The organism is Streptomyces resistomycificus, from assembly GCF_001514265.1.
In the GTDB taxonomy this organism is placed as follows: Bacteria; Actinomycetota; Actinomycetes; order Streptomycetales; family Streptomycetaceae; genus Streptomyces; species Streptomyces resistomycificus.
This window is the reverse complement of record NZ_KQ948988.1, coordinates 945134-1056854: the sequence shown is the minus strand read 5'-3', so window position 1 is coordinate 1056854 and position 111721 is coordinate 945134. Positions and strand designations below refer to the sequence as shown.

At 69.5% G+C, this 111721-nt stretch carries 104 protein-coding genes, 1 tRNA gene, 10 pseudogenes and 1 riboswitch (1 of these 116 only partly in view); of the genes and pseudogenes, 45 read left to right on the top strand and 70 right to left on the bottom strand.

Annotation, left to right across the window (positions count from 1 at the left end; all coding sequences use genetic code 11):
- The 3 genes in view from AQJ84_RS04500 to rfbB are tightly spaced (at most 31 nt apart) and all read right to left on the bottom strand, a layout consistent with a single transcriptional unit that may run on beyond the window.
- A protein-coding gene (locus AQJ84_RS04500; protein WP_030042345.1) for a DegT/DnrJ/EryC1/StrS family aminotransferase crosses the window boundary here: on the bottom strand, positions 1–509 show its 5' portion. It extends 649 nt beyond the left edge of the window; only the first 509 of its 1158 coding nucleotides appear in the window; the start codon lies at positions 507–509; the stop codon falls past the left edge of the window.
- Positions 510–540: 31 nt separating this feature from the next.
- Positions 541–1767, bottom strand: a complete 1227-nt coding sequence (locus AQJ84_RS40555) for an ATP-grasp domain-containing protein (RefSeq protein ID WP_079022767.1) — start codon at positions 1765–1767, stop codon at positions 541–543.
- Entirely contained in the window at positions 1760–2779 is a 1020-nt protein-coding gene (rfbB, locus tag AQJ84_RS04485; protein ID WP_051870080.1) for a dTDP-glucose 4,6-dehydratase, read from the bottom strand. Before rfbB ends, AQJ84_RS40555 begins: the two co-directional genes overlap by 8 nt.
- A gap of 187 nt (positions 2780–2966) precedes the next feature.
- Here rfbB and AQJ84_RS04480 point away from each other — a divergent pair, with 187 nt between their 5' ends.
- Positions 2967–4292 (top strand): helix-turn-helix domain-containing protein, encoded by a 1326-nt coding sequence (locus tag AQJ84_RS04480; RefSeq protein WP_030042343.1) that lies wholly within the window; start codon positions 2967–2969, stop codon positions 4290–4292.
- 26 nt (positions 4293–4318) lie between these two features.
- On the opposite strand, the gene AQJ84_RS42900 is transcribed toward AQJ84_RS04480, so the two are convergent.
- Positions 4319–4780: a hypothetical protein gene (locus AQJ84_RS42900; RefSeq protein ID WP_157875048.1), complete on the bottom strand. Its 462-nt coding sequence runs from the start codon at positions 4778–4780 to the stop codon at positions 4319–4321.
- On the opposite strand from AQJ84_RS42900, the gene AQJ84_RS04470 reads away from it, so the two are divergent.
- From AQJ84_RS04470 to AQJ84_RS45060, 3 genes are all read left to right on the top strand, one after another.
- Positions 4779–5369 (top strand): hypothetical protein, encoded by a 591-nt coding sequence (locus AQJ84_RS04470; protein ID WP_157875046.1) that lies wholly within the window; start codon positions 4779–4781, stop codon positions 5367–5369. The genes AQJ84_RS42900 and AQJ84_RS04470 overlap by 2 nt on opposite strands.
- Positions 5370–5503: 134 nt before the next feature.
- Entirely contained in the window at positions 5504–6418 is a 915-nt protein-coding gene (locus AQJ84_RS42895) for a hypothetical protein (protein WP_157875044.1), read from the top strand.
- Between the two features lie 503 nt (positions 6419–6921).
- Positions 6922–7062: a pentapeptide repeat-containing protein gene (locus AQJ84_RS45060; protein WP_078632139.1), complete on the top strand. Its 141-nt coding sequence runs from the start codon at positions 6922–6924 to the stop codon at positions 7060–7062.
- On the opposite strand, the gene AQJ84_RS04460 is transcribed toward AQJ84_RS45060, so the two are convergent.
- From AQJ84_RS04460 to AQJ84_RS04445, 4 genes are all read right to left on the bottom strand, one after another.
- Positions 7043–7507 (bottom strand): hypothetical protein, encoded by a 465-nt coding sequence (locus AQJ84_RS04460; protein ID WP_310591801.1) that lies wholly within the window; start codon positions 7505–7507, stop codon positions 7043–7045. The two genes, AQJ84_RS45060 and AQJ84_RS04460, sit on opposite strands and share 20 nt — an antisense overlap.
- A gap of 804 nt (positions 7508–8311) precedes the next feature.
- On the bottom strand, positions 8312–8797 hold the full coding sequence (locus AQJ84_RS43905) for a hypothetical protein (RefSeq protein WP_225889061.1): 486 nt from the start codon (positions 8795–8797) through the stop codon (positions 8312–8314).
- Positions 8794–9429 carry a hypothetical protein gene (locus AQJ84_RS04450; protein ID WP_225877326.1) on the bottom strand — a complete coding sequence of 212 codons (636 nt, stop codon included), beginning with the start codon at positions 9427–9429 and terminating at the stop codon, positions 8794–8796. The genes AQJ84_RS43905 and AQJ84_RS04450 overlap by 4 nt, the downstream gene beginning before the upstream one ends.
- Positions 9430–9695: 266 nt before the next feature.
- Positions 9696–10430 carry a sulfite exporter TauE/SafE family protein gene (locus tag AQJ84_RS04445; protein ID WP_030042336.1) on the bottom strand — a complete coding sequence of 245 codons (735 nt, stop codon included), beginning with the start codon at positions 10428–10430 and terminating at the stop codon, positions 9696–9698.
- Between the two features lie 196 nt (positions 10431–10626).
- Here AQJ84_RS04445 and AQJ84_RS42030 point away from each other — a divergent pair, with 196 nt between their 5' ends.
- The 4 genes and pseudogenes from AQJ84_RS42030 to AQJ84_RS40540 all read left to right on the top strand — a co-directional run.
- On the top strand, positions 10627–11307 hold the full coding sequence (locus tag AQJ84_RS42030) for an ISAs1 family transposase (RefSeq protein ID WP_157875042.1): 681 nt from the start codon (positions 10627–10629) through the stop codon (positions 11305–11307).
- Between the two features lie 21 nt (positions 11308–11328).
- The gene (locus tag AQJ84_RS42025) at positions 11329–11799 is read left to right on the top strand and encodes a transposase (RefSeq protein ID WP_107082862.1); all 471 of its coding nucleotides are present in this window, start codon (positions 11329–11331) and stop codon (positions 11797–11799) included.
- A gap of 76 nt (positions 11800–11875) precedes the next feature.
- A complete protein-coding gene (locus tag AQJ84_RS04430; RefSeq protein WP_030042335.1) occupies positions 11876–12202 on the top strand; it encodes a hypothetical protein in 327 nt (108 codons plus the stop codon).
- A 403-nt stretch (positions 12203–12605) separates the two neighbouring features.
- Positions 12606–13097 (top strand): annotated as a pseudogene (locus tag AQJ84_RS40540) (hypothetical protein); the annotation flags it as partial.
- On the opposite strand, the pseudogene AQJ84_RS45055 reads toward AQJ84_RS40540, so the two are convergent.
- The 3 genes and pseudogenes from AQJ84_RS45055 to AQJ84_RS04420 all read right to left on the bottom strand — a co-directional run.
- Positions 13089–13340 (bottom strand): annotated as a pseudogene (locus AQJ84_RS45055) (hypothetical protein); the annotation flags it as partial. The pseudogenes AQJ84_RS40540 and AQJ84_RS45055 sit on opposite strands and share 9 nt — an antisense overlap.
- A 316-nt stretch (positions 13341–13656) precedes the next feature.
- A complete protein-coding gene (locus AQJ84_RS40535) occupies positions 13657–14184 on the bottom strand; it encodes a hypothetical protein (protein ID WP_225889072.1) in 528 nt (175 codons plus the stop codon).
- A 240-nt stretch (positions 14185–14424) separates the two neighbouring features.
- Entirely contained in the window at positions 14425–15843 is a 1419-nt protein-coding gene (locus AQJ84_RS04420; protein WP_053193354.1) for an aspartate ammonia-lyase, read from the bottom strand.
- A gap of 108 nt (positions 15844–15951) precedes the next feature.
- Here AQJ84_RS04420 and AQJ84_RS04415 point away from each other — a divergent pair, with 108 nt between their 5' ends.
- The 3 genes from AQJ84_RS04415 to AQJ84_RS04405 are packed head-to-tail and all read left to right on the top strand — an operon-like array spanning position 15952 to position 18717.
- Positions 15952–17274 carry a dicarboxylate/amino acid:cation symporter gene (locus AQJ84_RS04415; protein WP_051870077.1) on the top strand — a complete coding sequence of 441 codons (1323 nt, stop codon included), beginning with the start codon at positions 15952–15954 and terminating at the stop codon, positions 17272–17274.
- A complete protein-coding gene (locus AQJ84_RS04410; RefSeq protein WP_030042329.1) occupies positions 17271–17996 on the top strand; it encodes a cysteate racemase in 726 nt (241 codons plus the stop codon). The genes AQJ84_RS04415 and AQJ84_RS04410 overlap by 4 nt, the downstream gene beginning before the upstream one ends.
- Positions 17997–18027: 31 nt before the next feature.
- A complete protein-coding gene (locus tag AQJ84_RS04405) occupies positions 18028–18717 on the top strand; it encodes a GntR family transcriptional regulator (protein ID WP_030042328.1) in 690 nt (229 codons plus the stop codon).
- 32 nt (positions 18718–18749) lie between these two features.
- On the opposite strand, the pseudogene AQJ84_RS04400 reads toward AQJ84_RS04405, so the two are convergent.
- Positions 18750–19430 (bottom strand): annotated as a pseudogene (locus AQJ84_RS04400) (IS5 family transposase); the annotation flags it as partial.
- A gap of 284 nt (positions 19431–19714) precedes the next feature.
- Between AQJ84_RS04400 and AQJ84_RS04395 the strand changes: the two are divergent.
- Positions 19715–20197: a hypothetical protein gene (locus AQJ84_RS04395; protein ID WP_030042326.1), complete on the top strand. Its 483-nt coding sequence runs from the start codon at positions 19715–19717 to the stop codon at positions 20195–20197.
- Positions 20198–20430: 233 nt separating this feature from the next.
- On the opposite strand, the gene AQJ84_RS04390 is transcribed toward AQJ84_RS04395, so the two are convergent.
- From AQJ84_RS04390 to AQJ84_RS04370, 4 genes are all read right to left on the bottom strand, one after another.
- Positions 20431–21042 (bottom strand): NUDIX hydrolase, encoded by a 612-nt coding sequence (locus tag AQJ84_RS04390; RefSeq protein WP_051870076.1) that lies wholly within the window; start codon positions 21040–21042, stop codon positions 20431–20433.
- Positions 21043–21045: 3 nt separating this feature from the next.
- A complete protein-coding gene (locus AQJ84_RS40530) occupies positions 21046–22086 on the bottom strand; it encodes a TIR domain-containing protein (protein ID WP_078632137.1) in 1041 nt (346 codons plus the stop codon).
- Between the two features lie 1149 nt (positions 22087–23235).
- Positions 23236–23616, bottom strand: coding sequence for a PIN domain-containing protein (locus AQJ84_RS04375; RefSeq protein ID WP_030042322.1), 381 nt, complete (start codon positions 23614–23616; stop codon positions 23236–23238).
- Positions 23613–23870 carry a hypothetical protein gene (locus tag AQJ84_RS04370; protein ID WP_030042321.1) on the bottom strand — a complete coding sequence of 86 codons (258 nt, stop codon included), beginning with the start codon at positions 23868–23870 and terminating at the stop codon, positions 23613–23615. Before AQJ84_RS04370 ends, AQJ84_RS04375 begins: the two co-directional genes overlap by 4 nt.
- Positions 23871–24346: 476 nt before the next feature.
- On the opposite strand from AQJ84_RS04370, the pseudogene AQJ84_RS43895 reads away from it, so the two are divergent.
- The 7 genes and pseudogenes from AQJ84_RS43895 to AQJ84_RS43890 form a co-directional block, all read left to right on the top strand.
- Positions 24347–24682, top strand: a pseudogene (locus AQJ84_RS43895) (transcriptional regulator); the annotation flags it as partial.
- A 322-nt stretch (positions 24683–25004) separates the two neighbouring features.
- Positions 25005–25838 (top strand): lipase family protein, encoded by an 834-nt coding sequence (locus AQJ84_RS04365; RefSeq protein WP_310591800.1) that lies wholly within the window; start codon positions 25005–25007, stop codon positions 25836–25838.
- Positions 25835–27880: a vWA-MoxR associated conflict system protein gene (locus AQJ84_RS04360; RefSeq protein ID WP_030042319.1), complete on the top strand. Its 2046-nt coding sequence runs from the start codon at positions 25835–25837 to the stop codon at positions 27878–27880. Before AQJ84_RS04365 ends, AQJ84_RS04360 begins: the two co-directional genes overlap by 4 nt.
- A complete protein-coding gene (locus AQJ84_RS04355; protein ID WP_030042318.1) occupies positions 27877–28842 on the top strand; it encodes an AAA family ATPase in 966 nt (321 codons plus the stop codon). Before AQJ84_RS04360 ends, AQJ84_RS04355 begins: the two co-directional genes overlap by 4 nt.
- Positions 28835–30229, top strand: a pseudogene (locus AQJ84_RS44675) (SAV_2336 N-terminal domain-related protein); the annotation flags it as partial. The gene AQJ84_RS04355 and the pseudogene AQJ84_RS44675, both read left to right, overlap by 8 nt.
- 165 nt (positions 30230–30394) lie before the next feature.
- Positions 30395–30820, top strand: coding sequence for an ATP-binding protein (locus tag AQJ84_RS04350; protein WP_051870083.1), 426 nt, complete (start codon positions 30395–30397; stop codon positions 30818–30820).
- Between the two features lie 79 nt (positions 30821–30899).
- A pseudogene (locus AQJ84_RS43890) lies at positions 30900–31542 on the top strand (IS5 family transposase); the annotation flags it as partial.
- Between the two features lie 223 nt (positions 31543–31765).
- Here AQJ84_RS43890 and AQJ84_RS43885 read toward each other — a convergent pair.
- Complete coding sequence (locus AQJ84_RS43885) at positions 31766–31909, bottom strand: hypothetical protein (protein WP_225877330.1); 144 nt, start codon at positions 31907–31909, stop codon at positions 31766–31768.
- A gap of 7 nt (positions 31910–31916) precedes the next feature.
- Between AQJ84_RS43885 and AQJ84_RS04345 the strand changes: the two genes are divergently transcribed.
- Positions 31917–34568 (top strand): tetratricopeptide repeat protein, encoded by a 2652-nt coding sequence (locus tag AQJ84_RS04345; protein WP_030042315.1) that lies wholly within the window; start codon positions 31917–31919, stop codon positions 34566–34568.
- Between the two features lie 2 nt (positions 34569–34570).
- Here the strand turns inward: AQJ84_RS04345 and AQJ84_RS04340 are convergent, their stop codons facing one another.
- From AQJ84_RS04340 to AQJ84_RS45225, 4 genes and pseudogenes are all read right to left on the bottom strand, one after another.
- Complete coding sequence (locus AQJ84_RS04340; RefSeq protein ID WP_157875037.1) at positions 34571–35350, bottom strand: glycosyltransferase; 780 nt, start codon at positions 35348–35350, stop codon at positions 34571–34573.
- A gap of 582 nt (positions 35351–35932) precedes the next feature.
- Entirely contained in the window at positions 35933–36256 is a 324-nt protein-coding gene (locus AQJ84_RS43395) for a hypothetical protein (protein ID WP_053193343.1), read from the bottom strand.
- A gap of 61 nt (positions 36257–36317) precedes the next feature.
- Positions 36318–36467, bottom strand: a complete 150-nt coding sequence (locus AQJ84_RS42885; RefSeq protein WP_157875036.1) for a hypothetical protein — start codon at positions 36465–36467, stop codon at positions 36318–36320.
- 520 nt (positions 36468–36987) lie between these two features.
- A pseudogene (locus AQJ84_RS45225) lies at positions 36988–37885 on the bottom strand (IS701 family transposase); the annotation flags it as partial.
- 488 nt (positions 37886–38373) lie between these two features.
- Between AQJ84_RS45225 and AQJ84_RS04320 the strand changes: the two are divergent.
- From AQJ84_RS04320 to AQJ84_RS45220, 9 genes and pseudogenes are all read left to right on the top strand, one after another.
- Positions 38374–39417 (top strand): LacI family DNA-binding transcriptional regulator, encoded by a 1044-nt coding sequence (locus AQJ84_RS04320; RefSeq protein WP_051870072.1) that lies wholly within the window; start codon positions 38374–38376, stop codon positions 39415–39417.
- A 331-nt stretch (positions 39418–39748) separates the two neighbouring features.
- On the top strand, positions 39749–40822 hold the full coding sequence (locus AQJ84_RS04315; RefSeq protein WP_053193341.1) for a sugar ABC transporter substrate-binding protein: 1074 nt from the start codon (positions 39749–39751) through the stop codon (positions 40820–40822).
- A 7-nt stretch (positions 40823–40829) separates the two neighbouring features.
- Positions 40830–41789 (top strand): ABC transporter permease, encoded by a 960-nt coding sequence (locus tag AQJ84_RS04310; protein ID WP_008736101.1) that lies wholly within the window; start codon positions 40830–40832, stop codon positions 41787–41789.
- 12 nt (positions 41790–41801) lie between these two features.
- Entirely contained in the window at positions 41802–42641 is an 840-nt protein-coding gene (locus AQJ84_RS04305; protein ID WP_079022765.1) for an ATP-binding cassette domain-containing protein, read from the top strand.
- Entirely contained in the window at positions 42634–43605 is a 972-nt protein-coding gene (locus tag AQJ84_RS04300) for a ribokinase (protein ID WP_037803561.1), read from the top strand. The genes AQJ84_RS04305 and AQJ84_RS04300 overlap by 8 nt, the downstream gene beginning before the upstream one ends.
- 4 nt (positions 43606–43609) lie before the next feature.
- On the top strand, positions 43610–44005 hold the full coding sequence (gene rbsD, locus AQJ84_RS04295; protein ID WP_030042307.1) for a D-ribose pyranase: 396 nt from the start codon (positions 43610–43612) through the stop codon (positions 44003–44005).
- Between the two features lie 435 nt (positions 44006–44440).
- Positions 44441–44623: pseudogene (locus AQJ84_RS45050) on the top strand (hypothetical protein); the annotation flags it as partial.
- Positions 44624–44669: 46 nt separating this feature from the next.
- Positions 44670–45395 (top strand): serine/threonine-protein kinase, encoded by a 726-nt coding sequence (locus AQJ84_RS04290; RefSeq protein WP_030042306.1) that lies wholly within the window; start codon positions 44670–44672, stop codon positions 45393–45395.
- 182 nt (positions 45396–45577) lie between these two features.
- Positions 45578–45676 (top strand): annotated as a pseudogene (locus AQJ84_RS45220) (transposase); the annotation flags it as partial.
- Positions 45677–45764: 88 nt separating this feature from the next.
- On the opposite strand, the gene AQJ84_RS42875 reads toward AQJ84_RS45220, so the two are convergent.
- Entirely contained in the window at positions 45765–46364 is a 600-nt protein-coding gene (locus AQJ84_RS42875; protein ID WP_157875031.1) for a hypothetical protein, read from the bottom strand.
- 333 nt (positions 46365–46697) lie between these two features.
- On the opposite strand from AQJ84_RS42875, the gene AQJ84_RS04280 reads away from it, so the two are divergent.
- Positions 46698–47000, top strand: a complete 303-nt coding sequence (locus AQJ84_RS04280) for a hypothetical protein (protein ID WP_030042304.1) — start codon at positions 46698–46700, stop codon at positions 46998–47000.
- 112 nt (positions 47001–47112) lie between these two features.
- Here the strand turns inward: AQJ84_RS04280 and AQJ84_RS40500 are convergent, their stop codons facing one another.
- Both AQJ84_RS40500 and AQJ84_RS04270 read right to left on the bottom strand, forming a co-directional pair.
- Complete coding sequence (locus AQJ84_RS40500; protein WP_078632145.1) at positions 47113–47436, bottom strand: DUF2218 domain-containing protein; 324 nt, start codon at positions 47434–47436, stop codon at positions 47113–47115.
- Between the two features lie 178 nt (positions 47437–47614).
- Positions 47615–47688, bottom strand: a tRNA-Pro gene (locus tag AQJ84_RS04270).
- 124 nt (positions 47689–47812) lie between these two features.
- Here AQJ84_RS04270 and AQJ84_RS04265 point away from each other — a divergent pair.
- Both AQJ84_RS04265 and AQJ84_RS04260 read left to right on the top strand, forming a co-directional pair.
- On the top strand, positions 47813–48520 hold the full coding sequence (locus tag AQJ84_RS04265; protein WP_053193337.1) for a thiamine pyrophosphate-dependent enzyme: 708 nt from the start codon (positions 47813–47815) through the stop codon (positions 48518–48520).
- Between the two features lie 59 nt (positions 48521–48579).
- A complete protein-coding gene (locus AQJ84_RS04260) occupies positions 48580–49500 on the top strand; it encodes a transketolase family protein (RefSeq protein WP_030042300.1) in 921 nt (306 codons plus the stop codon).
- A gap of 135 nt (positions 49501–49635) precedes the next feature.
- On the opposite strand, the gene AQJ84_RS04255 is transcribed toward AQJ84_RS04260, so the two are convergent.
- The 7 genes from AQJ84_RS04255 to tdh form a co-directional block, all read right to left on the bottom strand.
- A complete protein-coding gene (locus AQJ84_RS04255) occupies positions 49636–49995 on the bottom strand; it encodes an MmcQ/YjbR family DNA-binding protein (protein ID WP_030042299.1) in 360 nt (119 codons plus the stop codon).
- A gap of 30 nt (positions 49996–50025) precedes the next feature.
- Positions 50026–50577 carry a GNAT family N-acetyltransferase gene (locus AQJ84_RS04250; RefSeq protein WP_030042298.1) on the bottom strand — a complete coding sequence of 184 codons (552 nt, stop codon included), beginning with the start codon at positions 50575–50577 and terminating at the stop codon, positions 50026–50028.
- The gene (locus tag AQJ84_RS04245; RefSeq protein ID WP_030042297.1) at positions 50574–51158 is read right to left on the bottom strand and encodes a helix-turn-helix domain-containing protein; all 585 of its coding nucleotides are present in this window, start codon (positions 51156–51158) and stop codon (positions 50574–50576) included. Before AQJ84_RS04245 ends, AQJ84_RS04250 begins: the two co-directional genes overlap by 4 nt.
- A 46-nt stretch (positions 51159–51204) precedes the next feature.
- Positions 51205–52566 (bottom strand): B12-binding domain-containing radical SAM protein, encoded by a 1362-nt coding sequence (locus tag AQJ84_RS04240; protein ID WP_225889071.1) that lies wholly within the window; start codon positions 52564–52566, stop codon positions 51205–51207.
- Positions 52567–52639: 73 nt separating this feature from the next.
- Positions 52640–53542, bottom strand: a complete 903-nt coding sequence (locus tag AQJ84_RS04235; RefSeq protein WP_053193335.1) for a LysR family transcriptional regulator — start codon at positions 53540–53542, stop codon at positions 52640–52642.
- A gap of 69 nt (positions 53543–53611) precedes the next feature.
- Entirely contained in the window at positions 53612–54814 is a 1203-nt protein-coding gene (locus AQJ84_RS04230) for a glycine C-acetyltransferase (protein ID WP_030042294.1), read from the bottom strand.
- 26 nt (positions 54815–54840) lie between these two features.
- The gene (gene tdh, locus AQJ84_RS04225; protein ID WP_030042293.1) at positions 54841–55869 is read right to left on the bottom strand and encodes an L-threonine 3-dehydrogenase; all 1029 of its coding nucleotides are present in this window, start codon (positions 55867–55869) and stop codon (positions 54841–54843) included.
- A gap of 256 nt (positions 55870–56125) precedes the next feature.
- On the opposite strand from tdh, the gene AQJ84_RS04220 reads away from it, so the two are divergent.
- Positions 56126–56731 (top strand): GOLPH3/VPS74 family protein, encoded by a 606-nt coding sequence (locus AQJ84_RS04220; protein ID WP_030042292.1) that lies wholly within the window; start codon positions 56126–56128, stop codon positions 56729–56731.
- 125 nt (positions 56732–56856) lie between these two features.
- Here the strand turns inward: AQJ84_RS04220 and AQJ84_RS04215 are convergent, their stop codons facing one another.
- From AQJ84_RS04215 to AQJ84_RS04185, 6 genes are all read right to left on the bottom strand, one after another.
- The gene (locus tag AQJ84_RS04215; RefSeq protein WP_030042291.1) at positions 56857–57429 is read right to left on the bottom strand and encodes a GAF domain-containing protein; all 573 of its coding nucleotides are present in this window, start codon (positions 57427–57429) and stop codon (positions 56857–56859) included.
- 61 nt (positions 57430–57490) lie between these two features.
- Positions 57491–58090, bottom strand: a complete 600-nt coding sequence (locus tag AQJ84_RS04210) for a GTP-binding protein (RefSeq protein ID WP_030042290.1) — start codon at positions 58088–58090, stop codon at positions 57491–57493.
- Positions 58068–58439 carry a DUF742 domain-containing protein gene (locus AQJ84_RS04205; RefSeq protein ID WP_030042289.1) on the bottom strand — a complete coding sequence of 124 codons (372 nt, stop codon included), beginning with the start codon at positions 58437–58439 and terminating at the stop codon, positions 58068–58070. Before AQJ84_RS04205 ends, AQJ84_RS04210 begins: the two co-directional genes overlap by 23 nt.
- 2 nt (positions 58440–58441) lie before the next feature.
- Positions 58442–58876 carry a roadblock/LC7 domain-containing protein gene (locus tag AQJ84_RS04200; RefSeq protein ID WP_030042288.1) on the bottom strand — a complete coding sequence of 145 codons (435 nt, stop codon included), beginning with the start codon at positions 58874–58876 and terminating at the stop codon, positions 58442–58444.
- Between the two features lie 68 nt (positions 58877–58944).
- A complete protein-coding gene (locus AQJ84_RS04195) occupies positions 58945–61215 on the bottom strand; it encodes a sensor histidine kinase (RefSeq protein ID WP_079022762.1) in 2271 nt (756 codons plus the stop codon).
- Positions 61216–62439: 1224 nt separating this feature from the next.
- Positions 62440–63696 (bottom strand): MBL fold metallo-hydrolase, encoded by a 1257-nt coding sequence (locus tag AQJ84_RS04185; RefSeq protein WP_053193332.1) that lies wholly within the window; start codon positions 63694–63696, stop codon positions 62440–62442.
- Positions 63697–63841: 145 nt separating this feature from the next.
- On the opposite strand from AQJ84_RS04185, the gene AQJ84_RS04180 reads away from it, so the two are divergent.
- Complete coding sequence (locus AQJ84_RS04180; protein WP_053193330.1) at positions 63842–65020, top strand: glutamate dehydrogenase; 1179 nt, start codon at positions 63842–63844, stop codon at positions 65018–65020.
- A gap of 120 nt (positions 65021–65140) precedes the next feature.
- The gene (locus AQJ84_RS04175) at positions 65141–65752 is read left to right on the top strand and encodes a TetR/AcrR family transcriptional regulator (protein ID WP_030042281.1); all 612 of its coding nucleotides are present in this window, start codon (positions 65141–65143) and stop codon (positions 65750–65752) included.
- Between the two features lie 118 nt (positions 65753–65870).
- Here the strand turns inward: AQJ84_RS04175 and AQJ84_RS04170 are convergent, their stop codons facing one another.
- The 4 genes from AQJ84_RS04170 to AQJ84_RS04155 all read right to left on the bottom strand — a co-directional run bounded on the left by AQJ84_RS04170 (position 65871) and on the right by AQJ84_RS04155 (position 71311).
- The gene (locus tag AQJ84_RS04170; RefSeq protein ID WP_030042280.1) at positions 65871–66656 is read right to left on the bottom strand and encodes an SGNH/GDSL hydrolase family protein; all 786 of its coding nucleotides are present in this window, start codon (positions 66654–66656) and stop codon (positions 65871–65873) included.
- Between the two features lie 145 nt (positions 66657–66801).
- Positions 66802–67518, bottom strand: coding sequence for a DUF6250 domain-containing protein (locus AQJ84_RS04165; RefSeq protein WP_030042279.1), 717 nt, complete (start codon positions 67516–67518; stop codon positions 66802–66804).
- Between the two features lie 265 nt (positions 67519–67783).
- A complete protein-coding gene (locus AQJ84_RS04160; RefSeq protein WP_030042278.1) occupies positions 67784–68764 on the bottom strand; it encodes a M23 family metallopeptidase in 981 nt (326 codons plus the stop codon).
- 2 nt (positions 68765–68766) lie between these two features.
- Positions 68767–68926, bottom strand: a riboswitch (cyclic di-AMP (ydaO/yuaA leader).
- A gap of 309 nt (positions 68927–69235) precedes the next feature.
- Entirely contained in the window at positions 69236–71311 is a 2076-nt protein-coding gene (locus tag AQJ84_RS04155) for an alpha-galactosidase (RefSeq protein WP_053193321.1), read from the bottom strand.
- A gap of 183 nt (positions 71312–71494) precedes the next feature.
- Here AQJ84_RS04155 and AQJ84_RS04150 point away from each other — a divergent pair, with 183 nt between their 5' ends.
- The gene (locus AQJ84_RS04150; RefSeq protein ID WP_030042275.1) at positions 71495–72292 is read left to right on the top strand and encodes a tyrosine-protein phosphatase; all 798 of its coding nucleotides are present in this window, start codon (positions 71495–71497) and stop codon (positions 72290–72292) included.
- An 18-nt stretch (positions 72293–72310) separates the two neighbouring features.
- Here the strand turns inward: AQJ84_RS04150 and AQJ84_RS04145 are convergent, their stop codons facing one another.
- The 20 genes from AQJ84_RS04145 to AQJ84_RS04055 all read right to left on the bottom strand — a co-directional run bounded on the left by AQJ84_RS04145 (position 72311) and on the right by AQJ84_RS04055 (position 93404).
- The gene (locus tag AQJ84_RS04145) at positions 72311–72433 is read right to left on the bottom strand and encodes a DUF6126 family protein (RefSeq protein WP_037803552.1); all 123 of its coding nucleotides are present in this window, start codon (positions 72431–72433) and stop codon (positions 72311–72313) included.
- On the bottom strand, positions 72430–73059 hold the full coding sequence (locus tag AQJ84_RS04140) for a helix-turn-helix domain-containing protein (protein WP_030042274.1): 630 nt from the start codon (positions 73057–73059) through the stop codon (positions 72430–72432). Before AQJ84_RS04140 ends, AQJ84_RS04145 begins: the two co-directional genes overlap by 4 nt.
- Positions 73060–73152: 93 nt before the next feature.
- Complete coding sequence (locus AQJ84_RS04135; RefSeq protein ID WP_030042273.1) at positions 73153–74571, bottom strand: aspartate aminotransferase family protein; 1419 nt, start codon at positions 74569–74571, stop codon at positions 73153–73155.
- The gene (gene dxs, locus AQJ84_RS04130) at positions 74568–76466 is read right to left on the bottom strand and encodes a 1-deoxy-D-xylulose-5-phosphate synthase (RefSeq protein ID WP_030042272.1); all 1899 of its coding nucleotides are present in this window, start codon (positions 76464–76466) and stop codon (positions 74568–74570) included. Before dxs ends, AQJ84_RS04135 begins: the two co-directional genes overlap by 4 nt.
- Before the next feature lie 27 nt (positions 76467–76493).
- The gene (ispG, locus tag AQJ84_RS04125; protein WP_059198796.1) at positions 76494–77651 is read right to left on the bottom strand and encodes a flavodoxin-dependent (E)-4-hydroxy-3-methylbut-2-enyl-diphosphate synthase; all 1158 of its coding nucleotides are present in this window, start codon (positions 77649–77651) and stop codon (positions 76494–76496) included.
- 4 nt (positions 77652–77655) lie between these two features.
- Positions 77656–78678, bottom strand: coding sequence for an adenosyl-hopene transferase HpnH (gene hpnH / locus AQJ84_RS04120; RefSeq protein ID WP_030041963.1), 1023 nt, complete (start codon positions 78676–78678; stop codon positions 77656–77658).
- Between the two features lie 5 nt (positions 78679–78683).
- Positions 78684–79325: a phosphorylase family protein gene (locus AQJ84_RS04115; RefSeq protein WP_053193313.1), complete on the bottom strand. Its 642-nt coding sequence runs from the start codon at positions 79323–79325 to the stop codon at positions 78684–78686.
- Complete coding sequence (gene shc / locus AQJ84_RS04110) at positions 79325–81316, bottom strand: squalene--hopene cyclase (RefSeq protein WP_053193310.1); 1992 nt, start codon at positions 81314–81316, stop codon at positions 79325–79327. Before shc ends, AQJ84_RS04115 begins: the two co-directional genes overlap by 1 nt.
- 117 nt (positions 81317–81433) lie before the next feature.
- Positions 81434–82498 carry a polyprenyl synthetase family protein gene (locus AQJ84_RS04105; protein WP_079022761.1) on the bottom strand — a complete coding sequence of 355 codons (1065 nt, stop codon included), beginning with the start codon at positions 82496–82498 and terminating at the stop codon, positions 81434–81436.
- Between the two features lie 71 nt (positions 82499–82569).
- Complete coding sequence (gene hpnE / locus AQJ84_RS04100; RefSeq protein WP_030041965.1) at positions 82570–83997, bottom strand: hydroxysqualene dehydroxylase HpnE; 1428 nt, start codon at positions 83995–83997, stop codon at positions 82570–82572.
- The gene (locus AQJ84_RS45045) at positions 83994–84134 is read right to left on the bottom strand and encodes a DUF6380 family protein (RefSeq protein WP_220450772.1); all 141 of its coding nucleotides are present in this window, start codon (positions 84132–84134) and stop codon (positions 83994–83996) included. The genes hpnE and AQJ84_RS45045 overlap by 4 nt, the downstream gene beginning before the upstream one ends.
- The gene (gene hpnD, locus AQJ84_RS04095) at positions 84134–85084 is read right to left on the bottom strand and encodes a presqualene diphosphate synthase HpnD (RefSeq protein ID WP_037803443.1); all 951 of its coding nucleotides are present in this window, start codon (positions 85082–85084) and stop codon (positions 84134–84136) included. The genes AQJ84_RS45045 and hpnD overlap by 1 nt, the downstream gene beginning before the upstream one ends.
- On the bottom strand, positions 85081–85983 hold the full coding sequence (gene hpnC / locus AQJ84_RS04090) for a squalene synthase HpnC (protein ID WP_030041966.1): 903 nt from the start codon (positions 85981–85983) through the stop codon (positions 85081–85083). The genes hpnD and hpnC overlap by 4 nt, the downstream gene beginning before the upstream one ends.
- Positions 85984–86369: 386 nt before the next feature.
- The gene (locus AQJ84_RS04085; RefSeq protein WP_030041967.1) at positions 86370–87149 is read right to left on the bottom strand and encodes an ABC transporter ATP-binding protein; all 780 of its coding nucleotides are present in this window, start codon (positions 87147–87149) and stop codon (positions 86370–86372) included.
- Positions 87142–88071, bottom strand: coding sequence for an ABC transporter permease (locus tag AQJ84_RS04080; protein WP_053193304.1), 930 nt, complete (start codon positions 88069–88071; stop codon positions 87142–87144). The genes AQJ84_RS04085 and AQJ84_RS04080 overlap by 8 nt, the downstream gene beginning before the upstream one ends.
- A gap of 97 nt (positions 88072–88168) precedes the next feature.
- Positions 88169–89014 carry a glycosyltransferase family 2 protein gene (locus tag AQJ84_RS04075; protein ID WP_051870058.1) on the bottom strand — a complete coding sequence of 282 codons (846 nt, stop codon included), beginning with the start codon at positions 89012–89014 and terminating at the stop codon, positions 88169–88171.
- Between the two features lie 47 nt (positions 89015–89061).
- The gene (locus tag AQJ84_RS04070) at positions 89062–89841 is read right to left on the bottom strand and encodes a CDP-alcohol phosphatidyltransferase family protein (RefSeq protein WP_078632087.1); all 780 of its coding nucleotides are present in this window, start codon (positions 89839–89841) and stop codon (positions 89062–89064) included.
- On the bottom strand, positions 89819–90880 hold the full coding sequence (locus tag AQJ84_RS04065) for an iron-containing alcohol dehydrogenase family protein (protein ID WP_030041971.1): 1062 nt from the start codon (positions 90878–90880) through the stop codon (positions 89819–89821). Before AQJ84_RS04065 ends, AQJ84_RS04070 begins: the two co-directional genes overlap by 23 nt.
- Positions 90868–91620, bottom strand: coding sequence for a phosphocholine cytidylyltransferase family protein (locus AQJ84_RS04060; protein ID WP_030041972.1), 753 nt, complete (start codon positions 91618–91620; stop codon positions 90868–90870). Before AQJ84_RS04060 ends, AQJ84_RS04065 begins: the two co-directional genes overlap by 13 nt.
- On the bottom strand, positions 91617–93404 hold the full coding sequence (locus AQJ84_RS04055) for a DUF5941 domain-containing protein (protein ID WP_030041973.1): 1788 nt from the start codon (positions 93402–93404) through the stop codon (positions 91617–91619). The genes AQJ84_RS04060 and AQJ84_RS04055 overlap by 4 nt, the downstream gene beginning before the upstream one ends.
- Positions 93405–93692: 288 nt before the next feature.
- Between AQJ84_RS04055 and galE the strand changes: the two genes are divergently transcribed.
- From galE to idi, 3 genes are all read left to right on the top strand, one after another.
- Entirely contained in the window at positions 93693–94673 is a 981-nt protein-coding gene (gene galE / locus AQJ84_RS04050) for a UDP-glucose 4-epimerase GalE (protein ID WP_030041974.1), read from the top strand.
- A 154-nt stretch (positions 94674–94827) separates the two neighbouring features.
- Positions 94828–95769 carry a cation diffusion facilitator family transporter gene (locus AQJ84_RS04045; protein ID WP_030041975.1) on the top strand — a complete coding sequence of 314 codons (942 nt, stop codon included), beginning with the start codon at positions 94828–94830 and terminating at the stop codon, positions 95767–95769.
- A gap of 210 nt (positions 95770–95979) precedes the next feature.
- Entirely contained in the window at positions 95980–96573 is a 594-nt protein-coding gene (gene idi, locus AQJ84_RS04040; protein WP_030041976.1) for an isopentenyl-diphosphate Delta-isomerase, read from the top strand.
- A 9-nt stretch (positions 96574–96582) separates the two neighbouring features.
- Here idi and AQJ84_RS04035 read toward each other — a convergent pair whose 3' ends face one another.
- Together AQJ84_RS04035 and AQJ84_RS04030 are read right to left on the bottom strand one after the other, a co-directional pair.
- Positions 96583–97092 carry an ATP-binding protein gene (locus tag AQJ84_RS04035; protein WP_059198795.1) on the bottom strand — a complete coding sequence of 170 codons (510 nt, stop codon included), beginning with the start codon at positions 97090–97092 and terminating at the stop codon, positions 96583–96585.
- A 174-nt stretch (positions 97093–97266) separates the two neighbouring features.
- On the bottom strand, positions 97267–97926 hold the full coding sequence (locus tag AQJ84_RS04030; RefSeq protein ID WP_030041978.1) for an HdeD family acid-resistance protein: 660 nt from the start codon (positions 97924–97926) through the stop codon (positions 97267–97269).
- Positions 97927–98049: 123 nt separating this feature from the next.
- On the opposite strand from AQJ84_RS04030, the gene AQJ84_RS04025 reads away from it, so the two are divergent.
- Complete coding sequence (locus tag AQJ84_RS04025) at positions 98050–98805, top strand: enoyl-CoA hydratase/isomerase family protein (RefSeq protein WP_053193300.1); 756 nt, start codon at positions 98050–98052, stop codon at positions 98803–98805.
- On the opposite strand, the gene AQJ84_RS04020 is transcribed toward AQJ84_RS04025, so the two are convergent.
- Both AQJ84_RS04020 and AQJ84_RS04015 read right to left on the bottom strand, forming a co-directional pair.
- Entirely contained in the window at positions 98792–99427 is a 636-nt protein-coding gene (locus tag AQJ84_RS04020) for a DJ-1/PfpI family protein (protein WP_030041980.1), read from the bottom strand. The genes AQJ84_RS04025 and AQJ84_RS04020 overlap by 14 nt on opposite strands.
- Before the next feature lie 10 nt (positions 99428–99437).
- The gene (locus AQJ84_RS04015) at positions 99438–100397 is read right to left on the bottom strand and encodes a GlxA family transcriptional regulator (RefSeq protein WP_030041981.1); all 960 of its coding nucleotides are present in this window, start codon (positions 100395–100397) and stop codon (positions 99438–99440) included.
- Between the two features lie 163 nt (positions 100398–100560).
- Here AQJ84_RS04015 and AQJ84_RS44670 point away from each other — a divergent pair, with 163 nt between their 5' ends.
- The 3 genes from AQJ84_RS44670 to AQJ84_RS04005 all read left to right on the top strand — a co-directional run bounded on the left by AQJ84_RS44670 (position 100561) and on the right by AQJ84_RS04005 (position 103807).
- A complete protein-coding gene (locus AQJ84_RS44670; protein WP_252100478.1) occupies positions 100561–100692 on the top strand; it encodes an LPFR motif small protein in 132 nt (43 codons plus the stop codon).
- A gap of 95 nt (positions 100693–100787) precedes the next feature.
- Positions 100788–103181 (top strand): Tex family protein, encoded by a 2394-nt coding sequence (locus AQJ84_RS04010; protein ID WP_053193298.1) that lies wholly within the window; start codon positions 100788–100790, stop codon positions 103179–103181.
- A gap of 68 nt (positions 103182–103249) precedes the next feature.
- Positions 103250–103807 carry a putative glycolipid-binding domain-containing protein gene (locus AQJ84_RS04005; RefSeq protein WP_030041985.1) on the top strand — a complete coding sequence of 186 codons (558 nt, stop codon included), beginning with the start codon at positions 103250–103252 and terminating at the stop codon, positions 103805–103807.
- Here the strand turns inward: AQJ84_RS04005 and AQJ84_RS04000 are convergent.
- On the bottom strand, positions 103804–105444 hold the full coding sequence (locus tag AQJ84_RS04000; RefSeq protein ID WP_053193296.1) for an ABC-F family ATP-binding cassette domain-containing protein: 1641 nt from the start codon (positions 105442–105444) through the stop codon (positions 103804–103806). The two genes, AQJ84_RS04005 and AQJ84_RS04000, sit on opposite strands and share 4 nt — an antisense overlap.
- A 49-nt stretch (positions 105445–105493) precedes the next feature.
- The gene (locus tag AQJ84_RS03995; RefSeq protein WP_053193294.1) at positions 105494–106513 is read right to left on the bottom strand and encodes a hypothetical protein; all 1020 of its coding nucleotides are present in this window, start codon (positions 106511–106513) and stop codon (positions 105494–105496) included.
- 66 nt (positions 106514–106579) lie between these two features.
- Here AQJ84_RS03995 and AQJ84_RS03990 point away from each other — a divergent pair, with 66 nt between their 5' ends.
- Positions 106580–107530 carry an FAD-dependent oxidoreductase gene (locus tag AQJ84_RS03990; RefSeq protein ID WP_030041990.1) on the top strand — a complete coding sequence of 317 codons (951 nt, stop codon included), beginning with the start codon at positions 106580–106582 and terminating at the stop codon, positions 107528–107530.
- 6 nt (positions 107531–107536) lie between these two features.
- Here AQJ84_RS03990 and AQJ84_RS03985 read toward each other — a convergent pair whose 3' ends face one another.
- The 3 genes and pseudogenes from AQJ84_RS03985 to AQJ84_RS03975 all read right to left on the bottom strand — a co-directional run bounded on the left by AQJ84_RS03985 (position 107537) and on the right by AQJ84_RS03975 (position 110843).
- Positions 107537–109237: a BCCT family transporter gene (locus AQJ84_RS03985; RefSeq protein ID WP_030041991.1), complete on the bottom strand. Its 1701-nt coding sequence runs from the start codon at positions 109235–109237 to the stop codon at positions 107537–107539.
- Positions 109238–109315: 78 nt separating this feature from the next.
- Positions 109316–109681, bottom strand: a pseudogene (locus AQJ84_RS03980) (carboxypeptidase); the annotation flags it as partial.
- 256 nt (positions 109682–109937) lie between these two features.
- Positions 109938–110843: an NADP-dependent oxidoreductase gene (locus tag AQJ84_RS03975; RefSeq protein ID WP_030041993.1), complete on the bottom strand. Its 906-nt coding sequence runs from the start codon at positions 110841–110843 to the stop codon at positions 109938–109940.
- Between the two features lie 424 nt (positions 110844–111267).
- Between AQJ84_RS03975 and AQJ84_RS03970 the strand changes: the two genes are divergently transcribed.
- Positions 111268–111624 (top strand): MerR family transcriptional regulator, encoded by a 357-nt coding sequence (locus AQJ84_RS03970; RefSeq protein ID WP_030041994.1) that lies wholly within the window; start codon positions 111268–111270, stop codon positions 111622–111624.
- The last annotated feature ends 97 nt before the right edge of the window (positions 111625–111721 follow it).

The following is a 111721-nucleotide window of genomic DNA, read 5'->3' as shown; positions in this document are numbered from 1 at the left end:
GTGCCGCTGCGGGAGCCGAAAGCATGCGCGGCGTCCTCCACGATGACGATGTTCCGGGCAGTCAGCTCCTTGCGTGCACGGGAGAGGTCGATGGCTCGGCCGCCGAACAGGACCGGCATCACGGCGCGCGTGCGATCGGTGACGGCATCCATAACGAGCTGGTCGGTTACGCATAGCGTGGCCGGGTGGACATCCACGAATGCCGGAGTGCCGCCGACGGCCAGGATTGCCTGAACGGTCGCACAGAACGTCATGGACGGAACGATCACCTCGTCACCGGGACCGACCCCTGCGACGATCAGAGCCAGGTGCAGGGCTGCCGTACCAGAGGCGACGGCTACAGCATCACGAATGCCGAGGAAGTCAGCAACGCGACGTTCGAACTCCTCGGTGACAGCGCCGTGCCCGTACTGCCCGGACTCCAGCACCCGGGCCACCGCCTCGGCTTCCTCTCCGTACAGGTACGGGCTGGCGTTGCGCCGGGAGTTTGGCCTCGACGGGTTGGTCATGACTCCCCCTTCGTCGCGAAGATGGGCGTGATCACTTCGCCCCCTTGATCGGCCGGACTATCGGCCGGATCAGTGCACCAGCCGCATCCAGAGCAGAGGATGCGTCGGCAGGCGATTGCCCGGCGGCGACGAGCAGGCCGATCTTGTGGCCGGACTGGTCGTGCGGCCGTACGCGGTCACCCGGCTCGGCGTACAGCTCGACATCAGTGATCCCGGGGATGCTGCGCGCCTCGGCGGCCCCTTCCCATGCGATCAGTTCGCCTTCCACGGCGAGCGGTGAGCCGATCAGCTCCAGCGCCGCATGCGCGGCGCGCGTTGGCACCAGGTGGCCGCCGGCCCGCTCACCGAGCGCGAGCCCGATGAGTGCACGCACGACGTCCACGCCGTAGGCTGCGGCGAGCAGTCGCGGGACGCCGTCACCGCCCAGACGCGTGTTGGCTTCGATGACACGCTCTTTGCCGTCTGCGCCGAGGACGGCGTCGAAGTTCGCCGGCCCGTCGACGATGCCCAGTGCGCGGCACAGCCGCTCGACGGTGGCCTCAAGCTGGTTGCGTGTCGCCAAGGGCAACTGCGTGGTGCGCAGCCGCCTGACGACGAAGCCCCCGTTGACGAACTCCTTGTCCTTGATGCAGGTCAGCACCGCCCTGCCGTCCCGCATGAAGACCTCGATGGCCAGCGGGCGGCCTTCGACGAACTCTTCGGCGATCACGGTCTGAGAGGCGGAGTGGGAACGGGCGTAGGCGACGGCAGCGGGCAGGTCGTCAGGGCGGGTGACGCGGGTGACACCCTTGCTGCCCGAACCGTCCACAGGCTTGACCACGAGCGGGAAGGGAAGCCCCGCCGACTTTGCGACCACCTCGTCCGGATCACGCGAAGCGGTCCACTCGTATCCGGTGACGCCGCAGGACGCGGCGATCGTACGGAAAGCGGCCTTGTCGCCAGCCGCGAGTGCGTCCTTGGGGTACACGTAGGCGGTGCCGTACCGCAGGCTCAAGGCGTGCCAACTGGCCAGCGCAGCGTCGCTCGCGCCGCATACGATCCCGGCGGGGCGCGCGTCGCCTAACGCGTCGGCGATGGCGTCGGTGTTCCGGGTGGAGATCGTCAAGGCCGCGTCGGCGAACGGAAGCGCGGGGGCGTCCGGCCGCATGTCCACCGCTATGGTCGCAATTCCGCGACGTCGCGACTCCTGGTAGAGCGGGATCACCTCTTCTGATGCGCCAAGCACAATCAGCGCGTTCTGTGGCCAGTGCTCAGACATGCTGCGGCTCCCGGGTCGCGCCAAGGATGACGTGCGGGTGCGGGGTGGCGGAGTTGCGCGTGGGCGGCTCCCACCGATCGCGGTTGCGGCGGTACCACTCGACCGTGTCGGACAGGGTCTCGTGGAAGTCGCGCTGGGGCTGGTAGCCGAGCTGACTGGCGATCTTGTCCCAGACCATCGAGTACCGAATGTCATTGGCCTGACGGTCTGGGATGTACGTGACCGAATCCCAGTCGGCGCCGCACAGACGCAGGAGGTGGCCGGTCAGCTCCTTGCTCGTGAAGTTGGAGCCGCCGCCGATGTTGTAGACCTCACCCGGGGCGCCGCCGCGCAGGACGAGTTCGATGCCAGCGCAGTTGTCCTCGACGTGCAGCCAGTTCCGCACGTGCTGGCCTCGGCTGTGGAGAGTGACCTGCTCGCCTCGAAGGAGCCGGGTCACGAACAGAGGAATGATCTTCTCGGGGTACTGATGGGAGCCGTAGTTGTTCGAGCTGCGCGTCACACACACCGGGACGCCGTAGGTGTGGAAGTAGCTCAACGCGACCAGGTCGCTGGCCGCCTTCGATGCGGCGTATGGCACCGTCGGGCGCAGCGGGTAGGCCTCGGTGGCGGATCCTTGAGGCAGCGGCCCGTAGACCTCGTCCGTCGAGACGTGCACGAACTTGCTGATGCTGTGCCGCATCGCCGCGTCCACAAGGGTCTGGGTGCCGAGCACGTTCGTTGACAGGAAGGCGCCGGCGGCGTCAAACGAGCGGTCGACGTGCGACTCGGCGGCGAAGTGGACAACCGCCGTGTGCTCCCGCAGGAGGGCGTCCACCAGGTCGGCGTCGAGGATGTCGCCGTGGACGAACGTCAGCTTCGGGTGGAACGCTTCGCCGAGGTTCTCGATGCGCCCCGCGTACGTGAGGGCGTCGAGCACCGTCACATGGCCAATGTCGTCGGCCCGCAGGATGCGCTTGACGAAGTGCGAGCCGATGAACCCGGCCCCGCCCGTGACAAGCAGTCTGTCCATGGAAGCCTCCGAAGAGTGTGCGTCGCTTTGTGTGCGGGAGGTGTCCGGATGAGCGTCGAACGCTTCCGGGGATGAACGAGTACAGCCCAACTGCCCTCATCCGAACAGTCGTTGGGCGTTGTCCCGGGGTTGTCCCGGACGTGTACTCGCTACCCTCGGGGTAGCCGTCGATGATGGGGTTGATTCCGTGGACGAACCGATCCAGCATCCCCTCGCGTACGCGCGCTTCCTGCGCGGCTGGTCTCAAAGCGATCTGGTGGCCCGGATGCACAGGGCCGCGCGGATGCGCCCGGAGGGACTGCGGTGCGGCGCGGACAAGGCCGCCGTCAGCCGGTGGGAGCACGGCCGGAAGAAACCCGATGCCGAATCGCAGCTCCTCATCGCTGACGCTTTCGACGTGCCGGTCTCCGACCTTGAGCGCTATCCGTGGCCTCACTGGCTACCCGGCCGTGAGGAGCCGGTGCCACTCGGGCCGGCGTACACCGTCCACGCCCTTCGACATGCACAGAGAGCTGTGATGGACCGCGAACGCCGCACCTTCCTGACCTACAGTGCGCTCGCTCTGGCGGGGCTCGCCTCGCAGTGGGCCGAACTGGAACCCGACCGCCTCACAGCTGCCGCCGACGGCACTCACGTTGACGAGGAGCTGATGAGCTGGCTCGAGGAGACCGGCACGAAGCTGTCGGCACTGCCGACGGAGAAACGCCAGTACATGATCAAGATGGCCGAGGCGCACCTGGACACGGTCACGGACCTGTTGGAAGGCGGCCGTTTCAGCGAACCAACGGGGCACCGTCTGCATCTGCTGGCATCGTCGCTGGCGAGCACCTGCGGCTGGTACCGGTTCGACCAGGGCCAGCACTACGCGGCCGGGAAGCTGTGGAACGCGGCGCTGTCCAATGCGCACACCGCCCGGGACCGGGATCAAGGCGCGGGGGTCCTGTCGGACTTCGCGTACCAGGCGATTTGGCTTGGGAAGCCGGAGTCGGCCGTCGAGCCGCTGAGCCAGGCCCTCATCCACACTCGGCATCCCACGGCGCGGTCGGCGCTCCATCTGCGCCGGGCCCGCGCACACGCAGCGATGGGAAACGCCGGCGCATGCCACCAGGACCTGAGCGCGGCCGAGGCGACGCTGCTGACGGATACCCCAGACCCGGCGCCGTCCTGGTGCCGGTGGATGAGCACCGCAGATCTGGCCGTGGACTCCGGTCAGTGCATGCTCGATCTCGGCCGGACACAAGAGGCACGGGCTCGGATCGAAGAGGGGTTGTCGCTGCTCCCGCGCTCGCGGGACAAGACACGGGGAGTGTTCCGCACGTACGAGGCGCGGTCCCTGCTTCAGGCCCGGGAGGTCGAACAGGCCCTTGCGGTCTCCAACGAGTCGCTGGACCTGGCACAACGTATCGGTGCTGACCGATGCGTGAAGCTGGTGCGGGACCTGGGACCGGCGTTCCGGCCGTACAAGTCTATCGACGGGGTGCCGGAGTTCCTGGACCGTCTGCGGTCCTGCTGAGCGCTGTCTCACCCGTCCGACACAGTTCAGTTAGGACTTGCGTCGACCCCAACCACGACCGTCCAGCCCGGCTCCTGGAACGCTACTCGGAGCATCGCCGGGTTTACGCGGCCGTGACCGACGTCCTCCATGTGCTGCACCCCGCCGAGCTGGCCTGGATCGCCGAGAAGGTCGAAGGCCCCGACTGGTTCCTCAACGCGGCGGCGGCCATCTCGGCCGCTGAAGGAGACGACGGTGTGCTGCGGCTGCTCAACGATGACGAACTCGGCCGGCACACCGACCCGGCGGCCGTCCTGCAGTCCTGGCTCGACTCCCCCGCAGCCGATGAGATCCTCTCCCGCTCCGAGGTCTACCGGGCTGTCGTCAGGTCCCGCCAAAACGCCCTGGAGCACCTGCGCCAGATCCCAGCCGATGAGAAGCGGCCGCGAGGAGCCGGATGCATGATGGACGCAACGCGCAGGGGGGCGACCCGCGAAGAAGGTCGTCATGAAGTACAGGATCGCGAGCATCGCCGCTGTGACCGCTCTCATCGTCGGTGGTTCTGGTGCCTGCGGGCAGGGCGACGAAGAGACGGCCCCGACGCCGAGGCTGACGGGGATGGAGGGCGTGGCGCCCTCCACGACCTCACCTCCGCAGACGCCGAGCGAGAGGGAGGGGTCGACCGAACTGAAGAAGGGACAGAAGGTCACCGTCACGACCGAGGACGGACCCGCCGAGATCACGCTGCTAGCCGTCGACAAGACAACCGCTATCGGCACATCGAAGGCCGATGCCGGGACGCAGTGGGTGATCTACAGCATGCAGGTCAAGTACCTCGGTACATCCGGCGAGTGGGGCACCTACTGGCTGGAGAGCCCACGCTGGACCGGCAGCAATGGGGAGGCCGACAGTCCCGTCTTCGTAGCTGGCCCGACCGATCCCGAGCTGATCCCCTACGACCCGTTCTCCAGCACGCCCGAGCCGCGCCCCGGCGAACACATCAAGGCGACCGAAGTGCTGCAGGTCCCAGACACCTCAGGCACCCTGCAGTTCGAGGACGACAACGGATCTGCGCACTTCAATATCGTCATCAAGTAGCCGTACTCGGCCGACGCGCCCATGCGACGGAGAGTCCAGCTCGTCGGCGATCTGCGGGACCAGCCATCAGGGCCAAACGCCCTGGCCGAGTCTGCTCGGCCGGTGCGGAGATGAGGGACTGGGCCACTCGCACGGTGGGCACCAGCAAGCTCCACCTGAGTGCCGACGGTCGCTGCCGCCCGTTGTCCCTCGTTGTGACAGGTGGGCAGGGGGCGGACTGCGGTACAAGAAGCGCAACACCGTCGAACGAGCGATCAACAGGTTGGCTTCGTCCACTTTCAGCAGCAGCGATTGTCCGGCAGTTTGGGCAGCAGCTAGAGGCGAGCGGGCTCGGGGATGTTCACGAGAAATGGCACTGGCTCGACTTCTGCGGCAGGCAGCCCGACGCTGCCGCCTGCCAGACTGACGACTTCGCCCGCCAAGGCAAGACGGTGGTGCACACGCTGCGGGCCAAGCACCCGCGGGCGCACGAGGTCTCCCCCGTGGATATCACCCTGACGGGCAGCGGCCCCCTGACGCCCGACCTGGCCCAGGCCGTGCGGCGCAGCCTGGGTTTCGGGCTGCCGGAGGAACAGAGTCCGTTCTTAGGCCAAACAAGGAGAGCGAGAGCAGGAACGTCCATGGTTCGACGAAAAGTGAACTTCTTCGACGAGGTCCGTGAGGCCTGTGCCGACATGGCAGACGACCTGAAACTCACTGGTCCCCAGGAGAGAGACCTGATCCTGCCGAGCTCCAGCTATAAAGGCGCTGGAGTCGAGTACCGGTTCCGAATCGATGGCTCGGAGGGAAGTGTGGACTGCACCGTCGAAATGCAAACGGAAACCGTTACTCTGATTGTGGACATCGAGTCGCTGGCCATCGCTGCCGGTGTGGTGGAGAAGCGTGGCGGGGTCTCCTATAGCGCCCGGAACCTGAACCAGTTGCGGAAATCGCTCCAGGGGCAGGCCGAATACGTCCGACGTGTGCACCCGTTCCTCGCCGACCCCGCCACCGCCGAGAATCTGATGCGGCAAGCCGATGCGCGTGAATGGCCCCGGCGCGACACATAGTGATCCTGGACCGCCCGCTCAACTGCCACACTCCTCCAGGGGAACCCACAACCGATTGACAGATCAAGACTCTCGCCGTGCACGGCGAGAGTCTTGATAGGAACTTTCCAGTTACTGTGTGGCTGAAGTTGTGGTGAAGGTCGTTGGAAGTGCAGAGGGGGACTTGGGTACTCAACCACCCAGTCTCCCTCCACCGTTCGACCCAATGCCTCCACCGTCACCGCCAGACCCTCGACCGCGGCAGCAGCGGAGCGGGAGCGCAAGCGCCGGATGTTGTGGACACAGTAGGCAGTGGTCAGTGTGACTTCCCCGCATGGCATCGCCGCTGACTATTCCCGTGACCAATCCACTGTGTTCGTGTGCTCAGTGCATTCGTCCGGGTGCATGGCCCCCTGTCAGACAAGGCAACGGTGTCTACCGGCCAGCAGGTCCACCGGCAGATGTCACCGCTGCTCTCGAGGTCCTGACGATGAGAGACCCGAGTAGGGACGGCAACTGCATTATTGGACCTGCACGATGCCGATCTGCGCACGACGAATGTTGCCCGCTTCTGGCGCAAAGAGCGCAGAGCGCCGGATCTGGCTGAAGCGGACTTGCGCTTCGCGGATTTCACTGGACCGGACCTCAGTGGTGCTGACCTTTAGTCAAGCGGTGAGCAATCGACAAGACGTGTGGATTGGCAGTCCGTCGGGTGAGCCGTCGGTCCTGCGTTCCAGCAATGTGACCGTGACGCTCCAAGTGCACGCGCAGCCCGCCGCGGGGGAACCGAATGTCCACCACCGAGCCGATCGGCATTCCGTCCGGCTGGGTGAACTCGATGTCGGCATGCCGGTCCTGGTCACGGAGCCAGGCGGCGGCCGCCGACTTCACATACAGGTGGTCGGCGCTGCTGACCCCGCGGGCGCGTCGGCCACACAGGTGGGGGTGCCCGTCGGGGCCCGGGTGGTGGGCGAAGTGGCAGACCCGGTCGGTGTACAGCTTGGTGGTCAGCTGCAGGCCGCAGCCTCCCAGCAGCAGCCCGCACCAGAACGTGTCGTGCTCGTGACGGCGACGGAAGGCGTCCAGCTCGATCGCCTCCAGCGGCAGCATCAGCGGATCCTCTGAGTCCGCACCGCCCAGAACCGCCGTCTGAATCTGCCGCCTGTCACCACGCACGAAACCCCACCTTCCCTCTCAACTCATCGTGCGACCTCGGGCGTTGACCCTCCAGGCGATCGACGCGCTCACGCCGTTGGGGGCAAGCGACGCACATGAGGGCGCGGGTAATTCCGGGCTGATGCTTGGCCGACTTGGTGTTGTAGACAACAAGTCCCGTAGCGGTCACGCTGGGTGTTCTCGATCAGTGTGGGACCAGGGGAGGGACCATGCGGAGAGTCGACGAGCTACGGGAGGCGGACGGTCTGGAAGAGCGATCCGCATACGCAGGTCAAGCACCTCGTGTACCGGCACTATCTCCGGCCGCCCTGTGGGCGGACTGGACTCTGCGGCTGGAGCCCCGCTACCCAAGCGGGCCGCCCAGTGGCCCGCCGCGCCGACCAACTCCTCGCTGCCTGCTGGTCGGCAGTACCACCGCCATCGATGCCGCTGCGCGCCTGCTCGGACCCAGGTTCGCCGACACACCCTGTCGAACTTCCTGACCGACCTGGGCGGCTGCGGCGACTGCTCCGACGTTCTGCACGTGATCACCGCCCGGCCGAGGGCCTCGACGCTCATCGACTACGCCCGCCGCCGCGCCCTGTTCGGCTCCCGCGAGACGTTCCTCGACCGGCAGCGGTGGCAGAGCCTTGGGTGGGCGCCAACGGAGAATGCCGTGCGGTGGTGGCAGTTGCCGCGGTCGCCGTCCTGCATTCCAATGCACTCGCCGTCTGGCGAAAAGACCCAGCACGTACGGTGTCAAACTTTATCGATCTGCCAGGCGATCATGCCGGTGGCTGTGGCATTGCCATTGACGTCGATACGGACGGGCTTGTCGGCGGTGAGGCGCTGTTGAACTACGGAGCCGTCGCACGGCACGGTGGCCTTGTCGCCGGCGCTTGCCGGGGTCAGCAGCAACTGGGCGCTGCCGGTGCCTGCGCAAGCGAGGTTGAGGCGGTAGGTTTCGCCCTTCTTCAGCAGGGGTTCGGTGTGGATGCCCTCGCTGACACGTTCTACGCCGGACTCCACCATGCTCCCGTTGTGAAAGCCGGCGAGAGCCGCCTCGACCTGCTCGGTGAGCTTCTTCTCTGACGCGGCAGTGGATTTGGCGGTCGCCGTCGCTGTGGGGGTGTGGGACGGTGACGCTTTAGCGTCTGTGCTGTCCGAGGTGCAGGAGGCGAGCAGGAGCGCGGACGTTGTGACGGCGCAGGCGGTGAGGAAGGCCCTGGAGGGCAACGAGGTCATGAGGCAGTCTCCCAGTACTTCCAGCCGGTCTCCTTGGTGGGCAGGGTGGCTTTGCCGCTGCCGACCTTGACACCGTCGCAGCCGCTGCCGCTAGACCGGTATTTCTCCCACGAGACTTTGTAACCCCATGAGCCGTACTGCAGGTGGCCGTATTTGTTCCTGGTGACATCGTGGCTGTACCTGTGGCCGACCGTGACTCCTACACTCGCCGCGATCTTGGTACTCACGGTAGCTTTCGCCTTGGCAATCACGCCGCTGAGCTCCGCCTCGGCGCCCACGGTGATTTCACCGCTGATGGTGCCGTTCTTGGTGACCTCGACGGTCATCTTGCCGCCGGGGCCGTCCTTGTACTTGGTGCCGTTCCACCATGAAGGAACGTGGTAGGTCTTTTTCGACGTGATCTTGATCCAAGTCGATGGCCCGTCACACCGGAGCACTCCCCGATCGTCCACCGACTGCTCGGCTTCATCTTCCCAGCCCTGTCTATCGTTGATGTCCGTCGTCTGGTTCTCGAACTCTGACGGGTCGCTCGAAGGCACCTTGCCGGCGGCAGTCGCCGTCCCCATGGCCGCGAAGAGTACAAGCAGAGCAGTGGCAGCGCTGGTCGAAGCGCGCCGTGTGCCGATGCCCATGTGACACCTTTCCGGTGGACCGGCACAACAAGAAGATGATCAAACCTCTGAGCATGATTTGAGGAACGATCCAAGAAAGGTATGGAATTAGCCAATAGGCCGCCCAGGAATGGCTGATAAGAAACCTAGGACAGTTTTCTGCAGCGTGACGCGAGCGTCGCACAGGCCTCGGACGCAACCGCGTTCAATTATCAGCCAGCCGCACGGGCTCGGCCCCTCAAGCCAGGGCTGATGCGTTCTCACGTGGTGAGATCGAGCGACGGAGCTCATAGCATCCCCCATAGGCCCTTGATCAGGACGGAAAGGCCGCCGACAAGCGCCAGGGCGAAGATGAGTCGCCGGATCCACTGCTCAGGAACCCTCGGCGCGAGTGCCCTGCCGATGAGCGCGCCCGTTGCCAGGGCGGCCGTGGCCACCGTCCACGCCGTACCGCTCAGCTGCGGCGCGCCGTTCGCGGCAACCGAGAACACGTTAACCGTAATTCCATAAAATTGTGCGTTGGGAACAAATTCTCGCACCGGCCAGCCTGCGTTCACCGCATATAAGGAATACGGCGGCCCGCCCACACCGGCCGCAGAATTCATGAATCCGCCGACCGCGCCGGCAGTGACTGCTCCCTTGGTTCCGCTCAGGGCAGATATGCGCAAGCCTCGCATCACAAATATCACGGCGGCCGTCACCAGAATGCCGACGCCAGCCAGCAGTGTGGGTTCGGGTAGTCGGGCCGCCACCCAGGAGCCCATCGGGACGGTGCACGCGGACGCGATGACCAGGGGAATCATTGCGCCGAGCCTCACCTGTCTCCAGCCCGTGGTAAGTCCGACGATGCTTATGACGCCGGCCGCACAATTCGCGAGCACCACGCCCTGGGCGGGCCCGAGTACTAAAACGAGCGCGGGTACAGCGACCAGCGCGAATCCCATTCCGGTGAGCCACTGCACGGATGCGCCCAGCACCACTATGACTCCCAGTAGCAACTCTGCTGCCCCAGCACCCTCCACGGAAGACTCCTCTGGTTAACCGGGATGATTTCCACTGTGCTCCACGCCAGGGCTGATGCGTTCTCGGTCGGCGTGATGAGTGATTCACCCGGGAATAGTGGTAGTCAGTCGGTTTACCCGGCTGGAAATGACGAGACGCGACCCCTGATGATCAAGGCTCTCGAAGCCATAAATCATGAACAGGGGTCGCGTTCGCGTGCCATCTTCCCTGATCGACGTCCTCGCATGCCACCGCGAGGACGTCGACCTCCCATGCTCGCCTGCTGACCTGCGCACATTGGCCCAGGTACTGGACGAGGTGCCCGACCCACGCCGGGTCCGCGGCCGCCGCTACCGGATCGGCTCGCTGCTCGCGCTGTGCCTCGTTGCCGTTCTCGGCGGTGCCAAGTCGGTGACCGCCACTGCACGATTCGCCACCGACAGCAGTCCTGAGCTGCGCGAATGCCTCAGATTCACCTCCACCACGCCGAACACCACCACCCTGGGGCGGCTACTGGCCCGCCTGGACGGCAACGCCCTGGACGACGCCATCGGCGCCTGGCTCGGCCGATACGCCACCGACCCCGTTCACGAACCCGGCGACCCCCTGCGCGGCCTCGCCGTCGACGGCAAAGCCGTGCGCGGCTCACGCACCAACACCGGCAAGGCCGTCCACCTGCTCGCAGCCACCCTCCATACCTCGCAGACGGTCATCTCCCAGCGCCAGATCCAGACAAAGAGCAACGAGATCCCCGCCTTCGCCCCACTGCTGGAGCGCATCGACCTGCGCGGCGTCGTCGTCACCGCCGATGCCCTGCACACCCAGCGCGCCCACGCTAGCCGTGTCATCGCAGCCCAGGGCCACTACCTCCTGGTCGTCAAGGGCAACCAGAAATAGCTCCGCAAGCAACTCAAGACGCTGCCCTGGCACGAGATCCCGCTACAAAAACCGCACCACGGCCACCGGCCACGGCCGCCGCGAGGTCCGCCGCCTGAAGGTCTGCACCGTCCAACCCGGCCTGCTCTTCCCCACGCCGTCCAGGCCATCGAGATCAAGCGCCGCCGCGCCAACCGCAAGACCAGAAAGGTCCAGACGAAGACCGTCTACGCCATCACCAGCCTGACCCCGGACCAGGCCAACCCTTCCCAGCTCGCCGAACTGATCCAGAACCACTGGTCAGTTGAGGCCCTGCACCATGTCAGGGACGTGACCTACGGTGAGGACGCCTCGCGGATACGTACCGGCACCGCACCGCGTGCCATGGCCACCATGCGCAACCTGGCCATCGGCCTGATGCGGCAAGCCGGCTGGACCAACATCTCCGCCGCAATCGATCACTACAGGTCTCATCCCGAGTACGCCACCGCCATGCTCGATCTCACCACGTGAGAACGCAGCAGCCCTGCCCCTCAAGCGACGGCCGATCCTCCTTCACCCTGTTCAGAGCTTGCAGAAGCCCCACCCGATGTGTTCCCCCGACCGTGCCGAGCGGGTGTGTAGCCAGCTCGACAGCGCGCGCCGCCACCTGGACACCTTCAGCAGCCGCACCGGCCGGGTGGCCACAGCCGACGGAGTCGCCGCCGCGACCGCTGGCCTCTTCACCCCGGAGGTCACCGGCGCCGGGCTCGTGTTCTTGCCCACTCGCCGGGCCACGAAGTTCAAAGAGGTCAAGGTCGTCACGGAGCACCACGACGGCATGCAGTACTACCTGCCGGGGCGGGTCGCTGAGGTCCGGCTGCGGGCGGGCGCGATGGCCGGCTCGGACCAGGTGGACGACACCGTCGGCGACTGATCCGACGGGAGTGGGGGCGGCACGCAGAGCGGCCGCCCCCGCCTATTCGGCTTCCACTTCGACCTGCTCTTCGGGTCGTGGCGATCCGCTCTTTCGGCTCTACGGCCAGTTCTTCGGGTCCTGCAGTCAACACAATCGGGGGCAACACGATGACCATGAGCAGGGGCACCTCTGTATGGAGAGGTGCCAGACGATCCGGATGGCGCGGGGGCCGGCTGCTGGTGCAGTCGCTGGCCCTGGCCCTGGTCGTGCCGCTGGGCGTGGCACAGGTGGGCAAGCTGCGGAGTCCGGCGGTCTGGGCCGCCCGGACGTGCCCAAGTCCCGGGTTAGCAAGGTTGCGGAGTTCGACGGCCCCGGTGTGAGGAAGGCGGGAGCAGGTTGCCCGGGAGAAGAAGGCCGCGCTGCGTACGACGCGGTGGACTCCTGGGACTTCACCGAGCAGTACCTGGACGGCGGGGACATCGGCGACAACTCTGACCAGGTGCTGACCCTGAAGTCGATCAAACGCACGGCCAAGGCGGGCACCGCCATCGCCATGGATCTGATCTCGTTCACCTACCAGATGCGGTCCAACCGTGTCGACGCCACGGACAACATCCTGCCCCTGACCCGGCCTCGGATCTCCACGATCACCTCGGAGACCGGTGCGATTGCCGAGGTAACGCTGTCCGGTGAGGAATGCGTGCGCAGCCAGGTCATCGACGCCGCGCCGGACACCAACACCCGTTTCTGCTACCCGCAGTTCTGGAACATCAACGGCGCCACGGAAGCCTCCATCGACTGGTTCCAGAAGTACCGGGTGCTGACCGTCACCGTCTCCGACCCGGCTGCCGACAACGAGGCCCTCGAGCACTCCTATTCCTATAGCGGCGCCGCCTGCCACTACAGCGACGATGAGGCGGCGGTGGCCGTCGTAGGCGAAGCACTGGGTCTCGGCCGAACTGGTGCCGCCCAGGAGGGCCGGGTCGCTGATGGCTGTGACGTTGCCGGCCTGGTCGTAGGTGTAGTTGAGGTCCTGGAGCATGTAGCCGTGCGTCTGGTCCGTGACAAAGCTGCGGGTCAGGCGGCCGGTGCCGGCTTCGAAGTCATTGGCGACATAGAGGTTCTTGTTGTCGGTGCCGCCCCCGCCCAGGGTCAGACGTCCACAAGTCCGCCGGCGACACCAAGACCACCTACTACTACTCCAGCACCACCCAGAAGCACACCCTGACCGGCACCACCACCAAGGGCGACTGCGCCACCCGCGAACACACGTACGAGTACGACTCGGCCGGCAACTCCCGGCACCGCCCCGGCAAATCGGGCACCCAGGCACTGGACTGGCCTGACCACTCACCTGCGGTGCGGGGCGAGGAACCGGGTCATGACCGTGCTGCTGGCTCTCGTGCGGGTCGGCCGGCTCGTCTGGTAACCGGTTTCGGTCATCTTTTGCCGGGATTGGGCCTGCCCGCTCGTCACCGGACGGCAGCAGCTCTGGGATCGACCTCACACCGCCCGATCAAGCCCACGCGCCCCGCACTTGCAACGGCCACCCGGTAAGTTGTTTTGTCCTTCGCGGGTACCGACACCTGATCGCCAGTGTCGAGCAAGGGGTTGCCGTGCTTGTCCTTGAAGTTGACTTTCACGGTGAAGAGGGCGTCGCGTCCGTTCGGATTCCTTATCTCGATGGTCGCGTACGGCTCCTCCGTGCTTGCGCATTGCACGAGCACGGCGGTGCCGTCCCTTAGGGGCTGGGCGGTACTGCTGGAGGAGGACGCCGTGGGTGTGGGCTGTGAACTGCCGCCGCTGTCATTGGTACTCGTCCCGGAGTCGTACGATTCACTGCTCGGCGAGGACGAACTGCCGAGCGGGTCGCTGCCGCCCGGCGTCGAACCGCCGTGGTCCTGGCTGGAGCTGCTGCAACCGCCCCCGTCACTGCTGTCCTGGCTGCTGTTTCCTTGGCCACGGCCTGACGAGAAGCCGGTCAGGGCCAGTACGACCATCGCCGACACCGCTGTGACTCTGAGCCTGCGCCCCTGCATAGGGTCCCCGAAACACCGAATGCTGCTGTGGGCGGCGCAGGTCAAGGGCCTGGTGCCGGCCGCGGTTCCGGATCGGTGTCGGCCGGGACCATGCGTCGTACCAGATCTGCCCAGGCGGCTTGCAGACGGGCGACGGGGACATCGCAGCCGTGGCGCAGATGGTCCACCGCGTCGAATTGCTGGGCGCGTCCGAGTCGGCGTTTACGGAGTGGCTGCCGCCGAGGGGCCGCCGAAGGGCTGGGTGAGGTTCTCGGGTCGCAGGATCGTGTCCAGCTGGTCGGTGGTGAGCAGGCCGCCCTCGGCGGCGAGGTCCTTGATGGTGCGACCGGTGGTCAGGGCCTGGCGGGCGAGGGTGGTGGAGGCGGCGTAGCCGATGTGCGGGGCGAGTGCGGTGACCAGGCCGATGGAGCGGTGGACGCTGTCGTGGAGGTGCTCGCGGTTGGCGGTGATGCCGGGGACGCAGCGGGTGGCCAGGGTGTCGCAGGCCGCGCGCAGGTGGGTCAGGGAGCGCAGCAGGCTGTAGGCGATGACGGGTTCGAAGGCGTTGAGCTGGAGCTGTCCGGCCTCGGCGGCCAGGGTGACGGTGAGGTCGTTGCCGATGACTTCGAAGGCGACCTGGTTGACGACCTCGGGGATCACCGGGTTGACCTTGCCGGGCATGATCGACGAACCGGCCTGCACCGGCGGCAGGTTGATCTCGCCGAGCCCGGCGGTGGGGCCGGACGAGGTCAACCGCAGGTCGTTGCAGGTCTTGGAGAGCTTCACGGCGACCCGCTTGAGGACGCCGGAGAGCTGGACGAACGCACCGCAGTCCTGGGTCGCCTCGATGAAGTCGCCCGCGGGCCGGACGCTTTCGCCACTGATCTCGGCGAGATACGCGCAGGCGAGCTCGGCGTAGCGGGGGTGGCCGTTGATGCCGGTGCCGATCGCCGTGCCGCCGAGGTTGGACTCCAGCAGCAGCGCCGCGGCCTCGGTGAGGCGCTGCCGGTCTTCCTCGATCATGACGGCGTAGGTGGTGAATTCCTGACCCAGCGTCATGGGCACGGCGTCCTGGAGCTGGGTGCGGCCCATCTTCAGGACGCCACTGAACTCGGCCGCCTTCTCGGTGAAGGCCGTGGCCAGTGCCCCCAGTGAATGGCCGAGCCGGTGCAGTGAGGTGACCAGGGCCAGGCGTACGGCGGTGGGGTAGACGTCGTTGGTGCTCTGGCCGAGGTTGACGTGGTCGAGGGGGTGGATCACGTCGTAGGAGCCACGGGGGCGGCCCAGGAGCTCCAGGGCCCGGTTGGCGATGACCTCGTTGGTGTTCATGTTCGTCGAGGTGCCGGCCCCGCCCTGGACGGGGTCGACGACGAACTGGTCCACCAGCCGTCCCGCGCGGATCTCCTCGCATACGCCGATGATCGCTGCGGCGATGTCCGGGGACAGGAGGTCGAGGTCGCGGTTGGCCTGCGCGGCGGCCTGCTTGACGGCGGCCAGTGCGGTGATCAGGTCGGGGAACTGGGCGATGGTCGACCCGGTGATCGCGAAGTTCTCCACGGCCCGCACGGTGTGCACGCCGTAGTAGGCGTCGGCGGGGACCTCCTTGTCTCCGACCAGGTCGTGCTCGATGCGTACGGCCATCTGCTGCTCCTCGCTCTGCTGCGGGCCCCTTGACAGGCCACCGCCTCCGGCCTCAGTGTTGCCGACCAACATGCAGAACGCAATATATTGCATATGCCAGGAGGTCTCATGGACACCGCTCATGCCCGTCCCACCAGCACACCGGCCCTTTGGCGGCGATGTCTCCGGATGCCGATCGGCGTCCAGTCGGTCATCGCCGTGGGCCTCGGCGCCCTGATCGGTTCCCTCGCCCCCTCGGCGGGTGAGCAGATGAAGATCCTCGGGGACGTGTTCCTGAACCTGGTGCAGGTTGTCGTCCTGCCCCTGGTCTTCCCGCTCATCGTGCTGGGCATCGCCCGGATGGAGTCGGTCAAGAAGGTCGGCCGGATCGCCGGCAAGGCCATCCTCTACTTCGAGCTCGTCACCACCGTCGTCCTGCTGATCGCGGTGGGGCTGGCCAAGCTCACGGGGATCGGCAAGGGCGCGCCCGTCCACGGAGCCGACGCCAAAGAGTTGGACGGTCTGAGCCAGGGCATCGACTTCCACGAACTGGTCCTGCACGCCGTACCGAAGAACATCTTCGCCGCGTTCGGCGAGGGCAACCTGCTCGGCGCGATCGTCTTCGCCCTCCTCGTGGGCGTCGCCATGGCCGCGATCGGGGAGAAGTCCGAACCCTTCGCCGCCGTCCTGGAGTCCGTCGCCGCTGTGATGTTCAAGGTCGTCGGTTACGTCATCCGGATCGCACCGCTCGGCGTGCTCGGCTTCATCTCATACGACGTCGCCTACTACGGCTTCGGCAATCTGCGCAGCCTGCTGGGCTTCATCGCCGTGGTCTACGCGGGCCTGGCCATCGTCGTCGGTGTGCTCTTCCCGCTCATCGCCGCGATCTACCGCATCCGCTACGTCGAACTGCTCAAGTCCATCGCCGGGCTGGCCGGGATCGCCTTCGTCACCCGCAGCTCCGAGTCCGTACTGGCGCCCCTGATGGGCAAGTTGGAGGACTTCGGCCTCAGCCGCTCCACCACCTCCTTCGTCGTCCCCCTCGGCTACTCCTTCAACACCGACGGCTCCGTCCTCTACCAGGCCGCCGCCCTGGTCTTCCTCGCCAACGCCTACGGCGCCGACACCTCCCTGCCCGCCCTCCTGCTCATGGTCGGCGTGCTGGTGATCCTCTCCAAGGGCATGGCCGGAGTCGCCTCCGCCTCCATCGTCGTCCTCATCGCGGCGGGCAACTCCATCGGGCTGCCTGCCGAAGGCATCGCCCTGCTCCTCGGCGTCGACTTCATCGTCGACATGGCCCGCACCGGCGTGAACGTCATCGGCAACTCCCTCGCCGCCGCGGTCGTCGACAGCTCCGAGAAGCGACGCGAGGCCAAACACGCAAGCCGCGAACACCCCCGCGCCTCGGCTGAGCCCGAGGCCGTGCCTCTCCAGAAGGAACCCGCACAGTGACCACGTCCACCCGTACGGAGATCATCGGCATCCTCGGCGGCATGGGCCCGGCGGCCACCGCCGACTTCTACGCCAAGCTCGTCGCCACCACCCCCGGCACCAGCGACCAGGACCATCTCCGTACGGTCATCTGGTCCGACCCCACCATCCCCGACCGCACCGAGGCCCTGCTGGGCGACGGGCCCGACCCCACCCCCTGGCTTCTCGACGGCAGCCGCGTCCTGCGCGAGGCCGGCGCCACCGTCATCGCCATCCCCTGCAACACCGCCCACGCCTTCGTCCCGCGCATCGCCGACCACATCGGCCTGCCCATCGTCCACATGATCGGAGAGGTCGCCCGACACCTCACCACCCTGAGCCCCCGCATCCGCACCGCCGGACTGCTCGCCACCACCGGCACCGTGCGCGCCGGCCTGTACCAGGAGTGGCTGGACCGCTTCGGCATTCGGCTCGTGCTCCCCGACGCCGGCAATCAGGACCACGAGGTCATGACCGCCATCCACGCGGTCAAGGCGGGCACCTACGACGACACGACGACCGCGCTCTTGACCCGCGCCGCCCGACGCCTCACCGAACAGGGCGCGCAGGCGGTCGTCGCCGGCTGTACCGAGATCCCCCTCGGCCTGCCCGCCGACGCCGTCGACGTCCCCCTCGTCGACCCGGCACTCGTCCTCGCTCAGGCACTGGTCCGCCGGGCCACGGCCGAGAACACGGCCGCATAGGAAGAGAAAAGGGCGATGTACTGTACGCAATATGTCACTCGACCAGCCAGTCTCTCGCCGTCTCCTCAGTGACGAGGTTTTCCATCGGCTGCGCGACTCCATCGTGCGTGGCGAACTCGTCCCCGGCGAGAAGGTCAAAGACGGTGAGCTCGCCGAGCGCCTCGGACTCAGCCGCACCCCGGTGCGGGAGGCGCTCGCCCGGCTCGCCGACATCGGTCTGGTCGAGGCCAAGCCCGGTGTCTACACCCGTATCACCACACTCAACCGCCGCGACGTCGAGAAGACCCTCGCCGTCCTGCGCTCCCTCGACCAGCTCGCCATCGAGACAGCGGTTCCGGTCATGACCGAGCAGGATCTGGAGCGCATGCGCGAGGCAAACCGCGACTTCGAACAGGCCGTCGCCGCCAACGACACCACCGCAGCACTCTCCGCCGACGACCGCTTCCACGCCGTCCCCATCGCCGCCTCGGACAACCCCGTGCTCAGCCGGATCGTCGAGCAGCTCCACCCGCAAATCCACCGCATCCTCTACCGCAAGTTCTCCACCCTGCTCGGCGGCCGCAACACCATCGACCACCACGACGAACTCATCGCCGTCTGCGCCGGCGGCGACGCCCGCGCCGCCGCCGAACTCTCCGGACACCACTGGTCCGAACTCGGCGGACACATCAACGAACTCTTCGACACCAACCAGTTCGCGGAGGCGACCACCGCTCAGTGAGCGTTTGGTTCTTGCTTGTCCGTTTCATTTGGTTAGCTGTCGCGCCAGTTCGGGGTGGCTTCATGAGTGAGGCGGCGGGTCATGAGGTTGATGGCGGCGATTTGGATCATGACGGCTGAGCGGTGGGGGTGGGTTTCGTAGTCGCGGGCCAGGCGGCGGTTGTGTATGAGCCAGCCGAGGGTGCGTTCGATGACCCAGCGGCGGGGTTGGACGCGGAAGCCGCGGACGGCGGGATCGCGCTGGACGATTTCGAGGTCGATGCCGATCTCGGCGGCGTGTTCGACGGCTTTGGTCTTGTAGCCGTTGTCGGCCCAGGCTTTGGTGATGGTGGGGTGGCGCGCGCGGACTTGAGTCAGGAGTCGGGTGGCGGCAGCGGAGTCGTGGACGCTGGCGGCGGTGACGGCGACGGCCAGCAGGAGGCCGAGCGTGTCGGTGACGATGTGCCGTTTGCGGCCGATGATTTTCTTGGCAGGGTCGATGCCTTGGCTGGTCGGGTGGACGGTGGCGGAGGTTTTGATGCTCTGGCTGTCGATCAGGCAGGCGCTGGGCTCGCTGGTGCGGCCTTCGGCCTGGCGGACTTTGCCGCGTAAGAGGACGGCGAGTTGGTCGAAGATGTTGTCGGCTTCCCAGTGGGCGAAGTAGCCGTAGACGGTCTGGTGGGGCGGGAAGTCGTGGGGCAGGTAGCGCCAGGGGATGCCGGTGCGGTCGACGTAGCTGGGGTACGGCTGTGAGGGTTGCATGATGCCTGGGTATGCGGTGGCGGCCAGCCTGAGCAGGGCGTGTGCGGGGGTGTTGGGTGTACCGGGGCGTGCGTTAGGGGCAGGCCCTTCCCCCTACCGCCGTCCGTAACTGCCCGCACTGCGATCAGCCCGCCATCACCAGGCGGGACTCGATGAAGTCACGACCTGGGCCCAGATGGTGCACTTCGTCGACGGCCTGGACATCGAAGGTGGCAATGTGGCTTCGTTCAGGAAGCCATGAACGGGGGCGAAGGCCGATGCAGTACGTCAATCTCGATGCTCAGGTCGGCGACCTGTCGGGGGTCTTGGACCCGGCTGGCTACCTGAGCCACCTGCCCTCGATCTCCGGTGATCTGCCGCCGGGCGCCCGGGCTTTCGCCACTGACACTGACCACTACGACTTCCTCAGCAGGCGATGTGTGAAGGACCTGACGCTTCGGGCCGTCCGGGGCGCCGGCGGTGAGGAGATGGCGGTCGAGTTCCAGCACAACTGCTGGAAGCACGAGCGAGACCTGCTGATCCGCTACGCAGGGGTGTCCAGCTTCATCATCGATCCCGCAGACGAGGACCGTGGAACGGACCTCGGGACTGTGGTTCTCGACGAGATCCTGCCGCACAGGGACGGCTGCAGCCACGAGATCGCCTGCTGGGACAGCACACTCACCATTGTCTGCCGGGACCTCAAGGCGACCTGGACTGAGACTATCTGCTCAGCACGTCGTAGGCGCGACAGGTCATGAGGCTTGTTGAGCGCCTGGTGCCGGATGGGTCAATCAGGGCGTGTTCAAGCTCTGATCGGCCGACGAGACACGGCACGGACAGCATGCCGCAGTTGGTCAGTGCGAGGCAGCCGTGCAGGGCCAGAGGCTGGGGGATCTTCCTCCGCAACTGTGCGGAGGACATTGGCCAGCGAGCCTTGCTGGTGGGGGTGCAGCTTCCCACACGCCGTTGTGTGAGTCGCCGGAGATGCTTCTCAGCTCGAGTCGCGGGCCACGGCGTTGGCCGCCATGAGGAGGGCAGCAGCGGTTTCGATCCCGTGGATGCGTCGTCCGATGTCGGCAACCGCATCAGCCAGTGGCATGGAGTGCACCGACATGTCGAAGTACTTCTCGATCTCCGTGTCGCCGGGCGGTTTTTCAGTGCCCTTGAGAACTGAAGGTGCCAGAAACAGGTGGGCGTTCCTGTTGGTTTCTGAGGGCATGACGAAGTAACTGCCCAAATCGATCAAAGGGGTACCCGGCGACAGTTCGAACCCGGTTTCCTCCCAAAGTTCGCGCAGCGCGGCGTCCTTAGGGCTCTCCCCTTGCACGATCGCCCCTGCTGGAATCTCCAGGGTGTACTTCTTGAGATTGTGACGGTATTGGCGGATAAGTACGACGTCGCCGTCTTTAGTGATGGGCACGATCATGACGCTGCCGGGCGTATCGATGTAGTACCAGTCGATTTCCTTTCTGTCCGGCATGCGTAGTTTTTCGCGGACGAACCGCTTGGGACTCTTCGTGATCACCTCGGTGTCGAGCAGTTCCGCGTCCTGCATGCTGGCTGCTGCGCCCTGCTTACGTGACCGGCGTTTCAAAGCGAACATCTTTTACTCCTTCCACGGCCTGGACCCGTCCCACACTTTCGTGAAATGCCGAGCGTAGCGAACGAACATGCCATTTTTTTCCGCACTTTCCAGTTCGAAGGTGGGTGTGTTGGCACCCGCGATGTAGCGCACATACGGCGTGATCAGGATGCGGTCGTCGCCGCGTACGATGCTGACCGTCGGAGGCCCGTCGTAGACATGGACCTTCATTTTCCCGCCACAGGCCTCAGCCATGGCCTGAAATCGGGCCAGCGATGCCCTGATCCTGGGTGCGATGGTCCCGGAGGGATTCCCCTCTTCCCGGTCGACCATGAGGGTTCCGCTGTGATCAGGATCGAGCAGGAGGACGCGGATGTCGCAACCCCTTGCCGCAGCGCTCGCCAGCAGCTCGGGCACCGCGTCGTCCTCGGCATAACCGTGCTCGGCCATTCCATAGAGCCACACATGCCGGCTCGCGTTCTCCAGCACCTCATTCCAGACAGATCGCGTCACCATGCCCCTATAGGGGTAGGACTTAACGAGGTCCGGAAGACCTGGCGCCCGCACCGGGGAAAATTTTGCCGCATCTAGGCCTGCCAGGATCTTCTCTGCTGCAGGCCGGACGGCATTGACAAGCTGCTCCATGTGATCCACGAAATTCACCGACGGAGTCGCACCGCCACAGCGAGGGTCTTGGTAATTCACCCAGGTGACCCCGAGAAGATCTTCGGGAAGAGTCATCCGGTCGGCACAGTGCTGGCATCGCAGACCGAAGGTACGATCCCTTCCGACCGCACCAATGAACAGGCCTAACTCGAAGATGACATTGTCACGCGGACTCAACTTCTTGTCACCGCCGCGGCTACGCCAGTCGTCGGCGGTCAAGACCAGGACCGCGCCGTCAGTTTCCGAGTGCGCAATCTCATCCAACCGCTCAATCACTGTCTTGGACGGAGGAAAGGCCCTGTACCAGACAGTCGGCGAGGCTGCCTTCTTTAATGCAGTATGAAGGGCGTGGGCGATGTCTTTGGCCTCGCCTGAGGACCCGATGAAGATCCGCGGCATAGAAGTCACCACGCCGGACCACCCCCCGCTCAGCCCTGCCGAGACCCCACACCACCTGGAGAGTCTCACACCCAGAAGTCCGGATCATGCGAACCGGGCGAAAAGTTTGCCTGGAGGATGCGCTTCCGGTCTGGCTGCGGTGACCTGCCCAGACCGCTACGCGGACATGGATCTTTCTCACCCGTCAGCAGCCGGATACTTTCAGCGCGCGGTTTACCGAGTGGCGCTTCCGGCTGGCGAGTAGTGCCTCGACCAGGGAAAGCAGCGGGCACACGCCGAGATGGGCGCGGGCCTCGGGGGGTGCCCCTATGACCTTGGTCAAGGGGTGCTCGGGGTTGGTGGTTGGTAGAAGGTGCTGTCGCGGAGCATCGCGAAGAGCACGTCGGCTTGGCGTTGGGGCGAGGCAGATGGCCTGGGTGTGGTGCTTGCCCCGGGCGATACTTGGTGTCGTAGTAGGCGAGGCTGGGTCGGACAGCGCGGCGAACGCCGCGAGGAAGCCGCGGTCTACCCGTGGTTGGGCGTGGCGTGGCTGACGGCTGGTGTAGCGCTGACCTGCCGGCACTGGGCGAAGGTGGCCCATCGGCAGACGCCTGACTGAGCCCCCGACCCTTCGTGGCACGCGAGCGAGCCCGGGAAGTGGTCCGGGCCACGCAGGCTGTTTGGAGAACGACTTCTGTAGATCGAACCCCATGCTTCAGGGTGCCGGGCCCGACCGCATCATGCAGGACGAGGCCGTCCACGCCGAGTTCCCGCTGGGAATGAGTGCGGTATGGGGCGGAGACGGAAAACAGGGGGCCCCCGGCGGGGCCGGAAGCTGCGAGATCTTGAGCCAGCGGACGTCCACCCAGGCACGGTGTGTCAGGTCGATGGGCACCAGGGTCGTCGGCACGTCCGATTTGACGAGGACGCGGCGTGCTGCCTCGGGGTCGCTTTATACATTGAATTCCGCAGTCGCGGTGACGTGCCGCCTGATGCCGCCCCGCCCATACCAAGAGGCGGTCGATGCGAGGGCGGAGCTCGACGGACAGCAGCCCACCCGCCAGCGGTGGCGGACGCTGGTCACCACCCGCCGCGATCGCCTGCACGTCCCCCGGTGACACATGCGCAGCCCCGCCGGATGGCGGGGCTGCGGGTAGGTTGCTGCTGCTTTCAGGGTGTGAGGTCCAGTACGCGGACCGGCTCACCTGCCCACCGGTGCGGGGCCGTGGTGGCGATGATCGCGCCGTCGGGACGGTTTGGGGTGGGCTGCGCCGCGTACTGGCTGTGCGCCGTGGCCCAGGTCTCCTGCCGCGCGACGGCCAGGGCGGTGGCCAGGTCCAGATCGAGGACGGTGATGCCAGGTAGGGAAGCCAGGTGCTCGGCCGTGCCAGGGCGGGCGCGATCGGCTTCCACTAACGCGCACGTCGGGGCGTACAGGAACCAGCCCGACTCGGCATGGGCACGGTGGATCAGACGGGAAGCAAGGACGTTGCCCTGGCCGGCTGCGGCCATCGCGGTGTCGTCCAGGACGATGTGCACAGCATCGCTCACCGGCTGGTCACCTGGGCCAGGCGCCGGTCCAGCTCGCTGTCCAGGTCCTGCTCCTCAGCAGCGGTCGGCGCGTAGCCGTTCCACTCCTTCAGCGCGGCCAGTGCCTTCTCCGCCCGCTCGGCACGCTCGGCCGGAGTCAGCAGCGTCTCAGCGAGACGCGCGAGATACGCGCGCAGCGACAGACCCTCAGCGGCAGCTATGGCGGCCAGCCGGTCCTTGGCTTCCTCGGGGATACGGACGTTGGCATCGGACATGGTCGTGCTCCTTCCCATCCCTCAAGGATACGGGTACGTACCCGTACCCGCTATGGGGCTGATTTCAGTCACCACCCTGTTGTGGCCGAATCCGGTGCCATGCTGTGACGGCGGTGATCCTCCAACCCCCCGTGGAGGCCCCCGCCCCTTGGCCCCGCCCGTGTGCTGTCACTAGGCGGGGCCGCGCCGTCCCTTCTCGCCCGACGGGAGGGCGAGAAGGGACGGCGGGCTCTATGTTCAGCACGGCCCTTCTTTCCCGTTGCCGTGGGCAGCCTTAGGGCGGTTGCGGAGACAGAAGCTCGTACGGGCCAGCGGCCGCGCAGCCCGGCGCCTGCTGCGATACGGCTCAGTCGTGGTAGCGGATGTCGCCGCCGTCGTCGGGGTCGGATCCGTTCTTGGTGTGAGAGTGCACGTCTGCCTGGTTCCCGGAGGGCTTCTACAGGTAGATGGTGTCGCGGTCGTTGTTCACAAGGCGCGTACACGGCGGCCAGACGCTCGTGGAAATCTCCGTGCAGGGGCGGACGGACGCGGCAGTCGTCCTGGAGGCGCTGCGGGTCCGCGTCGTGGGATGGGCCGCGCCGGTGAAGGGCACCGTCTATTTCACGGGCCAGGGTTGCGGCGGTGGCATGGGCCCCCGCTCATTCGCCGTGGATCTGGAAATGGACCGGCCGATCGCCCGTTCGGTCCAAAGCGTCGAGGACGCAGCGAGCACCCCGGCGAGGCGCATGCCCTACCGGGTGTCCGCCGCCAAGGATCCAGAAGTGCTGATGGTCGACGCCCTGACCGTCGACTGCGACTGCCGCTGGTATCTGACTGCGGGACTGTTGTCCAGCTTTTGGGGGTGCCTCCGAACGAGTTCCTTTGTTCGTCGGCACGGGTGCTGCGGCCGAAGTGGCCTGGGCGGCGCCGAGTTCTGTGTTTTCCCGCACGTGTCCGGTGTGTCTGGTAGTGCTTGTCCTGCAGCTGCATGTTCGAGGCGCGCGGGACGGTACGGGGGGCTGGGTGAGTGGTTCGAGCGGAACTCAACTGGTGTTCGTGCACGGTGTTGGGGGCGTGCGGGATGCGCGGGCGGAACGGCGCACCTGGCTGGAGTCGCTGGCCGAAGGAGCCCGTAGGGCGGGTCACTCAGATCTAGTGTCCGCGCTGACGTGCCAGTGGCTGGCGGAGACCCGGTTCGCCGACTACAGCAGCCTCTTCTTCACCCCCGAGGGACAGGGCTCGGACGGGAGCCTTGAGGGGCAAGTATTTTTCCTGGACGCTCTGATCCGACAGCTGATCGAGGAAATCCGCGCGCAGGCCCTCGCACGGGGAGACCGGCTGGCACTGCAGGTGGTGGAGGACGCCGCGTATCAGTTGCCCGGGGCGGGCGGGGAGTCCCAGGGCGCGGGGGAACCGTTGCGCGTGCTCGTCAGGGCACTGACGACCCTTCTGAACGTTCCCGGGTTGCGGCGGGCCGCCCAGTGGGCGAGCGGCTGGCCTCTGGCGGGACAACTGGCACAGGTGGGGCGGTACCTGGACCGAGGCGAGGTTGACGCGGACGGAAGATCCTTGGACGCACGGGTCCGGGAACGTGTGCTCCAGGGCGTGGATCCACATCGCCCCTTGGTGGTGGTCGCGCATTCGCTGGGCACGGTCGTGGCGTTCGAGGCGCTGCACGAGTACCCCGGGACGGTTGATCTGCTGGTGACACTCGGTTCACCCCTTGCGACGGGAGCCGCGGTCCTGGAACGGGTCCGCCCGCAGCCCGTGTGTACGCCCGAGCCGGTCGTACGGTGGCTGAACTTCTGGGACCGGGACGACCTCGTGGTGTGCCGTCCACGGCTGCACCGCTGGATGTTGCCGAATAGCAGCCAAGTAGTGCCCAGGACGGACCGGGTGGACTCCGACGGAGTGTGGGTGCACACGGCGACGAAGTACCTGCGCCAGCCAGCCGTCGCCGGACCGCTCGTCGAGGCGCTGAAGCGGTGACGACACGCCATGTCCTGGTTGTGGCAGCCCAGTGCAAGGCCGCTGGACCGTTGTCACGGCTGGAGCAGGCAGCGCAGGACCTGCATGGCGTCCTGACCGATCCGGCGGTCGGAGGTTGCCACGAACGGGGCGGCGCCTTCCCGTCCCTGCTGATAGGCGACGACCTCAAACCCGAGGACGTGGAGAGCGCCTTGCGCGAGGCCGTGCGGCTGGCTGGCGTGGACAACGCCGTACTCGTGATCGCCCTGCTCGGACACGGATTCACGGCTCCTCAACAGACTGACCTGCACTACATGGTGGCTGACTCCACGACCGGCAGCACTGCTTCGGCAGTCCCGGTGGGACACTTGCTCGCCTCGGCAGCCGACCAGCCCGGTGTGGAGGGGGTGATCGCCCTGGTCGACACCTGTCGCGCAGCGGGCGCGGTCCCTGACGCCGGTCGGCTCGCCGGCGGGGTGCGGGCGGGTCGGGCCCGGCTGGCCGTGCTCACCGCCGCCGCTGCCGACGAGGAGGCGCGGGACATGCGGTTGAGCACCACCGTCACGCATCTGCTGAGAACGGGGCTCGCCGAGGCGGGAAGCATGCTCTACGTGGACCGCGTCTTCGCCACGGCACTGCGGGATCGTATCCAAGGCCAAGTCGTCGGCTGGAACGAGTATGACAACGACCCCTTCGCGCTGGAGGGCTTCTGGCTCGCCCGCAATCCTTGTGTAACGAGCGTCGCTGACGAGATCGTGGGGCCGCTGGGCCGGAGGAAACTAGCGGAAGCCGTCGCCCTGTGGCGAGATCGGGGGCGCCTGCCAGAACGTCTGACGCAGGCTGCTCTGATCGAACTGCACGACTTCCTGCACACCGGTCATGCAGAGGACGAGACTCATAGGCACTGGCGTTTTCGTGTCAGCGACCTCGTGGCGACGCTTCTTGAATGCACACGACTGGCCGATCTCCTGAGCAGGACTCTCTCCGGTGTACTGACGGGGGACCTGCTCCGGACCGCTGGCCGGCAGGCCACGCTCCCCTTGGAGGCGGCGGGTACGGCCCCGCTGCGGGATCTGCTGGAGTACGCCGCTCTGCACCCGCGGCCGGGCTGCGGCCCTTGGCAATCGGTGGCCCGCTTGGTCGCCGCTGTTGTTCACCAGACGGAACACGACCGGGAGGACGAGCGACTGCTGGAGTGGCTATTGCGCCATCGTGTGGTGACCGACTTCAACGACGCCCTCAAGGAATACTCTGCACGCAAGCAGCGGGACCAGGTGCGACTGGTCATCAGTCTGGCCGGGGCATGGACCGACTGGCCGGAAGAGGTGGATGCCTGGCTGGTACGCGAACCAGGACTGCCGCAACACCACCGGTTCCGGTGCGAACCAGCCGGCCGAGCGGGTGTGGCCAAGGCCATCGGGCAGGCCCTGACATGGGCCGGCGGCCTTCTTCCGGCCTCGGAAGACCTGGTGAACGTGGACGTGGCCGCACCGGCCCACCTCCTAGCGCGGTGGCACCCCGAGGAAGAACGGATCGGCCGCTTCCTGCTCGGGGCTCAGCACACCGTGGTCACACGGTGGAGCGGCAGGATGGACCCGGGCGAGGACAATGCCGAGATCAACGACGCCGCACGCAGGATCCTCGGTGCCCCAACCGCCTCCGGCACCGAACCGGTCGACTGGATAGCCCCCAGTACTCTCCATGACCGAGCCGGTCTGGAGGACAAGCTCGCCCGCGGTGGCTGTGCCACCGCGATGGGCGTCGACCACCACCCAGGGGACCTGCGCGAAGTGCTGGAACTGTTGCTGCCGTACGTGCCCATCGTCCTGTGGCCCCGCGCGGAGACCCGCCCGGACGGCAATCATTTCAGAGACCTCGTCCGACAGCAGTGGCACACGCTGCCTGACGGACTTGCCCATGCCTACCGGCAGCGTTCGGAGCCTCATCAGGACTGTGCCCTGTGCCTGGGAGACGTCCGTGCTGTATGGCACGACACCACATGGCTGGACTTCTGCCGTCCGTTTGAGAACCGGACCGTGGCCGCTCTTGAGGAGGAGCAGTGACCTGGACTCCCTACTACCACGGTGACGGGAACCATCGGGGGATCATGCTGTCCGCACCCCCGCCCTGGCGGACCTTCCCACGTACTCCGCAGCAGCGGGAGTACCAGCCGCCGTCCGGTCTGGTCGATGCGGTCAACGTGGCGCTGCACCTGCGCCGTCCGCTCATGCTGACGGGACCGGCCGGGTCGGGGAAGTCCACTGTGATCGAGCAGGTGGCGCACGAGCTGGGGCTCGGCACGGTGCTGCGCTGGCACATCACCTCCCGCAGCACCCTGTCCGACGGGCTATACCGTTATGACGCCCTCGGCCGCATCCACGCTCAGACCCTCGCTGCCTCCGTTCGCCACCGAGCCTGGACGCTGGACACCCGGGACATCCACGAGGGCGCACACGACGACATCGGCCCCTTCCTGCAGCTGGGGCCGCTGGGTACCGCGCTGCTTCCCTGGGAGCGACCCCGAGCGCTGCTCATCGATGAGATCGACAAGAGCGACCTCGACCTGCCCAGCGATCTCCTCGACGTCCTCGAGCGCGGCGAGTTCGAGATTCCGGAGCTGGTCCGCTATCAGCACTCAAGCGTCAGCATCCGTGAATGGGGCAGCACCGAGCAGCGTCTTGTCGAGTACGGGCACATCCAGTGCTCCCAGTTCCCCTTCATCGTCTTCACCAGCAACGGCGAGCGCGATTTCTCCCCGGCCTTCCTGCGCCGCTGCATCCGCTACACCATGCCTCCGCTCTCCGCGGAAGTGCTGCACAGCATCGTCCGGGCCCATTTGGGCCCCGCCTCCGACGACTCCCTGGAGTTGATCCAGGAGTTCGCCGAGCGGGTAGCGCACGGCGAACTCCTGGCCGTTGACCAGTTGCTCAACGCCGTGGCCTTGCTGGCTGGCGGCCGGGTACCTCAAGGGGAGCAGCGCGACAGCCTGCGCGAGCTACTGCTGCGTGAGCTCTCCGATGTCTGACGCCCTCAACCGGCTCCTCCGCGCCTTGTGCAAAACCGTCCCCGCAGGCACAGACACGCGGATCCTCGCCGATGCGGTTTGGCTCGCCGCCGCCCGGGCGGCAGACGAAGACCTGTCGGAGTCTCCCGCCCTATCGGCCACCCGTCTCTCAGCAGCAGCCGGGAAGAACCAGGGCCTTGACACATCACCGGCTTCACCGCAAGACGCTGCCCGAGCACTGGTGCCTGTCCACGCACAGGGCGGACCCGCTCTGGTCAAGGGGACCACGCTCTCTCTGAGCCGCGCCGACGCCGTGCCCAGGTCGCTGGCTGTCGCCCGTTCGTTGCAGCCACTACGGCGCCCATGGCGACGCGGTCGCCAACGGCTGGACATCGATGCCACCGTCGAACAATACGTCCACGAAGGCCTGTTGCTACCCGTGTACTCCCCTGCGCCGGAGCGCTGGTTCGACGTGGTCGTAGTTGCCGACACCTCGCTCTCCATGGCCGTATGGAAAGACACCACCCAGACCCTGACCACTCTGCTGGGCGGCTTGGGGGCATTCCGGGACGTGCACACCTGGTATGTGCGGTGGCAGGACGCCGAACCCATTTTGCAGGACCATCGTGACCGGACCGTGCCGCCCCGGCGTGCAGCCAGCCACGGCGGCACGGAGCGGGGAAGACGACTGATCTTCGTGATCTCCGACTGCGCCGCCCGTGGTTGGCGCCGACCACAGCCCTGGCAGCTCCTCGCCGCCTGGGGCCACGACGCTCCTGTCGTTCTCGTGAACCCATTGCCGCAACGCCTGTGGCGCCGCTCCGCACTCAACCTGCCTGCCGTACGTACGACCGCGCCTCGAGCGGGCGCGACCAACGCCATGCTGCAGTTTCATCTCCCGGCCCGTCTGAATACCCGGTCCGGCAACGGCCCGCCCGCTGCCCTCGGGCCCTGGCAGGCTTTGCCCGTCGCCTCATGCACCCCGCGCTCCCTGGGCACATGGGCCGGCATGCTGATGGACGCGGATCCACGAGGATGTGACGCGGTCCTTGTGCCCGCTGCCGGCCGGCTTTCCTCGTTCGATGCACACACCGGTCAGCAGGCCGACCCGGCAGCCCTCACCGAGTCCTTCCTGCATACCGCTGCCGCCCCCGCGGTCCGGCTCGCCATCCTCTGCTCGCACCTGCCCGAAATCACCGTTGCGTTGCTTCACCTTCTGCGGGAGCAGGCCGTGCAGGACGCTCAACTCACCGACATTGCCGAGTTGCTGACGAGCGGGTTGTTCTCCGTCACCCACACCTCAAGAGGCGACCCGATCATGACCTTCCTGCCCGCGGCTGCGGAACGGCTGCGAGCCCGCCTCACGACGGACGACATGTGGCAGACGTTGAAGGCCTTGGACACTCACGTTGCGGCCCAGTCCTACAGCCCGCGCAACGTCCCCGCCGTCCTGAAGAACCCCGAGGCCCTCAGTGATCACGCCGCATCGGTCACGCCCATCGCCCGCGCTTCCGAGGAGACCCTACGGCTCCTCGGTCTGTCGGTGTCACAGACTCACGCGGACAGCCGCGGGCTGTCGCCGGCCTCCACCCAGGTCACGCAGGCGCGAGCTGCCGACCATCCCACTCGATTCTCGGGTGAACTGCACGAGGTGACCGAGGCACGCCTGGCGGCGGAGGAATTCTTGCGCGACCTCTCGCGGTCCTCGCCGCCGGCCGCACCCGAGCACTGGGACGACATAGTGTTGGTCGTCAGTGAGCTCGCAGCGAATGCAGTGCAGTACGCCCCGGGCCCCTTCGAGTTGCGCTTGCAGCGCACGTTCGACGGGGTGCACGTGACTCTCAGCGACACCAGCACGGCACCACCAGCCCCACGCCCTTACCACCCGGGCGGTGGAGGCGGCGGCATCGGCTGGCATCTCATCGAAACGTTGTGCAACCAGGTCAGTGTCGTGACCCATGACCGCGGCAAGGATGTGCACGCCTTTCTCTCATGGTAGAGCGGGCGCGGTGTTAACTGGCTCTGCCAAAGGCGGGTTGATCGTGTGACTGTCTGCTTGGTCGCTCATTGTTGGGAGCATGGGGAAGCGTCAGTCGCGGCCGTGGATCGTGTCGGACGAACTGTCGTCGCTAATCGAGCCGTTGCTGCCTGAGCCGGCACCGAGCAGGTCGAGGGACGGCTGCGTGTACCCGACCGGCAGGCCTGGTGCAGCATCCTGTTCGTCCTCCACACAGGCATCCAGTGAGAGTACCTGCCCCAGGAGCTCGGCTTCAGATCGGGCATGACGTGCTGGCGGCGCCTAGCGGCCTGGAACGAGGCTGGCGTCTGGGAGCAGTTGCACCAGCTGCTGCTGAACAAGCTCCGGTCGAAGAACCAGCTGGACTGGACGCGGGCGGTGATCGACTCCTCTCACGTCAGAGCGGCTCAGCGGGGCCCAAAAGCTGGCCCAGTCCGGTCGACCGTGCACGGCCGGGCAGCAAGCACCATGTCATCACCGACGGGCAGGGCATCCCGCTCGCGGTGTCGCTGACCGGCGGCAACCGCAACGACGTCACCCAGCTGCTGCCCCTGCTCGACAAGATCCCAGCGGTCGCGGGAGTCGTGGGCCGACCACGACGTCGACCCGACATGCTCTTCGCCGGCCGTGGCTACGACCACGACAAGTACCGACCGCTTCTGCGCGAGCGAGGCATCCGCCCGGTGATCGCCGAGGACGGACAGGCGCCGGATGAGCCGGTTGATCAGGTAGACGACGGACAGCTGTCCGATGGAAGCGGCACGGAGGTCCTCGCCTTCCGGGTCGCCAGCGTTTCACTGGGGCCAGCCCCACGGGGAGCGTACCGCGATGTCAGGACGTCGCGGACCATCTCCTTGGCGGGCGTGGGAAGCGCGGTGAGTGTCTTCGCAGCCGGTGGAGACAGGCGTACCGCCCACGGCTCACCGGTCACCGGTGGGCACCAAGGACGTCGTACAGGTTCACGAAGCCGGACTCGTCACGGTCGGAGTCTATGTACGCGTCGACGGCCGGGGCCGCGGCGACGCGCAGCTGCCGGTTGACCCAACAGCGACGGCCACTGTGTGCTGTCATCAACGACATGGACATCGACCGGTTCTTCGCTCTGGGTCCCGACGCCTCCATTCAGGCCAATGACGTGTTCACCGATAGGGAGCAGTACATCGCCGCGTTCCACGAACGGTTGCTCGCTCACTGTAGTCGGTCGTGGAGCACAGCGGACCTGATGGACTTTCAGCGTCCGCTTCGTAATGTGATGGCCGTCGTCGGGGAGGGGGGCATCGGCAAGTCGACCATGGTGCGGCACCTGGCCTCCCTGACGGTTCAGGGCGAGCCAGCCGCTCTGCCCGGCAACCGGGCCACCGCGACGGTCGACTTCGCGAACGTGTCCAGTTTGAGCTTCGAAACCGTTCTGCTGCGGGTACGGGCCGCTCTCGGCGGCCTGGGCAAGTCGTGGCCGGCCTTCGACATCGCGCTGGCCCTGTACTGGGAGCGCAAGCATCCGGGCGAATCCGTGGTGACTTTCCTGCGCAGGTCGTCTGAGGCCGGGGAAGCCATGACGTCAATGCGGACCTCTGAGCAGATCTCTTCCGCACTTGACGAGTTCCTGGGCGGCTTCGGCATGTTCAGTCTCGGATACCAGCTGGCACAAATGGCGGGAAGAAAAGCGGCCAGGTCGGCCGCTCTGCGGCGGATCCGACGCGAACTTCCGGCGTTCGATCTGCTGATCGACGAGCGTGACCCGGACCGGATGTTGGGGTATCTCCCAGTGCTGCTCGGGTACGACCTCGAACAGATACGGCAGCGGACACCGACCCTGGCGGTCTGCGTACTCGACACATTCGAGCACGTCCAGATGCTGCCCGCGGAGCGGAACGGCCTGGAGGATCTGATCGTCCGCATGACCTACCTCATGCCGAACGTGTTCTTCATCGTGGCATCCCGACGCCCCCTGCTCTGGCACGACGCGGTGCGCAGCGTGGGGCTGATGTACGGGGGTCATCTGCGCTGGCCGGGACTGGGCGAAACGTCCGGGCTCGGTGATCAGTTCCAACTGGACGGGTTCGACGAGGCCGCCGCCGAGCGGTACCTGCTGGACCGGCTCACCAGGGACGGGCAGCCTGCAATTCCGGAGGTGATACGGCGGCGGATCATCGCGAGTTCCGGCGGATCACCCCATTATCTGAAGCTGTCCGCTGGTTTGTTCGAGCAGATCGCCGCGCGTGGCGAGGAACCCGTGGTGACGTTATTCGGCAGGCCATTTCCGGAACTGCTGCTGAGGGTCATGCGGGATCTGTCGACCGAGGACCGGGACCTGCTGCGGGCGGCCGCATTGCTCGACGCCTTCGACGAGAACCTTCTTGCCGCGGTGGTTCCGCAGGCGCGCGGTCGGCAGATCGAGTCCTTCCTGCGGCGGCGCTTCATCGAGCGCGAGGACGAGGCGTGGCCTCCATACCGGTTGCACGAGAATCTCAGGAAGGGTGTGGCCGACTGTGACGGCCACACCCCAGACGGCTGGACCACGGCCGAGCGCCGCCGGAATCTGCTGCGGGCCACGGCTTACCTGGAGGATCTGGTTCTTTCGGTCTGGAATCCGGACGATAACTCACCGGTCCGTCCGGAAGAGCTCAGCCGCCGCAGCGTGTCGGCGTTCCTGCTGGCCTTGCATGCCGCCCGGGAACACGGCGTCCTGCCGCCCGGGCTGGGGCAAATGCTGTACACGCTTCGTGAACTCGGGCACTGGCAGGTGATGGCGTCACTGCCCGAATGCGGCGAGGAGGCGCCCCCGGATCTGCGCCGGTTGACCGCGGTGGCCCGACTGAACGGACTCGCGGGGCTGAACGCCGATGAGCGCTACGAACAGATGAAGGCTGCGGCGGGCGAGCCCACCCGGGGCGCCTACAGCGAGTACGTCCGCTACGAACTCGGCAATCTTGCCTATTTCGTCGGAAAGATCGAGGACTCGGAACGCCACTTCGCCTCCATCGCCAGCGATCCTTCCCCGATCGGCGCCGGCGCACAGTACGGGCTGGCAAGCAACGCATTGCGGCACAGCAGGTTCACCCACACCGTGCGTATGACGGCCAAGCCACCGTTCCGGTCCAAGGTCGAGCAGATGCGCGCTACCAACATGCTGGGAAGGGTCGAGTTGTACAACGCTCGCTTCGAGCAAGCCGCCGACTTGTTCGAAGCGGCCCTGGCACAGGCCCGAGAGGTCGATGCGCCGCTGTGGGCCGCGCGGACCTCCCGCTCCCTTGCCCTCGCATGTGTGTGGTTCGATCCGGGTCGCGCGCTGGCGCTGCTGCTGCAGGCACGTGAACTCAACAACACCCTGGGAGAGATGGTCGGTTTGGCGCAGTGCCATACCGCCGCGGCTCTAGCGCACGCGCTCCGGGGCGAATGGCAGGAAGTCGACAGCGACCTGGACCGGGCACGCTGCGGTTTCGAGGCGGTGGGCGCCGAGTTCGAGTTGGGGCCGGTGCCGCCGATCGACATACTGCTGCGCGTCGCGCAGGGCCGTACGGCGGAGGCGCTCGCGGAGACCCGGCGCCTCACCGACGCGGAAAGGGCTGGCCGACGTCTGGCGCCTCCGGCCTGGGCGGCAGTGAGCGCTCTGTGGGTGGATCGTCCGGACTGGTTCGACTTCGACACGATCGACTGGATCGAGCCAGCCACGGCCCGCGACCGGTGGCTGGCCCCGCTGACCCGGTTGCTCGGCACCCTGCGGGCCTGAGGTCACCTGCGGTCCGGCGGGTGGCCCGTCTCCGAACCGAGGAGCCGTCGGAGCTCGCGGGCCCGCTCGAAGGTGAACGCGTGCACCCCATCCTTGACCCTTTGGTAGTCCGGGGTGGAGGACATCTGCCCCCCGTGCAGCCGGTACCGGTAGACGGGCGTGTCGACGTAGCACACAGGGAACAGCGCCTCGGCGGCGAGGAAGGGGTTGGTGTCGACCGAGCGCGGCAGCGCGCCGTAACCACCGACGGCGACCAGATGGCTGCGCCGCCACATGACGGCGCCGACGTGTACGGGGAACTCGCCGATACGTTCGAAGTATGCTCCGATCGTTCCCGGCTGGATGACCCCCGGAGCCGGCCACGCCTTGAAGACCTCGGGCGGCCGTCCCGGTGCCGCCGCCGGGTCGGCGTCGCCCTCGGTGAGCAGGTCGGTTCGTCCCCATGCGCCGAAGCACTGCGGCCACGCCGCCAGCGCGGCGCACAATCCGCCGAGCGAGTCCGGGTACAGCAGGTCATCGTCGTCCACGCAGAGGACCAGGTCGCCGGTGGCCCTGATCAACGCGAGGTTGCGGGTCGTCCCGGAGCCCAGCGGCTTAGCGTTGCGTTCCAGCCACACCCTTCGGTCATCCTCCACGAACCCGCAGTCGCCAGGGCCGGGACGCCACTCGATGGCCTCGCCGTCCAGTTGCACGATCCATTCCCAGTCGATCTGCTGGCTCGCGATCGACGAGTACAGCCGGGGCAGGAGATCCGGACGGGTGACCGCGGTCAGTATCGACACATTCGGCATCGGTTGCCCTTTCCCAACTCGGCCCGGGAAGGAACCGACCCGTGCCGAAGACCGACTTGAGACTCGTGAACCACGTTGCCGCCGGATCGTACGCCGCGAAGAAGGGCACCACCACGTCCGCACCGACATGCACCACCAGTCTCCGACAGAAGTGGTCATGCCCCAGGCAGGTCCCAGTTCATAGCTTCATCACCGTGCTCGCCGATCCACCTCAAAGACGCCGATTCCCCGACGAACTCGCACCCGAGCTCAGCCCGTCGCGACGACCGGGAGCCGGTCGGCAAGGCTTGTGAAGGTCTTGCGGGGTGATCGTGAGGTGCTCCAGGTGCGTCTCGGCCTCCCACAACCGGGGGCCTATCTCCCGCACGACCTGCCGCAGAAGAGCGCGACCTACTACTACTTCGCCGCCTGGCGGGACGATGGTACCGACCAGGTCATCCATGTTTCGGAGCGTCGAAGTCGACGGTGCATCGCCGCTTCGCCAAGGGCCGGCACCGCTCGGTCAGCGGCCACCAGGGCGCCTACGACATGCGCGCGTCCTCGCCGCGAACACCCACGACAACGCCGCGGGCATCAGCCAACACCCACGACAGCCTCGCCCTGAAGCCTTCCGTCCTCAAAGATCATCGAATGGTGGATCTGTGAGTACGACTGCGCCCGCTCCGTCTCCGAAGATCGGTGCGGTGGGACGACCCCCCGGCGCAAGACCCTCACCGTCATCGAGGACCTGGCCCGGCTCAGCGCCAACCCCGCACACCTCACCAAGGCCTGCACCCTGCTCACCACGCTGGAACAGCCCACCGTCGTCTCCACACCGCCCAGCCCCGCCTCGCCCGCATCACCGAAGGCACCGACCTCGACACCCCGGTCCACCTCCTTGAGTGCAACTACCAGCACCGGCGGATCGCCGCGCTGCTCGCCCTCGCCAGGAACCCGCACATCCCGCGCAACCGAGGCGTTACCCGCGCTGCACCCGCTCGAACTCGCCTGGTTCCGCCACCAGAGCGATGTCCCGGACTGGCTGCACACCGCCGCGGTCGGCCTCGCCTCGGCCGACGACACCGAGGCCGTGCTCCGGCTGCTCACTGACGACGAACTCGATGGCCACTCCGACCCGGGTGCTGTGCTGCAGCCCTGGCTGGACGCCCCGAAACCGACGGTGTGTGGACGGACCGGGAGGTATACCGGGCCGTCCTCAAATCCCGCCACCACACCCTGCACCACCTACGCCAGCTGCCCGCCGGCGACGTCGTCACGAGCCCAACCGCGCCCTGCCCCGTCTGCTTGGACGACGACACGTGCTCGCCTTCCAGGACGCGATCGCCTGACTTCAGCAGATCCTCGCGCAGACCTCTTCGCCGTGGCAGGCGCTGGCCGTCGGCACGTAATGAGGCCTGGTCCGCTGCCACGGGGGGAGCGGCGGACCAGGTCTGTAGTCCACGGTGTCACACCCGTGCCCTGAGGCGCGCGGTCTGTAGCTGAAGTCGCGGCCGGATGGCGTGACTTCACCCTGCCGAGTGCGCTGTGCGCGGGCCTGCGGCAGGGCCGGACGGCAAAGGCCGACGCGCGGGATCGGTCCCGGACAGCGACGTAGGCAGTCACGTCAACGCCCTTTTTCTGTCCTACGCTTGGGGGCAGCTCAGCGGGACGAGCGCGGGCTGGTCCTCGGCAGCGTCGTGGACGGCGGTGGCCGTGAGGGCCAGGACGGCGGCGGCGATCAGGGAGAACAGTGACCAGCGCATCCAGGAGTTCCAGCAGGTCACCTGGCCCTGGTCGAGTCCGGTGAAGCCCTTGGCGAGTTGGAAGGTTTCCTCGATCCGCCACCTGCGGCAGATCACTTCCACCAGCGTGCCGAGCGAGACGTCGCCGGGTGCCCAGCAGCGGAAGTAGGACACCTCGCCGGTGTAGTGCCGCCGCGCGACCAGCGCACTCGTCCCGGGCTCCTTCTCGTAGTGGTTCTCGTCGGGAGCGTCGTCGGGGCGGACATCGAGCCAGGCCCAGTCGTACTCGCGGGTGCCCTTGGTGCCGTGTCCGGTCTGCCTGCGCATCCACTGCGGGCCGCACCTTGTTGATCATTTTGCGGGCCTCCCACCGGCGTCCGGTCCCGTCGATGACCTGGTAGGTGGAGGCGATGCCAACGGTGCAGCCGAGCCCCAGCGCCCGTATGCCCCGGCGTAGTTCGCGCCCGCAGTACACCTCGTCGCCCGCGAACCAGCGGGCCTTCAGCCCGGCGGCGAACGCGTCGGTGACCATGGCAAGCGCCTGCTACGGCTTCGTCGCGAAGACGATCTCCTCCGGCACTCCGGCGGCCTCGCGGCGTTCCTCGTCCGCAGCCCAGTCCGCCGGGAGATACAGGGCCCGATCGATGATCACCTTCGTCGTCGCGGTGACCGCCGCCAGATGCACCGCCACCTGGCACAGTCCGACACCGCCGATTGCCCCGGAGTACTGCCGGCCGGCGCCCACGCAGTCCGTGGACGACTTGACATCCCCCGTCTCGTCCGCCACCAGCACCACGCTCTGACCAGTCGCAGGCCCTGGCCCAGGAGATCCTCGGGCCGGGTCGCCCTTGAACTCATCATCGAGGGCCCATTGTCCAGCGGCAAGCAGCGGGGCCACGTGCACGGTCGCCTCGACGAAGGCACTGGCTTCGGCCCGGTCCGCGCGGACGTCTGCCAGGCGACGCAACACTGGCCTCGGCTGTTTCGTCGCGGTGATAGAGCGTGCGTCCAGGCCGGGGTGCCCTCGGCGAACACCAACGCAGGAGGGCGGCGGATTCATCCCGCCGCGATGATCAGGGTGGTGATCAGGTGATCACCGAGGTGGTGATCAAGGTCCCGCCCGAGTTTCACCTGCAAAGCAAGGTTTCGAACTCTTTACCAAAGGATTTCGGGCAACCTCTTGCGCATCGGCGGATCAGCAGTCGATATTCATCCAACGCAACCGAATCAACTCGTGTTGACAACACGAGTTGATACTTCCAGAACGCAGCCCCCGAGCCGAAGGAGGGTCTGATGGCAACTCGCCGCGACGTGGCGCGCCTGGCGGGCACCTCCGAGGCCCTGGTCAGCTACGTCCTCAACAACGGCCCCCGCAAGGTCGCCCCCGCCACCCGCGAGCGGATCCTCGCGGCGATAGACGAGCTCGGCTACCGCCCCAACGTGGTGGCCCGGTCCCTGAAGACCTCGCGGACCATGACCTTCGGGCTGGTCGTGCCCGACAACTCCAACCCCTTCTTCGCCGAGCTGGCCCGCGTCATCGAGGATGTCGGCTTCGCCTCCGGCTACACGATGCTGCTGGGCAACGCGATGGGTGACGACGCCCGCGAGGCGACGTACATCCGGACCCTGCTCGACCGGCAGGTGGACGGGCTCATCGTGGTCCCGATCCACGGCCCGCACAGTTGGGTCGCGGAGCTGTCCGAGCAGACGACCGTGCCCCGGCTGGTGCTCGACCGCGAGCTGGAGCTGCCGGGGGCGACGCAGGTGCTCACCGACAACGAGGGCGGCGCGTACCAGGCCACCTCCCATCTACTCGCTCACGGCCGGCAGCGGATCGGGTGCATTGCCGGACTGGAGGGTGTGCATCCGACGGTCGACCGGGTCGCGGGCTGGCGCCGGGCCCTCGTCGAGGCCGGGCGGGATCCGGAGAGCGCGTCGCTGACGCATGTGCCGTTCGGACGGGCCGACGGGTACCGGGCCGGCCGGCGGATGCTCGCGGAGGCGGGGCATCCGGACGCGCTCTTCGTGGCGAGTGACGAGCAGGCCATCGGCGTCCTGCGCGCCGCCGCCGAACTGGGACTGCGCGTCCCCGACGACGTGGCGGTCTGCGCCTTCGACGGTATCGACGGCAGCGAGTACACGGTGCCCGCGCTCACCACCATGCAGCAGCCCTTCGACGAGCTGGGCCGCTCGGCCGTCGAGTGGCTCCTGGCCAAGATCGCCGACCCCACCCTCCCGGTACGGCGCATCACCCACCCCACCACGCTGATCGCCCGCGGCTCCTGCGGCTGCCCGGACCTCGCCGGGGGCGACTCGATGATCGGCGAGCGCTTATAGCGACGGCGGGCGAGCGGGCAGAGCGGGTGACCGGTCACGGCTCCCGGCTCGCACCGAAATGCCCGACCGTACGCCGCGTACATCCCGTACGACTCGTACGACCCACCTGATCCGTACGACGGACTACGGCCTCACCGTGAGCCCCGGCTCACCTGGCCCCGACCTCAAACTCGGCCCCCGGTCCCGGACTTACGGACTCCCAGACTCCCGGTCTCCGACCCAGCCTCCCCCGGCCTCGGAGTCCGGGCCACCCCCGCGCCCCGCGCCCCGCGCCCCGCGCGGACCCCACGCCACCCCGTTTTGACGCAATGACGCGACGAAAGGCACTCCCATGAACACCAACGTCACCGCCGACTCCGGCGCCACCGCCAACCGCACCGCACGCAGAGTCCGTTCCGTCACCGCTGTCGCCGCCGCCGCGACGATGCTGCTGGTGGTGGCCGGTTGCGGCCGGGGCGGGGACAGCTCCGACAGCGGCAGCAAGTCGGGCGAGGCGAAGATCGCCATCGTCACCCGGAACTTCACCAACCCCTACTGGGCGGCGCTGCGCGACGGCGCGATAGCCGAGGGCAAGAAGCAGGGCGTCAAGGTGGAGGTCCAGGCGGGCGCGTCGGAGACCGACAGCACGGGTGAGAACGCCAAGATCTCCACCCTCGCGGGCCAGGGCTACAACTGCTTCGGCGTCGTACCGGTCAACGCCACCAACGTGATCACCCCGCTCGTCCCGGTAGCCCAGAAGAAGATCCCGATCCTCAACCTGGACACCCAGATCGACGCGAACGCCTCGAAGCAGGCCGGGGTGTCGTACGCCTCGTTCATCGGCTCGGACAACCTGTCGGCGGGTCAGCAGGCGGGCGAGGGCCTGCTGAAGCTCATGGGCGGCAAGGGCGAGGTGGCCATCCTCCAGGGCATCGCCGGTGAGCAGAACGGCATCAACCGCCAGAAGGGCTTCACGGAGAAGGTCGCGGGCAAGCTGGACATCGTCGCCACCCAGCCCGCCGACTACGACCAGGCCAAGGGGCAGACGGTCACCGAGGCCATCCTCAAGGCCCACCCGAAGATCACCGGTATCTTCGCCGCCAACGACACCATGGGTCTGGGCGCCGCGCAGGCGGTCCGCAACGCCGGCCTTACCGGCAAGGTCTCCATCATCTCGGTGGACGGCATCAGCGCCGCGCTGGAGGCGGTCAAGGCGGGCACCCTCAGCGGCACGATCTCCCAGTACCCGTACGCCGAGGGCCAGTTGGCCGTGCAGGCCTGCATCGACCTGGTCGCCAAGAAGAAGGTGCCCAGCCGGATCGTCGCCCCGATCGCCCTGATCGACTCCACCAACGTGGACAAGGCGATCAGCTCCGTCCCGCAGCCGTTCGTCCCGTTCGAAAACCCGCTCTCGGCCGGGAAGTGATCTGATCATGGCTGACACTCAGGCGCCGGGCCGGCTCGGCCTGGACTTCTCGGTCGAGGCGGCGGCACGCTACGCCGCCCCGATTGGGCTGGGCGTGGTGTTCCTCATCTTCTTCATCGCCACGCCCGACTTCCTCACGACGTCCAACATCAGCGACCTGCTGGTGTCGGCCTCGATCCTGCTGGTCCTCGCCATGGGCCAGCAGCTGGTGGTCACCGTCGCCGGTATCGACCTCTCGGTGGGCTCCAACCTGCCCTGGTCGGCGGCGGTCCTCGGGTACGCCTACACCAGTGGCTGGGGACTGACCGTCTCCGTCGGCCTGGCCCTGCTGGCCGGGCTGGCGGTGGGCGTAGTCAACGGTCTGCTGGTGGCCCGGCTGAACATGACCGACTTCATCGTCACCCTCGGCTCGCTCTCCGTGGTCAGCGGTCTCACCCTGCTGCTGACCAGCGGTAACACCGTCCCCGTGAACTCGGACTTCCTGCGCGCTCTGGCGATCAACGGCATCGGCCCGGTGCGCTGGTTCTGGGTACTGGCCTTCGTGGTGGCCGTGCTGGTGGGCTTCCTTCTCTACCGCACCCGTACCGGCACCTATCTGCTGTCGACCGGCGGCAACATCGAGGCCGCGCGGGGTGTGGGCATCCACGTCAACCGTATCCGGCTGATCGCGTACGCGAGTTCCGGGCTGGCCTGCGGGGTCGCGGCCGTGCTGTTCGTGGCCCGCACGGGCGGCGCCGACCCCAGCCTCCAGACCGACCTGCTGCTCAGCTCCATCGCGGCGGTGGTCCTCGGCGGGTCCAGCCTGTTCGGCGGGAAGGCCTCCGTGTTCGGCACGGTGACCGGCGCGTTGCTGCTCCAGAGCCTCATCAACGGGTTCACCCTGCTCGGCATCTCGCAGTACTACCAGCCCATCGCGGTCGGCACCGTCGTACTCGGCGCGGCCTTCATCTCCCGGTTCCAGAAGTAGGAGAAGCCAGCCATGACGGACACTCCGGCCCGTATGACGGGCACATCCTCCGCCGCCCCCGCCGCCACCCAGAGCGGCGCCTCGGCCAGTCAGGTCGTCTCGCCGCTCGTGGAGATCACCGGGCTGCGCAAGTCCTTCGGCGCGGTCCAGGCGCTCCAGGGCGTGGACCTGAAGCTGGCCCCCGGCGAGGTCACCGCGCTCCTCGGCGACAACGGCGCGGGCAAGTCCACGCTGGTGCGCTGTCTGACCGGTGTGCACCCGCAGGACGCGGGCGAGATCCGCTTCCGGGGCGAGCAGGTCCGGTTCCACTCCCCCGACGACGCCCGGCAGTTGGGCATCGAGACGGTGTACCAGACCCTCGGCCTCATCGAAGACCTCCCGGTCTGGCAGAACCTCTACCTCAACCACGAGCTGACCAGCGGCTTCGGCCCGTTCCGGGTGCTGGACAAGAAGTCCATGATCGCCCAGAGCAGCGACATCCTGTCCCGGCTGGACGTGAACGTGCCGAACGTACGGGCCACCGTGCGGCGGATGTCGGGCGGTCAGCGGCAGTGCATCGCCATCGCCCGCGCGGCCAACTGGGGCCGCACCCTGGTCATCATGGACGAGCCGACCGCAGCGCTGGGCGTCCGGGAGACGGCGGCCGTGGAGGAGCTCATCGCCCGGCTCCGCGAGGCGTCGGTGACCGTGCTGCTGATCAGCCACGACATGGCGCAGGTGCTCCGGGTCGCCGACACCGCGTACGTACTGCGCCGAGGCCAGACCGCCGCGCGGCGGACCATCTCCGCCACCACGGGTGACGAGCTGGTCGGGCTGATCACCGGGGCCGTGCAAGGGGACGCGCATGCCTGAGGCCGTGCCGGGTACGTCACCCCAGGTCGTGGTGATCGGCTCGGTGAACATCGACCACGTCGTCGTCGCCGACGCCTTCCCCTCCCCCGGCGAGACCCTCCTCGGCCGTACCGCGTACGTCACCCTCGGTGGCAAGGGCGCCAACCAGGCGGCCGCGGCGGCCTCCGGAGGCGTTCGTACGGCGATGATCGCCCGGGTGGGCGAGGACACCGAGGCGGACCGGGCCCGTGCCCGGCTGGTCGCCGGCGGAGTGGACGTCGAGGCGGTGACCACGGTGCCCGGCGCCGAGACCGGTACCGCGTGGATCACCACGGCGGCCGGCGACAACACCATCGTGGTGGTCGCCGGCGCCAACCACCAGTGGCCCTCCGAGGGCGACCCCACCGAGGGCCTCGGGGCTCAAGCAGCCGTCGTACTGGCCCAGTTGGAGATCCCGCTGGACGTCGTCCGCCGCGCGGCGGACGCCTGCCGGGGACGGTTCCTCCTCAACGCCGCCCCCGCCGCCGAACTCCCCGACGACCTGATCGCCCGCTGTGACGTGCTCATCGTGAACGAGCACGAACAGGCGGTGGTGTCAGGCCAGTTGGCGACAGACAAAGATGCTGAGGTCACGCCGGACGAAGCGTCCGTACGGAAGGCGCACGACGCGCTGCGCGCCCGGGGTGCCAAGGCCGTGGTCACCACCCTGGGCGAGGCGGGCGCCATCGTCACCGACGCCGACGGCGTCTCCACGGCGCTCCCGGCCGTCCCCGCGACCGTCGTGGACACCACGGGCGCCGGTGACGCCTTCGCCGGAGTGCTCGCCGCCCGGCTCGCCGCCGGTGACTCGCTCCTGGACGCCGCACGCCTCGGCATCGCCGCGGGCTCCCTGGCCGTACGGGTCTCGGGTGCGCCCCAGCAGTACGCCGGCCTGGCCGCGCTGCGCGCCCTCGCCCCCACCACTCCCCCTACCGAAACGGACTGAACCCGTGCAGCGCAAGGGCATCATCCACCGCGAGCTGGCCGGGCTGATCGCCGGTCTCCGCCACACCGACACCTTCGTGATCAGCGACGCCGGGCTCCCCCTGGCACCCGACACCCCCGTCGTGGATCTCGGCTACCGGTACGGCCAATCCCCGTTCCTGGACGTCGTCCAGACCGTGCTCAACGAGATCGTCGTCGAGCACAGCTGGGTGACCGACAAGATCCGCGAGGTCAACCCCACCGTCCACACCGGCCTGCGCTCCTTCGGGCTCGACCCCGAACCCATCGACCACGACGAGTTCAAGGCCAGGGTCCGGGACGTCAAGTTCGCCGTACGGACGGGCGAGGACACCTTCTACGCCAACGTGCTCCTCCGCGCGGGGGTCCCCTTCACCCCGTGACAGCCGCCTGCGTGACGGGCAGCCGGACCTGGAGGGAGGAGAACCGTGTGGTCGGGGCGGCGTTCTGGTTGTCGTCGCTGTGCAGTTCACGACGCAGCCCCGCCTGGCCCGAGCTTGCGCCCGTTCCGGCGCAGCGTGAGCTTCATAGTTGGTCACGGCAACTGTCTCCTGGCGGGAGACGCCAGCAGCACGTATGCGGCGCGAAATCGAAGTCGCCCAAGACCTCAACTCCCACCCCGAACTACCAGCCAATCCTCGACGCCAACCCGGTCGAGGGATGGCTGGTCATGCCGTCGGCGGAATGCACCGCCGAAGACCGCCCCGACCAGCTCCAAAAACCCTCACGGCTAAGGGAACTGGTGCAAGCACTCCTCAACGTGCTCGAGGTCGCACACGACTCCCACGCCGGGGGCTGGATGCAGTCGCGATGTTAAACCCTCCAATATCTTGCGGTTTGACGGTCGGTGGAGACTCGGCGACTGGGGCGTCGTACGCCGTCCTCGTGGACAGACCACATCCGACCGCACTCGGGCAGAAGTCGGCACCGACGGCTTTGCAGCGCCGGAATTGCTCATCAACGCGCACGAAGCCCCCCCCCCCGGCGGCGGACATATATGACGTTGGTCGCGCCATCTCCTAGGCGCTGACGGGAGACGTCCCCGCCATGACGCAGCAGCTCCTGCCCGCTGCGGGGCCGTGGAGGGACATCGTCCGCGCGGCGACCGCCCGCGACCCGCACAGTCGCCCCCAGACAGCCGCTGACCTGCGCAAGCTGATACAGGACAAGCTCGCCGGCCCGGTGCTGACTCCGGCAGCACGTGGCGAGTCCTTGCTGGCCGCTGCCCACAGCGGTCACCCTGGGCCCGTTGAGACCTTCCTGTCCTTCACCGCCGACCATCCTGAGGACCAGGCCCTCTACGTCGGGGTCCTCACTCAACTCAAGCCCGAGACCACGGCCGAAGGACTGGTACGTCTGCCAGCCGAGGCGGAACTGCTCATCGAAGCCCTGAGCTCTCATGCGGCGGGCCAGCAGCGTCGCATCTCGCACCCCGAGGCCTACCGCGCCATCCTCTGGCTCCAGCGGGTCGCCGCCTTCGCCGCGGCAGCCGGCTCCTGGGACCTCATGGACGAGGCGGCGCGCGCCATGTGCGTATGGGACGGCATATGGGACCAGTACCGGCCCCGGGACGTGATCGCCGCATGGCTGCTCACCCTGCGCGGCGAGGCCGCAGTCCTCATGGCGGCTGCCCTGGGCGACCACCCTGGCAGCGCGGCCCACTTCCGGATTCTTCGATCATTTGACTTGAGGGTGACGGGTCCAGTTCGTCGGCGGGTCGGCCCCGCCCTGCCATGGATGGTGCAGCGCATGGCGCAGGCCGTCAGCGGATGAGGAGAAGACCGCAACTGTAGGCGCGGGCAAGGCCGATGCCGTCGTTCAGAACGGTTACGAGGGTATGGGATCGGTGACGGTGAGACGGCCAAGCCTGCAGGCTGGTGCTTCTGAGGCTGCCGAGCATTCGGATGCTGAGAGTGTCAGGGTCCGTGGTTGCTCCGATCCGGGCGACACCGAGCTCCAAGACCGTCCTGACCGAGGTCGGCCCAGTAGAGACAACCGTGCCCTGCGGCCGCGACGGCTCCTTCGAACCGGAGATCATACTGGGGCGGAGGCGGGGCGTAGGAGTGCCAGCTGGTGCCGATGTGAGCCGTCGCATGAGACAGATGACGAAGCCCGCCGTCCCGGTAAGCCCACAGTGTTGCGTCAGTGCCAGATACGGCTCGAAAAGAGCCCCAGCCCCGCCGCTTCGGTCTGCTGCCAGACGCGCAGCAGCCCATCAAGCAGTGCAGCGGGGTCCTCGCCGTCGGCCAGCCAGTCCTCGATCCGGGCGAGGACCTGCTCCCGCTCGGCTCCCGCCAGATCCAGTGCCCTCTCCACTGCGGGCAGGCTACGGCTCACCTCGGCCGACGTCAGTAGCGCATCACCCGCCCAGCCTGGTAGCGCTCGAGCCCGCTGTGGGCCCACGGCATGGAAGAGAGCAGCGACCGGATTGTCTTTTCGAGCTCCCGCGAAAAACGGCTCGACGGCGTCGTCGTACCGATCCCACCAATCAAGAACGTGTAGTTCGCACGCGGCTTCCAGAGCGTCGAGCGGAGAGTCATTGACTAGCTCGTACAAGCGGGACGCTTCCACGGAGTAGTACCACCTGCCCTCCCAGACCGGCACCGCGCCGCCATAGCGGGCCACGTCGCTCTCCCACTGCGCCCACGCCTGCTGCGCCGACACCCTCGCGGCTACGGCCTCAATTGCCGGCACCGCTATTGGCGCAAGCGTCGCTACCTCCTCATCACGCAGCGCGATCACGCACCAGAAGCTGGACCTCCCCACGGCGCTACCTCTCCTCCGCCTGGGACACGCGCCTAGGTCTGCCCGAGGCGGATCCGAAGGAGACAAGAACGTACGACCGACACGCCCCTAGGTCTCGGCCGGACAAGCTCACCGCAACTTGGATTTCCATGCCCGCCATACTGCCGTCCAGCACTGACAATGCTGTTCGCAGCAGCTTCCGGCGGTCGTGGGTGGCAGCACGCCCCCAGTTGTCACTGACCGCCCGCGGGCCGGACCCAAGCCCACCCGCCAGCGCCAGTCAGGACAGACCCTCGGCCTGAGGGCGGGCCCGCTGGTACCGTCGCTCGTATGGACCAGAACGGACCCCAGGTGTCAGCCTTCGACCCAGAGGAATACGCGCGCGTCCAGCAGGCCGCCCAACTCGTCGGCAAGTCGCCCGAGGCCTTCGTCCGTGACGCGGCCCTCGCTGCCGCCGCCGACCCTTTCATCAAGGCGCTGGGGAAGACCCGCGACCGCGTCGCGCAGCTCGCCGACGTCTTCACTGCCCAGGACTCACCCCCAGTCGACCCCCGCACCGCTGAGTGGCCCGACCCCGCTCCCATGGGCAGCCGCGACCTGCACGAGATCCAGCAGCACGGTCACGCCGCGTGACCCGATTCCTCACCCCGCAAGAACTCCTACAGATCGCCCAGAACCTCCCCGGAGACCCAGACTGTCTCGACCTGGGGGTACTGGATGCCGTCTGCGCCCGCGCCCAAGCGCACTACATGGGCCGCGATGTGTACGCGAGTGACTGGCTCAAGGCCGCGGCAATGCTGGAGGCCACCGCGCTGCACGAGCCGCTTGAGGCGAGAAACGAGTTCTTTGCCTGGCTGGTCGCCGAGACGTACTCGGCCTCCGACTCCACGGAGAGCAACAGGGCGCCGTCGACGGCGGTGAGCGAGCCGGTGCCGTCCTGGAAGCGCAGCCGGCCCTGGCCGGACTGCTCGTCCCAGCTGGTCTCGCTGCGCCGGCCCAGATGGGAGGCGAGCTGCTTGGCGTAGCGGTGCGGCCGGTCGGTGCTGACGCGGGCTTCGGAACGGGGCATGGCGTACTCCACGGGATCACGTGTGCGGCGAACCTCTCGATGGTGCCGCAGAGGTGGGCCGGCAGGACCCCTTCCCACCTGCCGCACTTCGCAAAGTTGTCGGTGGTCGGCCCGTACGAAGTCGTCCCATACGAAAAGGGCCCTCACAGGCAACTGCCTGCGAAGACCCTTCGCACCGTCGGGACGACAGGATTTGAACCTGCGACCCCTTGACCCCCAGTCAAGTGCGCTACCAAGCTGCGCCACGTCCCGGTGGCCGTCTGACCTGGGGTTTCCCCTGGCCGAACGCGCATGGAAACCATACCGCACTCAGGCCGGTGGTCGCGCACCCCTTTCACTTGACCTCAACCTTGCTCGAGGTTGCACGATCGTCCACATGACGATCACCGAGGAACGCGGTCGGGCCCACGGGTACACCGACCTGCCCCGGCTCATGGGGCTGATGACGGGCGACGAGAAGCACGGGCCGGCGGCGACGTCCACGCTGGACGTGCTGTGGGTCCTGTACGACCGGGTGCTGCGGGTGGGGCCCGAGCGGCCGGACGACCCCGGGCGGGACAGGTTCCTGCTGTCCAAGGGACACGGCCCGATGGCGTACTACGCGGTGCTGGCCGCCAAGGGCTTCGTCCCGGTGGACTGGCTGCCGGGCTTCGGCTCGTACGACTCACCGCTCGGGCACCACCCCGACCGGGTGCTCGTCCCGGGGGCCGAGATCGGCAGCGGCTCCCTGGGGCACGGGCTGCCGATCGCCGTGGGCACGGCTCTGGGGCTGCGCGCCCAGGGCCTGGACGAGCCCCGGGTGTGGGTGCTGGTCGGGGACGCCGAGCTGGACGAGGGCAGCAACCACGAGGCGATCGCCTTCGCCGGGCCCGCCGGGCTCGAACGCCTGCACACCGTGGTGATCGACAACTCCTCCGCCAGCCACGCCCTGCCCGGCGGCATCGCCGCCCGCTTCGAGGCAGCCGGCTGGTCCGCGGTCACGGTCGACGGCCGGGACCACGAGGCGCTGTACGCCGCCTGCACCGCCCCGCACCCGGGCCGGCCGCACGTGGTGGTGGCCCGGGTCGAGCCGAAGTCCGTCTGACGTCCACCGTCTCCTGTTTCTCGTCCGTGCCCGACGCCTCCGGAAAGGCCCCCACCTCCATGGACACCATGCGTGACCGTCTCGCCCCCGTCGTCTCCCGCCTGCTCGACGAGGATCCGCGGGTCGCGGTCGTCCTCGCCGAGATCGGAAAGGACGCCTTCACCGAGGCGTACCGACGGCACCCCGACCGGGTCGTCAACGTCGGGATCCGCGAGCAGCTCCTCGTCGGGGCGGCCGCGGGAATGGCCCTGACGGGGCTGCGGCCCGTCGTGCACACCTTCGCCAGCTTTCTCGTCGAGCGGCCCTTCGAGCAGGTCAAGCTGGACCTCGGACACCAGGACGTCGGGGCCGTGCTGGTGAGCGCAGCCGCCTCCTTCGACTGGCCCGCGGGCGGGTACACCCACATGGCTCCCGGGGACGTGGCCCTGCTCGACACCCTCGACGGCTGGACCGTGCATGTGCCGGGCCATCCGGACGAGGCCGAGACACTCCTGCGGCACGCGGTGGCCGCGGGCGACGACAAGGTGTACGTACGGCTGTCCGTGCAGGCCAACCGGGAAGCGCTCGCGGTGGACGGTGCCCACTTCCGCACGGTCCGCGAGGGCCGCCGCGGCGTCGTCGTCGCCGTCGGACCGATGCTGGACGCGGTCCTCACTGCTGTCGCGGGCCTCGACGTGACCGTGCTGTACGCGACGACCGTGCGGCCCTTCGACGCGGCCGGGCTGCGCCGGGCCACCGCGGCGGCCGGTACCGACGTCGTGCTCGTCGAGCCGTACCTGGCGGGCACCTCGACGGGGGCCGCGGGCGACGCCCTCACCGATCTCCCCCACCGGGTGCTGGGCCTCGGGGTGGGCCGTCGCGAGCTGCGGCGTTACGGCCGCGTCGAGGAGCATGTCGCCGCGCACGGCCTCGACGCCGGGTCCCTGCGGGAGCGGATCGACGGGTTCGTCGGGGGTGGGGTGGTGGCCGGGCGGGCGTGACCCACCCGGAAGGAGTCGGCTGCCCTGCCGGCTTGTGGCTTCTCAGGTGTCCGTGGGAGCCGAGGCCCCCTCCACCCCGGCTCCCACGCTCACTTCGGATCATGGCACGCGGCACTGACAACGCCCGAGGGGATGTCACTTCGCGGGCGGCAGTCCCAACTCCGGGTGGGCGTCGAGCAGTCGGGGCGGTGCCGCCTGGCGCCAGGAGTCGGCGAGGATGTCCCGCAGCTCCTCCTCGTCCTCCAGCGCGGCGAGGCGGGCCCGCACCCAGGCGAACTGCGCCTCGTGGTCGGCGATCCAGAACTTCGCCGGCTCGGCCAGCACCAGTTCGTCGCGCTCCTCCTTGGGGCAGCGCACCGCGAGGGAGGTCTCCTCCTCGGGAAGCGTGGCGAACATCTTCCCCGCGACCCGGAACGTGGGCATGCTCCAGGCGATCTTCTCCGTGGTGTCCGGCAGGGACAGGGCGATTCTTCGTGCGTCTTCGGCGTCCGGCATGACAGGCACCGTAGTGGCTTCCACTGACAATCACCTGGTGAGAGCGCCGACTCGGCTCCCCGCCGGCGCTTGAACGCGCTTGTAGTAGAGCGTGGTCGGACGCAGCACCCCGGCCGGGTCCGCCGCGTAGTCGGGGATGACACCGGCCCGGGTCCAGCCCGCTGTGGTGTAGAGGCGTTCGGCGAGACTGTCGGTCTCCGTGTCCAGATGGAGGAGCCAGACGCCCGCCCCGGCGGCCGCGGACTCGGCGGTCGCCAGCAGTCTGCGGCCGAGGCCACGGCCGCGCGCCCGCCGGTGCACCATCAGCTTGACCAGTTCGGCGCGGTGACGGCTGTTGGGCTTGTCGGGGAAGGCCAGGCTCACGGTGCCGAGCGTCCGGCCGCCGTCGTGCGCGGCCCACACCGCGAGCCGTCCCGCGGCGACGCCCTCCGCCCGCTCCCGCCACCATTCGGCGGCGGTGTCCCGGTCGAGCGGGGCGAGGAATCCGATCGAGGCCCCGTCGTCCACGGTGTCCACCAGCAGTTCGGCCAACGCGTCGACACGGTCGAGCAGTTGGGTCCCGTCCAGTCGGTCCACGATCACGGCAGCACCACCGCCAGCACGTACCGCACCTGCTCGGGGCCCGCGCAGCGGAACCTCGTCGGCCCCCAGACGCGCAGCCGCAGACAGTCCCCGGCGTCGAGACGGTGCCCGGTGTCCTGTGCCGTCACCTCAAGCTCTCCTTCGAGGACCCAGATGTGCTGTTCCAGGCCGGGTACGGGCGGCCGGTCGTAGGCGATGTCGGCGCCCGGGGCGAGGCGGCCCTCGACGAGCTCGCCGCGCAGCCCGGCGTGCGGCGGGGACACGGACCGCCGTACGAACCCGGAGGCCCGGTCCTGCCACACCTGCTGGTCGGCGGCCCGCAGGAGCAGGGCGGGCTCGGCCTCGACCTCGCTGAGCAGTTGGGACATGGTGCGCCCGTAGACGCCGCACAGCCGGTTGAGCAGCGCGGCCGTGGGGCTGATCTCGGCCCGTTCGGCCCTGGACAGGGTCGACTTGCTCACCCCGCTGCGTTCCGCCAGCTCCCCCAGCGACCAGCCGTGTGCGGCCCGCAGCTCGGCCAGTCGGGCACCGAGACGGGTGTCCACGGGGTCCGGCCCGGTCTCCGTGACATCGTGTTTCATATTCGGGAAGCTATCCCATATGCGAGACGTCCGTCCACGGCCCTGGTCACTCCCGTCCACCGAAGGCCGCCAGCGTCCGCTCCAGCGCGGGCAGCGCCCGCACCACCCGCTTCGAGCGGATCAGCAGGTCCCAGACGGGCTCGAACTTCTTCCAGCCGCCGGCGTAGGCGAGGTGCCGCAGTCGTTCGTGCGGTCCAGGCTGTGCCGCGGCACCTCGCCAGATGTTGGACCAGCGGTAGAAGTCGCGGTAGGCCCGCCAGTAGCCCTCCTCCAGCTGACGTGGCGTCATTCCTCTGGGCTCGTAGACGACATGACGGGTGTCGTAGAGGTCCCAGTCGCGGTGCACGATGCGGTCCTCGGCCTCCAGCTGCTTCCACAGCCCGGTCGAGGGGTAGGGCGTCATGATGTGGAAGGTCGCCGTCTCGACGCCCTGTCCGACGGCCCACTCCACGGTGCGGTCGAAGACGTCGGGGCCGTCCTGGTCGAGACCGAAGACGAAGCTGGCGTTGACCATGACCCCGGCGTCGTGCAGCCGTCGGACCGCCGCGTCGTAGTCCGTGCCGATGTTCTGGTTCTTGCGGCGCTCGGCGAGGTTGGCGCCGTTGACCGTCTCGAAGCCCACGAACAGACTGCGCAGCCCCGCTTCGACGGCACGCTCCAACAGGTCCGGTTTCAGGACGGAGTTGACGGTCCCGGCCGCCTGCCACAGCCGCCCCATGCCCTTCATGCCGTCGAACAGGGCCTCGGCGAAGCGTCTGTTGCCGAGCAGATGGTCGTCGAGGAAGTAGAGGTGACGGCCGGGCAGCCGGTCGATCTCGGCGAGGGCGTCGTCGACGGTCTGGGTGTAGAAGGACTTGCCGCCCTCGAAGAAGGCGTCCTTGTAGCAGAAGTCGCAGTGGTGCGGGCAACCCCGTGACACCACGAGGGAGTTGGGCACGAGATAGAGATGACGCTTGATCAGGTCACGGCGGACGGGCGGCAGTCCGGCCAGGGTGCGCAGCGTCGAGTCGTAGCGGCGGGCGGGGGCGCCGTCACGGAAGTCCTTGAGGAACAGCGGCCAGACGTCCTCACCGGGGCCGGTGAAGATCGTGTCGGCGTGGGCGGCGGCCTCGTCGGGGAGCGAGGTGACGTGCAGGCCGCCCATGACGACATGGACGCCGCGGGCGCGGAAGTGGTCGGCTATCTCGTAGCTGCGGCGGGCCGAGGTGATGTACGGCTGCACGACCAGCAGGTCGGGGGTGGCGAGGGCTTCGAGGTCGAGGCGTTCCACGTGTTCGTCGTGGAGCGTGACCTCGTCGTCGGGGTCCAGGTAGCCGGCCAGGGTGGCGAGGCCGAGCGGCGGGAACAGCGAGTACTTGACGGGCCGGAACAGCGGGCTGGTCGCCTCGGTCAGGGCCGGAAGAATCATCGTCACACGCATGTCAGTCCAGACACCCGGGGACGATGGCCGGTTCCCGACGGTGGCCGGTTCCCGGCGGTCGCTACCCCTGTGCGGCCTCTCCGAGCGCGTCCAGCACCGGGCGGATCAGCGGGTGCTCCGCCGCTCCCCGTCGCACGGCCGCGAAGACCCGCCGGGTGGGAGCCACGCCGTCGACCGGGCGGACCACCACACCGGTGAGGTCCATGCCGATCAGCGCCGAGCGGGGCACGAGCGCGACGCCCGCGTCGGCGGAGGCGAGGGCCACGACGGCGCGGAAGTCGTCCGAGGAGTGTTCGAGACGGGGCTGGAAGCCGGCGCTCTCGCAGGCGAGGACGACCACGTCGTGGCAGGGGTTGCCGGGGTAGGGGCCGATCCACGGGTCCTTGGCGAGCCCCGCGAGGGGGACCTCGGCGGCGTCGGCGAGGCGGTGGGTGACCGGGACGACCGCGTCGAAGGGCTCGGCGTACAGCGGCACGTGGGTGAGCCGGGGGTCGTCGGCGGACGGGGCGCCGCGGTACTCGACGGCCACGGCGACGTCGACCTGCCGGTCGAGGACCATCGGCAGGCTGGCGTCCCCCTCGGCGTCCTGGACGCGGATGCGGATGCCGGGCGCCGTCACGGCGAGGCGGCCCACCGCGGGCGCCACGACCAGGGCGATGCCGGTCGCGAAGGAGGCGACGGTCACGGTGCCGGCGGCGCCCGAGCGGTAGGCGGCGAGCTCGGCCTCGGCCCGCTCCAGCTGGGCGAGGACCGCGTTGGTGTGGCTGAGCAGGATCTCACCGGCCGGGGTGAGCCGTACGCCCTTGGCGCCGCGCTCGACCAGCCGGTGACCGGTCTCCTGCTCCAAGGCGGTCAGCTGCTGTGAGACCGCCGAGGGCGTGAGGTACAGCGCGGCGGCAGCCGCGGTCACCGTGCGGTGGTCTGCCACCGCACGGAGGATGTGGAGCCGCCGCGCTTCGATCATGCGAACGATTATCGCAATATGTCCGGCCGGTCCGAACCGCCGGCCTCCGAACCGCCGGCCTCCGCGCCGTCAGCCCTCGATGCCCTCGAGTTCCGCGCGCGCCGCCACGAACGCGTCGACCGCCCGGTTCACGTCGTCCGTGGAGTGCGCCGCGGACAGCTGGACCCGGATCCGGGCCTGCCCCTGCGGCACGACGGGGTACGAGAAGCCGATCACGTACACGCCGCGCTCCAGGAGCAGCTCGGCCAGCCGGCCCGCCTTCCCCGCGTCGCCGATCATCACGGGCGCGATGGCGTGCTCACCGGGCAGGACGTCGAAGCCCTCGTCGGTCATCCGGCGGCGGAACAGGGCGGTGTTCTCGGCCAGCCGGACCCGCAGGTCGTCCGCCGCTTCCAGCAGGTCGAGAACCTTCAGGGAGGCGGCGGCGATCACCGGGGCGAGGGTGTTGGAGAAGAGGTACGGCCGGGAGCGCTGGCGGAGCAGGGCGACGATCTCCGCGCGGGCGGCGACGTAGCCGCCGGAGGCGCCTCCGAGGGCCTTGCCCAGGGTGCCGGTGATGATGTCGACGCGGTCCATGACGCCGTGCAGCTCGGGGGTGCCGCGGCCGCCGGGGCCGACGAAGCCGACGGCGTGGGAGTCGTCGACCATGACCATGGCGTCGTGGCGGTCGGCGAGGTCACAGATCTCGCGCAGAGGTGCCACATAGCCGTCCATGGAGAAGACGCCGTCGGTGACGATCAGCTTGCGCCGGGCTCCCGCGGATTCCTTCAACTGGCGTTCCAGGTCGGCGAGATCACGGTTGGCGTAGCGGAAGCGGCGGGCCTTGGAGAGACGGATGCCGTCGATGATGGAGGCGTGGTTCAGCGCGTCCGAGATCACCGCGTCCTCGGGGCCCAGCAGCGTCTCGAACACACCCCCGTTGGCGTCGAAGCAGGAGGAGTAGAGGATCGTGTCCTCCTGGCCGAGGAAGGCGGACAGCCGCGCCTCCAGCTCCTTGTGCACCTCCTGCGTGCCGCAGATGAAGCGCACGGACGCCATGCCGTAGCCCCAGCGGTCCAGGGCCTGGTGGGCGGCGGCTACCACCTCGGGGTGGTCGGCGAGGCCGAGGTAGTTGTTGGCACAGAAGTTGAGCACCTCGCCGGGGCGACCGCCCGCGGTGACGTTCACGGTCGCGGACTGCGGGGTGCCGATGACGCGCTCGGGCTTGTGCAGTCCGGCCGCGCGGATCTCGTCGAGGGTGGCGCGGAGGTCGTCGCGCACGGAGTCGAACATCAAAAGCTCCTAGGAATGCAGATGACTTACGCGGTCCAGTCGAGGATGACCTTGCCGCCACGGCCGCTCGCCGCGTCCGCGAACGCGGCCTCGAAGTCCCGGTAGCCGTAGCGGCCGGTGATCACGGGGGCCAGGTCGAGGCCGCCCTCCAGGAGCACCGACATCGCGTACCAGGTCTCGAACATCTCGCGGCCGTAGATCCCCTTGATGGTGATCATCGAGGTGACGATCCGTGCCCAGTCGACCGGGAACTCGTCGGCCGGCAGCCCCAGCATGGCGATCCGGCCGCCGTGCGTCATGTTGGCGATCATGTCCCGCACTGCCTCGGGGCGACCGGACATCTCCAGGCCGACGTCGAAGCCCTCGCGCAGGCCCAGGCGGCGCTGGCCGTCGCCGATGGTCGACTCCCGGACGTCTAGGGCGAGGCTCACACCGATCTTGCGGGCCAGCTCCAGCCGCTCCTCGCTGACGTCGGTGATCACGACGTTCCGGGCGCCCGCGTGCCGGGCGACGGCGGCGGCCATCAGCCCGATCGGCCCGGCACCGGTGATCAGGACGTCCTCACCGACCAGGGGGAAGGACAGCGCGGTGTGCACGGCGTTGCCGAACGGATCGAAGATCGCGGCGACGTCGAGGTCGACGGGCACCCGGTGCACCCACACGTTGGCGGCGGGCAACGCGACGTACTCGGCGAACGCTCCGTCGCGGCCGACTCCGAGCCCGACCGTGGCCCGGCACAGGTGGCGCCGCCCGGCGAGGCAGTTGCGGCACTTGCCGCACACCAGGTGGCCTTCGCCGCTGACCCGGTCGCCCGTCTTGATGTCGGTGACGTCACGGCCGGTCCCGACGACCTCGCCGACGAACTCGTGCCCGAGGACGAGCGGTGTGCGGATCGCCTGTTGCGCCCAGCCGTCCCAGGACCGGATGTGCAGGTCGGTGCCGCAGATCCCGGTGCGCAACACCTTGATCAGTACGTCACCGGGTCCGACTTCGGGCTCGGGCACGTCCGCGAGCCACAGCCCCGGCTCCGCCTTCTCCTTGACCAGCGCCTTCAACGCAACGGCTCCTGTGCGTGGGTCCCCGGCGCCGGGCACGCCGATGCGGCCCGCTCTCGGGGAGTGGAGTGGAATCGCTCAGCAATCTGCCGTACGGCGGCACCGCCGGTCCATCGAGGATTTCTTAAGCGGAGCCACAGCTCTGCTTCACACCACCCGCTTCTTCCCCCGTCCGCACGGCGGTCGTGCCAGACTCGCCTGCGGAACGACGGCCCGGCGTCGCCGCCCGCATTCGGCAGACTCACTTGGAGCGTTCATGAACACAGCCCGCGACCTGTCGATCGTCACCGTGGAGGTGGAGACCGACCGTCCGCTGGAGCAGGGGGACCTGTCGCTCGCTCTGGCCGGCGCCGAACTCATCGATCTCGTCGAGGCGGGCGCCGTGGTGCTGGACGGGGACCGGATCGCGCCGGGCGCTCAACCGGCTACCGGGGACCGCCTGTTGGACGAGGCAGCCGGGTCGCTCGTCCGCACGCAACCGTACGAGTCGGTTGAGGACTGGCTGTGGCGGCGGGGCCGTGGGCTGGCCGCGGTCTACCTCGCCGAGTTGGAGAAGGAAGGCCTGGTCACCCAGGCACGCGGGCGTCTGCTGCCCGTCCGTACCGGCAGGAAGGCCCTGGCCGCCTCACCGGAGCGGCAACGCGCCGAGGGACGTCGGGCGTCGGAGGAGCCCGTCCTCGCCGCCCTGACGGCCGCGCTCGGGATCCGCGACGAGCCGGCCGACGGCTCCTTCGACCTCACCGACGACTCGGTCGTCACCGTGCTGACCACGGTCGGCGACGCGGTCACGGAGCTGGAGGCCGTGCGGCAGCGGCGAACCGTCGAGCAGGCGGCCTTCGACAACATCTGGCGAGGCGTGTGACGCGGTCGTCGACGGACCGGGTTCGACGCAGGGGGACGTGACCGAGGGGGACGTCGACGTCCACCTCGGCGTAGAGCCGTTCACCGAGTCGTGCGTCGAGCCGCCCCCTGCCAGAGGGCCCGTCTCTAGAAGATCCCGTCGGCTTCCCGCCGCGCCAGCCGCCCCACCAAGTCCGCCGCCGTCGACTTGATCGTGTCCAGCCCGGCCTTCCCCCAGGCTCGCGGCTCGATGTCGGCGACGCACACGGTGCCCAGCACCATCCCCGAGGAGTCGATGAGCGGAGCGCCCAGATAGGAGCGGATCCCGAACTCGTCGACGACCGGATTGCCCGCGAACCTCGGATAGTCGCGCACGTCCTCCAGCACCAACGCCTTGCGCCGGACGACCACATGGGGACAGAACCCGTGGTCGCGCTCCATGGAGCGGCCGATCTCCGGCTTGACCTCGTCGGAGGCCGTGCGGGGCGCGACGAGGGGCACGCGCAGGCCCGCGAAGAACTGGCGGTGCTCGTCAATGAAGTTGATCATGGCGTACGGCGCCGAGGTGCGCTCCGCGAGATGGTCCGCGAAGGCGTCGAGCGCCGGCTCCGGATGCTCTCCCAGCCCCAGGCCACGCAGCCGCCGCGTACGGGCGGGCGCCTCCTTGTCCTCGGGCGTGAGCAGCAGTCGACCGGCCGGGCGGGGCAGGTCGTAGGTCATGGGCGGGCTCCGTCGCTGTGGACATACGTCATGTGCGGCTCCGTTGCGGGGTGTGCGGGGGTCACCTGTGGGCGCCGTGGCTCGGCGCGGGCGCCGGGCTGTGGGCGATCAGGTGCCGTACCAGGGTCAGCAGGGTCTGGACCCCCGAGCTGGAGATCCGGGCGTCGCAGCGCACGACGGGGATCTGCGGATCCAGGTCGATGGCGGCGCGGACCTCCTCGGGGTCGTAGCGGTACGAGCCGTCGAACTCGTTGACCGCGACGATGAAGCCGAGGCCACGCTGCTCGAAGAAGTCGACGGCGGCGAAGCACTCCTCCAGACGCCGGGTGTCGGCGAGGATGACCGCGCCGAGCGCGCCCTCGGACAGTTCGTCCCACATGAACCAGAACCGCTCCTGCCCGGGCGTGCCGAACAGGTAGAGGACGTGTTCCGGGTCGAGGGTGATGCGGCCGAAGTCCATGGCCACCGTCGTCTCGACCTTGTTCTCGATCCCCTCGAGGCTGTCGGTCGCGGCGCTGACCGTGGTGAGCAGTTCCTCCGTACTGAGGGGGGCGATCTCGCTGACCGCGCCCACGAACGTCGTTTTGCCTACTCCGAACCCTCCGGCCACCAGGATCTTGAGTGCGGTGGGGAAGGGATCAGAGCTGTCGTCGTAGTCCATCGAGCACTGCCTCCAGAAGGGCCCGGTCAGTCGGGTTGTGGGTGAACTCGGGTGGCTTGGTGGTCAGCGCCCCGCAGTCGACGAGGTCCGCCAGCAGCACCTTGGTGACCACCGCCGGCAGTTTCAGGTGCGCGGCGACCTCGGCGACCGAGACGGGGGCGCGGCACATGTCGAGCACCTGCGCGTGTTCGGGACCGAGGTAGCCGAGGGGGGTCGCTCCGGTGGCCATCACGTGCGACAGCAGGTCGAGCACGATGGAGGGCCGGGTACGGCCGTTGCTGACGGTGAAGGGGCGCACCAGCCGTCCGGCCGCGTCGTCGAGCCAGGGCCCGTCGCCGGCCGCGGCCACGCTCAAGGCCTCATCGCCGACGGTTCGACGGCGTGCTGACGGGGCGCGGTCACCAGGTAGGGGCGGACGCTCTTGACCAGCATGGCCATCTCGTAGCCGAGCACCGCCGCGTCGGCCTCGCGGCCGGCCAGCACGGCCAGGCAGGTGCCGGAGCCGGCGGTGGTCACGAACAGCAGGGTGGCGTCGAGTTCGACGACGACCTGACGCACGTCGCCGCCGTCGCCGAAGCGGACGCCCGCGCTGCGGCCCAGGGAGTAGAGGCCGGAGGCCAGGGCTGCCATGTGGTCGGCGCTGTCGGGGTCGAGGCCGTGGACCGACTTCACGAGCCCGTCGCAGGAGAGGAGGACCGCACTGGTGGTGTGCGGTACACGCTGCACGAGGCCGCTCATCAGCCAGTCGAGATCGGATACATGGCCGGTCGGCGCTTCGCTCGCCATGGTGGATCGACTCCTTGAGGTACGAAGGTCTGCGGGAGCGGTGGGGGGTGGGGTGAACGCGGGGGTGGTCATCCGGCGGGTGCGCTCCCGTCGTGCCGGGTGCCGTGGTCGAGGTCGAGGCCGGGCGCGGCCACGCCGTCCCACACGCCGTGTCCGTCGTGCGTACCGGGCCCGCGCAGGGGGCGCGGCTCGGTTATGTGCGACGGAGCCATGGGACGTACGTCCATGGAGGGCGCGTTCGCCATGTCGGTGAGGTCCGTGTGGTCGAGGTCGAGCGGGGCGAGGAGCGGCGGAGGGATCGGCGGGGCCGCGTGAGCGATGCCCTGAGGTGCCGATGCCCTGGAGGGGAGATCCGTGGGCGCGCCCTCCATGTGGGTGCCCTCCGCGTGGGGGCCGTCCATGTGCGGGCCCGCCATGTGCCCCGGCTCCATGTGCCGGGCCTCCGGGTGCCGGGTCTCCAGGTACGCGTCCTCCACGGTGCCCGACCCACTCGGCAGCGCGGTGCCCGACCCGGAGGGTGCCGTCGGCTCACCGTGGGCCGTCTCCAGGTGCTGCTGGGCCTCGGCGAGGCCGACGCCGCGCTGGAAGGCGGCCATCAGGCCCGGGTCGTGGCCGGCCAGGTAGTCCGATTCCTGGCGGGGTGCGGGACCGTCGCGCAGTTGGGGCGCGATGTGCTCCTGGGCGCGGCGCCGGGGCAGCTGGGGCTTGCCCATGGTGCCCCGCACGGCGCCGTTGCGAGGGGTGGGAGGTCCGGAGACGTGCTCCGCGACGAGGTGCCGGTGGTCCGGCCGTACGCCGGGCACGGCCTCCGCGGGAGTCGGCCGCTGCTCACGCGCCCCGCGCACGGGCAGCGGCGGCGGCGGTCCACTGGCATCGCCACTGCCAGTCCCACTGCCAGTCCCACTGCCACTGCGCATGTTCCGAGCAGGCGGTGCCGGCGGTGCCGTCCGAGCGGTGTCCCGCTGCCGAGGGCGCGGCGGACTCCCCGGCGTGTTCTGGGCGCCCCGCGTCGCCGGGCGCCCCGGCTCGGCCCCGGCCTGCGGAGGCAGTTGCGGCGGCACGGCGACGGAAGGTCCCGTCCCGCCCGCCGGGTCCGCGTCCGGCGCCTGCGGTACGGCTCCGGCGGCGCCCGGCGCCGTGCCCAGCAGCGCCTGGGGCACGACCAGGACGGCCTGGACCCCGCCGTAGATGTTGGTCTGGAGCCGGACGTGGATGCCGTGCCGCTTGGCGAGTTGGGAGACCACGAACAGCCCGATGCGGCCGTCGGCCAGCAGGCTCGCCACGTTGACCTGGTCCGGGTCGGAGAGCAGGGCGTTCATCCGGCTCTGCTCACCGACGGGCATCCCGAGCCCGCGGTCCTCGACCTCGACGGCCAGCCCCGAGGTGACGAGGTTGGCCCGCAGGAGTACCTGGGTGTGCGGGGCGGAGAACACCGTGGCGTTCTCGACGAGTTCGGCCAGCAGGTGGATCACGTCGGCGACGGCGTGGCCGCGCAGGGTGCCGTCGATCGGCGGCACCAGCTTGACGCGTGAGTACTGCTCGACCTCGGCGATGGCGGAGCGCAGCACCTCGGTCATGGAGACGGGGTTGCTCCACTGCCTGCGGGAGACGGCCCCGCCGAGCACGGCGAGGTTCTCGGCGTGGCGGCGGATGCGGGTGGCGAGGTGATCGACGTGGAAGAGACCCTTGAGGAGGTCGGGGTCCTCGATCTCGTTCTCGAGTTCGTCGAGGATGGAGATCTCGCGGTGCACGAGCGACTGCAGACGCCGGGCGAGGTTGAGGAAGACCTCGAGTTTCTGTTCGCTGCCCGTCTGGCTGGAGAGCTGCGAGGCCTGCACGACGGCACTGACGGCGCCGTCGTGGGCGCGTGTGAGGTCGGCGGCGAGCAGCTCGAAGTCGTCGGCGTCCTCGGACGGGCCACCGCGCGGCTTGCGCTGGGGCGGGCCCTCACCGCGGCGCAGGGAGTCGACCAGGGCGCGCAGGTCGGCCTCGCCACGTGCGCTGCTGCGGCGCAGTGCACCGACGCGGTCGCTCACCGACGTGGCGGCGCGGTTGGCGGCCACGGCGGCGATGATGATGCCCGCGCAGGTCACGGAGGCGGCCCCGGTGAGCACGCCCCACAGGGTGAGGCTGGGCCGGGCGCCGGTGGAGCGGACGGTGAACAGCACGGCGGCGCAGGCGCTGAGCGCGACGGCGACCGGCGGCAGCACGGCCAGGCGCAGCAGTTGGGGCCGTATGTGGGTCTCGGGCAGCGCGGGAACGGCTCGGGCGGCCGGCCGGCCGTGCCGCCCGCCCTCGCGGCGGTCTGCGCGTGGGGCCGGGGCGCGGAGGTGAGACATCGGTGTCCTCGTCGTACTGGTCCGTCGGGCGGGGTCGCCCTGGGCTCGCTGCTGCACAGGTCGGATGCGTACGCGGGCAGGCGCATGCGGGTGTCGATCGACAGACCGAACTTTTCGGCCCCGCGTCGCCCGACGGACACTGACAGTAGTCGGCAAGGCAACATGTGCGGTGGGCAGTTGACAAAGTCCCACGGCGAGCGTCCCGCTCTGGTATGAGGCCTCGTACGACAGACCGATAAGCGCGACGGGTCCGCGCCCTCATCGGATCAGGGTTCGATCCATGCTGGTCAGAACCGGTCACGAACGAACAGCGGGTCCCCGAGAGGACCGAGCGGTCGCCTTGATCCGGACGTCGCCCGGCGCGCCGCTCCCCACGCCGTTCCGGCCGCGCGCCGGCGTGCGAGCCTCCCCGATACGGCGCATGCCCGCCCGAGAGATTCACTCTCCGTAGTGAACGCGATGGTCCTGTCGTGCGCCCTGTCGTTACTCATCGACGAGATCGACAAGGCAGACCTCGATCTGCCCAACAGCCTGCCGTGGCCGCTCGGTTCGCTCTCCGTGCCCGGGTCGTGGGGCGACCGCAGCCAGGCGACCGTCGCCGACAGGCACGCTCCGCTGGGTCGTCATCACGACCAACGACGAGGTCACGACCAACGACGAGCGGGAGCCGCCGCGGCCGCTCCTGCGCCGCCGCATCGCGTTCGAACGGGACCCGCCCGACCGGCGGCACCTTCTCCAGGTGGGTGCCCACCGAGAATGCAGAATTGACTGGCGGCCGTGTCCACCAGCGGGGACACAGCGAACTTCCAGGGCACCCGGCTCAGACTCGCACCCTCCGGCGACCACCGACCAGGGTCGGAGAACCGTCGCCCCCAGGCCACTGGCCAGGCTCACGAACCCGACGGACTCGGTGCCACCGACCAGGTTCGGGAAACCGACCAAGCCCCGGCACCCGTCCTGGCCTGGCCTGGCCAGGCCAGGCGACCCGCCGCATCGCCGCCGACCCGAGCTCGGACACCCTCGGGCCCAGGCGACCGACCGGGCTCGAGCATCGGCGCGGACGCGGGCACTCAGGGCGGGACGTTCACGGACGGCGCCGGGCGCGACCGCACGCTGCGGCTGCCCGGAGCGGGCGGTTCGGTCGGATGCTCGAAGGCGGGACGGTGGCCGGGGCCGGCTGGTTCCAGGAATCCGGTTGAGTGCCGGGGCGGACGAGCCTGCCCGTCACCCCGCCGGCACCACCTCGGGCTCGCCCGACCCCTCCCCCTTGCCCTCCGGCACCGCGCCGGTCGGGCCTGTCGCTGCCCGGGTCGGCGATTCGGCCGGGGGCGAGGCCTCCGCCGCCCGGTCCGCGGGCCAACCGCCCGCCGGTTCGAGGGCCACGCCTCGCCACCAGGGGTCGGTCGGCACGCTTTCGGCCGTGGGTTCGAAGGGCTCGCCGGGCCGGGGCAGGGCGACGGGAGCCTTGACCGCGCGGGCGGCCGCGACGGTGCCCTCGCCGGGATCGGTCCACGCGTGCGTCGCGAGGTTGAAGGTGGCCCAGTGGATCGGCAGCAGCACGCCGTGCGGCTGTCCGCCCTGGAGGTCGAGGTGGGCCCGCACGCCCTCCTCGGGCGTCATGTGGATGTCCGGCCAGAACTCGCTGTAGGCACCGATCTGGATCATCGTGGCGTCGAAGGGGCCGTGCTCGGTGCCGATGTCCCCAAAGCCCTCGAAGTAGCCGGTGTCACCGCTGTGGTAGACCCGGTGCTCGTCCCCGGCGACGACCCAGGAGGCCCACAGCGTGTGCTGGGTGTTGCGCAGCCCACGGCCACAGAAGTGGCGGGCCGGGGTGGCGGTCAGGGTGAGCCCGCCGATCTTCGTCGCCTCGTGCCAGTCCAGCTCGCGCAGGCGGTCCGCGGACACACCCCAGCGTTCGAGGTGGGCACCGACGCCAAGCGGCACGGCGAACAGCGTGTCCGTGCCGGCCAGCGCCTTGATCGTCGGCATGTCCAGGTGGTCGTAATGGTCGTGCGAGATCACGACGACGTCGACCGGGCCCAGCGCGGCGAGCGGCAGCGGGACCGGGTGCAGCCGCTTCGGCCCGGCGAAGGCGAACGGGGAGCAGCGCTCACCCCAGACGGGGTCGAAGAGCACCCGGTGCCCGTCGATCTCGGCGAGCACACTGGAGTGGCCCATCCAGGTCAGCCTGAGCCCGGTGGCCGGGGCCGCGGCGAGGTCGGCGTACGTGGTGGAGTGCACCGGGATCGTGCCCTGCGGGGCGCGCCGGATCCGCTCGTCCTTGTCGAAGAAGGTCTTCGCGAACTCCAGCGTGGACCCGGAGGGCCGGGTGCGGGCGGTGCCCCCGGGGTTCTGGAAGACCCCGTCCTTGAAGTGCGGCGATCTGCGGATACGCGCCATGCGCTCACCGCTCGGGTCCGCGCCGAAGGCCGCGGGCCGCAGCGCGCGAAGCCCGGAGCTCGGGGAACGGAAACCGGTCACGGAGTACCTCCAAGGTGGAGTCGGTGAGGTGTTCCATTATGGTCACCCCCTCCGACAACAGGGCCGCCGCCGATGATCTTCCCGCGTTGACAGGACATGACCATCGTCCGGATACTGACTCACCGTTCAGTTGGAGGAGACCCGCATGACCGCCCCCCTGATGACGCTCACCTGGACCGACCACCTCACCGGTCGCCAGGGCTTCCTGGTCGTCGACCGGCTGGTGCGCGGCGTCTCCAGCGGCGGGCTGCGCATGCGCGCGGGCTGCACGCTGGACGAGGTCACCGGGCTCGCCCGGGGCATGACCATGAAGGAGGCGCTGCACTACAACCCCGAGGGCCGTTACGTCCCCCTCGGGGGCGCCAAGGGCGGCATCGACTGCGATCCCCGTGAGCCGGGGGCGTACGAGCTTTTGGTGCGCTACCTGCGCGCCATGCGGCCGTACGTCGAGACCCTGTGGACCACCGGCGAGGATCTCGGCCTCACCCAGGACCTGGTCGACCGGGCGGCCGCCGAGGCGGGGCTCGTGTCGTCCGTGCAGGCGGTGTATCCGCTGCTCGACGACGAGGCGACGGCCCGGCGGCGGCTCGCGGACGCGTTCGCGCTCGAGGTGGACGGCATCGGGCTGGACGAGCTGGTCGGCGGCTGCGGGGTCGCGGAGTCGGCGCTCGCGGCCCTGGACCGGGCCGGCGTGGCGTACAAGGGGACCCGGGTCGCGGTGCAGGGGCTGGGCACCATGGGCGGCGCCACCGCACGCTTCCTCACGCGCGCGGGCCTCACCGTGGTGGCCGTCGCCGACATCAAGGGGACGATCTCCAATCCGGCGGGCCTCGACGTGGAGGAGCTGCTCTCGGCGCGGGACGCCTACGGGACGGTGGACCGGTCCGTCCTCGGTCCGGACGACCGCGAGCTGCCGGGCGACGCCTGGCTGTCGGCGGACGCGGAGGTGCTGGTGCCGGCGGCGGTCTCGTACGTGATCGACACCGACAACCAGGAGCGGATCACGGCCCGCTGGATCGTGGAGGCGGCCAACATGCCGGTCCTCCTGGAGGCGGAGGAGCTGCTGGCCACGCGCGGGGTGACGGTTCTGCCGGACGTGGTGGTCAACTCGGGCACGAACGCGTGGTGGTGGTGGACGCTCTTCGGCGACATCCAGGCCGACGCGGACGAGGCCTTCGCCCATACGCGTCGCTCGATGCGTGCCCTGGTCGAGCAGATGCTCGCGCGTGCGGATCGGGACGGCACGACCCCGCGGGCGGCCGCGCACTCCATCGTCGCGGACCGGCTTCCGGTGATCGCCGAGCGGTTCGGCTGGTACCGCTAGCCGCGGTGCCCTCCCTCGGCGCGGACGGCCGTGTCGGCGCGCCCACCGGGTCGGGTGCCGGTGCGGCCGGGAACCGCCCTGCCTTCGGCGGCGCGCAGGGCCACGGATTAGGGTGACCGCGTGGCGAGAGTGCGGTTGAGCGTGGCCGAGCGGCGCGAGGAGCTGTTGCGGGCCGCCATCGAGCAGATCGAGGCGCGGGGCGTGGCGGCGGTCAGGATCGCCGACGTGGCCTCGGTGCTGGGCGTGAGCAACGCGCTGGTGCTCTATCACTTCTCCACGAAGGAGAAACTGGTCGCCGCCGCGTTCACGTACGCGGCCGAGGACGACCTCGCCCACCTGCGCAAGCTGCTCGGCCGCCGCACCACGGCACTGCGCCGACTGCGGGCGGCCGTGCGCTGGTACGCCCCGACCGGCCAGGCCAAGGGCTGGCGGCTGTGGATCGAGGGCTGGGCGGTCGCGCTGCGCGAGCCGGTGCTCCAGGAGGTCACGCGGGACCTGGACCGCCAGTGGAAGGCAGCGCTCACGGAGGTGATCGCCGAGGGCGTGGCAGCCGGCGAGTTCCACTGCCCGGACCCGAACGGTACGGCCCTGCGTCTGACGGCACTGCTGGACGGGCTCGCCGTACAGCTCACGTCGTATCCGGGCGCCGTGTCGCGGTCACGGGCGCAGGAGTGGGTCGACGAGGCGCTCGCCCGGGAACTGGGGCTGGCGCGGGAGGCGTTGACGGCGTAGGGAAGCGGCCACCGCCCCAACCGCGCCCTTCACGCCAACCTCGCGTCACCCGTCCCGCGACGTCGTGCGCCCGGCACACTCCGCCCCAGGGCGACGCGCGCCGGGCACCCGCGCTTCCTCAGGCCACCGAGGCGATCAGCGTCTTGATGTCGTCAGCCGACAGCGTGCCCTTGGCGATCACGTGGTCGCCCGACGACTCACCGCGCAGCCGGCGCCCGATCCACGGCACCAGGTACTCCCGCGCCCAGTGCACGTCGTCCCGCCTGATCTCCAGCGTGCCGCGCGCCGGGAGCGGCGGCCAGGGCTGGTCGGGGTCGGCCGGGACCTCCAGGCCGAGGACCTGCCCCGCGCGCAGCGCCACGCGCGTGTGCCCCTCGGGCGAGAGGTGCAGCCGGTCGCCGTCCCAGGCCCTGCGGTCCTGGATGGTCTTCAGGGACCACAGGTCCAGCACCGGACAGCCGTAGCGGTCGGCGACGGCCCGCACATGTCCGTTGTAGGTGGCGATCTTGCCGCGCAGATGCCTGAGCACGGGCACGCTCCGGGTGTCGAACCCGGTCGTCACCATCACGGTGCCGCACGCGGCGGTGAGCCGGGACACGGCCGCCTCGAAACGCTCGGCCACCTCGTCCGGGTCCGTGCCCGGCCGCAGGATGTCGTTGCCCCCGGCGCAGAAGGACACCAGGTCCGGGGCCAGTTCGACGGCCCGCGGCAACTGGTGCTCCACCACCTGGTCGAGGAGTTTGCCGCGCACGGCGAGGTTGGTGTACTCGAAGTCGCCCTCGGGGCGCCGGTCCGCGAGCAGTACCGCGAACCGGTCGGCCCAGCCGACGAACGCCCCATGGGGCCCTGGGTCGCCTACGCCCTCGGTGAAGCTGTCCCCCACCGCCACGTACGACCCGATCACTGATGTGTTGTCACTCTTCGAATCGTCTGCCACATCGGCCCATGATTCACCTTCGCATGTGAGCTACGCGACCGTAGGAAGGGGTTGACGCGCGGTGAGATAAGCCACTCTCCAAGGATTGGTCAAACCAGGAATAGCCCTCGGATCAGCGCTGTTGGGGCGACAACCGCCACACCCGGAATTCGCTGATCCGGAAGTGGCTCCAGGTGGTCCGGAAGGCGAAGTGCCCGCTCGTGTACGGCTCGGGGTCGTGGAAGTCGAAGACGAGCCGCCCGTTGTTCCACCACCGCACCTTCGACCCGTCGGAGACGATCCGCACCCGGTTCGGCTCGTTCGCCACCAGCAGCGGCTCGGTGTAGTCGTAGACCAGGGGCCTGACTCCCGCCTCGCCGACGTAGCGGCGCAGGCGCGTCGTGGTGTTCGTGTTGGCGCCGTAGCCGGCGTAGTAGGTCCGGAGGTGGTCGTACTCCGCGAGCGCCCCCTCGCGCCGTGTGGCGAAGAGGTCGTTCGGGGAGCGGACGTCGGAAGCGTTCCAGAAGTTGTTCAGGTCGGAGACCCGGTCGTTGACCCCGCCCGCCGACACCGGCGTGGCGGTGTACTCCAGGACGTACGGCCCTTCGAGCCGCTTCCTGAACCAGACCGTCGCGCCGGCGGGCACGTCGACCTCCAGGATCCCCCGGGAGGCGCTGACGGTCCCGCCCTTCTCGAGTTCCACCGCCCACCGGCCCAGTCCGTGACGGAAGTCGTCGTGGGCGATGAGTCGGCGGTGGCGGGGTGTAGCGCTCGCGGCGGTCGCCGGGGCGAGGGCGGCCAGTGCGGCACCGGCGGCCAGGGCTCCGAAGGCTCTACGCGTGGTCGTCACAGGCGACGGTTCCTTCCGGGAGAGTGGTCGGGAGTCGCGGAGCCGGCCTGCGATCCGGATCGCAGAAAGCGCTTGCGCCGCAACGGAGTTCACTCTCTCCCCCCACCCGCCTCCCTGTCGACACCGCGGGCTCCCCCGCCACAGGAACGCAATGCGGGGATCACGAGACGGGCGGCGGCGGACACACCGAAGGCCGGACCCGGGGATCGTGGGTCCGGCCTTCGGTGGCGTGAGGGGCGCCGCCCTCAGGGCGCCGGAAGGGGCGTCAGCCGACGGAGACGCCCTTCGAGCGGAGGTAGGCGACCGGGTCCACGTCGGATCCGTAGTCCGGCGTGGTGCGGATCTCGAAGTGCAGGTGCGGACCGGTCACGTTGCCGGTCGCGCCGGAGAGGCCGATCTGCTGACCGGCCGTCACGGACTGGCCGCTCGAGACGGAGAGCGAGGACAGGTGGGCGTACTGCGCGTAGTAGCCGTCGGCGAGCCTGATGACGACCTGGTTGCCGTACGCGCCGCCCCAGCCGGCGGAGACGACCGTGCCGGCGCCCACGGCCTTGAGGGAGGTACCGGTCGGCACGACGAAGTCGACGCCTGTGTGGTAGCCGCTGGACCACATGCTGCCCGACATGCGGTAGGGGGTGCCGACGGTGGCACCGGCCACCGGGAGGCTGAAGCCGTTGACGGTGCCGGCGCTGTCGGCGGTGTCGGCACTCTGGGCGGCCGCCGCGCTCTTCGACGAGGAGGACGACTTCGACGAGGCGGACGAATCCGACGAAGAAGACGACTTGGACGAAGAGGAGGAAGAGGAGGAACCCGCGGAGGACGACGACTTGGGGGCGGCCGCCGTGGCCTTCTCGCCGATCGTGAGCTTCAGACCGGGGTGGATCAGCGACGGGTCGGCACCGACGGCCTCACGGTTGTCGGAGTAGAGCTTCCGCCAGCCACCGCTGACATTCTGCTCGTCCGCGATCTTCGCGAGATAGTCACCGGCCCGCACGGAGTAGGTCTTCACGCCGGAAGCCTGCGCGGCCGTCTTCTTTTCGGCCGCCGCCTTTTCGGCCACGTTCTTCACGGTGGCCGGAACCGACGCCTGAACGGCCTTTTCGGAAACGGACTGCGGGGTGGCGGCGTTGGCTCCGGTGGCCCCCAGGAGCGGGAGGGCGAGAGCGGCGCCTCCGGTTCCGGCGACGGCGATGGAGCGGGTGAAACGCTGGGCCTTCGGGCGGCGGTGCTTACCCTTCGCGGGCATGACGAATTCCTCTCCGGCGCCTGCGAGGTGAGCTGTCGGGTGCGGACTGGAGATGCCCGGCCGTACCGAAGCACGACTTAACCCCAAGCCGTTCCGGAGACCGGAACAGGCGGTTCTACCTGTGGGTCCCCCGCTCCTGCCGGGTACGGGTGAGTGGTGTGCGGGCTCCGGTCGGCGGCAGGATTAGGCGTCCGTCCGGATTGGTGGCGAACGTAAGCGACCAGGACGCAAAGGGACAAGTAAGTGGTTGCCCGTGAATGCGTTTCTGTTTGCCACCGGAGGGAATTACCGGTCACCCTCCGTGCATTACGGGAGTCCCTCCCGACCAAAAGCCCTTGCAAACCCCGCTAATTACGTGGACATGACGGGCGACGCACGGTCACGGATATGACGCTCCTCACGTGGCACATCCACAGGTTCCTTCATTTCAGACGGAGTTGGAATGAAGGAACCCAAACTCGGACAGAAGCCCTAGATGCGGCGCAGCCGGAGAACTGCCGCATCGAGGTCACCACGCAAGCCGGTCCGAAGTCCGTGATGCAGCAATACGACCCCTCGGTGAACTTCGCCTGTTTCGCGGCATTCATACGACGCTGTCGGATCCAGTCCGCGCAGCCGCAGCGCCGGCACCGGCTCACCGAAGTGCTGCGCCTGCAGCCAGGCGAGGACGACGGTCTCGTCGCCGAGCACGTACTGGACCGCACTCAGCCCACCCTCCGGCGCACGCAGCCGGTACAGGTCGCCGCGCTGCACGAGGGGCCGGATCTCCTTGTAGAGCTCCACCCAGCCACGGGCTTCTTCGAGCTCCTCCTCGGTCCACTCGGCGAGGTCCCCGCCGACCCCGAGCACCCCGGCCATGGCGCTGACGAAGCGGAACCGCAGCGAGCTGATCCGGCCGTTGAGCTGTGTGTTGGGGCTGTCGGTGACCCAGGCGGCCATGGCCCGGGCGGGGTGGATCTGACTGAAGCCGTGCTGGATGGCGAGCCGGTCGAGGGGGTCGGTGTTGTCGGAGGTCCACACCTGGTCCGTGCGGCTCATGACCCCGAGGTCGATCCGGCCGCCGCCACCCGAGCAGGACTCGAAGGCCACGCCGGGGTGAGCCGCCCGCAGCCTGTCCAACAGTCGGTACAGGGCGTGCACATGATCGACCCAGAGGCGCTGCGGATAGGGCTCGCCGGGCCAGCCCGCGTCGGTGAAGCAGCGGTTGAAGTCCCACTTCACGTAGTCGATCGGCGCACTCGACAGCAGACCGTGGAGCTGCTCCCAGAGGTACTCCTGCACGTCCTCGCGCGCCAGGTTCAGTACGAGCTGGTTGCGTAGTTCCGTCCGCTTTCGTCCCGGCTGGTACTGCACCCAGTCGGGGTGCTCGCGGTACAGCTCGCTGTCCGGATTGACCATCTCCGGCTCGACCCAGATGCCGAACTGCATACCGAGCGCGTGCACGTAGTCGCCCAGCGGCTTGAGGCCGCCGGGGAACCGGTCCGGGTTGGGCGTCCAGTCGCCGAGCCCGGCCCGGTCGCTGGTCCGGGCGCCGAACCAGCCGTCGTCGACGACGAACAGCTCGACGCCGATCGCCGCGGCCCGCCGCGCCAGGACTCCCTGCTGCTCCTCGGAGATGTCGAACTCCGTGGCCTCCCAGGAGTTGAACAGCACCGGCCGGTCCCGGTCGGCGTCCGGGATGACGTACGCCCGCTGGTAGGCGTGCCAGGCGCGGCTCGCCCCGCCGAAGCCGCCCTCGCTCCACAGACCGGCGAAGACGGGGCTCGCGAAGGACTCCCCCGCCGCCAGCCGCAACAGGCCCGAGTCGTCGTGCCCGGCCCCGCCGGTGATCTGCACGCGCGCGTCGGGGAGTTGGGCCACCGCGATGCGCCAGGACCCGGACCAGCCGAGGGCGCAGCCGTAGACCTCGCCGCGCTCCTCGGTCGCGTCGGTGTCGAGGGCTACCCAGGGCAGGTGCTGGTGTCCGGTGTGGCCGCGGCGGCTGCCGATGACCTTCTCGCCGTAGGCGAGGGGGGAGCGTGCGAGCCGGGACTCCGCGGCCCAGCGGCCGTGCAGCTGGGACAGCCGCCAGCCCTCGCGGTCGGGCAGGGTCCAGACGGCGGAGTCGGCGCGCAGCAGCTCCAGGGCGGGCCCCTCGTTGTGCAGGGTCACCCAGCGTTCCACGACGTCCGTTCCGGAGCGCACCCGGTAGTGCAGAGTGATCGCCAGCCCGCCGTCCCGAAACCGCAGCCGCAGCTCGTCGTCCTCGGCGCTGTACGCCTCGAAGACCCACTCGGTACCGCGCCGCTCCTCGCCGCGCACCGACAGGGCGGGCCGGACGAAGCGAGGCCCGCCCTCTACGGGGTACTCCTCGCGCCCGTCGAGCGGGGACTCGAAGGGCCAGTAGTCGGGCAGCGGGCGTACGGCCAGCGCCTCGGCGTCGGCGAGAGCGATCCGTGGCCCCCAGTGGAGGTGCAGCAGCTCGTCGTCGGAGGTGAGGTGAAGGGCATAACTGCTGTTCGGCCCGGACAGAACCCAGGTGCAACCGTTCTCGGCGATCTCCAGCATGCGGTTCCTCACAGACACGAACAGACACGAACAGGTGCGCTCAATCACCAACATCATCAAGGGCCGCTAGCTCTCCGTGCAACGCCTGTGGACAACTCATTGGCCCACGAACCCATGTCGTATCGTCGAGTGCGTGCCCCCGTCGTCGAGCCGCGGCGGCGGAACCGAAGGGGAGGAGCCCTCGTGACGCAGCAGGTCCCGTCGACCGAGCCGCAGCTGGCCGGAGTGCGCAACTTCCGAGATGTGGGCGGGCTGCCCACGGCGGACGGACGGCGGGTGCGGCAGGGAGTGCTGTTCCGCAGCGGCCACCTCGCGCACGCGACCGCCGAGGACTCCACGTTCCTCGACTCCCTGGGCCTGCACACGATCTTCGACTTCCGCAACGCCTCGGACCAGAAGCTGGAGGGTCCGGACGTCGAGCTGCCGGGTGTGCGCAATGTGAACCTGCCGCTGTCCGACCCCGCGGACGGCGCCGAGTTCTGGAAGATGGTCCGCGACGGCGACCTCGACCAGCTGCGCGACCTGCTGTCCGACGGCAAGGGCGCGAACCGGATGATCGCGTCGTACCGCACGATCATCACGGAGCGCACCTCGGAGCACTCCCGGGTGCTGCACTCGCTCGCCGAGGACAGTGTCCCGGCGCTGATGCACTGCGCCGCGGGCAAGGACCGCGCGGGCCTGTCGATCGCCGTGACGCTGCTGGCGCTGCGCGTCGAACGGGACGCGATCGTCGCCGACTACCTGGAGTCCAACGCCAGGCACCGCCGCTACAAGGTGCACCGCAGCAGCAGCTCCGCCTCGGCGTACTCGCCCGAGGTCATGGAACTGCTCAGCCCGCTGTTCGACGCACGCGCCGAGTACCTGGAGGCGGCCTTCGACACCATCGAGGAGAAGTGGGGCGGCGTCGAAGCCTATCTGGAGCAGGGTCTCGGGATCACTCCCGAGACCCGTGAGCGGCTGCGGGAGCGGCTGCTCGACTGAGCCCCGCCCCGCCCGCGGCTACTGCCTGGCTCCCATCTCGAAGAGCAGGTAGACGAAGGCGGCGAAGACGTGCCCCACCGCGATGTAGATGAACAGCCGCACCCACACGGCGCGGGGGAACTTCTCCTCCATGTTGCTCATGGTGTGTCTCCAGGGGTGGGGCCCAGGCACAGGGTGGCCGTGGGGCTCTGCAGCAGGGTGTGGACGAACAGGAGCTCCACGCCGCCGCGGTCCTCGGCGACGATGCGGTGCGGGGTCAGCGAGTCGAAGTGCGCGCTGTCCCGGGCCGCGAGCAGATGGGTGGTGTCCGCCAGGCGCAGGCGCAGCCGCCCCTCGAGCACGTAGAGCCACTCCTCGCCCGGGTGCACGCGCACGATGTCGCCCTGCGAGCCGTACGGCACGTGGACGCGCAGTGCCTGCATGCCCCGTCCGGGTGCGCCGGCCGGCCAGTAGGTCCAGCCGCCCGCCGCGGTCGGCTCCATGTCGTCGGCCCGCACCACGGCGTCCCGTCCGGGAGCCGTCTCACCGAGCAGCTCCGAGACCGTCGTACCGTAGACGCGGGCGAGGCCCAGCAGCATCGGCAGTGAGGGCTGGCGTTGCCCCGTCTCCAGCCGGGAGAGGTGGGCAGGCGAGAGCCCGGCGGCCCGGGCGGCGGCCTCCAGGGTGAGGGAGGCACGGCGGCGCAGAGCACGGAGCTGGGGTGCGACGGCCGGCACCACCTCGTCAGGCCCGGCCGTCGGCCCGGGTTCGGCCGCGGAGGAGTTCATGCCTCCATTGAGCCCGAGCCTTGCCTCCGCGGCAAATTTCTTGCCTCAGAGGCAAAATGATCGCTTTGCGGCACTCCGTGGCCGCCGAAGCGCCTAGCGGTTGGCGACCGCCTGCTTGATCAGCGTCTTGCCGAAGTCCCACATCAGTCCGCCACCGCTGTGCGCGTCGTCCATCACGTCCGTGAAGGCGTCGACGAACCGGTCCACCTCCCGTTCGCCGATGACCAGCGGCGGAATCAGCTTGATCACCTCCAGGTGGTCGCCGGAGACCTGGGTGAGGATCCGGTGGCGCTGCAGCAGCGGGACGACCACCATCTGCGCGAACAGCCCCTTGCGCGCGGCCTGCAGCATGGCCCAACGGCTGCGCAGCTTCAGCGACTTCGGCCTGCCGAACTCGATGCCGATCATCAGGCCCCGGCCACGCACGTCGGCGAGCAGTTCGTACTTGTCGACCAGTGCCGTCAGGCGGGACTTCAGCTGCTCACCGGTGGCCCGGGCGTTGGCGACGACCTGCTCGTTCTCCATCACGGAGAGCACGGCGAGCCCGGCGGCCATGGCCTGGGCGTTGGAGCCGAAGCTCGCCGAGTGGACCAGCACGCGGTCCATCGACGAGTAGACCTTCTTGAAGATCCAGTCCCTGCCGAGGGTGGCGCCGACCGGCACATAGCCGCCGGAGAGCGCCTTGGCCACGCACACCAGGTCGGGTTCGACGCCCTCCTCGTGCTGGTAGGCGTAGAAGTCGCCGGTCCGGCCGAGGCCGGTCTGCACCTCGTCCAGGATCAGCAGCGCCTTGTGCCGGTGGAGCAGCTCCTGGGCCGCGCGCAGGTATCCGGGCGGCGCCTCGTACACGCCCTTGCCCTGGATCGGCTCGACGACCAGGGCGGCGACGTCTGCCTTCTTCAGCTCCCGGGCCAGGGCGTCGAGATCGCCGAGCGGCACCGCCGTGTCGGGCAGCAGCGGGGCGAAGCCGTCGCGGAAGCCGTCCTCCCCGTTGACCGACAGCGCCCCGGTGGTCAGGCCGTGGAAGGCGTGGTCGCAGTACAGGACGCGCGGCTTCCCGGTGGCGTAGCGGGCGAACTTCAGCGCGCCCTCGACCGCCTCGGTACCGCTGTTGCCGAAGAACACCCGGTCCAGGTGCGGACTGTGCGCGAGCAGCCTCTCGGCCAGCAGCCCGGGCAGCGGCTGACAGTCGAAGCGGGTGAGGTCGGCGAGCTGGGCGTCGAGGACGTCGTGCAGCGCCTTGCGGACGACGGGGTGGTGGCGCCCCAGGCCCATCACCCCGAACCCGGCGAGCATGTCGAGGTAGTCGTTGCCGTCCGCGTCCCAGAAGTAGGGGCCCTCGGCACGCTCGTAGACCTTGTCGAAGCCGATGGTGTGCAGCATGCGCGGGAGCTGGTGGTTGAGGTGCCTGGTGTGCAGCTCGTAGCGCTCGGCCCCGCGCTCGGCCAGCAGCGCGCCGAGGTCGAACTCCCCGGCCTGCGAGGAGGGCGACGCGGATTCGGCAGTTGTCATTCCACTTGCTCCTTGGACTGCTCTTCCTTCGCGGTCAGACTCGCGCTGATCCGCCCGGCGATCTCTACGGGCGTGAGGCCGATGTCGGCGAGCACCTCGGCACGTTTGGCGTGCGCGAGGAACTGCTCCGGGATGCCGAACCGCCGTACGGGGACGTCGACTTCGGCGTCGCCGAGCGCGAGCGCCACCGCGGCGCCGACTCCGGCGGCGCGGCTGTTGTCCTCCACCACGGCGACCAGTCGGTGTTCGGCGGCGAGGCCCGGGAGCGCCGGGTCGACGGGCTTGACCCACCGCGGGTCGACCACCGTGCACGCGATGCCGCGGGCCGCCAGCAGGTCGGCGGCCTGCAGGCAGACGGGCGCCATCACGCCGACGGCCACCATGAGGACCTCCGGGGTGCCGGCTGTGCGGTGCAGGACGTCCAGCCCGCCGACGCGGTCGATCGCCGGGATCTCGGGCCCGACCGACTCCTTCGGGAAGCGCACCAGCGTCGGCGCGTCGTCGACCGCGACGGCCTCCCTGAGCTGCGCCCTGAGCTGCTCGGCGTCGCGCGGGGCGGCGATCCTGAGGCCGGGGACGACCTGGAGGACCGACATGTCCCACATGCCGTTGTGGGAGGCCCCGTCGACGCCGGTGACGCCGGCCCGGTCCAGCACGAAGGTCACTCCGCAGCGGTGCAGGGCGACGTCCATCAGCAGCTGGTCGAACGCGCGGTTCAGGAAGGTCGCGTAGACGGCGACGACCGGGTGCAGCCCGCCCGTCGCGAGGCCGGCCGCGGACACGGCGGCGTGCTGCTCGGCGATGCCGACGTCCCACACCCGCTCCGGGAAGCGCGCCGCGAACTTGCCGAGCCCCACCGGGTGCAGCATGGCCGCGGTGATCGCCACCACGTCGTCCCGCTCCTCGCCGATCCGTACGATCTCGTCGCCGAACACCGACGTCCAGGATGGCCCGTTGGACGGCGCCAGCGGCTCACAGGTGCGCGGGTCCATCACCCCGACGGTGTGGAAGTGGTCCTCCTCGTGCGCGAGGGCGGGTTCGTAGCCGCGTCCCTTCTCGGTCAGGCAGTGGATGAGCACCGGTCCGTGGAAGCGCTTCGCCCGCCGGAGCGCCGACTCGACGGCCTTCACGTCGTGCCCGTCGATGGGGCCGACGTACTTGAGGCCGAGGTCCTCGAACATGCCCTGCGGTGCGAAGGCGTCCTTGAAGCCCTTCTTCGCGCCGTGCAGCGACTCGTACAGCGTGTTGCCGACCACCGGGGTCCGCTGCAGTACGTCCTTCCCCCAGGCCAGCACCTTCTCGTAGCCGTCGGTCGTGCGCAGGGTGGCCAGGTGGTTGGCGAGGCCGCCGATGGTCGGCGAGTAGGACCGCTCGTTGTCGTTGACGACGATGATCAGCGGCCGGTCCTTGGCGGCCGCGATGTTGTTCAGTGCCTCCCAGGCCATGCCGCCGGTCAGTGCGCCGTCGCCGATGACCGCGACCACGTGACCCGTCTCGCCCTGCACCTGGCGGGCCTTGGCCAGCCCGTCGGCCCAGCCGAGCACGGTGGAGGCGTGGCTGTTCTCGATGACGTCGTGCTCGGACTCCGCACGGGAGGGATAGCCGGACAGGCCGCCCTTGCCGCGCAGTTTGGAGAAGTCCTGACGCCCGGTCAGGAGCTTGTGCACGTAGCTCTGGTGGCCGGTGTCCCACAGGATGCGGTCGACCGGCGACTCGAAGACCCGGTGGAGGGCGACGGTGAGTTCCACCACCCCCAGGTTGGGCCCGAGGTGGCCTCCGGTCCTGGCGACCGCGTGCACCAGGAACTCGCGTATCTCCTCGGCCAGTTCGCCGATCTCCGCCTCGGACAGCGCCTTCAGGTCACGTGGTCCTCGGATGTTCTCCAGAATCGTCACGTCGGGCCCCCTATCGGTCCGTGCTGTTCAGCTCACGGTGACGGCGGGCTCCCCCGACGGGACGCCGTCCTGCTCCATCTGTTCGGCGATCTTCATCGCCTCTTCGATCAGGGTCTCGACGATCTTCGACTCGGGGACGGTCTTGACGACCTCGCCCTTGACGAAGATCTGTCCCTTGCCGTTGCCGGAGGCGACGCCGAGATCGGCCTCCCGGGCCTCTCCCGGCCCGTTCACCACACACCCCATGACGGCCACCCTGAGCGGCACCTCCATGCCCTCCAGACCCGCGGTGACCTCGTCGGCCAGCTTGTAGACGTCGACCTGGGCGCGGCCGCAGGACGGGCACGACACGATCTCCAGCCGCCGCTGCCTCAGGTTCAGCGACTCCAGGATCTGGATGCCGACCTTGACCTCCTCGGCGGGCGGGGCGCTCAGGGACACCCGGATGGTGTCGCCGATGCCCCTGCTGAGCAGGGCGCCGAAGGCCACGGCCGACTTGATCGTCCCCTGGAAGGCCGGACCGGCCTCCGTGACGCCCAGGTGCAGCGGGTAGTCGCACTGCTCCGCGAGGAGCGTGTAGGCGTTCACCATCACCACGGGGTCGTTGTGCTTGACGGAGATCTTGATGTCCCGGAAGCCGTGCTCCTCGAAGAGCGACGCCTCCCACAGGGCGCTCTCCACCAGCGCCTCCGGGGTCGCCTTGACGTACTTCTGGAGCAGGCGCCGGTCCAGCGAGCCCGCGTTCACGCCGATGCGGATCGGGGTGCCGTGGTCCTTCGCCGCCCCGGCGATCTCCTTGACCTTGTCGTCGAACTGCTTGATGTTGCCCGGATTGACGCGCACGGCGGCGCAGCCGGCCTCGATCGCGGCGAACACGTACTTCGGCTGGAAGTGGATGTCGGCGATCACCGGGATCTGCGACTTGCGGGCGATGGTCGACAGAGCGTCCGCGTCGTCCTGCGTCGGACAGGCGACCCGCACGATCTGGCAGCCGGACGCGGTCAGCTCGGCGATCTGCTGGAGCGTGGCGCCGATGTCGGACGTACGCGTCGTGGTCATCGACTGCACCGACACCGGGGCCCCGCCCCCCACGGCCACCGGACCGACCTGGATCCGCCGCGACACACGCCGCTCGGCGATCGGCCGGACCGGCACCTCGGGAACGCCCAGGGAGACGACGGTCATCACCTCACTCCCGGTTTCCGGAGACGGTCTCGCGCATGGCGCGCAGCGACTCCTTGAGGGACCCCATGGTGGCGAGGACGGCGGTCGGCTCGTAGCCGCAGTGCGCCATGCAGTTGGCGCAGCGTGGATCCTTGCCGCGGCCGTACTTGTCCCAGTCGGTCTCCTCGACGAGCTCGCGGTACGTCGGGACGTATCCGTCGCTCATCAGATAACAGGGGCGCTGCCAGCCGAAGAGCGAGTAGTTCGGGATCGCCCAGGCCGTGCACGGGAAGTCGACCTTGCCCTCCAGGAAGTCCAGGAAGAGCGGCGAGTGGTTGAGCCGCCAGCGACGCCGGTTGCCGCCCGCGAACGCCTTCCTGAACAGTTCGCGGGTCTGCTCCACGCCCAGGAAGTGCTCCTGGTCGGGGGCCTTCTCGTAGGCGTAGGCGGGCGAGATCATCATCTCGTCGACCCGCAGGTCGTCATTGAGGAAGTTGAGCACCTCGATGATGGTCTGCGGGGTGTCGGTGTTGAAGAAGGTCGAGTTGGTGGTCACCCGGAAGCCGCGCTTCTTGGCCTCCTTGATCGCCTCCACGGCCTCGTCGAACACCCCCTCCTTCGCCACCGACTCGTCGTGCCGTTCCCGCAGCCCGTCGATGTGCACGGCGAAGGCGAAGTAGGGAGAGGGCTTGAACTTGTCCATCTTCTTGCGCAGCAGCATGGCGTTGGTGCAGAGGAAGACGTACTTCCTCTTGGCCACCAACTGCCGCACGATCTCGTCGATCTGAGGGTGCATCAGCGGCTCACCGCCCGCGATGGACACCATCGGCGCACCGGACTCCAGCACCGCCCCGACGGCCTGCGCCACCGGCATCCGCTGCTTGAGCACCCCGGCCGGGTGCTGGATCTTGCCGCAGCCCTCGCACTTCAGATTGCACGCGTAGAGGGGTTCCAGCTCCACGATGAGCGGGAACTTCTCCCGCTTGCGGAGCTTTTGTTCGGCCAAGTATGTAGCGACCTTGATGGACTGACGAAGCGGCATGGCCATCTGGCTCACCTCCTGGGGAGCAGCAAGGAACGGTGCCATTCGTGGAATGCGGGAAGGACCGATCGAAGTACGCGGAAGGCTGATATTCCACCGCGCACCGTGCCGATCCGGACGAGTTCATGTTCTGGAGCGTCCACGACCACCCGGACGGCCGCAACGGGGCGCTCGCCCGCGCGCACGGCGCTCAGGAGCGTGGCCGCGGACTCCATGTCTACCGCGATCGCGCCGGTGGCGCGCAGATCCGCCCGTTCGTGACCGCGCACGACGTGGTCGGAGCCGGTGAGCGGTCCGGTGTGGACCGTGCGGCCGGGCAGCGCCCGCGCCAGTTCCTCGACGAGCAGGTCGGTTCCGACGCACGCAACGGTTCCGCGCGGATCCCGCGTTTCCTCGGCGACGACCAGATCGCCCGGGTGCATCCCGGGGGCGAGTCCCGCGCAGAAGCCCGTGGCCACCACGGCGGCCTCGCCCAGCGCCGGGCCGGCCAGCGCCCCGGTGACGGAGCGCTCGGCCGCGACCGGTCCCATGCCGGTGCGCAGGATCGTGACCGGCCCGCCGGCGCCGCCGCGGTCGCCACTGCGCAGCGCCAGGCGCTCGATGCCGAGGGCGCAGGCGATCAGCAGCGGGGCGCCGGCGGGCTGGGTGCGCATCAGTCCCCCTTGACCCCGGAGAAGGGCTCTCCGTGGACGTACCGGCCGAGGGCGGTGAGCGGGAACACCTGACGGTAGAGGTGGTAGTTGATCGAGAAGTCCCAGGGGAAGCCGGTACCGGTGAAGTACGGCTCGTCCCAGGTACCGTCCTCGCGCTGGGTGCTCGCGAGCCACGCGACGCCGCGCTCGACCGCCTTGGAGTCCTTCTCCCCGGCGGCCAGCAGGGCCATCAGCGCCCACGCCGTCTGTGAGGCGGTGGAGGCGCCCCGGCCGCTCCACTTCTTGACGTCCTTGTACGAGCGCAGGTCCTCGCCCCAGCCGCCGTCGTCGTTCTGCACCTTCTCCAGCCAGATCACCGCGCGGCGGATCGCCGGGTGCGAGGCGGGGAGCCCGGCCGCGGCGAGGGCGGGCACCACGGAACCGGTGCCGTAGATGTAGTTGACGCCCCAGCGCCCGAACCACGAGCCGTCCGGCTCCTGTTCGGCGAGCAGCCAATCGATGCCACGCCGGGTGCGCGGGTCGTGCGAGAGCCCCTCGACGGCCAGCATCTCGACGACGTGCGCGGTGACGTCGGCGGACGGCGGGTCGATGACCTCGCCGAAGTCGCAGAACGGCAGCCGGTTGGGGAACGGGCTGGTGTTGTCGACGTCGAAGGCGCCCCACGCGCCGTTCTTCGACTGCATCCCGAGGTTCCAGCGGACGCCGCGGCCGATCGCCCGCTCCACCCGCTCCGGGTCGTGGTGCTTGACCCTGCGCAGCGCGAGGACGACCTCGGCGGTGTCGTCGATGTCGGGATAGTTGTCGTTGTGGAACTCGAACGCCCAGCCCCCCGGCGGGAGTTGGGGACGCTTCACCGCCCAGTCGCCGGGCCGGACGATCTCCTCGCCGAGCATCCAGTCGGCGGCCTTGACCAGCTGCGGGTGGTCGGCCGGTACCCCGGCGTCGACGAGCGCGATCGTCGCCAGACAGGTGTCCCACACCGGCGACTGACAGGCCTCGATCATGCGGGACCCGTCCTCACGCCAGATGGCGAAACGGTCCAGCGACTCCAACCCGGCCCGCATGACCGGGTGTTCGAGGTCGTAGCCGAGAAGGTGCAGGGCGATCACCGAGTACACGGCGGGCGGCTGGATGCCGCCCCAGCAGCCGTCGTTCTCCTGGCGTTCGATGATCCAGCGGGCGGCGCTGTTCATCGCGGCTCTGCGCAGTCTGCGTGGGGCGACCTTGCGCACCTGATGCAGCACCTTGTCCAGGCGCTGGAAGGCACCGTCCCAACTGGCCATCGGGGCAAGAGGCTTGAGCGGGTTCGGGTTCGCCGGGTCGGTGTGCAGCTCGTCGAGCGGGAAGGGCGCGGGCCGCACCGGCCGCGTCGCGGAGACGATCGTCAGCGGGACGATGGTCTGCCGGGCCCAGCACCCGAAGTCGTAGATGTTGAGCGGTACCCAGGTCGGGAAGTAGATGAGCTCCGGGGGGAGTTCGGGCAGGTCCTCCCATTTCCACCAGCCGAACAGGGCCAGCCAGATCCGGGTGAAGACCCGGGCCGCGGCGATGCCGCCCTGCGCCCGGATCCAGGCCGAGGCCCTCGCCATGTGCGGCGCGTCCGGGTCGTCCCCGGCCAGGCGGAGCGCCACATACGCCTCGATGGTGGTGGACAGTTCGCCCGGTCCGCCGTAGAAGGAGGCCCAGGTGCCGTCCTCGCGCTGCTCGCCGCGGATGAACAGACCCGCGGCGTGGGTGGTGGCCTCGTCACGGATCCCGATGAACTGGCGGAGCAGCAGGTCCTCGGCGTCCATGGTGACGTTGGTCTCGAGGTCGCCCTTCCACCAGCCCTGGGCGTCCTGCGTCGCCAGCAGGTGGCCGGTGGCCCGCTGCACCGCGCGTACGGCGGCGTCGTGCACCCCGGCCGCCACGGGGGTGTTGATGTCGGTTTCGCTGGCCGCGGCAGCGCGGGACGGCAGGGCCCCGGTGCTTCCGTCGGTCGTCGCTGTCATGGCTTCCCCTTCGTGCAGTGTGCAATCGGTGCTTCTGCTTGGGTCCGCCGTCGGCCGGTGCTCGTGTTCCCGCGACACCGGCCGGCGACTACGCGAGGGCTATTCGACCGATAGTGATCATCTCTTTCGTACGACGACGAAGTCGGCGAGTGCCGTGAACTGCGCCCGCACCCGGTCGGGCATGTCGACGGCGTCGAGGGCTTCGATGGCGATGGTGTGCTGTCGGCGTGCTTCCTCGGCGGTCCACTCGCGGCCGCCCGCCTCCTCGATGAGCGCGGCACGGGCCGCGAACTCCGTCTCGGAGAAGTTCTCGAAGTCGCTGGCCTTGGCGTCGGCGGCGAGCAGCTCACCGAGCCGCTCGGAGGCGGGCCCGCCCGCCGCGAGCGCGGCCACGACCGGCAGGGACTTCTTGCGCTGGCGCAGGTCGCTCCAGGTCTGCTTGCCGGTGGAGACCGGGTCGCCCCAGATGCCGAGCAGGTCGTCGACGGCCTGGAAGGCGAGGCCCAGGTGGTAGCCGTACTTCTCCAGGGTGTCGGCGGTGCGGTCGTCCGCGCCGCCGAGCACCGCGCCGATGGAGCTGGCGCAGGCGAGCAGGGCACCGGTCTTGTTGCCCTCCATCTCCAGACACTCTTCTACGCTGACGCGGTCGCGGTGCTCGTAGGAGATGTCCTGGGCCTGACCGTCGATCAGGGCCCGGGAGGCGGTGGTCAGGCGGCGGGCGGCACGGCCCGCCTCCACGGTGCCGAGTTCCAGCAGCACCTCGTTGGCCAGGGCGAACAGGGCGTCGCCGACGAGGATGGCCTGGGCGGGGCCGTGCACCTTCCAGACGGTGTCGCGGTGCCGGCGCTGTTCGTCGCCGTCCATCAGGTCGTCGTGCAGCAGCGAGAAGTTGTGGACCAGCTCCACGGCGACGGCGCCGGGGATGCCGGCCTCGGGCTCGGCGCCGGTGACCTCCGCGGAGAGCACCGCGAGGGCGGGGCGTACGGCCTTGCCGCCGTCCCCGTCCGCGGGGTTGCCCTGGGCGTCGATCCAGCCGAAGTGGTAGGCGGAAACCGTGTCCATGGGAGGTGCCAGGCGGTCGATGGCCGCCCGCAGTACCGGTGTGGCAAGGGTCCGGCCGCGCTCCAGGAGCGCGGTCACGTCCACCGCGGTCCTCCGAGCGGCCTGCGAGGCCGGGGGCACAGTGGGCACAGTCTCTCCTCTTGTTGCGGTACCGAAGGTGCGGGGGCCTGCCGTGCCCTGCTGATCGAGCATCAGGCCGCCTCCTCGAACTCGAAGAGGTGGCGGGGGCGGGGTCGGCCCAGGGCGCCGAGCACGGCGTCCGCCGCGCTCACACCACTGCGGACCGCACTCTCCATGGTCGCGGGCCACCCGGTGGCGGTCCACGCTCCGGCCAGGTAGAGGCCGGGTGCCTTGGTGCGGGCGCCGGGCCGCAGCCGTCCGACGCCGGGGGTGGGAGCGAACGTCGCCGTGCGTTCCCGGGTCACGAAGAAGTCCCTCACCTCGGCCCCCCGTGTACGGGGCAGCAGGCGCTCCAGCTCGGGCAGGTAGCGCTCGCGCAGCACGGCGACGGGCTCGTCGATCTCGTCCTGGGCGGCCGACTGCGACAGGGCGAGGTACTGCCCCTCGTGCAGCCCGGATGCCTCCGTGCGGTCGAACACCCACTGCACCGGGGTGCCGAGGGCCGCGAAGAACGGCCGTGAGAGCACCTTGCGGTCGTAGACGACGTGGACGTTGAGGATCGGCGCGGTGCCGATCTCCAGGAGCCGTTCGGGCGCGTCGAGCGCGCCCGCCGGCAGCAGGTCGTGGGCCTCGCGCTGCGGTACGGCGAGGACGACCGCGTCCGCCCGCAGTTCCTCGCCGGGCACCTGAACGCTCCAACGCCCGTTCTCGTCAGTGGAGATGGAGGTGACGCGGGTACGGATCTCGGTGCGCACGCCCGCGGAGTCGAGCGCCTTGCGGGCCAACCGGTCATGCAGTTCGCCCAGCGGGACGTGCGCCCATCCGATGTCGGCGGCACCCGGGTCGGACAGCAGGCCGGTCTTGAACACCATGGCGGCGAGCCCCAGCGAGGAGTCACCCGCGACCGCGTTGAGCGTGGCGACCCCGACCAGGTCCCACAGTGCCTCGATGGCACGCGCCGACTGACCGTGCGAGCTCAGCCAGCTGCCGAAGTCCTGCGTGTCCAGGTCCGGATCGGCGAGGTCGAGCCCCTTGAGCGCGAGCGCGGCCCGCCCCACACCGGCCCGCTCGGCGAGCGAGAGATGCGGGTACGTGGCGAGGCTGCGCCCCAGATGCAGGGGCACCGGCAGCGCGTCGCGCCGCAGCCTGCCCAGCCGCCGCCCCTCGGGACGGTCGACGTCGAGTACGGGCACGTCGAGACGATCCTGCAGCGGAGCCAGCGCCGCGCCCTCGACGCGGTCGAGGAACCACCGGTAGGCGGTGCAGCAGCGCAGGTACACGTGCTGTCCGTTGTCGACGGTCAGCCCGTCGCGCTGGAAGGAGAAGGCGAGGCCGCCCAGCCGGGGCCGGCCTTCGAGCAGTGTCACCCGGACTCCGGCGTCGGCGAGCGCGAGCGCGGCGGTGATGCCGGCGAGACCGCCGCCGATCACGACAGCGTCTCTCCCGGAGTGTCCCGGCGTGTCCGCGAGCGACACGTCGGGCTGCGAACCGTCGGTCATCGTGCGCCCTCCCCCGAGTGCCCGCCGGACCGTGCACGGCGGGCACGGCGGGTCGTCGCAGTCTGGGACGCGACCCGGCTCCGGAGGGTTGCGTGCCACTTTTCTCCGACGGCATCACCTTGGACCGAATTGTCCATCAGGCACGCCTCCTGACGGCCCGCCGCGTCACATGCCGGGCGTCGAGGCCCGACAGGCCACGCACGGCGACGTACGCCTTCTCCCGCCCGGGCAGCGAGACGCGGCCGCGCAGCACCGCCTCGGGATCACGCTCGATCCGGTCCAGGAGGCGGCGGTAGATCCCGGCCATGGCGGCCACACAGGCGCCACTGCGGCGGTCGAGCATCGGGAGCAGCCGGTAGCCCTCCGCGAACAGGGCGCGGGCCCGACGCACTTCGAAGTGCACGAGGCCCGCGAAGTCGGCACCCTCCGGCGGTTTCGACCCCTTGAAGCCGGCCGAGCAGCCGAACTTGGCGAGGTCGTCGCCGGGCAGATAGGTGCGCCCGCCCTCGGCGTCCTCCCGAACGTCCCTGAGGATGTTGGTGAGTTGGAGTGCGAGCCCGAGCGTGTCGGCATACTCCGGCGCGCGCTCGGCACCGCGCGCCCCCGGTTCCGTACCGAACACCCCGAGGGACAGCCGCCCGATGGCACCCGCCACACAGCGGCAGTAGACCTTCAGGTCGTCCCAGGTCTCGTAGGTCTCGCCCCGTACGTCCATCAGCACGCCGTCGATGAGCTCGTCCAGCCCGTCGAGCGGGATCGGGAAGGTCTCGGCTGCGTGGGCGAGGGCGACGGCGACCGGGTCGATGTCGTCCTCGTCGACCGAACCCTCGCGCACCCGGGCCAGCATCGCCCGGGTGTCCTCGAGTCGCACGCTCTTGACACCGTCGGCCAGCGCGCCGTCGCCGATGTCGTCGACGCGCCGGGAGAAGGCGTAGAGCGCCGACATCGCACGTCGCTTGGGCGTCGGCAGCAGCCTGATGCCGTACGCGAAGTTGCGGGCCTGCTGCCCGGTGACGGCCTCGCAGTAGCTGTAGGCGGCGAGTACCGGTGCGGACACGTCCTGTTCCGACTCCACGGTCCGGATCACCCCTTTCCTCGCAGAGTCACGCCCACCTCACGCAGCAACCGGACCTTGCCGGGCTTGGGCGGGCCGGGAAGTACGTCGTACTCGGCGGCGGTGATCGCGTGGATCGCCGCCCTTCCCCCCGCCACGAACCCTGCGAGCAACAGCCTCAGCCTGCCGTGGACGCTACCCACCAGGGGGGCGCCTTCATTCAGGAGATCGCGAGCGCGTTGCGCTTCGTATGCAACCAGGGCACGCACCGATGCGCCTGAGGTTTTCGCGGCGAGGTCCGCCTCCCGGACGTGAAAACGCTTCATGTCCTCGGCGGGCAGATAGACACGGTCGCGGCCGAGGTCCTCGGCGACGTCCTGGAGATGTTCGACGATCTGGAGCGCCGTGCAGATCGCGTCGGAGTGACGGATCCGCTCGGGGGTCGCGGTGCCGGTGACGGCGAGGACGAGACGGCCCACGGGGTTCGCGGACAGTTCGCAGTAGGCGAGCAGGTCGTCGTAGCTCTCGTACCGGGTGACGAGCTGGTCCTGGCGGTTGGCGGCGATCAGGCCGAGGAACGGCTCGGGGGTCAGCGCGCGCCGGCGGACGGTCCGCTGGAGCCGGCGCAGCAGCGGGTGGCGCGGGGTGGAGTCGAAGACCCGGTGGAGGTCGGCCTCGAAGGCGTCCAGCATCACCAGCCGGTCCTCGGCGGATCCGGGCTCGACACCCAGCAGCCGGGCGTCGGCGCCGCCCGGGGCCAGATCGCCGTCACCGATGTCGTCGACGAGGCGGGCGAAGCCGTAGACGGCCATGAGGTCGTCGCGCCAGTCCCCGGGCAGGAAGAAGGGGGCCACGGGGAAGTTCTCCGCCGCGGCCTTGTCGAGCGTCGCGCGCTCCGTCTCGTCGGGGCGCGTCGTGCCGGTTCCCGTCACCGCCGACCGCCCGGGGCGGGGACGGCACCTGCTGGGGGGAGCTGGGGAGTATCCGTAGCCATCGCCGTCACATCTCCCGTTCTACACCGCGGACCCAATACACACTATTTCGGACACGCCGCCCGGCCGTCCGCGCAGCCGCCCGGTGGCGGGTGTCGCGCATTATCGCCCTACTTGGCGCGATTCGGGACCGGTACAGCTTACGTTGTACAACGCGTCATGGATCCCGGGGGTGTCCCGCGCATCACAACAACACACCGATTGGCCCCAAGATTCCCAAGGCGGGGCGAAGTTGACGTTTCCTTTGCAGACGCGGAGCCCCGCCGGAGCAGTTCCGGCGGGGCCCTGGGAAGCGGGGTGGGCTCCTTCGCCCGTATCCGGGTGGACTACTTGCCCGTGAACTTCTCGTACTCCTTGAGGACCTCGTCCGTCGGGCCGTCCATGCGCAGCTCGCCGCGCTCAAGCCACAGGACACGGTCGCAGGTGTCACGGATCGACTTGTTGTTGTGACTGACGAGAAACACGGTCCCGGCCTCCTTGCGCAGTTCCCTGATGCGCTGCTCCGAGCGCTTCTGGAACTTGCGGTCGCCGGTGGCCAGCGCCTCGTCGATCATCAGGACGTCGTGGTCCTTGGCGGCGGCGATGGAGAACCTCAGACGGGCCGCCATACCGGAGGAGTAGGTGCGCATGGGAAGGGTGATGAAGTCGCCCTTCTCGTTGATCCCGGAGAAGTCGACGATCTCCTGGTAGCGCTCCTTGATCTGTTCCCGGGTCATCCCCATGGCGAGCCCGCCCAATATGACGTTCCGCTCGCCGGTGAGGTCGTTCATCAGGGCCGCGTTGACGCCGAGCAGCGAGGGCTGGCCGTTGGTGTACACCTTGCCCTCCTCGGCCGGGAGGAGGCCGGCGATGGCGCGCAGCAGCGTCGACTTGCCGGAGCCGTTGGAGCCGATCAGGCCGATGGCCTCACCGCGGTAGGCGACGAAGGAGACTCCCCGGACCGCGTGCACCTTGCGCACGCCGCGTTCCTCACCGCGCTTGAGGATGCGGCTGAGGGCGGCGGTGGCGCTGCCCTTGCCGGTCTTGGCGCCGTTGACGCGGTAGACGATGTGCAGCTCGTCCGCGACGACGGTGGGGATGCGCTCGTCGATGGTCTGCTCAGCCACGGCCGTACCTCTCCTCCGCCTTCCAGAAGTACACGAAACCGCCGAGTGCGACGAGCAGCGCCCAGCCGCCGGCGGCCGCCCAGACGTGGTCGGGCAGGTTCTCGGAGCCGTATCCGTCGATGAGCGCGAAGCGCATCAGGTCCATGTAGATGGCGGCCGGGTTCCACTGCAGCACGGTCCCCATCCAGTCCGGCTTGTCCTGCAGCATGATGGGGATGGAGAACATCACACCGGACGCGTACATCCACGTACGCATCACGAACGGCATGAGCTGCGCGAGGTCCGGGGTCTTCGAGCCGGCCCGGGCCATGATCAGGGCGAGGCCGGTGTTGAAGAGGAACTGCAGGACCAGGATCGGGACGATCAGCGCCCAGGACAGGTCGGGGTAGCTGCCGAAGGCGGCCGTCACCGCGAACAGCACGATCATCGAGGCGAGCAGCTGCTGGAGCTGCTGGAGCGCGAAGGAGACCGGCAGCGAGGCGCGCGGGAAGTGCAGGGCGCGGACCAGGCCGAGGTTGCCGGAGATCGCGCGGACGCCCGCCATCACCGAGCTCTGCGTGAAGGTGAACACGAAGACGCCCGTGACCAGGAACGGGATGTACACCTCGCGGGACATGCCGCGGTCGGCCTCGAGGATGACTCCGAAGATGAAGAAGTACACGGCCGCGTTCAGCAGCGGCGTGACGACCTGCCAGAGCTGGCCGAGCTTCGCCTGGCTGTACTGGGCGGTCAGCTTCGCCCGTGAGAAGGCGAGGATGAAGTGACGCCGGTCCCAGAGCTGGCGGACGTACTCGACGAGGGAGGGCCGGGCGCCGCTCACGGTCAGCCCGTACTTCTCGGCGAGCCGGGCCGCCGTCATGCCCTCGTCGGGCGGTACGGACGCGCTCACCGCGACCGTGCCGTCGTGCGTTGTCTCACTCACTAGTGGAAACTTTCGTCTTCGAGATGCGCAGCCTGTGCGGGCCTGGGCATGAGCCGGGGGCCGCGGTACGGCCCGGTTGCTCTCGGGTACGAGCTTGTCAGATGACGGGAGGCCGGCCCAGTCGTGTCAGCCGCCATACCGTACGCCACTTCATGGGCCGGCGCGGGCCGCAGGGTGTGGTCCAGCCTTCCCGGAATCCACCAAACCACGCCTTCAGCGCGGGGCGCGAGGGGCGGCGCACCAGGGTGAGCAGCAGCCAGACACCGAGGTAGACCGGGATCAGGGGGCGGGGCAGGTTGCGGCGGGCGAGCCAGACCCGGTTGCGGGCGACCATGCGGTGGTAGACCGCGTGCCGTGAGGGCGCGGTCGTGGGGTGGTACAGCACCATGTCGGACCGGTAGTCGATCATCCAGCCCGCGTCGAGGGCCCGCCATGCCAGGTCGGTTTCCTCGTGTGCGTAGAAGAACTCGTCCGGGAGGCCGCCGACTTCGGCGAAGACCTGGGTACGGCAGGCGTTGGCGCCGCCGAGGAAGGTGGTGACCCGGGAGGAGCGCATCGGGTCGGAGGCGCGCAGCCGCGGCACGTGGCGGCGCTGGGTGACGCCGGTCTCGGGGTCGGCGATGCGGAAGCTGATGATGCCGAGCTCGGGGTCGGCCTCGAAGGCCTTGCGGCACAGTTCGGCGGTGTCGTGGCCGGCGAGGAGCCCGTCGTCGTCGAGGAACAGCATGATGTCGACGTCGCGGCCGCTGGGGCCGAAGGCCTCGATGCCGACGTTGCGGCCGCCGGGGATGCCGAGGTTCTCCGGCAGCTCGATGGTGCGGACACCGTCCGGGACGTCCGGCACGGGCGAGCCGTTGCCGACCACGACCACCTCGACGCGGTCGCCGTCCTGCTTGGCGACCGAGTCGAGCAGCGCCCGCAGTTCGTCGGGGCGGTTGCCCATGGTGATGATGACCGCGCCGACCTTCAGAGCGGAAGTGGGCACGGCACTCACCTCAGCCTGCTCGACGCGAGGATGGACACCAGGTGCAGGAGGGTCTGCAGCAGTGCGATGCCGGCCAGTACCGCGACGCCGAGCCGGGAGAAGAACAGGTCGTCGCGCACCTGGTCCACGATCGCCAGGACCAGGATCAGCAGGGACGCCTCGATGCCGAGCACCAGGCGGTGGAACTTCAGCGCCGCGGCGGCCTTGCGGGCCAGTGCCATGCCCGAGGAGCGCGGCTCGGACGCCGCTTCCTTGACCGGGGGCAGGCCGCCCTGGTGGCGGGCCACACCGACGAGGTCGGTCTCGGCCTTGATCAGGATGGCGCCGAGCGCGGCCAGGGTGCCGAGGAAGGCCCACAGCCAGTCGATCCGCCCGGTGCCCCACAGGTCGGCGGCGCGCAGGCCGAAGCCGACCAGCACGGCGGCGTCGGTCAGGTAGGCGCCGACGCGGTCCAGGTAGACCCCGCCGAGCGAGTACTGCTTCTTCCAGCGCGCGATCTCACCGTCGACACAGTCCAGCAGCAGGTACATCTGGACGCACACCACACCGAGGACGGCGCCCGCGATCCCCGGCACCAGGAGTGCCGGGGCCGCGAGGACGCCGAAGACGGTCATCAGGTACGTGAGCTGGTTGGGCGTGACCCTGGTGTTGACCAGGTAGCGGTCGACCCGCAGGGACACCTCGCGCATGTAGAGGCGCCCCATCCAGTGCTCACCGCTGCGCCGGTCCTTCACCCCTGCGGGGTGGACGACCGGACGGAGTTCAGCTACCGATGGCCTTGACATAGTCGGCGTAGATGTCCTTGATCTGTTCGGTCTTGAGGTCGAGGTGTTCGAGGATCGTGTAGCGGCCGGGCCTGGTCTCCGGGGCGAACTCCACGGCCCGGACGAACTCGGCCACCGTGAAGCCGATCTCCTCCGGGAGGACCGGAAGCCCGTGCCGGCGCAGCACCTCGGCCATGTAGGCCGACTCCTCGTGGGCCCCTCGCAGGTACATCGCGAAGGCCGCGCCCAGCCCGCACTGCTCCCCGTGGGCGGCCGCCCGCTTGGGGAAGAGCAGGTCGAAGGCGTGGTTGATCTCGTGGCACGCCCCGGAGGACGGCCGTGAGTCGCCGGACACCGACATGGCGATACCGCTGAGGACCAGGGCCTCGGCGAGCACCTGGAGGAAGTCGGTGTCCCCGATGCCGCCGGGGTGCCTGAGGACCGCCTCGCCCGCCTGCCGGGCGATCGCGGCGGCGAGGCCGTCGATCTTCTCGCCCTTGACGCGGTTGGCGAGTTCCCAGTCGGCGATCGCCGAGATGTTGGAGATCGCGTCACCGATGCCCGCGCGCACGAAACGCACCGGGGCCTCGCGGATGACGTCGAGGTCGATGACGACCGCGATCGGGTTCGGGACCCCGTAGGAGCCGCGCCCGGCGTCGTTGTCGAGGGTGGCGACCGGCGAGCACAGGCCGTCGTGCGCGAGGTTGGTCGGTACGGCGACCAGGGGGAGGCCCACGCGCGCCGCGGCGAACTTGGCACAGTCGATGATCTTGCCGCCGCCGAGGCCAACGACCGCGTCGTAGTGGCCGGCCTTTATGTCGCCGGCCAGCCGGACCGCGTCGTCCAGGGTGCCGCCGCCGACCTCGTACCAGGTGGCACCGGACAGCGAGGGGGCGAGGCGCTCCCGCAGCTTGGCGCCCGAGCCGCCGCTGACGGCGATGGCGAGCCTGCCGGAGTGCGAGATGCGCTCGTCGGCGAGGACGCCGACCAGGTCGTCCAGGGCACCCGGGCGGATGTCGACGACGACCGGCGCGGGGATGAGCCGGGTCAGTAGAGGCACGCGATCTCCCGTCCACGGGCGAGATCGTCGTGGTTGTCGATCTCCACCCACTTGACGTCGCCGATCGGCGCCACGTCGATCCGGAAGCCGCGGTTCACCAGCTCCTGGTAGCCGTGCTCGTAGAACTGCTGGGGGTCGGTCTCCCAGACCGTCTTCAGCGCGTCGGCCAGCTCCGGGGCCGCGTCGCCCTCGATGAGGGTGACGCCGATGTACTCACCGGTGGCCTCGGACGGGTCCATCAGCTTGGTGATCTTCGTCATGCCCTTGGCGGGGTCGACGACGACCTTCATCTCCTCGTCCGCGAGGGACTTCACGGTGTCGAGGGCCAGGATGATCTTCTTGCCCTCGCCGCGGGCGGCGAGCAGCGTCTTCTCGACGGAGACCGGGTGGACGGTGTCGCCGTTGGCGAGGATCACGCCGTCCTTGAGGGCGTCACGGCCGCACCACAGGGAGTAGGCGTTGTTCCACTCCTCGGCCTTGTCGTTGTCGATCAGGGTGAGCTTGAGGCCGTACTTCTGCTCGAGGGCCGCCTTGCGCTCGTACACGGCTTCCTTGCGGTAGCCGACGATGATCGCGACCTCGGTCAGACCGATCTCGGCGAAGTTGCCGAGGGTGAGGTCCAAGACCGTGGGTTCGCCTTCTATGCCCGCGGGCCCCACCGGCACCAGAGCCTTGGGAAGGCTGTCGGTGTAGGGGCGCAGACGCCGTCCGGCGCCGGCCGCCAGCACGAGGCCGATCATGCGGGTTCTCCTTCATCGTGTACGGCGGGCGCCCCGGAGGACACCCAGAAGCGGATGCTCTCGACGAGCACCACCAGGGCGACGGCCACGGCGAGGGCCGTGAGCGCGACCTTGAACTGCGAGGCGGAGAGCGCGGCGGCGAGGACGGTGACGAGCAGCGTCCGCCCTTCGTGCCCCCCGATGGCGCGCACCAGCCAGGCCGGCGGCGCTCCGGCGTTGCCGCGGATGCGGTACACCGTGTCGTAGTGATGGTAGGCGACTGCCGCCACCAGGCCGAAAGCCGCAGGAAGGGCCCCGTTCACGTCCGCCCGGGCCGCCAGGACGAGGACGGTGCCGTATTCGGCGGCGCGGAAGAGCGGGGGGACGAGCCAGTCGAGGGCGCCCTTGAGGGGGCGGTACAGCGCCTGGCCGGCGGTGACGGTGTAGACGACGGCACCCGCGACCGGTGCCCAGGTCACCCCGGAGAAGAGGGACACGGCGAGGACGGCCGTCCCCGCGAGCGCCACCAGGAGCGGGGCGCCGAGCCGGACGCGGGTGGCGCGGGCCACGAGGGAGGCGAGCGGACCGTTGTCCGCGAGGTCCGCCAGCGCCTGCGCCGCCCGGTCCGTGCGCCGGGCCTTGCGGGTCAGCGACCGCAGCACCCGCCCGGCCGTGGTGTACGTGGCGGCGAAGGCGCAGCCGACGAGCAGCGCGTAGAAGGTGATGCGCGGAGTGGTCACCGCGGTCAGGACGGCGATCATCGCCCAGCGCTCGCCGATCGGCAGCACGATCATCCGGCGCACCCAGACCGTCCAGCCGACGCTGTCGAGCTTGTCGGAGAGGGCCGCGGTGGGGCTGGTGTTGGCGGTGGCGTCGTGGTTGGCCTCGTTGAAGGAGAAGTCCACGACGTGACGACAGGTCTGCAGGACCATCGCGCCGAGGGCGAGCGCCCACACGTCGTCGCCGCCGCGGGCGGCTCCGAGGGCGAGGCCCGCGTAGTAGGCGTACTCCTTGGCCCGGTCGAAGGTGGCGTCCAGCCAGGCGCCGAGCGTCGAGTACTGCAGGGAGTAACGGGCGAGCTGTCCGTCCGTGCAGTCGAGGACGAAGGAGAAGAGCAGCAGGAGGCCGGCGGCGACGAACCCGCCGCGGGTGCCGGTGGCCGCGCAGCCAGCCGCGATCAGCGCGGTGACGAGCGAGGCGGTCGTGACCTGGTTGGGGGTCAGGCCCCGGCGGGCGCACCAGCGGGCGATGTATCGGGAGTACGGGCTGATGCAGTAGGTGGTGAAGAAGCCGTCGCGGGCCTTCACCGCCGACTTCAGGCGTATGGCCTCGTCGTCCACGGCGGTGACGGCCTGCCGTGCCTCGTTGCGGGCCTGCGGGTCGGCCGGGACCTCGGCGACCAGGCTGCCGAGCTCGGGGTGGTGCACGTCGCTGCCGTCGGCGGCCAGGGAGACGACGACGCGGTCGGCGAGGCTGTCGACGGCGGTCGCCGTGCCACCGCCGTCGGAGTTCTCGCGGGCTATGGCCCGGGTCAGGGCCTGGCGGCCGGCCGGCTGGGCGGTCACCGCGCCCGGCACCGCGGCCAGCGGGAAGCGCGGGTCGGTGAGACCGAGGCGCAGCGCGTGGACGTGACCCACGAAGCGGGCGTCGACCACGGCGACTCGCTGGTCACCGGGCACCTGGGCGAGCAGCGCCTCGGCGTCGGCGGTGTCGGACGCGGTCCGGACCTCGAAGCCGAGGGACCGCAGATCGCCCTCGATCGACGATCCGGGGACCGGCTGACCGGTGAGGATGGCGGTCGGCAACCGAACTCACTCCCTGGGTTCCGACGCGTGGGCGCCGGGCCTGTGCATGGTGGGGGCGCCCCTTGGCATGGCTTGGCTCGGCCGGCCGGGCGGTGTGTCGGCAGAGGCTATCGGATCCCCGGAAGGCCGCGTTCACCGCCCGTTCACGGGCAGATCGACACCGTCTCCACCGGCCTTCGCCGCGATCATCATCGGTGATCGCGGGCCCCGGCCACAAACCTGCGGTCCCAGACCGGGCATCCGGGACATTGCGAGCGGCGGTGGGGCCTCGTCGTAGGGTGGGCGACCATGACGTGGCTGATCACCGGCGGTGCCGGGTACATCGGGGCACATGTGGCGCGGGCCATGACCGACGCCGGAGAACGTGTCCTCGTGCTGGACGACCTGTCGGCGGGAGTGCCCGCCCGGCTGCCCGCGCGGGTCCCGCTGGTCCAGGGCTCGTCGCTGGACGCCGCCCTGCTGAAGCGGGTGTGCGCCGAGCACGGGGTGACGGGTGTGGTGCATCTCGCCGCCCGCAAGCAGGTCGCCGAGTCGGTGGCCCAGCCGACGCGCTACTACCGGGAGAACGTGGGCGGTCTCGTCACGCTCCTGGAGGCGGTCGCCGAGGCCGGGGTCCGGCGCCTGGTGTTCTCCTCCTCGGCGGCCGTCTACGGCAACCCCGACGTGGACCTGATCACGGAGGAGACGGCGTGCGCCCCCGTGAACCCGTACGGCGAGACCAAGCTCGCCGGGGAGTGGCTGGTGCGGGCGGCGGGCCGGGCGCACGGCATCTCCACGGTGTGCCTGCGCTACTTCAACGTCGCCGGGGCGGCCGCGCCGGAGCTGGCGGACACCGGCGTCTTCAACATCGTCCCGATGGTCTTCGACCGGCTCACCCGGGGTGAGGCGCCGCGGATCTTCGGCGACGACTACCCGACGCCGGACGGCACGTGCGTCCGTGACTACATCCATGTCGCCGATCTCGCCGAGGCGCATCTCGCGGCGGCCCGGCGGCTGAGCGGGAACGCCGAGCACGCCGCAGTCGGTGATCTCACGGTCAACATCGGTCGCGGTGAAGGCGTTTCCGTGCGCGAGCTGATCACGGTGATCGCCGAGGTGAGCGGCGACCGGCGGACGCCCGTCGTCGAGGCCCGGCGTCCCGGGGACGCGCCGCGCGCCGTCGCCTCGGCCGCGCGGGCCGCCGAGGTGCTGGGCTGGACGGCCCGGCGCGGGGTGCGCGAGATGGTCGAGTCGGCGTGGCAGGGCTGGCTGCTGCACCACGGCGGGTGACCCGCCAAGCGGCCGAAAACGGATCACCGACGCTCTGACCTGCGTATCGTTTGCGCAGGTCAGGGCACATGACAACGGTGTTCAGTGCCGCGTTGCCCGCTACCCCCCGCCCGTAGTTCACTGTGATCCCGGACCGAACACAGGAGGCGCCTTCATGGGGGCTGGGCACGATCACGGACACGGGCACGCTCACGGCGCGTCCGGCGGCACCGCGACCGCGGCGTACCGCGGGCGGCTGCGGGTCGCGCTGTCCATCACGCTCGGCGTCATGGTGGTCGAGATCATCGGCGGTGTGGTCGCCGACTCGCTGGCGCTGGTGGCCGACGCGGCGCACATGGCGACCGACGCGCTGGGCCTGGGCATGGCTCTCCTGGCCATCCACTTCGCGAGCCTCCCGCCGAGCGACCGGCGTACCTTCGGGCTCGCCCGCGCCGAGATCCTCGCCGCCCTCGCCAACTGCCTGCTGCTGCTCGGGGTCGGCGGGTACGTCCTGTACGAGGCGATCCAGCGGTTCGTCACGCCCGCCGGCACCCAGGGCGGGCTGACCATCGTGTTCGGCGCGATCGGTCTGGTCGCGAACATGGTCTCGCTGTCCCTGCTGATGCACGGCCAGAAGGACAGCCTGAACGTGCGGGGGGCGTTCCTGGAGGTGGCCGCGGACGCGCTCGGTTCGGTCGCGGTGCTGATCTCCGCGGTGGTGATCCTGACCACCGGCTGGCAGGCCGCCGACCCGATCGCCTCGCTCGTCATCGGCCTGATGATCGTGCCGCGCACCTGGAAGCTGTTGCGCGAGACCCTCGACGTACTGCTGGAGGCGGCACCCAAGGACGTCGACATCGCTCAGGTGCGGGCCCACATACTGGCCCTGGACGGTGTCGAGGACATCCACGACCTGCACGCCTGGACGATCACCTCCGGGATGCCGGTGCTGTCCGCGCACGTGGTCGTGCGCTCCGACGTCCTCAGCGCGATCGGTCACGAGAAGATGCTGCACGAGCTCCAGGGCTGCCTCGGCGACCACTTCGACGTGGAACACTGCACCTTCCAGCTGGAGCCGGTCGGGCACGCGGAGCACGAGGCGCGGTTGTGTCACTGACGCCCCGGTGACCTGTCACTGGCACACCAGTACGGGTCCTGAAACACGGGTTCCGGCGGAACGCATCGGTCCGGTGCAAGGCCGCGTCCTCATGCCCACAGCCCCCGCCGCGGGCGGTTCCCCGGCCGCCGCGCCGGGCACGATCAACTGCCGGGAGTGCCTGATTCGTACGGCACACTTGGGGCGCGAAGACCAATGCGAAGGATGGGTATGCCGATCACACCTGCCACCGCGACGCACAGTTCGTCGAACGGCACCTCGGAAGCGATTCTGCTGGAACTGGTCGACGAGAACGGTGTGACGATCGGCACCGCGGAGAAGCTCGCCGCCCACCAGCCGCCGGGACAGCTGCACCGCGCCTTCTCGGTGTTCCTCTTCGACGAGCAGGGCCGGCTGCTGATCCAGCAACGGGCCCTGGGCAAGTACCACTCGCCCGGTGTGTGGTCCAACACCTGCTGCGGCCACCCCTACCCCGGCGAGGCCCCGTTCGCGGCGGCCGCCCGGCGGACGTACGAGGAGCTCGGGGTGTCCCCGTCGCTGCTCGCCGAGGCGGGCACGGTGCGCTACAACCACCCGGACCCGGACTCGGGCCTGGTCGAGCAGGAGTACAACCACCTCTTCGTCGGGATGGTGCAGTCCTCGCTCGGGCCGGACCCGGAGGAGGTCGGCGCGACGGCCTTCGTGACCCCCGCCGAACTGGCCCAGCGGCACGCGAAGGACCCCTTCTCCTCCTGGTTCATGACCGTGCTGGACGCGGCCCGGCCCGCCGTCCGGGAGCTGACGGGCGGGTCCGCAGGCTGGTAGGGCGGCGCCCTACGGCATGGTCGTGGGCTTGAGCGGCAGGGCGGCCCAGATCACCTTGCCGCCGCTCGCCGTGTGCTCGACGTCGCACACCCCGCCCGCCTCCCGGGTGATCTCGCGCACCAGGAGCAGTCCGCGCCCGCCGGTCTGGCCGTGATCGGCCTCCAGAGCGGTCGGGCGGTAGGGGTGGTTGTCCTCCACGGACACCCGCACCCACTCCGCGCCCACGGCGATCTCGACGGCGAGCGTCGGCGACAGCAGTGCCGCGTGCCGGACGGCGTTCGTGACCAGCTCGGAGACGATCAGCAGCAGCCCCTGCACGAGTTCGTCCGGGGCCGGCACCCCCTGGCGGTACAGCAGGTCCCGTACGGCGTGCCGCGCCTGCGGGACCGACACCTCGATCGCCGGAGCCGTGAACCGCCACACACCCTCGTACGGCAACGGATCCGGCGGCCGCGGCTCGAGCGGCTCGTCCGTGCCGCCTGCTGGGCGTGGAGCGGACCCGCGCCCATGGTCTTCCATTGTCCGGTCGCCACCCTTGCGCTCGATTGTCACCACAACCCGAGTGTTGGCAACGAGCCGCTCCACCCCGGAGAACTGAACAGAAGTCAGCAGATATCGAGCGGTCCTGACCGTTGGCGTATGACACCGTCAGATGTGGGACCGCTTATGTCCCGCTCGCGCCGACTTCGCGAACTATTCGGGTTGTACGGGTTTGACGTCCGCCTCGTCCGATCGGATCCGCTCACCGCGCCGCCCGGCACCGGCCGCGCCCTCGGCGGTCAACTGCTCGGAGACCATACCGACAATGCGGCGCCCGCCGTAGCCGGTGGCGATCAGTCCGAGCCCGTCGAAGAGCAGGGCGAGGGCGAAGAACGTGCCGATCACGTACTTGCTGCTGCTCGGCCAGGACGCCAGCACCAGGATGCCGAGCAGGAGGCCGAAGGCACCCTGCACCAGGGTCCAGCCGAACTGCGGTCCGCGCACCACCACGCTGCCGGCCAGCCGGAAGACCCCACCGGTGAGGAAGAGCAGCGCGGCGAACATGGTCAGCGCCTCGGCGGCCGCCTCCGGCCGGGCGATGATGACCACGCCGGCCGCGATGTTCAGGGCCGCGACCACCACCCCGAGCCAGAAGAAGTGGGAACCGCGCGCCTGGATCGCGTGCAGCAGACCCACGACGCCGCCGATCAGCAGCAGCCAGCCGAACAACAGCATCGAGGTCAGCGTGGCCACGCCGGCGTAGACCAGTCCGACCAGTCCCGCCAGGACGAGCAGCACGCCGAGCACGGCGAGCCAGCTGAAGCCGCGGCTCAGTCTCTCCGTCTCGGTCCTCGGCCGGGTGGACCTGGCCATCAGCGCCTCCTTGATCCCCTTTGATCACGCCTTTTCCCTTAGTCCCCTTTACCCCCGGTGTCGTAACCCTCACCCGCACCCGCCTTGATCGCCCAGGAGACCGGGCCGTATAGCATCCGGCGCATGGAGCCGCAGCTGCTGCACACCGTCGCCGACTCGGTCGCCACCGTCGTCGTCCACCACCCGGCCAAGCGCAACGCCATGACGGCCGCGATGTGGCGGGCGCTGCCGCCGCTGCTGGACACGCTGGCCGCCGATCCGGCCGTCCGGGCGCTGGTGCTGACCGGTGAGGGGGCCACGTTCTGCGCGGGGGCCGACATCTCCACGCTCCGGGGGTCGCCGGACGAGGCGCAGGGGCTCGCCGTGCGGGCCGAGGAGGCACTCGCGGCCTTTCCGAAGCCGACGCTCGCGGCGGTGCGCGGTCACTGTGTGGGCGGCGGTTCACAGCTCGCGGCGGCCTGCGATCTGCGGTTCGCCGAGGAGGGCGCGCTGTTCGGGGTGACTCCGGCGAAGCTCGGGATCGTGTATCCGGCTTCCTCCACCCGGCGGCTGGTCTCGCTGGTGGGCCCGGCGACCGCCAAGTACCTGCTGTTCTCCGGCGAGTTGATCGACGCGGAGCGGGCGTTGCGCACGGGGCTGGTCGACGAGGTGGCGGCCGCGGGCGAACTCACCAAGCGGGTCACCGAGTTCACTCGCGTTCTGGTCTCGCGCTCGCAGCTGACACAGGCCGCGGCGAAGGAGTTCGCGAACGGGCGCGATGACCGGGACGCCCACTGGGCCGGGCAGGCGCGCGGCAGCGGCGACACCGCGGAGGGGGTCGCCGCCTTCCTGGAGCGCAGGCAGCCGCGCTTCACCTGGGACGTGTCTACGTCAGGATGAAGCGGCTCTTCCTGCGGAACTCCTCGACGAGGTGGGCCGGGGCCTTGTGCGGGGATCCGGCGTCGTAGGGCGGCTGCGGGTCGTACTCCGTCAACAGCTGGACGGCCTGGGCCTGTTCGTCGCCCGCGATTCTTCCGAGCAGGGTCAGGCCCATGTCGATGCCGGACGAGACGCCGGCCGCGGTGACGTACTTGCCGTCGAAGACGACCCGCTCCCCCGTCGGCTCGGCCCCGAACCGCTTCATGAAGTCGAGCGCCAGCCAGTGCGAGGTCGCCCGCCGTCCCCTCAGCAGTCCCGCCGCGGCGAGCAGCAGGGAGCCTGTGCACACGGAGGTCGTCCAGGTACTGGTGGCGTCGGCGGTGCGCAGCCAGTCCAGCAGGGTGCCGTTGTCCATCTGCGGGCTCTGGCCGGGACCGCCGGGCACGACCACGATGTCGGGGCTCGGCACCTCGGCGAGCGTCCGGTCGGCGGTGAGGGCGAGGTTCCCGGTGTCGGTGCGCACGGGGCCGGTCCGCTCGGCGACGAAGACGGTCTCCGCGCCGGGAAGGCGGCCCAGGGTCTCGTACGGGCCGACGGCGTCCAGGGCGGTGAAGCGTTCGAACAGGACGATGGCGATCTGCATCTGTTTCCTTTCAGCGGACGGGCACGGGGCGGAACCGGCGGCGGTACTCGGCCGGGGCGGCGCCGAGCGCCTTGACGAAGGCGCGGCGCATGGCCTCGGGGGTTCCGTAGCCGCTGGAGCGGGAGATCTCCTCGACTCCGTCGCCGGTGTCCTCCAGAAGACGGCGGGCGTGTTCGAGGCGGACACGGTCCACGTAACGGCCGGGTGTCATGCCGGTCTCGGCGCGGAAGGCGCGGGCGAAGTGACGGGGCGACAGACGGGCGCGGGCGGCGAGGGACTCGACGCTCAGGTCGTCGGCGGGATGCTCGGTGATCCACTGCTGGACGTCCCGCAGCGGCTCGCGCCGGGCGGTCTGGGCGGCCAGCTGGGCGCTGAACTGGTCCTGGTTTCCCGGCCGGCGCAGGAAGACGACCAGGTGACGCGCGACGGCGAGTGCGGCCGGCCGGCCCAGGTCCTCCTCCACGAGCGCCAGGGCGAGGTCGATGCCGGAGGTGACGCCCGCCGATGTGGAGACCTGCCCGTCCCGCACGAAGATGGGTGCGGGGTCCACCTCGACGGCGGGGTGGTCGCGCGCGAGCTTGTCGCAGTACGCCCAGTGGGTGGTGACTCGGCGGCCGTCCAGCAGGCCCGCCTCGGCGAGCAGGATCGCACCGGTGCAGACGGAGACGAGGCGCCGCGCGCGCGGGCCGTGTGCGCGCACCCAGTCCGTCAGACGGGTATCCGGGTCCCGGGTGCCCTGGCCGCCCGGGACGAGCAGGGTGTGCGGGCCGGGCGCGTCCGCGAGGGACGTGTCCGGTACGAGGGTCAGACCGCTGGAGGTGCGTACCGGGCCGCCGTCCAGGGAGGCGGTGCGGACACGGTAGGTGCCGGGGGTGTGCTGTTCGGCTCCGGCGAAGACCTCGACGGGGCCCGAGACGTCCAGGCTCTGGACGCCGTCGAAGAGGACGACGAGAACGGTTCGCTGCGGCATGCGGTCGATTCTTCGCCGCCCTCGAAATGGCCGCAACGACGAGTTCCCCACCTTTTCTGCCATGCGGCGCAGCCTCCCGCCGTCAAGAGGTGGGCATGATCGGCGATCGACGAGGTACCCGGTTGTTCCGGTCATCGTGGCCGGGAGGCGAAAGGAGAACTACGTGTTCCGTGCGATCGCAGACGTACTGCGCCAGATCGGTGGGGCCATCGCCACCGTCGTTACCCTGCCGTTCCGGGCGCTGGCCCGGCTGTTCGGCGGTGCCTCGAGTTCGACGCGCAGCCGCAGGGCCTGACCGCCCGGCCCGCCGGGCGCCGCCCTGATCCCCGATTGTCGGCGCCACCTGCCACAATTGCCGCGCAACCCCAGTGGAGAAGGCGGTACGGGATCGTGACGACACCCCTCGTAGGGTCCATCGAAGGCAGGATCGCCGAGGAGCTCGGCGTACGGGAGCGGCAGGTCAGGGCTGCCGTGGAACTGCTCGACGGCGGTTCGACGGTGCCCTTCGTCGCCCGCTACCGCAAGGAAGCGACCGAGATGCTCGACGACGCGCAGCTGCGCACAATCGAGGAGCGGCTGCGCTATCTGCGGGAGCTGGAGGAGCGACGGACCGCGATCCTCGACTCGGTGCGCGAACAGGGCAAGCTCACCGAGGAGCTGGAGGCGCGGATCCGGGGCGCGGAGACCAAGGCGCGCCTGGAGGACATCTACCTGCCGTACAAGCCCAAGCGGCGCACCAAGGCCCAGATCGCCCGTGAGGCGGGTCTGGAGCCGCTCGCCGAGGGCCTGCTCGGGGACCCCACCGTCGAACCGTCGGCCGCGGCCGCCGCGTTCGTCGACGCCGACAAGGGCGTCGTCGATGCGCAGGCGGCCCTCGACGGTGCCCGGGCGATCCTCACCGAGCGGTTCTCGGAGGACGCCGACCTGATCGGCGAGCTGCGCGAGCGCATGTGGGTGCGGGGGCGGCTGGCCGCCAAGGTGCGGGACGGCAAGGAGGAGGCGGGCGCCAAGTTCGCCGACTACTTCGACTTCGCCGAGCCGTTCACCGAGCTGCCCTCGCACCGCGTCCTGGCGATGCTGCGCGGCGAGAAGGAGGAGGTCCTGGACCTCGTCCTGGAGCCGGAGGAGCCCTCCGAGCAGCCCGGGCCGTCCTCGTACGAGGCGATCGTGGCGAACCGGTTCCGGATCGCCGACCGCGGCCGTCCCGGCGACAAGTGGCTGACGGACACGGTCCGCTGGGCCTGGCGCACCCGCCTGCTGGTCCACCTCGGCATCGACCTGCGCCTGCGGCTGCGCACCGCCGCCGAGGACGAGGCGGTGAACGTCTTCGCGGCGAACCTCCGTGACCTGCTGCTCGCCGCTCCGGCCGGCACCCGCGCGACGCTGGGCCTGGACCCCGGTTTCCGCACGGGCGTCAAGGTCGCCGTGGTCGACGCGACCGGCAAGGTGGTCGCGACGGACGTGATCTACCCGCACGTCCCGGCGAACAAGTGGGACGAGGCGATCGCCAAGCTGGCCCGCCTCGCGAAGGAGCACGCGGTCGAGCTGGTCGCGATCGGCAACGGCACGGCGTCGAGGGAGACCGACAAGCTCGCCGGTGAACTGATCACCAGGCACCCGGAGCTGAACCTCACCAAGGTGATGGTGTCGGAGGCCGGCGCGTCGGTGTACTCGGCCTCCGCCTTCGCCTCGCAGGAACTGCCCGACATGGACGTGTCGCTGCGCGGCGCCGTGTCGATCGCGCGGCGGCTGCAGGACCCGCTGGCCGAGCTGGTGAAGATCGACCCGAAGTCGATCGGTGTCGGCCAGTACCAGCACGACCTGTCCGAGGTGAAGCTGTCGCGTTCGCTGGACGCGGTGGTGGAGGACTGTGTGAACGGCGTCGGTGTCGACGTCAACACCGCCTCGGCGCCGCTGCTCGCCCGGGTCTCGGGCATCACCTCCGGGCTCGCCGAGAACATCGTGGCGCACCGGGACGCCAACGGACCTTTCAAGTCGCGTACCCAGCTCAAGGGTGTGGCCCGGCTGGGCCCCAAGGCGTACGAGCAGTGCGCGGGCTTCCTGCGCATCCGCGAGGGCGACGATCCGCTGGACGCCTCCAGCGTGCACCCCGAGGCGTATCCGGTGGTGCGGCGGATGGTGAAGACCGCGGGCCAGAACGTGGCCTCGCTCGTCGGCAACACCGGTGTGCTGCGGTCGCTGAGGCCGCAGGACTTCGTGGACGAGACGTTCGGTCTGCCGACGGTGACGGACATCCTCAAGGAGCTGGAGAAGCCGGGGCGCGACCCGCGGCCCGCCTTCAAGACGGCCACCTTCAAGGAGGGCGTCGAGAAGATCTCCGACCTGTCGTCCGGGATGGTCCTGGAGGGTGTGGTCACCAACGTGGCGGCCTTCGGGGCGTTCATCGACGTCGGTGTGCACCAGGACGGTCTGGCGCACGTATCCGCGCTGTCGAAGACGTTCGTCAAGGACCCGCGGGACGTGGTCAAGCCGGGCGACATCGTCAAGGTGAAGGTCCTGGACGTCGACATCCCGCGCAAGCGGATCTCGCTGACGCTCCGCCTCGACGACGAGGCCGCGCCGCAGGAGCGGCAGCCGGGCGCGGGCGGCGGCGAACGCCGGCAGCGGGGCGGACGTCCGCCCCAGCAGCGGCAGAACCGCGGCGGCGGTGGCGGGGGTGGCGGTGGCGGTGCCTCGCGTCAGGCTGCGCCGCCCGCCAACAGCGCGATGGCCGACGCGCTGCGCAAGGCGGGGCTCCTCGACCCGAAGAAGGGCCGGCGCTGAGCTGAACCGGCCCGGACCCTCCGGTATGCCACGGAGGATCCGGGTCGATTCGTCCGTAAGGTGACGTCGTGCGGACATCACGTGTGATCACCTGGGACGTGTCCGGAAGCGGGGGCTACGAGACCGCCTGGGTCGACCTCGACGAGCGGCGGCTGCGCGCGCGGGGCAGGGCGGTCGGCACCGTGCCCGAGACGTACTGGATCTCGTACGCCCTCGACACCGGCGACGGTTTCGTCACCCGCCGGCTGCTGGTGGAGGCCGCCACCACGCACGGCATCCATCTCCTCGACCTGCGCCACGACGGCGAGGGACGGTGGACCGCGAACGGCGAGCGGATCCCCCACATCGACGGCGCCCTCGACTGCGATCTCGGGCTGTGTCCGCTGACCAACACCATGCCGGTGCTGCGGCACGGCCTGCATCGCACGCCAGGTGAGCGGGAGTTGCTCATGGCGTGGGTGTCCGTCCCCGGTCTGACGGTGGAGCCGTCGCGGCAGACCTACACCCACCTCGGCCGGGGGCTGGTGGGCTTCGCCTCCGGCGACTTCCGCAGTGACCTGGAGTTCGACGAGGACGGGTGCGTGGTCGACTATCCGGGTCTGGCCCGGCGGCTGACCTCGCGTTAGCGCTCCGTCACCTTGCCGTCCGCCACCTCCAGGCGCCGGGTGACGTGGACCGCGTCCAGCATCCGCCGGTCGTGGGTCACCAGCAGCAGCGTGCCCTCGTAGGCGTCCAGGGCCGACTCCAGCTGCTCGATGGCCGGCAGATCGAGGTGGTTGGTCGGCTCGTCGAGGACCAGGAGGTTGACACCCCGGCCCTGCAGAAGGGCGAGAGCGGCCCTGGTGCGTTCGCCCGGGGAGAGCGTGGCGGCCGGGCGCAGGACGTGGTCCGCCTTGAGGCCGAACTTGGCCAGGAGGGTGCGGACGTCGGCCGGTTCGGTGTCCGGGACGGCCGCGCCGAAGGCGTCCAGCAGGGCTTCCGGGCCGTGGAACAGCTTGCGGGCCTGGTCGACCTCGCCTACCAGGACGCCGGAGCCGAGAGTGGCCGAGCCCGCGTCCACCGGGACGCGCCCCAGCAGGGCTCCCAGCAGCGTGGACTTGCCCGAGCCGTTCGCTCCGGTCACCGCGATCCGGTCCGCCCAGTCGATCTGCAGCGCAACGGGACCCAGCACGAAGTCGCCGCGCCGGACCTCGGCGTCGCGCAGGGTCGCCACGACCGCGCCCGAGCGGGGGGCCGAGGCGATCTCCATACGCAGGTCCCACTCCTTGCGGGGTTCCTCGACGACGTCTAGGCGTTCGATCATGCGCTGGGTCTGGCGGGCCTTGGCGGCCTGCTTCTCGCTGGCCTCGCTGCGGAACTTGCGGCCGATCTTGTCGTTGTCGTTGCCCGCCTTGCGGCGCGCGTTCTTCACGCCCTTGTCCATCCAGGAGCGCTGGGTCTGGGCCCGCTCCTGGAGGGCGGCCTTCTTGTCGGCGTACTCCTCGTAGTCGCCGCGCGCGTGCCGGCGGGCCACCTCGCGCTCCTCCAGGTAGGCCTCGTAGCCGCCGCCGTAGAGCGTGATCTGCTGCTGGGCCAGGTCGAGTTCGAGGACCTTGGTGACGGTGCGGGTGAGGAACTCGCGGTCGTGGCTGACGACGACGGTGCCGGCGCGCAGGCCGCTCACGAAGCGTTCGAGGCGCTCCAGGCCGTCGAGGTCGAGGTCGTTGGTCGGCTCGTCGAGGAGGAAGACGTCGTAGCGGGACAGGAGGAGGGAGGCGAGGCCCGCCCGGGCCGCCTGGCCGCCCGACAGCGACGTCATCGGCTGGTCCAGGTCGACGGCCAGACCGAGCGAGTCGGCGACCTCCTCGGCCCGCTCGTCGAGGTCGGCGCCGCCGAGGTCCAGCCAGCGCTCCAGGCTGGTCGCGTAGGCGTCGTCGGCGCCGGGTGCGCCGTCGACCAGGGCCTGGGTCGCCCCGTCCATGGTCCGCTGGGCCTCGGCGACACCGGTACGGCGGGCGAGGAAGTCCCGTACGGTCTCGCCGGGCCGCCGCTCCGGCTCCTGCGGCAGGTGGCCCACGGTCGCCGTCGGCGGGGACAGCCTGAGCTCTCCCTCCTCCGGCGCGGCGAGGCCGGCGAGCATCCTGAGCAGCGTGGATTTGCCCGCGCCGTTGGCTCCGACCAGCCCGATGACGTCTCCGGGCGCGACGACGAGGTCGAGCCCGGAGAACAGGGAGCGGTCGCCGTGGCCGGCGGCGAGGTTCTTGGCGACGAGGGTGGCAGTCATCAGACCGCCGATACTAATGGGCCGCCCCGGGCGGCCGGCGTCCGGGATTTCAGCGGGCCATCGCCTCCACCAGGACACTCCCCGACGTCCGGGCCACCACGAAGGACTCCCCCTTCACCGCCCTGGTGTCCAGGGCGATGCGGTGGCGGCCCGCTTCCAGGATGCCGTCGAAGACCTCGTGGGCGTGGGCACGGTAGAGGCGGTCGAGGCGGTACGCGGTGAGGCGCACCCGGCAGGGGGAGGTGACCTCGACGCCCGCCTCGCCGTCGGCGGCGACCAGGCGGGTGAGGCGGCGCCGCTCCACGGGGCTGCGGTCCAGGGCGTGCTCGATCTGCGCGACCAGGAGGGGGACGATGGGGGCCAGGCCGTCGACGTAGGCGACGTCGACACCGGCCCGTTCGAAGGAGCGGCGTACGGCGGCACGCTCGTCTTCGGTGACCGCGCGGCCGAAGGCGACGGCGCCGTAGGCGCGCAGCTCATCGGCGGGGACGTCCCGCGCCTCGCGGGTGATGTCGGCGCCGATGCCGATGATCCGCAGGGCGGCGGCGAGCTTGGCCAGGAGGGCGACGCGGGCGCCGATCAGCAGGACGCGGCGGCGGGTGTTCGCGGCCGTGTCCAGGAGGGAGTGCAGCGCCGTGCGGTACTCGGCGCCCTGGAAGCGGAACGGGCCGATGCCGTGGTAGCCGTTGCGCTCCAGGTCGGCGTGCTCGTCCGTCTGCCAGGCGAAGTCCCGCCAGACGAAGTCCTCGCCGTCGCGGTCGATCGCCGCCGTGACGGCGCCGCAGGCCAGGTCCTCGCACTCGGGGCAGCCGTAGACGACGTAGCGGCCGCCGGGCAGCGGCGCGTCCGTCTCCAGGAGCAGGCTGCGGACCTGGGCGGTGAAGATCGCCGGCGGGACGTCCGAGGCGAGTGGGGAGACTGCGTCGAGGTCGGAGAGCTGGAAGAGGAGCGGGCGCCCGTCGACGATGAAGTCGACGAAGTCCCGGTGTACCTGGAAGCCACCGTCGGCCAGGACTCCACCGGCGCGCATCGCCGGTGCCAGGCCGAAGGTCGCGTACTCGGCAGACATGCTGTGAGTATCCCCAGACTGGGACCGGTCTGAGCACGGCATGACATATTCCGCTAACGTCCCCGCATGGAAAGCGATCTCATGGACGGCGTCGTCGTGGTCGGCGGCGGTGTCATCGGACTGACGACGGCCCTGGTGCTGGCCGAGCGCGGCCGGCGGGTCCGGGTGTGGACGCGGGATCCGGTGGAGCGGACCACCTCGGCGGTTGCCGGGGCGCTGTGGTGGCCCTACTCGATCGAGCCGGTCGCCCTGGCGCGCGAGTGGGCGCTGCGCTCCCTGGACGTGTACGAGGACCTGGCGGCCGATCCCGAGGCGACCGGCGTACGCATGGTCGAAGGGGTACTGGGCGACGAGGATCCGGACGGGGCCGAGGCGTGGGCGGGCGCGCGGCTGCCGGGACTGCGGGCGTCGACGGCCGGGGAGCACGCCGGGACGGGGATGTGGGCACGGCTGCCGCTGATCGACATGTCGAAGCATCTGCCGTGGCTGCGGGAGCGGTTCCTCGCGGCGGGCGGGACGATCGAGACCCGTACGGTGTCGGATCTGGCGGCGGTCGAGGCGCCGGTGGTGGTCAACTGCACGGGTCTCGGAGCCCGGGAGCTGGTGCCGGACGCCTCCGTGCGTCCCGTGCGCGGGCAGCTGGTGATCGTGGAGAACCCCGGCATCCGTACCTGGCAGGTGTCCACCGACACCGCCGGGGAGAAGGCGTACTTCTTCCCCCATCCCGACCGGCTCGTGCTCGGCGGCACGACCGACGAGGGCCGGTGGTCCCTCGAACCCGATCCCGCGGCGGCGGAGGCGATCGTACGGCGGTGCGCGGCGCTGCGGCCGGAGATCGCCGGGGCGCGGGTGCTGGAGCACAAGGTGGGGCTCAGGCCCGCCCGGGACGCGGTCCGCCTGGAGCGCGAACCGCTGCCCGGCGGGCGGACGTTGGTGCACAACTACGGTCACGGCGGGGCCGGGGTGACCGTGGCCTGGGGGTGCGCTCAGGAGGCGGCCCGGCTCGCCTCCCCCTGATCGCGCTCAGCCGTGGTCATGTCCCAGCGGGTCACCCTCCCGCTCGGTGCCGGCGCCCGGGCCGACCCTGATCTCGAAGTCGCCGTCGTACCTCTTGTGGCCTTCGATGACGGCGAGTTCGACGGCCTCGGAGCCCATCTCGTAGCGCACGATGACCGGGTCGTGGCGCAGGTCGCGCAGGAGCGCCACGCACATGCCGATCATCACCAGGACGAACGGCGCGGCGGCCAGGATCGTGAGGTTCTGCAGACCGGTGAGCGCGTCGCCCTGGCCGCTGCCGACGAGCAGCATGATGGCGGCGACACCTCCGGTCACCACACCCCAGAACACGACGACCAGACGGCCGGGTTCGAGTGAGCCCTTCTGGGAGAGCGTGCCCATCACGATGGACGCGGCGTCGGCTCCCGAGACGAAGAAGATGCCCACCAGGATCATCACCAGCAGGCTGGTGGCGGTCGCGATCGGGAACTCCTGCAGCACGGCGAAGAGCTGACCCTCGGGCGTCTGCTCGCTGCCGAGCGCGCCGCCCTCCTTCAGCTTCATCGCCGTACCGCCGAAGACCGCGAACCAGACGAGGCTGACGGTGCTGGGCACGAGGATGACGCCGCCGACGAACTGCCGGATGGTGCGGCCACGGCTGATGCGGGCGATGAACATGCCGACGAAGGGCGTCCAGGAGATCCACCAGGCCCAGTAGAAGACGGTCCAGCTGCCGAGCCAGTCCGCGACGCCCTCGCCGCCGCTGGCCTCGGTACGGCCGGCCAGCTGGGGCAGGTCGCCGATGTAGGAGAAGATCGACGTGGGCAGCAGGTCGAGCACGATGATCGTGGGGCCCGCGACGAACACGAACACGGCCAGCACGAGGGCGAGCACCATGTTGGTGTTGGACAGCCACTGGATGCCGCGCTCGATACCGGAGACCGCCGAGGCGACGAAGGCCAGGGTCAGCACGGCGATGATGGCGACGAGCAGGCCGGTGCTCACGTCGTCCATCCAGTCCAGCTCCTGGAAACCGGAGCCGATCTGGAGGGCGCCCAGGCCCAGCGAGGCGGCGGAGCCGAAGACGGTGGCGATGATCGCGAGGATGTCGATCACCCGGCCCGCGGCGCCGTTCGCGTGCTTCTCCCCGATGAGCGGGGTGAAGACAGCGCTGATGGTCTGGCGCCGGCGCTTGCGGAAGGTGCTGTAGGCGATGCCGAGGCCGACCACCGCGTAGATCGCCCAGGGGTGCAGCGTCCAGTGGAAGAGGGTGGTGGCCATCGCCGTCTCCATGCGTTCCGCGGAGTCGGCGGGGCTGGTGCCCGGCGGTGGGGTCGTGTAGTGCGACAGCGGCTCGCTCACGCCGTAGAACATCAGGCCGATGCCCATGCCGGCGCTGAACATCATCGCGACCCAGGACACCGTCTTGAACTCGGGTTCCTCGCCCTCGGCTCCCAGGTGGATGCGGCCGTAGCGGCTGAGCGCGAGCCACAGCGCGAAGACCACGAAGCACGAGGCGGTCAGTATGAAGGCCCAGCCGCCGTTGTGGATCAGGCCGCTGAGCATCTTCGTGGAGACGCTCTCCAGCGAGTCCGTGCCCACCGAGCCCCAGATCACGAAGGCCACGGTGATGGCGGCGGTGACACCGAACACCACGCGGTCCGTCTGGTGGCCGGAAAGATCCGTCGGACCTTCCCGGCCACCTCTCTTCTTCAGGTCTTCCGTCATCAGCGGCACCTTCCCCTGGAAACCGTGGGTACACCTGTTCCTCGTACGCCCTACGGCCTACCACAGGTACCGCCGATCTCAACCGCCTCGGCAGGCGGTGTCGGGCTCACCTGCCGTGAGGTGGTACGGGGCGCGCTCGTCGAGCAGCAGGGGGACGAGGGCGCGCAGCGGGACGTAGGTGCCCCGCGTCCTGACACCGTGCAGGGCCAGGGCGTCCTTCACCTCCGCGTACTGGCCGGCGGTGAGCCGGTAGCCGCAGGGCGGGTCCTGGATTACCTCGGCGGGGTTCGGGCGGATCGTTGTCGGCGCCCCCGACATGGACGGGTCCGGTGTCGGACCAGCACTCAAGCCGGGCCGCGCCGGTGGCCGCCTCGACCTACCCGCTGCGGCGTCCGCGAAGTCGAACAGGCCCGTTAGTGCCACCAGTTGGGAGTCCACGCGGCGAGGGCTCTCAGCTCCACCGTGCGGCGGCAAGCAGCCTCGTCCGGGGCCTCCCCGGCCGGGGTTTTCCCTTTGGACGACGGCTCATGTGCCACGTGCGGTGCCCGAGTGGGGGCGGCCTGCTTGACGAGGCGCCATGGAGATCGGCCCGCTCCGGACCGCCCGCTCGCCGGTACCGATCGAGGGCACGCTCGCCACGCAGGCCCGCACGTTGCGAGTTACCTACCTCGTGGGCCTGTTCAGATACAGATCGGCCTGTTCAGATGCAGATCACGATCTTTCCTCGGGTGCGCCCGCGCTCGGCGTGCGCGTGGGCGTCGGCGATCCGCTTCAGGGGGTAGGCCTGTTCGATGCGGGGTGTGTAGCGGCCTTGCCCGCCCAGTTCCGCCGCCGCGGACAGGAGAGTGGAATCGTTCTCCGCGTTGACCACATGCGTGCCCAGGCGCTGCCCGCCCGCATGGTCGGCGACCGTCGCGACGCGCTTAGGGTCACCTGTGATCGCGACGAGGTCGTCCAGCGATCCGGAGGCCGCGGTGTCGAGCGCTATGTCGACTCCGCGCGGGGCGAGAGCGGACAGACGCTGCGCGAGGCCGGGACCGTAGGTGGTGGGAACGGCGCCGAGAGAGGTGAGGAACTCGTGGTTGCGTTCACTGGCTGTCCCGATCACAGTGGCACCTTGCGCTACCGCGATCTCGACCGCCGCGCTGCCCACGCCTCCGGCGGCGCCCTCGACGAGGAGGGTGCGCCCCGCGAGGGAGCCGAGCGCGTTCAAGCCACCCATCGCGGTCACGGACGCGAGACCGGCGCCCGCGGCCTGCTCGTCGTTCCACGTGGCGGGGGTGTGCGCCCAGGCCGAGAGGATGAGCAGCTCCGCGGTCGCGCCGGTGACGCCGCCCAGCCCGAAGACGCGGTCGCCGATGCTCACCCCCTGTACCCCGTCACCGACCTCGTCGACCACGCCGGCGGCGTCGCGCCCGGGAATGGCGGGCAGCTCCAGGGGAAGCAGCTGGTGCAGGGCGCCGGCGCGCAGCTTCCAGTCGATGGGATTGACGCTGGCCGCCGCGACGCGGACACGGATCTCACCGGGTCCGGGGTGGGGGTCGGGGGCCTGCTCGATCACCAGGCTCTCCGCTCCGCCGTATTCGTGGAACCGGGCTGCGCGCATAATGGTCTGCCTCACTTTGACGGGCCGGAATGACGTGTTCATCCGACGCTCGTCACCCTAGAACCTGACGTTGACGTGAGGTGCAAGCCGCAACTGCCGCCCGGCCGGAGGAAGGCAGGCGCGGATGGGGGAGGGTGCCGAGCGGGCGGGGGTGAGCGTGGGGGCCTGCGCCACTACGAGGGATCACGCCGCCCGTCACGGTCGACACCCATGTGCCCTCGGGCGGGCCCGGCGATCCCGGCACGACGCGAGGGCTGCCGTGCGTACGTGAACCGCGCGAACGCCCTCGGGCCCACCACCGGGTCATGATCGATCTCGGTGCCGGCAACGGTTCGACCGGCCCCGGGGCTGCCCCCGGAGCCGGTATTGTCAGCCAACCCTGACGTCAACGTCAGGTACGAGCGGGAAGGGAGTGACCTGCGTCATGCGCATCGGACAGCTCGCCAGGCGGTCAGGGGTCAGCGTGCGGGCCCTGCGCTACTACGAGGAACAGCGGCTCCTGGAATCGACGCGGACGCCCGGTGGCCAGCGAGACTATCCCGACGAAGCTATGGAGCGGGTCCAGCTCATCCAGGACCTCTTCGCGGCCGGCCTCTCCAGCCGTACCGTCGTCGAACTCCTGCCGTGCGTGAGCACGGGTGTCGCGACCCCCGCCATGCTCGACCAGCTCATCATCGAACGCGACCGCATCGCCGCACGCATCCAGGACCTGACCCGGGCCAAGACCAAACTCGGCCGCGTGATCGAGAACGTGACCGCGGCGAACGTGGCGCAGGACTGATACGGCCACCGGATACTTGCGGGCGTTCGGCAGCTCAGTGCGCCAGGCGGCGAAGAACTCCGCCGTCGCCCGCTTCGACGGCGGAACGCGCAGGCCG

What these genes read in the sequence shown, in the direction of transcription:
- AQJ84_RS40555 (WP_079022767.1), bottom strand. Translation starts at nt 1,767, where the DNA reads ATGTCTGAGCACTGGCCACAGAACGCGCTGATTGTGCTTGGCGCATCA.
- rfbB (WP_051870080.1), bottom strand. Translation starts at nt 2,779, where the DNA reads ATGGACAGACTGCTTGTCACGGGCGGGGCCGGGTTCATCGGCTCGCAC.
- AQJ84_RS04470 (WP_157875046.1), top strand. Translation starts at nt 4,779, where the DNA reads ATGAAGTACAGGATCGCGAGCATCGCCGCTGTGACCGCTCTCATCGTC.
- AQJ84_RS42900 (WP_157875048.1), bottom strand. Translation starts at nt 4,780, where the DNA reads ATGACGACCTTCTTCGCGGGTCGCCCCCCTGCGCGTTGCGTCCATCAT.
- AQJ84_RS04460 (WP_310591801.1), bottom strand. Translation starts at nt 7,507, where the DNA reads ATGCTGCCGCTGGAGGCGATCGAGCTGGACGCCTTCCGTCGCCGTCAC.
- AQJ84_RS43905 (WP_225889061.1), bottom strand. Translation starts at nt 8,797, where the DNA reads ATGACCTCGTTGCCCTCCAGGGCCTTCCTCACCGCCTGCGCCGTCACA.
- AQJ84_RS04450 (WP_225877326.1), bottom strand. Translation starts at nt 9,429, where the DNA reads ATGGGCATCGGCACACGGCGCGCTTCGACCAGCGCTGCCACTGCTCTG.
- AQJ84_RS04430 (WP_030042335.1), top strand. Translation starts at nt 11,876, where the DNA reads ATGTGTTCCCCCGACCGTGCCGAGCGGGTGTGTAGCCAGCTCGACAGC.
- AQJ84_RS40535 (WP_225889072.1), bottom strand. Translation starts at nt 14,184, where the DNA reads ATGGTCGTACTGGCCCTGACCGGCTTCTCGTCAGGCCGTGGCCAAGGA.
- AQJ84_RS04420 (WP_053193354.1), bottom strand. Translation starts at nt 15,843, where the DNA reads ATGGCCGTACGCATCGAGCACGACCTGGTCGGAGACAAGGAGGTCCCC.
- AQJ84_RS04415 (WP_051870077.1), top strand. Translation starts at nt 15,952, where the DNA reads ATGGACACCGCTCATGCCCGTCCCACCAGCACACCGGCCCTTTGGCGG.
- AQJ84_RS04405 (WP_030042328.1), top strand. Translation starts at nt 18,028, where the DNA reads ATGTCACTCGACCAGCCAGTCTCTCGCCGTCTCCTCAGTGACGAGGTT.
- AQJ84_RS04395 (WP_030042326.1), top strand. Translation starts at nt 19,715, where the DNA reads ATGCAGTACGTCAATCTCGATGCTCAGGTCGGCGACCTGTCGGGGGTC.
- AQJ84_RS04390 (WP_051870076.1), bottom strand. Translation starts at nt 21,042, where the DNA reads ATGTTCGCTTTGAAACGCCGGTCACGTAAGCAGGGCGCAGCAGCCAGC.
- AQJ84_RS40530 (WP_078632137.1), bottom strand. Translation starts at nt 22,086, where the DNA reads ATGCCGCGGATCTTCATCGGGTCCTCAGGCGAGGCCAAAGACATCGCC.
- AQJ84_RS04370 (WP_030042321.1), bottom strand. Translation starts at nt 23,870, where the DNA reads ATGTCCGATGCCAACGTCCGTATCCCCGAGGAAGCCAAGGACCGGCTG.
- AQJ84_RS43885 (WP_225877330.1), bottom strand. Translation starts at nt 31,909, where the DNA reads ATGACAGCACACAGTGGCCGTCGCTGTTGGGTCAACCGGCAGCTGCGC.
- AQJ84_RS04345 (WP_030042315.1), top strand. Translation starts at nt 31,917, where the DNA reads ATGGACATCGACCGGTTCTTCGCTCTGGGTCCCGACGCCTCCATTCAG.
- AQJ84_RS04320 (WP_051870072.1), top strand. Translation starts at nt 38,374, where the DNA reads ATGGCAACTCGCCGCGACGTGGCGCGCCTGGCGGGCACCTCCGAGGCC.
- AQJ84_RS04315 (WP_053193341.1), top strand. Translation starts at nt 39,749, where the DNA reads ATGAACACCAACGTCACCGCCGACTCCGGCGCCACCGCCAACCGCACC.
- AQJ84_RS04310 (WP_008736101.1), top strand. Translation starts at nt 40,830, where the DNA reads ATGGCTGACACTCAGGCGCCGGGCCGGCTCGGCCTGGACTTCTCGGTC.
- AQJ84_RS04305 (WP_079022765.1), top strand. Translation starts at nt 41,802, where the DNA reads ATGACGGACACTCCGGCCCGTATGACGGGCACATCCTCCGCCGCCCCC.
- AQJ84_RS04300 (WP_037803561.1), top strand. Translation starts at nt 42,634, where the DNA reads ATGCCTGAGGCCGTGCCGGGTACGTCACCCCAGGTCGTGGTGATCGGC.
- AQJ84_RS04290 (WP_030042306.1), top strand. Translation starts at nt 44,670, where the DNA reads ATGACGCAGCAGCTCCTGCCCGCTGCGGGGCCGTGGAGGGACATCGTC.
- AQJ84_RS04280 (WP_030042304.1), top strand. Translation starts at nt 46,698, where the DNA reads ATGGACCAGAACGGACCCCAGGTGTCAGCCTTCGACCCAGAGGAATAC.
- AQJ84_RS40500 (WP_078632145.1), bottom strand. Translation starts at nt 47,436, where the DNA reads ATGCCCCGTTCCGAAGCCCGCGTCAGCACCGACCGGCCGCACCGCTAC.
- AQJ84_RS04265 (WP_053193337.1), top strand. Translation starts at nt 47,813, where the DNA reads ATGACGATCACCGAGGAACGCGGTCGGGCCCACGGGTACACCGACCTG.
- AQJ84_RS04260 (WP_030042300.1), top strand. Translation starts at nt 48,580, where the DNA reads ATGGACACCATGCGTGACCGTCTCGCCCCCGTCGTCTCCCGCCTGCTC.
- AQJ84_RS04255 (WP_030042299.1), bottom strand. Translation starts at nt 49,995, where the DNA reads ATGCCGGACGCCGAAGACGCACGAAGAATCGCCCTGTCCCTGCCGGAC.
- AQJ84_RS04245 (WP_030042297.1), bottom strand. Translation starts at nt 51,158, where the DNA reads ATGAAACACGATGTCACGGAGACCGGGCCGGACCCCGTGGACACCCGT.
- AQJ84_RS04240 (WP_225889071.1), bottom strand. Translation starts at nt 52,566, where the DNA reads ATGATTCTTCCGGCCCTGACCGAGGCGACCAGCCCGCTGTTCCGGCCC.
- AQJ84_RS04235 (WP_053193335.1), bottom strand. Translation starts at nt 53,542, where the DNA reads ATGATCGAAGCGCGGCGGCTCCACATCCTCCGTGCGGTGGCAGACCAC.
- AQJ84_RS04230 (WP_030042294.1), bottom strand. Translation starts at nt 54,814, where the DNA reads ATGTTCGACTCCGTGCGCGACGACCTCCGCGCCACCCTCGACGAGATC.
- AQJ84_RS04220 (WP_030042292.1), top strand. Translation starts at nt 56,126, where the DNA reads ATGAACACAGCCCGCGACCTGTCGATCGTCACCGTGGAGGTGGAGACC.
- AQJ84_RS04215 (WP_030042291.1), bottom strand. Translation starts at nt 57,429, where the DNA reads ATGACCTACGACCTGCCCCGCCCGGCCGGTCGACTGCTGCTCACGCCC.
- AQJ84_RS04210 (WP_030042290.1), bottom strand. Translation starts at nt 58,090, where the DNA reads ATGGACTACGACGACAGCTCTGATCCCTTCCCCACCGCACTCAAGATC.
- AQJ84_RS04200 (WP_030042288.1), bottom strand. Translation starts at nt 58,876, where the DNA reads ATGGCGAGCGAAGCGCCGACCGGCCATGTATCCGATCTCGACTGGCTG.
- AQJ84_RS04195 (WP_079022762.1), bottom strand. Translation starts at nt 61,215, where the DNA reads ATGTCTCACCTCCGCGCCCCGGCCCCACGCGCAGACCGCCGCGAGGGC.
- AQJ84_RS04180 (WP_053193330.1), top strand. Translation starts at nt 63,842, where the DNA reads ATGACCGCCCCCCTGATGACGCTCACCTGGACCGACCACCTCACCGGT.
- AQJ84_RS04160 (WP_030042278.1), bottom strand. Translation starts at nt 68,764, where the DNA reads ATGCCCGCGAAGGGTAAGCACCGCCGCCCGAAGGCCCAGCGTTTCACC.
- AQJ84_RS04155 (WP_053193321.1), bottom strand. Translation starts at nt 71,311, where the DNA reads ATGCTGGAGATCGCCGAGAACGGTTGCACCTGGGTTCTGTCCGGGCCG.
- AQJ84_RS04145 (WP_037803552.1), bottom strand. Translation starts at nt 72,433, where the DNA reads ATGAGCAACATGGAGGAGAAGTTCCCCCGCGCCGTGTGGGTGCGGCTG.
- AQJ84_RS04140 (WP_030042274.1), bottom strand. Translation starts at nt 73,059, where the DNA reads ATGAACTCCTCCGCGGCCGAACCCGGGCCGACGGCCGGGCCTGACGAG.
- AQJ84_RS04135 (WP_030042273.1), bottom strand. Translation starts at nt 74,571, where the DNA reads ATGACAACTGCCGAATCCGCGTCGCCCTCCTCGCAGGCCGGGGAGTTC.
- ispG (WP_059198796.1), bottom strand. Translation starts at nt 77,651, where the DNA reads ATGACCGTCGTCTCCCTGGGCGTTCCCGAGGTGCCGGTCCGGCCGATC.
- hpnH (WP_030041963.1), bottom strand. Translation starts at nt 78,678, where the DNA reads ATGGCCATGCCGCTTCGTCAGTCCATCAAGGTCGCTACATACTTGGCC.
- AQJ84_RS04115 (WP_053193313.1), bottom strand. Translation starts at nt 79,325, where the DNA reads ATGCGCACCCAGCCCGCCGGCGCCCCGCTGCTGATCGCCTGCGCCCTC.
- shc (WP_053193310.1), bottom strand. Translation starts at nt 81,316, where the DNA reads ATGACAGCGACGACCGACGGAAGCACCGGGGCCCTGCCGTCCCGCGCT.
- hpnE (WP_030041965.1), bottom strand. Translation starts at nt 83,997, where the DNA reads ATGACCGACGGTTCGCAGCCCGACGTGTCGCTCGCGGACACGCCGGGA.
- AQJ84_RS45045 (WP_220450772.1), bottom strand. Translation starts at nt 84,134, where the DNA reads ATGGACAATTCGGTCCAAGGTGATGCCGTCGGAGAAAAGTGGCACGCA.
- AQJ84_RS04075 (WP_051870058.1), bottom strand. Translation starts at nt 89,014, where the DNA reads ATGGGCAACCGCCCCGACGAACTGCGGGCGCTGCTCGACTCGGTCGCC.
- AQJ84_RS04070 (WP_078632087.1), bottom strand. Translation starts at nt 89,841, where the DNA reads ATGTCAAGGCCATCGGTAGCTGAACTCCGTCCGGTCGTCCACCCCGCA.
- AQJ84_RS04060 (WP_030041972.1), bottom strand. Translation starts at nt 91,620, where the DNA reads ATGATCGGCCTCGTGCTGGCGGCCGGCGCCGGACGGCGTCTGCGCCCC.
- galE (WP_030041974.1), top strand. Translation starts at nt 93,693, where the DNA reads ATGACGTGGCTGATCACCGGCGGTGCCGGGTACATCGGGGCACATGTG.
- AQJ84_RS04045 (WP_030041975.1), top strand. Translation starts at nt 94,828, where the DNA reads ATGGGGGCTGGGCACGATCACGGACACGGGCACGCTCACGGCGCGTCC.
- idi (WP_030041976.1), top strand. Translation starts at nt 95,980, where the DNA reads ATGCCGATCACACCTGCCACCGCGACGCACAGTTCGTCGAACGGCACC.
- AQJ84_RS04035 (WP_059198795.1), bottom strand. Translation starts at nt 97,092, where the DNA reads ATGGAAGACCATGGGCGCGGGTCCGCTCCACGCCCAGCAGGCGGCACG.
- AQJ84_RS04030 (WP_030041978.1), bottom strand. Translation starts at nt 97,926, where the DNA reads ATGGCCAGGTCCACCCGGCCGAGGACCGAGACGGAGAGACTGAGCCGC.
- AQJ84_RS04025 (WP_053193300.1), top strand. Translation starts at nt 98,050, where the DNA reads ATGGAGCCGCAGCTGCTGCACACCGTCGCCGACTCGGTCGCCACCGTC.
- AQJ84_RS04020 (WP_030041980.1), bottom strand. Translation starts at nt 99,427, where the DNA reads ATGCAGATCGCCATCGTCCTGTTCGAACGCTTCACCGCCCTGGACGCC.
- AQJ84_RS04015 (WP_030041981.1), bottom strand. Translation starts at nt 100,397, where the DNA reads ATGCCGCAGCGAACCGTTCTCGTCGTCCTCTTCGACGGCGTCCAGAGC.
- AQJ84_RS04000 (WP_053193296.1), bottom strand. Translation starts at nt 105,444, where the DNA reads ATGACTGCCACCCTCGTCGCCAAGAACCTCGCCGCCGGCCACGGCGAC.
- AQJ84_RS03995 (WP_053193294.1), bottom strand. Translation starts at nt 106,513, where the DNA reads ATGTCTGCCGAGTACGCGACCTTCGGCCTGGCACCGGCGATGCGCGCC.
- AQJ84_RS03990 (WP_030041990.1), top strand. Translation starts at nt 106,580, where the DNA reads ATGGAAAGCGATCTCATGGACGGCGTCGTCGTGGTCGGCGGCGGTGTC.
- AQJ84_RS03985 (WP_030041991.1), bottom strand. Translation starts at nt 109,237, where the DNA reads ATGACGGAAGACCTGAAGAAGAGAGGTGGCCGGGAAGGTCCGACGGAT.
- AQJ84_RS03975 (WP_030041993.1), bottom strand. Translation starts at nt 110,843, where the DNA reads ATGCGCGCAGCCCGGTTCCACGAATACGGCGGAGCGGAGAGCCTGGTG.
- AQJ84_RS03970 (WP_030041994.1), top strand. Translation starts at nt 111,268, where the DNA reads ATGCGCATCGGACAGCTCGCCAGGCGGTCAGGGGTCAGCGTGCGGGCC.